A 106,960-nucleotide genomic window follows, 5' to 3' on the forward strand; every position below is an offset into this window, starting at 1 on the left:
GTGGCCGCCTCCTGGTGCCCTGTGTTGATCAGCTGCAGCACCTCGTCGACGGTGCTTGGCGGCGTGGGCATGCGCAGGGCCTGGGGGGATGGCCGGTAGCGGTCGTTCGGGTGGAAGTTGTCCTCTATCTCGCCGCTGGCGTCGACCGGGTATGCGCCGACCACGCCCCATGGCGGGACGTCGGCTTCGGATTCGAACAGCGGATCGATCACGTACAGCCATGTGTTCGGGTTACTCTTCGCGCTCGCCCGCATCTCAGGCGTGATGTCCGGCGGCATTCGGCGATCGTAGGTCCAGTTCCGGCCACGGAGCGGAGTGGGGTTCGGTACGGTGCTCGTGGCGTCACGGAGTGCCTCGCTGTGCGTCACGAACCCGTTGCGCAAAAAGTTGTGAGGTTGGGGGAACCACTCCCAGACCGCATACATCAGAGCTACAGTCGTCGCAAACACACAGGCAGATCAGGGAGACGCGCCGTGTTGATAGCTGATGGTGGGGGGTCGTCGGCACCGAACCCCATGGGATCGGGATCGTCGCACACAGTGAAGATCAACCCGCCCGCGATTCCGGGTGCCCGTGACGCGTTCCACGAGGCCGCGCAGAAGATCGACGAGCTGGTCAGCGTGCTCAAGGGCATGAAGACACCCGCATGGGCGCAGGACCCGGTCAGCAAGACGACCGCGGTCCGGTTCGACGCGGGCACCGGCGACACCGGCCGGATCGCCGCCATCCAGGCGCTGACCAAGTACGGCCAGGAGCTGCGCAACTCCGGTGACGCGTTGAACGAGGCCTACGAGCGCTATGTGCGTGTCGAGGGCACCAACACCGACCGGTGGCGTGGCAAGGGCCCGCAGGACGACTGAGGGGGTTGGGCAAACGATGAACAGCGACATCAGGTGGATGGGCCTCGACCACAAGGCCATCTTCGAGATGATCAACGCGGGGCCTGGCCCGAACGCGTCCGACGCACCTGCCGACTTCTGGGGAACCCTGTCGGCCGGTCTGAACGACATCAGCTCCACCCTGCACAAGAAGCTCGGCGACCTGAACGTCCACTGGGAGGGTGTGTCCGCCGAGCAGGCGCTCGCGGGCATGAACCCGCTCAAGGACTGGGCGGCGAAGGCCGAGAACGGCTCGACCGTGATGAAGACGTCCTTCGAGATGCAGGGCAACTACGTCGGTGACGCCCGCAACGAGGTGCCGCCGCCCAAGAAGGTGACCACGCCCGAGCCGTCCGGCTGGCAGATGGTGGGCGCGGGAGCGGCCGCGTTGCTCGGCAACGGTGGCCCGGCCGCCGCTGTCGCGGCGCAGGCGGCCGACCACGAGGCGCAGGAGCGCGCGTCGGACGAGGCCGCCCGCAAGGCCGTCCAGGCGATGCAGAAGTACGAGAAGAGCAGCGACTGGAACGCCGACACGCTCGGCCGCTTCGAGGACCCGCCGAAGCTCGTCGTCGACACCCCGCCGCCCGCCCCCGGTCTGCACGGCGGTTCGGTCGAGAGCAGCGGCATGCACGGCAGCACCGGTGTGCACCACAACCAGCAGACGCAGACCAGTTCCGTGCACCACTCGCCGATCGGCGGGCAGCACGCGCAGCAGCCGAACGTCACGCCGGGCCAGCAGGTGCCGCACCACAACAGCAACTTCGCGCCGAACCAGTTCACCTCGCAGCAGGGCTACACGTCGCCGCAGAACCACCCGGGCCTGCAGCCGACGCCGCCCAAGCCGCCGATCCAGCCGCCGAACAACGCCCAGCAGTGGGGCGGCGGCCAGTTCGTGCCCGGCACCGGCCCGTTCGGTGGCGGCCATGGCCCGAACTCGGGTGGCCGTCCCGGCATCCCCGGCGGTGGCTCCGGCGGCCGCGGTGGTCTCGGGCCGAACGCCGGTTTCGGGCAGAACTCGTCGATGATGGACGAGGCGCGGCAGGGTCGTCCCGGCGCGGGCACCAACCCGATGGCGCAGGAAGGCGCGCCCCGCACCGGTCCTCCCGGCAGCAACACGGGCGCGGGTGGCCGTGGTGGCCAGAGCGGGATGGCGCCCGGCGGCCGTCGGGCGGAGGACGAAGAGGAAAACGAGCACGAGGCGCCGGACTACCTGTTGGAGACCGATGACATCTGGGGCGACGAACGCACTGTCGCACCCTCGGTGATCGGCGAGAAGCCCGAGCAGCAGTGATCGATCTGGGCGCACCCGTGCAACCAAGGCCGATCACGATCTCGGCTCTCGAATTCGACGTCCTGTGGGAGCACTTCGGCTACGAGGACATGCCCCTCGTGGTCAAAGTGCCCTCGCCGGGCGCGACGTGGACCGAACGCAAGCAGTTGGTCGACCAGGCGTGGAACGGGCTGGAGCAGCGCGGTCTCGGCCGCGCGGTCGACCTGAACCCGGGCCTTGAGCGTGCTCTCGGCATCCTGTCCCGGCCCGACCGCGAGGTCGACGGCCGGACGTGGCTGGGCCGCAGTGTCCGTTTCCTCGCCGCGGCGCGTGAGGAGGAAGCGGTCCTCACGATCCAGGCGGACGACTTCCTGACGTTCCACAGCGTGCCCGCGCAGTCGCTGGCCAGCGTGGCGACCGGCGTGCTGGCCCCCGTGCCCGCGGGGCCGGGCCAGTCGGTGAACATCAGGGCGGACGACTTCGAAACGGCGGCGAACGGCGCTGGCGGCACGCAGAAGGGCTTCGAACAGGCCCTGCGCAACCGCGGGATCCGTGAGGACGACGTCCAGACGCTGGTCACGATGATCAAGGACGTGGTGGCGACGGGGAACTTCGGTGCCGCGGCCCGCGACAAGTGGGGCAAGAGGCACCGCGCGGAGCGCGTGGTGGCCTTCTTCGACACCGAGGACGGCCGCTACCTCCAGGTCCGCAAGCCATCGGGCGACGGCAGCGCGTGGACGACGATCTCCCCGGCCGACACCCGCCGCCTGACCCACCAGGTCGAGCAGCTGCTCGGTGAGATCGTCCGCGAAGCTGAGAGCAGGTAGTGCCCCGCAAACCCGTCGACCCGCACGAGCTCCGCTCCGCTGTGGCTGCGGTGATGCCATGGCTCACCGACCAGACAGACGAGAAACCCGCACGGCCGATCCTCGCGTCGGCCGTGCGGGCCAGTCTGCGCACGCTCGAGCAGATCGCCCCGGGGCACACCGTGGAGGTCCGCGTCCCGCCCTTCGCGGCCGTCCAGTGCATCCCCGGCCCCCGGCACACCCGCGGCACCCCGCCGAACGTGATCGAAACCGACCCGCGCACCTGGCTGGAACTGGCGACCGGCCTGCTGACGTGGACCGACGGCGTCGAGTCGGCCAGGGTCTCCGCGTCCGGCACACGAGCGGATCTCAGCGGACTGCTGCCGATCGTGCGGAACGTGGGCCAGTAGGCCGGTAGGGCGGAAACGGGATCTCGAAAGTGGGGCGCACCACAGCCGGATGGTCCGAACGGGTGGTGGCGCCATCTACACTGGAGGTCAGCCTGCATTCGTCCCCAGGGAGCGCTTCGCGTGGTCACCGACCAGTCGGACCAGTCAGCCCCGCACGCCGGCACCGTCGACGAGGAACCTCGCGAGGAATGCGGCGTCTTCGGAGTCTGGGCCCCCGGTGAGGAAGTCGCCAAACTCACCTACTACGGGCTGTACGCGCTGCAGCACCGCGGTCAGGAAGCGGCCGGCATCTCCGTCGCCGACGGCCAGCAAGTCGTCGTGTTCAAGGATCTCGGCCTGGTCAGCCAGGTGTTCGACGAGCAGATCCTGCACTCGCTCAGGGGCCACGTGGCCGTCGGCCACTGCCGGTACTCCACGACCGGGTCGAGCACGTGGGAGAACGCCCAGCCGACGTTCCGCACCACGGCCAGCGGCAAGAGCCTCTCGCTCGGCCACAACGGCAACCTGGTGAACACCGCCGAGCTGCTGGAGCGCTCCGAGCGCGCGGGCATCACCACCAAGAACGGTGCCACCACCGACTCCGACCTGGTCTGTGGCCTGCTGGCCGCGTACGCCGCGGGCGACGTCAGCATCGAGCAGGCCGCGATGGAGCTGCTGCCCACGTTGCGGGGCGCGTTCTGCCTGGTCTTCTCCGACGAGTCCACGCTGTACGCGGCGCGCGACCCGCACGGCGTGCATCCGCTTGTCCTCGGCCGCCTCGAGCGTGGCTGGGTCGTCGCGAGCGAGACGGCTGCGTTGGACATCTGTGGCGCTTCGTTCGTGCGTGAGGTCGAGCCCGGTGAGCTCCTGGCGATCGACGAGAACGGCCTGAGGTCGTCCCGGTTCGCCGTGCCGGAGCCCAAGGGCTGCGTGTTCGAGTACGTCTACCTGGCCAGGCCGGACACCACCATCTCCGGTCGCAGCGTGCACGCCACCCGCGTGGAGATCGGCCGCAGGCTGGCCACCGAGCACCCGGCCGAAGCCGACCTGGTGATCCCCGTGCCGGAGTCGGGCACGCCCGCCGCGGTCGGGTACGCGCAGGCGTCCGGCATCCCGTACGGCATGGGCCTGGTCAAGAACGCCTACGTCGGCCGGACGTTCATCCAGCCGTCGCAGACCATCCGGCAGCTGGGCATCCGGCTCAAGCTCAACCCGTTGCGCGACGTCATCCGCGGCAAGCGGCTCGTCGTGGTGGACGACTCGATCGTGCGCGGCAACACGCAGCGCGCGCTGGTGCGGATGCTGCGTGAGGCCGGGGCGCTGGAGGTGCACGTCCGGATCGCGTCGCCGCCGGTGAAGTGGCCGTGCTTCTACGGCATCGACTTCGCCTCACGGGCCGAGCTGATCGCCAACGGCCTCGACTTCGACGGCGTCCGCCGCTCGATCGGCGCGGACTCGCTCGGCTACATCTCGCTGGAGAGCATGGTCGCCGCGACCGAGCAGCCGCGCAGCCGGCTGTGCGCGGCGTGCTTCGACGGCCACTACCCGATCGAACTGCCCGGGTCGGCGTTGATCGGCAAACACCTGCTGGAGAGCGTGGAGAAAGGTGTCGCCGGGGCGGCGACCCCTGTTCTGGTCAACGGGTACGGTGCCGAGGACGCCTTGCAGCGTCCCTGAGTTGCCGTGACCACATGACAAGAGGATGACCGCTCGGTGATGACACAGCATGACGCTGGCTCGACCAAGACCGCGGCGGAGCACATCCAGAAGCTCAAGCCGTGGGCGGAGAAGGCGTCCCGGTCGGAGGTGCTGTCCGTAGTCGGCGGGTTCGCCGGGCTGTTCAAGCTCAAGCTGGACCGCTGGCGTGAGCCGGTGCTGGCGTCGGCGACCGAGGGTGTCGGTACGAAGATCGCTGTGGCGCAGGCGATGGACCTGCACGACACGATCGGCATGGACCTCGTCGCGATGGTGGTCGACGACCTGGTGGTGTGCGGCGCGGAGCCGCTGTTCCTGGAGAACTACATCGCCACGGGCAAGATCAACCCGGACCGGATCGCGGCGCTGGTCAAGGGGATCTCGGACGGCTGCGTCAAGGCGGGCTGCGCGCTGCTCGGCGGGGAGACCGCGGAACGGCCGGGCCTGATGCCGGAGGAGGACTACGACATCTCCGCGACCGGCGTCGGCGTGGTCGAAGCGGACAACATCCTCGGCGCGGAACGGGTCCGGCCAGGAGACGTGGTGATCGGCCTCGCCTCGTCCGGCCTGCACTCCAACGGTTACTCGTTGGCCCGCAAGGTGTTGCTGGAGATAGCCAGGATGCCGCTGGAAGGCCACGTCGAGGAGTTCGGCCGCACCCTGGGCGAGGAACTGCTCGAGCCGACCAGGATCTACGCCAGGGACTGCCTCGCCCTCGCGGCGGAGACCGACGTCCGGACATTCGCGCACATCACGGGCGGCGGCCTGGTGGCCAACCTGGCCCGCGTGATCCCCCAGGGCCTGACCGCCGTGCTCGACCGAGGCGCGTGGACGCCCGCACCGGTGTTCGGCCTCATCGGCCGCCGAGGCCGGGTCGAACGCGACGAACTCGAGCGCACGTTCAACATGGGCATCGGCATGGTCGCGGTGCTCAGCCCGGACGACATCGACCGCGCACTGGCGATCCTGACCGCCCGGCACATGCCCGCGTGGGTGATCGGCGAGGTAGAAGTGGCCGACCCGGACAGCCCGCTGGCGATCCTGCGCGGCGACCACCCGAGGTTCTAAAGCATTCGCATCGAGGGCCCTGGCGCGTCACACTGGGGACATGGCTGAGAACTTGTTCGTGACGGGTGCGCTGGTGATTCCAGCGGCCGAGTTGCGGATGCGCTTCTCTCGGTCGTCCGGGCCAGGTGGGCAAGGGGTGAACACCACGGACAGCCGAGTGGAGCTGTCGTTCGACGTGGCGACCTCACCGTCCATTCCGGACACACTGCGACCCCGCATGCTCGAACGCCTCGACCGGCGGCTCGTGAACGGAGTGGTGACGGTCGCGGCGAGTGAGTTCCGTGCCCAACTGGCCAACCGCCAGGCAGCACGCGACCGCCTCGCAGCCCTGCTGCGCAGCGCGGCACAGGCACCGCCGCCCCAACGCCGCCCGGTCAAGCCGACTCGGGCGATGAAGGAGCGGCGGCTGGCCAGCAAGCGCCACCGCAGTGCGAAGAAGCAGTCGCGTCGCGCGACGTTCAGCGACTGACAGCGGCCTCGCCTGGCCGGATTCAGATCCAGCGGTAGCGGCGTTCGGGCCGTCCGGTTCCGCCGTAGCGCAACGTCACGTCGGCCTTGCCGGATTCGGTGAAGTGTTCGAGGTAGCGGCGCGCCGACACCCGGGACAACTCCGTCAGCTGGGCGCATTCCGACGCGGACAGGCCCTGCGGGTGTTGCCGCAGCACACGGGAGACCAGCTCGGCGGTCTGGTCGGTGAGGCCTTTCGGCAGGGTGGACGCGCCACGCGGCCGTGCGCCGAACACCTGGTCCACGTCGGCCTGACCGGCCACCGCGAGCCGGTCGAGCCGCTCGTGCAGGGTGGCGAAGTGCCGCAGTTGGTCGAACAGCGCCGAGTAGGAGAACGGTTTGATCAGGTAGTGCAGGACGCCGCCGCGCATCGCCCGCCGCACTGTGTCCACGTCGTTGGCCGCGCTGATCACGATGACGTCCGTGTCACCCTGGCTGGACCGGAGTTCCTGCAGCACCGTGAGTCCGTCCATGTCGGGCAGGTAGATGTCCAGCAGGACGAGGTCCGGGCGCAGGTCCCGGGCCGCGTGCAGCGCGTCCGCGCCGGTGTGCGCGACGCCGACCACTTCGAAGCCGGGCGTGCGCGTGACGTATCCACTGTGGACCTTGGCGACCATGAAGTCGTCGTCGACGACGAGGACTCTGATCATCGCGGCACCATCGCGGTGAACACGGCGCCCCCTTCGTTGTGCACGTCGATCCAGCCCTGCCTGCGGATGCACGTCTGACGCGCCAGCGCCAGCCCGAGACCGCGCTTGCCGCCTTCTTCCGCCGCTTTCGTGGTGAACCCGTTGCGGAACACCTCACGCGCGATCTCCGGCGCCACACCCGGCCCGGAATCCCGCACCACGACGCGGATCGCGTCGTCGAGTTCGTTGATGTCCACCTCGATCCACCCGTCCCGCGCGCCACCCGAAGCAGTCAAACCCAGCGCGTCGACCGCGTTGTCGACCAGGTTTCCCAGCACCGTGACCAGGTCCGCGGACAGTGCCGAATCTACTTCGGACAACCGGCTGCCCGCCGACAACCGCAGGCCGACGCCGTGCTCGGCGGCCACGCTCGCCTTGGCGATCAGCAGCGCGGCCACCGCCGAGTCCTCGATCCGGGCGCTCACCTCCGCGTGCCACTGCTGCTGGGTGTTGGACACCGTGGTGATGAACTGGCGGACCTCGTCGTACTCGCCGAGTTCGATCAGGCCGGAGATGGTGTGCAGGCGGTTGGAGAACTCGTGTGCCTGTGCGCGCAGCGTGTCCGTGGTGTTCTGGGTCGCGGCGAGTTCGTTCTGCAACGCGACCATCTCGGTGCGGTCGCGCATGGTCACGACCGAGCCGATCGTCTTGTCGTGCAGCGAGATCGGCATCCGGTTCATCGTCAGCACGCGGCCGCGGCGCAACACGATCTGGTCGGCGCCTTCCGCGCGGCCGGTCAGCACGTCCGTCATCCGTTCGTTGAAGTCCAAATCGGACACGGAGCTGCCGACGCTGTCCGCCGGGATCGACAGCAGGGTCTTCGCGTGGTCGTTGACCAGCACGATCCGGTTGGCGCCGTCGAGGCCGACCACACCTTCCCTGATCCCGTGCAGCATGGCCTCGCGCTGTTCGACGAGCGAGGTGATCTCGGCAGGCTCCAGCCCGAGCGTCTGCTTCTTCACGCGCTGGGCCAGCAGGAGCGAGCCGAACACACCGAGCACAGTGGCCAGTCCGAGCGCGACGAGCGCGTCGGTCGGCGACTCGATGATCCCGGCGAAGAACCCCGGTGTCTCCACGCTGACCGCGGCGATGCCGATCACGTGGCTCCCGTTGTCCATCACGGGCACGTGCGCGACGAGCGAGTCGCCGACGACACCGACCCACGAGCGCCCGGTGGCGATGGTGCTCGACCCGACGGCCAGCTCCGACCCGGTCAGCCCCGGAGTTGTCGCGCTCACCACGGTCAGGTCGGGACGGGCCAGCACGACCAGGTCAGCGCCGGAAAATCCGCGTGCGGTCTCCGTGAACGACGGCAGCTGCTGGTAACGCAGCGGGTCGGTCAAGGCACCGGGGATGTCGTCCTTGGTGCCGGGCCCGGTGTCCGAGCCGCGGATCGTGGGGATGGCGGCCAGGTTCTCGGCGGCCAGCAGCATCCGGCGGCCCTCGACGTCCATGAAGTTCTCGTTCGACTGGATCGCCGAGAACACCGCGACCGCGGTGAGCAGGGCGACCACGATCACGACCTGCCACGCCAGCAGCTGGCGGGCCAGCGAGCCCTTGACGCCCATGCACACCTCCTCGTGAACACAAGGACCGAAACCTTCGATACGCGCCTAAGCGCGACATCACGGTAAACCGCGTGCAACATAAGTCAACGCTGTCGTCCAGGTCACAGAGAGGTGATGATGAAGACGCTGCTGGCCGTGCTCGGTGCGCTCGCCGCCGTGCTGCTGATTCCGCCGCTGCTGAGCTCCGGCAGCGACGACGACGTGGGTGACCAGGTCCGCGGGCTGCGGGTGCTGGTCCCGAACGCGCCCGGCGGTGGTTACGACATCACGGCGCGCAACGCCGCCAAGGCGATCGAGGAAGCCGACCTGGCCAGCCGGATCGAGGTGTTCAACCTGCCCGGTGCGGGCGGCACGGTCGGCCTTGGCCGGATCGTGAACGAGCGAGGCAACGGCAAGCTCGTGATGTCCATGGGCCTCGGTGTGGTCGGCGCGGTGTACACGAACAAGTCGCCGTCGTCCCTTGCGGACACCACGCCGATCGCCAAGCTGATCGAGGAACCCGACATCGTCGTGGTCAGCAAGGATTCGCCCTACAAGGACATCGGCCAGCTGCTGGCGGCGTGGAAGGCCAACCCCGGCCAGATCCCGGTCGGCGGCGGGTCCCGCGCGGGCGGTCCCGACCACCTCGCGCCGATGCTGATGGCCAAGGCCGCGGGGATGGACCCGAGGCAGGTCAACTACGTGCCGTTCGACGGCGGCGGTGAGCTGCTGGCGTCGGTGCTCGGCGGCAAGATCGCCTTCGGCGTGTCCGGTATCGGCGAGTACCGCGACCAGATCCAGTCCGGCGACCTGCGGGTCCTCGCCGTGACGAGCAAGGACCGGCTGGCCGGGGTCACCGCGCCGACGCTGAAGGAGTCGGGTGTGGACGTCGAGTTCACCAACTGGCGCGGCATCGTCGCGCCGCCCGGGATCAGCACGAACGAGCGCGGCAGGCTGGTCAACCTGTTCACCAGGCTGGCCGGGTCCCCGCAGTGGCGGGAAGTGCTCAAGCGCAACGGCTGGACCTCGGCGTTCCAGCCCGGTGACGAGTTCGGCAAGTTCCTCGCGGCCGAGAACGACCGGGTCGCGACGACGCTGAAGGAGCTGGGGCTGGTATGAGCGGGCAAGGGTCCACAGTAGAAAGGCAGCCCTGGTACAAGGAGTACTCGGAGCTGGGGGTCAGCGTGGTGCTGGCCGCGCTGGGTGTGCTCGTGCTCGTCGACGCGATCAGCATGCCCGCGATCCCGGCGCAGCGCGGCATCGGACCGGACGTGGTGCCGATCGTGGTCGGCGGCGCGCTGATCCTGGTGGCCGCGTTGCTGGCCAGGGACGTGTTGAGGGGTGGCAAGGGGGAAGCCGAAGGCGGCGAGGACATCGATCTGAGCGCCCCCGGCGACTGGCGGACAGTGTTGTTGCTGGCCGCGGCTTTCCTGGCGAACGTGGTGCTGATCGGGCCGCTCGGGTTCCCGATCTCCGGCGCGGTGCTGTTCTGGGGGGCGGCGTACGCCTTGGGGAGCCGTGACTTCGTGCGTGACCCGCTCGTCGCGGCCGGGCTCTCGCTCGTCACCTACTTTGTGTTCAACGACCTGCTCGGGGTGTCGCTGCCGGGCGGGCCGCTGATGGGAGTGCTGTGATGGGTTCCTTCACCTCTCTGATCGACGGTTTCGGTACCGCGTTGACCCCGGTCAACCTGATGTACGCGGTGATCGGTGTGCTGCTCGGCACGACGATCGGTGTGCTGCCGGGTATCGGCGCGGCGATGGCCGTCGCGTTGTTGCTGCCGATCACGTACGGGCTCGACCCGACGGGCGCCTTCATCATGTTCGCCGGTATCTACTACGGCAGCATGTTCGGCGGCTCGACCACGTCGATCCTGTTGAACACGCCAGGTGAGACCTCGTCGGTGGTCACGGCCATGGAGGGCAATCCGATGGCCAAACGCGGCCGGGGCTCGCAGGCCCTCGCCGCGGCGGCGATCGGGCACTTCGTCGGCGGCATGATCGGCACACTGCTGCTGGTGCTGCTCGCACCCGTGGTCGCCAAGTTGGCGGTCGGCATCGGCGCGCCGGACTTCTTCGCGATCATGCTGCTGGCGTTCATCTCGGTGACGTCGGTGCTCGGCAAGTCCCGCGTCCGCGGGTTCGCCTCGCTGCTGATCGGCCTGGCGATCGGGCTGATCGGGCTGGACGAGATGACCGGTCAGCAGCGGCTGACGTTCGGTTCGCTGCACCTGTCCGACGGCATCGACGTCGTGGTCGTCGCGGTCGCGCTGTTCGCGGTCGGCGAGTCCCTGTGGGTGGCCGCGCACCTGCGGCGCATCCAGGCGGAGCCGATCCCGGTCGGCCGCCCGTGGCTGGGCCGGGGTGACGTCAGGCGTTCGTGGCGGCCGTGGCTGCGCGGGCCGTTCATCGGGTTCCCGTTCGGCGCGATCCCGGCCGGTGGCGCGGAGATCCCGACCTTCCTGTCCTATGTGACCGAACGCAGGCTGTCGAAGAACAAGGACGAGTGGGGCAAGGGCGCGATCGAGGGTGTGGCCGGACCCGAGGCGACGGCGTCCGCGTCGGCGTCGGGGACGCTGACCTCGATGCTGACGCTGGGCCTGCCGACCACGGCGACCGCCGCGGTGATGCTGGCGGCGTTCCAGCAGTACGGCATCCAGCCGGGCCCGTTGTTGTTCGAGCGTGAGTCCGGCCTGGTGTGGGCCCTGATCGCCAGCCTGTTCATCGCGTTGGTGTTGCTGCTGGTGCTGAACCTGCCGCTGGCGCCGGTGTGGGCGAAGCTGCTGCGCATCCCGAGGCCGTACCTGTACGCGGGCATCCTGTTCTTCGCCAGCGTGGGCGCCTATGCGGTCAGCGGTGACGTGGTGGATCTGGTGGTCCTGTTCGTCATCGGCCTGATCGGCCTGGCGATGCGCCGCTACGGTCTACCCGTGCTGCCCGCGGTGATCGGTGTGATCCTCGGTCCGGCGGCGGAACAGCAGTTGCGACGGGCGCTGCAGATCAGCGACGGCAGCGTCAGCGGTCTGGTGAACTCGCCGATGTCGGTGACCGTCTACGTGCTGATCCTGGCGATCCTCGCCTGGCCGCTGGTGCGCAGGCGTGCCCGCGACCAGGCAAGTATGGTCGGGCCATGATCGAGGAGTTCGACGTCACGGGGCCGGACTCGGGCCCGTACGGGATCACGGCAGGTCCTGACGGCGCGATGTGGTTCACCTGCGTGAAGGCGGCGAAGATCGCCCGTTTCCACGCGGGTGAGACCCGCGTGTTCGACGTCGCGGCCGGCAGCGGGCCGACCGTGATTGTGCAGGGCCCGGATGGCGCGCTGTGGTTCACCGAGTACCAGGGCCACAGGATCGGTCGGATCACGGTCGAAGGTGACCTGACCGAGTTCGAGTTGCCGACACCGGAAGCGGAGCCGTACGGGTTGACGGCGGGGCCCGACGGTGCGCTGTGGTTCACGGAGATCAACCTCGACCGGATCGGCCGGATAACCCCGGACGGCGCGATCACGGAGTACCCGCTGCCGGTGGCGGGCGCGTTCCCCGGCCACATCACGGCGGGCCCGGACAACGGCCTGTGGTTCTCGCTCAACCAGGCCAACGCGATCGGCCGGATCGACGTCGGCGGAGACGTGACGATCCACCCGCTGCCGACGGAGAACGCGGCCCCGGTCGGCATCACGGACGGCGGCGACGGCGGCCTCTGGTTCGTGGAGATAGGCGCGGGCCAGGTCGGCCGGATCGCGGTCGACGGCCACGTGGACGAATTCCCGTTGCCGAACCGGGAAAGCCGCCCGCACGCGATCGTGGCGGCGGATGACGGAACCCTGTGGTTCACCGAGTGGGGCGCCAACAAGATCGGCTGCATAACCCTGGCAGGCAAGATAGCCGAGTACGACCTGCCCACACCGAACTCGGAGCCCCACGGGATAGCGGTGGCCCAGGACGGTGCGGTGTGGGCGGCACTGGAGAACGGGAAGATAGCGAAGATCACCGCGAGGTAGTGCCAGCCCCACCAAAGATGCGGTCACAGGGGTGACTGCGTTCGAGGTAAGGAGTCGGCAGGGTTGGCGGTGTCGATCCTGCCGAGGAGGAAAAGATGAAGTACAGCCTGCTGACCGCCGTCGTAGCGGCGGCGCTGGCAGCCGGAGCGGTCACAGCGTCGGCACAACCAGAGGCCACAGGGACCCGCCCGGAACTCGACAACCTGGTGCAGCGAGAGGGATACCCGGCGGCGCTGCTCACCGTGGACAAGAGCGGAAGGCCCGTGACCTACACAGCGGGCGTGTCCCAGGTCGGCAGGCCGCTCCCGCCGCCGAGGAACGGTCGAGTGCGCGCGGGCAGCAACACCAAGGCGTTCGTGGCGGTAGTGGTGATGCAGCTGGTGGCGGAAGGAAAGGTGGAGCTGGACGCGCCGATCGAGCGCTACCTGCCGGGAATGGTGCGCGGCGAGGGCATAGACGGCAACGCGATCACGATCCGCCAACTGCTGCAACACACGTCAGGCGTGCCGAACTACACGAAGTACCTGGGCCTGGACGACATCGAGAAGGTCAGGGACACCTACTTCGACCCCCGGCGCCTGGTGGACGCGGCGCTGGCGAACCCGGCGAGCTTCAAACCGGGAACAGACTGGGAGTACAGCAACACCGGATACGCACTGCTGGGTCTGACGGTCGAACGCGTGACAGGACGTCCCATCGCCGAGCAGGTGGCCACCCGCGTGATCGACCGAATCGGCCTGCGTGACACCTACTGGCCGAACGTCGGGGAACGAACGATCCGCGGCTCGCACCCGCACGGCTACGCCCGAGCGAAAGACGGCCGGATCATCGACATCACGAACATGGACCCGTCATGGGGCTGGGCGGCAGGGCAACTGGTGACGACACCGGCGGACCTCAACAGCTTCTACGGAGCCCTGGTCGGCGGGAAACTGGTTCCGGCGAAGGAACTGGCCGAGATGAAGAAGACAGTCCCGGCGAAGCTCTGGCCAGGAGCCCAGTACGGCCTGGGCATCATGAGCACGCCGTTGACGTGCGGCGGTGTGTACTGGGGCCACGGCGGTGACATCCACGGTTACGAAACCCGAGGCGGCGCAACGGAAGACGGCCGCCAGGCATCGATCGGGGTGACGGCGATGTCAGGGCTGAAGAACCCCGCGGACAGCGAGCGCAATAACGCGGCAGTACTGTCCGTAGTGGACAAGGCGCTTTGTGAGCGCCGTTGATGCTGATGGTTGCGGCGGGGCGTACGCGCGGGATCGACATAGTCGGGCGGAGTGAACCACGCGACCCCGTCGTCGAGCCGCACCTCCCACTCACTCCGGTGCACCAACCGATGATGAGTTCCGCACAGTAGAACGAGATTCCCCAGAGCGGTCGGCCCGCCCTTGAGCCACGAGCGCACATGATGGCTGTGGCAAACACTCGCGGGCCGATCGCAGGCGGGGAAGGCACACCCGCGATCCCGCAACACCAGCCCTCGCCGAATGTGCGCGGGAACGACATAAGCGGGAACGGCGACATCCAAAGGCTTCGACTCCCCACCCATGACAGCGGGAAGGACATGCGCGTCACAGGCAATCCGCCGCGCCTCACCGGCAGTCAACCGAGTCCCGGGTAGAACCCGGCCATCGACTGACCGGGTCAATTCATCCATGGAGATGGTGAAGGCGACCTCGGTCTTGTACCCGTTGTGAGTCGACGAGTCAGGACAGTTGGCCGCCTGCTGGAGCACATCGGCGAAGGCATCCCCACCCCGCTCGGAGAACCCCCGAGCATCACCGGACTCCATCTTCTCGAACGGGGCCAGCAGAGCCTCGAAGAGAGCAGCGGTCTCGGCATCCAACCGACCCTTGAACTCCATCCGCCCATCACGGAAAACATGCCGCCGCAACTCACGCTCCGGCCGTTGAGGCTCTTCATCGCGGGGCGGAGTCCCATCAGGGTCGACAACATCCCGTACCCACCGCTCGCCGTACCGCGCCAACGCGTTTGGATCATCCTCAGCCGCGCGCTCGACCATGATGTCCTCAGCCAGCGCGACCTTTTCCGGCGCGAGGTGACTGAGGCTGCCGACAAACCTCCGAATGACCTCCACCTGCCCAACGCCGATCTCACCGGAGGCAAGCTTCGCAGCGGTCAACGGAAGCGAAGCGTCAACCACAGCGCCAGCCGGAGTCCTCGTCTCATGAAGGGCGACGGCATGAGCAAGGCGTTGGTTGGCCTCGCTACGAGTGATGTTCTGCGTGTGCACCAGAAGCGCGGCGCTGTTGCTGTACCCCAACTCGTAGGCGGCACCACGGGAATCCAGCTCCGCCAACAGCTCCAGGTGCTCGGCGTAGGCGCGACGCAACCGTTCCTCAGACGCGGTGAGGCGGGCGACCAGCTCTCGATTGCTGGCCTGCCAAAGGGAAGAACCCCCGATCTGCGTCATGCCTCCACCGTACCGACAGAAAACATGAAAATCCCTAAACAAAACCGCATTCACTCGATAGGGCGGCATGGTCATCAACGAAAACCTCTGGCGCCCAACAAAACCAGCAAGCCAACCCCACTGAAATTGGTTCCGCCCATCGAAGCAGTGGTGCCACCGGCAAATCCAGTAGTCCACAACTCGCCAGTAACCCTTTGACCGGCCCCAATTGCCGATAGACTGGAGCAGGGACGCCCCCCGGGTTGGGTGGGGGCTTGTCCATCTTCTTCTTGTGTCACCCGTGGGTGGGGAAGCCGAGGTCGATGCCTGACTGGCGCGGCCACCGCGACGTCACGGCCTTGGCGCGCGTGTAGAACTTCACGCCTTCCGCGCCGTGCACGTGGGTGTCGCCGAACAGCGAGTCCTTCCACCCGCCGAACGAGTAGTACGCCATCGGCACCGGAATCGGCACGTTGATCCCGATCATCCCCACATGCACGCGCCTTTGGTATTCACGCGCCGCCAGGCCGTCGCCCGTGTAGATCGCCGTCCCGTTGCCGTAGGGGTTGGCGTTGACCAACTCCACGGCGGCGTCGAACGTCGGCACGCGCACCACGCACAGCACCGGGCCGAAGATCTCGTCTCGGTAGATCGACATTTCCGGGGTCACGTCGTCGAACAGCGTCGGCGCCAGCCAGAAGCCGCCCTCATGCCCAGCCGGAACGAACCCGCGCCCGTCCACGACCAACGCAGCACCCGAAGCGATCCCGGCGTCCACGTATGAGGTCACGCGGTCGCGGTGCACACCCGTGACCAGCGGCCCCATTTGGGATGCCGGGTCTGTGCCGGGGCCTGTCACCAGGGAACCGGTTCGGGAAGCGATCGCGGCGACCAGCGGGTCCGCGACATCTCCAACCGCCACAACCACCGAGATCGCCATACAACGCTCACCCGCGCTGCCGTAGCCAGCGGACACGGCCGCGTCGGCCGCGACCTCGACATCGGCGTCCGGCAACACGACCATGTGGTTCTTCGCCCCGCCTAACGCCTGCACCCGCTTGCCGTTCGCCGTCCCGCGCGCGTACACGTGCTTGGCGATCGGCGTTGAGCCGACAAACGACACGCCTGCCACGTCTGGGTGGTCCAGGAGTGCGTTCACTGCGGTCGCGTCACCTTGCAGGACATTCAGTACACCTGCGGGCAGTCCGGCTTCGCTGAACAGCTCCGCCAGCCGGACCGCCGTCGACGGGTCGCGCTCGGAAGGCTTCAGCACGAAGGCGTTCCCGGCCGCGATGGCCAGCGGGAACATCCACATCGGGACCATCGCGGGGAAGTTGAACGGCGTGATCCCCCCGACCACACCCAGCGGCTCCCGTACCGAATACGCGTCCACACCACGAGACACCTGCTCGGAGTGCTCGCCCTTCAACAGGTGCGGGATGCCGCAGGCGAACTCCACGACTTCCAGCCCGCGCTGCACTTCACCCGCCGCGTCCGACAGCACCTTGCCGTGTTCCGCCGTGATCAGCGCCGCCAGTTCGTCCCTGTGCTGGTGCACGAGCTCGCGGAAGGCGAACATGATCCGGCTGCGCGTCGACAGCGACGACTCGGCCCACTCCCGCGCAGCCTTCACCGCCGACGCCACCGCGAGATCCACGTCGGACTGTGCGGCCAGCACGACCTTGCGGGCGACCGCTCCGGAGGACGGCTCGAACACGTCGCCGGTCTCCACCGAGGCTCCTGTTGCCCGTGCGCCGTCGATGTAGTGCGGGACAAGCTCTGACATTTCAGCTCCTGGCTTGGGTGGTCGAGCGGACTACGAGAGAGGGGTGCAGCAGCTTCTTCACCGGCTCGGTGCGTTCGCCGCGGACCCGTTGCACCAGCGCCTCGCCCGCGAGCCTGCCGATCTCGTGGCGCGGCTGGTCGATTGTCGTCAGTGAGACGTGCCTGAGGCCCGCCAGCGACGTGTTGTCGTACCCGACGACCGACATGTCCTGGGGGACGCGCAGTCCGGCCTCTTCCAGTGCGGAGATCGCGCCGACCGCGTTGAAGTCGTTGGCCGCCACCAACGCCGTCGGCAGTGCTCCTTGTTCGAGCAGTTGGCGTACGGCCTTCGCCCCGGCCAAGTCCGTGTACTCGCTGGGGATCACGCGCGGTGCCAGGCCATGGCGCTGCATCGCCGCGATGTAGCCGCGCCTGCGCTGCGGTGCCTGCGAGCCGACGCCGCCGTCCAGGTGGGCGATCTCGTCGTGGCCCAACGACACCAGGTGGTCGACGGCCAGGGCTGAGCCCGCTTCGCCGTCGTCGTTCACAGTGTCCAAAGTCGACAGACGGGACGACCTGGCCACCAGGACCGTCGGCGCCTGCTCGGCGGCCTCGGCCAGCGTGTTCGGTGGCACGACCGGGCCGAGCAGCGCCAACCCGGCCGGGCGGAAGGCCAGCAGGCCGTTGACCGCCCTGCGTTCGCGGGCGGGACTGCGGCCGCCGGTGTTGATGATGAGCTCGAAGCCCTCCGCCTGCGCCACTTCGTCGATCCCGTCGACGACCTCGGCGAAGAAGGCGTTGTGCAGGTCCGACACCATCACGCCGAGCACTGTCGACGTCCGGCTGGCCAACGACCGCGCCATCGCGTGCGGCGAGTAGCCGAGCTGTTCGGCGGCGTCGAGCACGGCCTTGCGGCGCTGCTCGCTCACCTTGGGCGAGTCGTTCATGACCAGGGAGACCAGCGCGCGTGACACACCGGCCAGCCGGGCCACGTCTTCCATGGTCGGGCGAGTCAAGAGGTCCTCCGGGTTGTAACAAGCGGGCGACGCGCCCTTGACACGACTTGGCACACGATACAGCATTGGAGCGCTCCAACAAGTAGAGCGCTCTAACAAAGACTGGCTTTGACCTGCGGATCCATTGGAGAAGAATGCGTATCGGAGTAGCCGGAGTCGGCCGGATCGGCACGATGCACGCGCGCAACCTCGCCTCACTCGACGCGGTGGACGAGGTCGTCCTGTTCGACCCGGTCCCCGGCCGCGCCGCCGAAGTGGCGGGGAGCATCGGCGCGCAGGCGGTCGACGACCTGGACGCGTTGCTCAGCGCCAGCGACGGCGTGCTGATCGCGACTCCGACCACGTCCCACCCCGAGACCATCCGCCGTGCCCTCGCCGCACGGACGCCCGCATTGTGCGAGAAGCCGATCGCGAGCGACTACGCCGAGATGAGCGCGCTGGTCGACGACATCGAGGCCGCCGGTGTCGATGTGCTCGTCGGGTTCCAGCGCCGGTTCGACCCGGCGGTCTCCGAGCTGCACCGGCGGATCCGCGCCGGTGAGGTGGGCAAGCTGTACCTGGTCCGGTCGACCGGCAACGACGCCGAACCGCCGGACTTCTCCTACCTGCCCGCGTCCGGCGGGATCTTCCGCGACCTGCTGATCCACGACCTCGACGCGGTCCCGTGGCTGGTCGGCGAACCGGTGGTGGAGGTGTACTCGTCCGGGTCCGTCCTGGTGGACCAGGCCTTCGCGGACGCCGACGACGTGGACAACGCCGTCGTCATGCTCAAGTTCGCCGGTGGTGCGCACGCCGTGCTCGTCGGCGGCCGGCACGACCCGCTCGGCTACGACCACCGCATCGAAGTACTGGGCAGCAAGGATTCCCTCGCTGTCGGCGTGGACTCGCGCACGCCGTTGACGTCGCTCGAACCGGACGGCCCGAAGGTCGCCGTGAACGCTTATCCCGGCTTCCCGGAACGGTTCCACCGCGCGTATCTCAACGAGATGGCCGTGTTCGTGGACGTTGTCGCTGGTCGCGTGCCGAACCCGTCTCCCGCGCGGGACAGCCTGACCAGCTTGCGCCTGGCGTTGGCGTGTGACGAGTCGCGCCGGACCGGCGTGCCCGTGAAGATCGAGCAGGAGGTGGTCGCGTGAAGCTCGCTGGAGCGCCGATCTCGTGGGGCGTCTGCGAAGTCCCTGGCTGGGGCGTGGTGCTCGACCGGGACACGGTGCTGAGCGAGATGGCCGAGCTCGGCCTGACCGCGACCGAACTCGGCCCGCCCGAGTACCTGCCGACCGACCCGGCCGAGCTGCGTGCCCTGCTGACCACGTACAACCTGACACTGGTCGGGGGATTTCTCGCGGTTCCGTTGCACGATTCGTCCAGCGTCACCGAAGCCGAACAGACGGCGAAACTTCTAGCCACATGCGGCGGCGAAGTGCTCGTGCTCGCGGCCGCTACCGGTCTCGCCGGATACGACGACCGTCCCGCGCTCACCGACACGGAATGGTCCACGCTGATCACCACAGCGGCGGACATCCGTGACATCGCCGAGTCGCATGGCCTGCGGACTGTGCTGCACCCGCACGTGGGCACGCACGTGGAGACCGAGGCCGAGGTGGAGCGGTTCGTGCGCGACTCGGACTTGCCGCTGTGCCTGGACACCGGGCACCTGATGATCGGCGGCACCGACCCGGTCGCGCTCGCCGAGCGGTACCCGGAGCGGATCGGGCACCTGCACCTGAAAGACGTCCGAGCCGACCTCGCGGACAAGGTCCGCGCGGGCGAACTCGGCTACACCGAAGCGGTCGGGCAAGGCATGTACGTGCCGCTCGGTCAGGGGGACGTGGACATCGAGGCGGTCGTCCGCTTCGTCCACCAAGCGGGCTACGACGGGTGGTACGTCCTCGAACAGGACACCGCACTGAGCGACCGGAGTCCGGTCGATACGCCGAAACAGGACACTGCGAGCAGCCTGCGCCACCTCAACCAGATAATCGGCGGTCTGTGAAAGCCGCTCAGCGAGGAGAGACGATGACGTCCGATCGCTTCGTGAAGTTCAAGTTCGCGGCAGCTGTGGCCGCCGGAGCGTTGGTACTGGCCGCGTGCAGCGGCCCGCAAGGTGACAAGCCCGCCGCAGGTGGTGGCGCCGCCCCAACCCCCAACAGCGGCGGAAGCCTGCGCGTCGCAGTCGTCACACACGGCACCTCGGGCGACGCCTTCTGGAACGTGGTGAAGAACGGCGCCGAAGCCGCGGGCAAGCAACTCGGCGCACAGGTCGACTACAAAGCCGACGGCGACCCGGGTGCCCAGGCCAAGCTGGTCGACAACGCCATCGCCCAGAAGGTCGACGGCCTCGTGGTGTCGATGGCGAACCCGGACGCGCTGAAGACCTCGATCCAGAACGCGGTCAAAGCGGGGATCCCGGTGATCACGATCAACTCGGGCGAGGCCAAGAGCGCGGAGTTCGGCGCGCTGACCCACGTCGGCCAGAGCGAGACCATCGCCGGTGAGGGCGCGGGCAAACGCCTCAAGGACGCGGGCAAGACCAAGCTGCTCTGCGTGATCCACGAAGCCGGGAACATCGGCCAGAACCAGCGCTGCGACGGCGCGAAGAGCGCCTTCGGCAACGTGACCACACTGCAGGTCGACATCAACAACCCGACCGACGCCCAGTCCCGCATCAAGGGCGCCGTCCAGGCCGACCCGTCCGTCGACGCGGTGCTGGCGCTGAACTCGCAGGTCGCGGCCGGTGCGGTGACGGCGATCAAGGGCGCGGGCGCCAAGGCGCAGGTGGCCACGTTCGACCTGAACACCGACGTCGTGACCGCGATCAAGGCCGGTGACGTCCTGTTCGCGGTGGACCAGCAGCAGTACGAGCAGGGCTACCTGCCGATCGTGTTCCTGAAGCTCTACAAGGAGAACGCCAACACAGTCGGCGGCGGCCGACCGGTGCTGACCGGCCCCGGTTTCGTCGACAAGTCCAACGTGGACACGGTCGCCCCCTTCGCCGAAAAGGGCACGCGGTGAGCGTCGCTGTGCGGAGCCAGTCCGACGAGCGGCTGGCCAAACCCGGTCTGTGGGATCGGCTCGTCGTCCGCCCCGAGATCGGCGCCTTACTCGGTGCCCTGGCCGTCTTCGTCTTCTTCTCGGTCGTCGCCGGGCAGTTCCTCAGCCCGCTCGGCGTCGCCAACTGGCTGGACGACGCCTCGACGCTGGGCATCATGGCGGTCGCCGTCGCCATGCTGATGATCGGCGGCGAGTTCGACCTGTCCGCCGGTGTGATGACCGCGTCGACCGCGCTGGTCACCGCGATCTTCGCGACGCAGGTCGGGCTCAACGTCTGGTTCTCGCTGCTGCTTTCGCTGGTCTTCGCCCTCGGGGTCGGAGCGATCAACGGCTGGCTCGTCATGCGAACCGGGTTGCCGAGCTTCATCGTCACCCTGGGCACGTTCCTGGCGTTGCAGGGGTTGAACCTCGGTGTCACGCGGCTGATCACCGGCACCGTCCAGGTTTCCGGGATGCGCTCGGCCGACGGCTACGAAAGCGCCGGGATGCTGTTCGCTTCCACCGTCGACATCGGTGGCACGGACTTCCAGGTTTCCATCGTGTGGTGGGTGCTGTTCGCCGCTGTCGCCGCGTGGGTCCTTGTTCGCACGAGGTTCGGCAACTGGACGTTCGCGGTCGGTGGCTCGGCGCTCAGTTCACGGGCCGTCGGTGTTCCCGTCGTGCGGACGAAGATCACGCTGTTCATGACGACCGCGTTCGCCGCGTGGATCGTCGGGTCGATCAACATCCTGCGCAACGCCAGCGTCCAGGCCAACCAGGGCATCGGCCTGGAGTTCCAGTACATCATCGCCGCCGTCATCGGTGGCTGCCTGCTCACGGGCGGGTTCGGGTCCGCGGTCGGCGCGGCGATCGGTGCGCTGATCTTCGGCATGGCACGGCAGGGAATCGTGTACGCCCAGTGGAACAGCGACTGGTTCATGCTGTTCCTCGGCGTCATGCTGCTGGCCGCCGTCCTGGTGAACAACACGTTCCGCCGCCGGGCAGAGAGGGTGCGTCGATGATCGAGGTCCGTGACATCGGCAAGACGTACGGCAGTGTCATCGCGTTGGCTGATGTGTCCACTGTGGTCAACCCCGGTGAGGTAACGTGCGTGCTCGGCGACAACGGCGCGGGGAAGTCCACGCTGATCAAGATCCTCGCCGGGGTGCACCAGCACGACAAGGGCCAGTTCCTGATCGACGGCGACGAAGTCCGGTTTGCCTCGCCGCGTGAGGCGCTGGACAGCGGGATCGCCACGGTCTACCAGGACCTGGCTGTGGTGCCGTTGATGAGCGTGTGGCGCAACTTCCACCTCGGCTCCGAGCCCACGGTCGGCTGGGGCCCGTTGCGGCGCCTCGACCGCAAGAAGGGCAGGGAGACCACCAGGACCGCCCTGGCCGAGATGGGCATCGACCTGCGTGACGTCGAACAGCCGGTGGGCACGCTGTCCGGCGGCGAACGACAGTGCGTGGCGATCGCCCGTGCCGTCCACTTCGGAGCGAAGGTGCTCATCCTCGACGAGCCGACCGCCGCACTCGGTGTGAAACAGGCCGGTGTCGTGCTGCGGTACGTCGCACAGGCGCGGGACCGTGGCCTCGGGGTCGTGCTGATCACGCACAACCCGCACCACGCCTACCCCGTCGGCGACCGGTTCCTGCTGCTCAAGCGCGGCCGGAGCCTCGGCTCGTACGAGAAGGGCGACATCACCATCGAAGAGCTCACCCGGCAGATGGCCGGTGGGGCCGAACTGGAGGCCCTCGAGCACGAACTCAGGGCGGTACAGAAGTGACGTTGCAGGCGCTGACGATCGGCCGCGTCGGGGTGGACCTCTACCCCGAGCAGAGCGGGGTTCCGCTGGCCGGGGTGCGGACCTTCGCCAAGTCGCTCGGCGGCACCGCGACCAACGTCGCGGTCGCCGCCGCGCGGCTCGGCCGTGAAACCGCTGTGCTGACGAAGGTCGGGCCGGACGGGTTCGGCGACTACGTCCGGGAAGCGTTGGCGGGGTTCGGGGTATCGCCGTCGTACGTGGGTACGTCGCCGGACCTGTTGACCCCGGTGGTGTTCTGCGCGCTGGATCCGCCGGAGGACCCGCCGCTGCTGTTCTACCGGCTGCCCACCGCGCCCGACCTCACTCTCACGCCCGAGGACGTGCCGTGGGACGTCGTGGCGGAAGTCCCCGTGTTGTGGGTGACCGGGACGGGCGTGAGCACCGAACCGGCTCGTGGCACGCAACGCGAGATCCTCCAGACGAGGGGCCGCCGGGATCACACCGTGCTGGACATGGACTACCGGCCGATGTTCTGGGCCGACGTCGACAAAGCCCGTGAGCAGATCTCGTGGATGCTCGACCACGTCACGGTCGCTGTGGGCAACCGGACCGAGGCCGAGGTGGCCGTCGGCACCGCGGACCCGGACGAGGCCGCGCGCCGGATCCTGGACCGCGGCGTCTCGCTCGTGATGATCAAGAAGGGCGCGGACGGCGTGCTGGTGGCGACCAGGGACGGGTCGTGGACCGTGCCGCCGCACCCGATCGACGTGGTCTGCGGGCTCGGCGCCGGTGACGCGTTCGGCGGCGCGCTGGTCCACGGCCTGCTGGCGGGCTGGGAGCCGGTCCGCATCGCCGAGTACGCCAACGTCGCCGGTGCCGTTGTCGCTGGTCGGCTGGCCTGCGCCGACGCCATGCCGGTCCCAGCCGAGATCGAGGAGCGTCTCCAAGGTGATCAGTGACGCCCAGTGGGCCGAGCTGTTGCACACCCGTGCGAACAATCCACAGGCTGTGCATAAGCTGTATACAACTCGCGCGCGTCGTGCGTCCTTGCTGACAGACGACGGCACGATGTTCCTCGTCGCGGCGGACCACACCGCCCGGGGCGCGATGGGTGTCCCCGGCGACCCGAACGCCATGGTCAACCGCCGTACGCTGCTGGAACGCCTGCTCATCGCGCTGGCGAACCCCGCTGTGGACGGCGTGCTCGGCACCCCGGACATCATCGAGGAGCTGCTGCTGCTCGGTGCTATCAAGAACAACGGGGCGCTCCAGGACAAGATCGTGATCGGGTCGATGAACCGGGGCGGCCTGGCCGGTGCCGAGTGGGAGATCGACGACCGGTTCACCGCGTACAGCGCCGCAGCCGTCGCCGACCTGGGCCTGGACGGCGGCAAGATGCTGTTGAGGCTCGTCGACAACGACGCGGGCACCGTCCCGACTCTCCAGGCCTGCGCCGACGCGGTCACCGAACTGGCCGCGCGGGGCGTGATGGCGATGGTCGAGCCGCTGCCGTACCGCCGGGTCGAGGGCGAACTCCAGTTGCTCAAGGACGGTCCGTCGCTGGCTCGTGCGGCGACCGTGGCGTCGTCGCTGGGTGAGACGTCCGCGTACACGTGGTTGAAACTGCCCGCGCCGGACGACCCTGACTTCGTGCTGGGCGCCACGACCTTGCCGACTGTCGTGTTGGGCGGGGTGCCCGGCCCCAAAGTGGAGGACGACATCGCGTCGTGGGGCCGTTCGCTCAGACACCCCGTCGTGCGCGGCCTGGTGGTGGGTCGCGCGTTGCTCTACCCGCCGGACGGCGATGTCGCCGCCGCCGTCGAAGCCGCCGCCAACGTCCTGCGTGAAGGAGTGAAGGCATGACCCTGCACCGTCCACATGGAACTCTGGCGGACGGGACGGACCCCATCCGGCTCGGCCCGGCGGACGCGGGCTGGACGTACACCGGCCTGCGGGTGCTCGCTCTTGCCCCCGGTGCGACCAGGGCCGTGTCGACCGGCGAGTTCGAGGCGTTCGTGCTGCCGCTGGCAGGCAGCCTGGCGGTTTCCGTCGACGGCGAGGTGTTCGAGCTGACCGGCCGTGACTCGGTCTTCACCAGGGTCACCGACTTCGCCTACGTGCCGCGCGACGCCGAAGTCACCTTGTCGACAAAGGACGGTGCCGAGGTCGCGCTGCCGATGGCGCGCTGCACTCGGCGACTGGCGCCGAAGTACGGTCCGGCGCCGGAGATCCCCGTCGAAGTGCGCGGCTCGGGCAACGCGACAAGGCAGGTCACGAACTTCGGCGTGCCGGGAGTCTGGGACCACGCCGACAAGCTCAGCGCGTGCGAGCTGATCACCCCGGACGGCAACTGGTCCTCCTATCCGCCGCACAAGCACGACGAGGCAAGCGACTGCGAGGTGGTCAACGAGGAGATCTACTACTTCCGGATCGCCGGGCAGGACGGGATCACACCGTCGCGGGACGGTTTCGGCTTCCACAAGACCTACACCGCCGACGGCACGATCGACGAGGACGTGACCGTCCGCGACGGCGACGTCTTCCTGATCCCACGCGGCTACCACGGTCCGTGCGTGGCCGCGCCGGGCTACCCGATGTACTACCTCAACGTCCTCGCCGGGCCCGCCGACGACCGGTCGATGGCCTTCTGCGACGACCCGGCCCACACGTGGGTGCGGCAGTCGTGGGAGAAGCAGACCGACGACCCGCGCTGCCCGGTGACCTCGGCCGAAGGGAGGGTCAACCCATGAAGCTGACCACCGCGCAGGCCCTGGTCCGTTGGCTTGTGGCACAACGGACCGAGTTGCTCGACGGCACCGAAGCCCCGCTGTTCCCCGCGGTCTACGCCATCTTCGGGCACGGCAACGTGCTGAGCCTCGGCGCCGCGCTCGAGGAGTACCGCGCACAGATCCCGGTGTGGCGCGGCCACACCGAGCAGGGCATGGCGCTCGCGGCCGTCGGCTACGCCAAAGCCACCCACCGCCGCCAGGTCGGCGTCGCCACCTCGTCGATCGGTCCCGGTGCGCTGAACATGATCACCGCGGCCGGAGTCGCCAACGCCAACCGCCTGCCGTTGCTCCTGCTGCCCGGGGACACGTTCGTCAACCGCGCGCCGGACCCCGTGCTGCAGCAGATCGAGCCGTTCGGCGACGCGACGGTCAGCGTGAACGACGCCTTCCGCCCGGTCAGCCGCTACTTCGACCGGATCACCCGGCCGGAACAGCTGATCGCCACGCTGCCGCAGGTCGCGCGCGTGCTGACCGACCCGGGTGACTGCGGGCCGGTGACGCTGGCGCTGCCGCAGGACGTCCAGGCCGAGGTGTTCGACTTCCCGGAGTCGCTGTTCGAACCGGTCGTGCACCACGTGCTGCGGCCACGGCCCGACCGGCGTTCGCTCGGTCGCGCCGCCGAGGTGATCCGTGCCTCACAGCGGCCGTTGCTCGTGCTGGGCGGTGGCGTGCGGTACTCCGGCGCGGCGCAGACCGCGATCGAATTCGCCGAACGCCACAACGTGCCCGTGGTGGAGACCACAGCCGGACGCACGCTCGTACCGCACAGCCACCCGCTGCACGCCGGTCCGCTGGGCATCACCGGCTCGGCGTCGGCCAACGCGCTGGCCGCCGAAGCCGATGTCGTGATCGCCGTGGGCACGCGTCTGCAGGACTTCACGACCGCGTCCTGGTCGGTGTTCTCGCCGGACGTCAAGCTGGTGACGGTCAACGCGGCCAGGTTCGACGCCGTGAAGCACGGCGCGGTCGCTGTCGTCGCGGACGCGCGTGAGGGCCTCGAAGAGTTGCCGCTCACCGACTGGAACGCGCCGGAGAACTGGTCGTCGCGGGCCCCCGCCGAACTGGCCGAGTGGGACGCGCACATCTCGGGACTGCGGTCGGCCGGTGGTTCGTTGCCGACCTACGCCGAGGTCGTCGGGGTGGTCAACGACGTCTCCGGGCCGGAGGACTACGTGATGACCGCGTCCGGCGGCCTGCCCGGTGAGCTGATCGGCGGCTGGCGGGCCCTCGGCGAGTCGACAATGGACGTTGAATACGGCTTCTCGTGCATGGGTTACGAGATCGCGGGCGCCTGGGGCGCGGCGATGGCCCGGCAGACGGGGATCGTGACCACCCTGCTCGGCGACGGCTCGTACCTGATGCTCAACTCGGAACTGTTCTCGGCCGCATTCGCCGGGCACGGTTTCGTCGCGGTCGTGTGCGACAACGACGGATATGCCGTCATTGACCGTCTACAACGCGGGCAGGGCGGCGCCGGATTCAACAACATGTATTCCGATGCCCGCAGTCTCCTGTCCGAACCGCCACGCGTGGATTTCGCGACACACGCGGCCGGACTCGGTTGTGCCGTGCTTGTCGCGAACACCGTCGAGGACCTGCGCGCCGCTTATTCGAAAGCGCGTGAACACGCCACGACAGGTGTTCCCGCTGTGGTCGTGATCAGGACCCATCCGAGTTCGTGGACCGAAGCCGGAGCGTGGTGGGAAGTGGGTGTGCCCCAGGTTTCACACCGCTCGGAAATCGCCACGGCACGCGAAGAACTCGATGCGGCCAAAGCGAACCAGGTGCGCTACCTGGCCCCTTGAACCGCCGGGTGCCGTGAGTGAGAGGACCGGCATACAGACACCAGGGCAGGCAACTACCAGCTTGCCCTGGTGTCTGTATGCCGAGATTCAGCGACGGTAGTCGTCGTAGCCGTCGTCGTAGTCGTCGCTACGGTCCTCTTCTTGGTGATCACTGGACTCGTTCGAGCCCGACAGCTCTCGCTGCAGAGCATCGAAGTCCGTGTTCCGAGTGCTGTACTTGAGCTCTCGGGCCACCTTCGTCTGCTTGGCCTTCGCCCGGCCGCGCCCCATGGCTCGACCCCCTCGCACAGGGATGGGGCGGCCGGGGGAAACGGCGGCCCCACTCGTCTCGACAACTGATTCCTGACAACTACCGTACCGTGCCGATGGGGTCCGACGCGACGCGGCACCATGTGCCGGTGATGACAGATCAGCCTCGATCGGCCGATCGACCCGTCCCGGGTCGGCCATGACAGCATGAAGTAGTGCCTCGTCCGTTCGTCGCCTACCTTCGGGTGTACGAACCGTTGTCGGCTTTTGACACTGAGTTGTCAAATCGGCTACGGAACGTAGTAGAGACCGGTCCCCTTGTGCGTTCGGCTGTGGGCGAACGTGAACGGGAAATGTGGTTCAGGTCACAACTTTCCGTGCCGCCCAGATTGCTCCCGGGCGAGTCGGCCGACGGCAGCGCCTCACCGCGCACCGTCAAGGACGTCCTCGTCCTGGACCCGCAGGAGGTGCCGGGCGCCGACGCCAAGATCGGTCCGCTCGTCTGCCCGCTCGACGTGATGCCCCGCTCGGCGGCGGCTCTCGTCGGGTTCCTGGCCACTGCCCACCCCGCCCTGCGGGACGCGGCGATAGCCGTCTCGGTGGACGCCGTACGGGCGCGGGCGGCCTCGGTGCTGTCCGAGCAGCCCTCCGGCGCCGTGCACGCCGTGTCGACGACGTGGACCGTCCCGCTGCCCTGGTTCGTGATGTTCGACTACACGCGCCGCAGGGTGAACCTCGCGCCGGTCGCGTCACCCGACCGGGAAAGCTCGTGGCGCGCGACGATGGCCGACGCCAAGGCCAGGGTCACCCGCGCCTTTGAGCTCGCGTCGAGCACCTTCGGTGAGCGCGGCCCGGCCAAGGTCCTTGAGGACACCGCGGGGTGGCTCGAGCATTTCGACGGTAATTCTGCCGTCGAGCTCGACTACGGCGGTCTCGTACAGTTGATGGGCGACGAGGAGCTGGCGGGCGACTCGACGTGCGAGGACGTCAACGCGATCGTGGACGCGCTCGAATCCGGCGACGCCGAAACCGTCGCCGAGCGGTTCGAACTGCTCCGCGAGTTCTGGGGCGAACTGGCCATCAGGGAGCGGTACAACTAGAGGTCTTCGTCGCGCTCCCGCTCGGCGGCGAGCAGCTCGTCGACCGACGCCTTGCCCTCCCGGTACCGCTTGGCGATCTCGGCGTTGAGCAGGTCCATCACCACCTGGACCTGGCGGCGCCGCTGGGAGACCGACGCCTCTTCCTGGGCGTACGTCTGCAGCGCCAGCTCCAGCCGCTCGTCGGGCAGCGAGGACACGTCCGTCAGGTCCGCGTCGGACACCAGCGCCTCGACGTGCCTGCGGTGCGCCTCGGCTCGTGAGGGCTCCAGGGTCTGGTAGCGGCCCATGCCCATCGCCGGGCCGACCGCGTTGTCCGCGAGGATCGTGGCCAGCTGTTCGACCACCGAGGCCGAACCGCCTTCGGTGCGCCGCTTCTGTTCGGCCCGCACGATGTCGATCCGCCCGTGCAACAGCCTGCGCAGGTAGGACAGGTCCGTCTCTTCCTGCGCGGCGTCGTCGCGCCGTGCCCGCACCTCGGCCAAGCCGAGCCGGTCAAGGCCCTCGATGTAGTCCGGGTCGAGCACGCGGTCGATACGTCGGCGCCCACCAGGTCGGACTTCGATCACGGGATCATCCTCCGGCAACAGCGCCTAGACCGCCACATCGGCCAGCCCCTTTTCACCCTTGACCCCCAGCAGTTCACGGACGTGAGCGACCGCCAGCGGCGGACGCTGCGCGATTCGGGCCAGCCCGGCCGCCCTCGCCACCAGTTGCGCGTTGTCCTTGACCCGCTCACCACGTGCGTACGAGATGGTGTCCTCCATCCCCACTCGCAAATGGCCACCCGCGGACAACGAGGCGAGCATCACCGGCAGGGTGCTCCGGCCGATGCCCGTTGCCGAAAACGTCGCGCCATCCGGAATGAGCCGCAACGCCGACACGAGGGTCTCCGCGTCACCCGGCATTCCGCCTGGCACTCCCATCACCAGATCCACGTGCACGTGGCCACCGGCCGGCGGCCCGTACTCGTCGAGCAATCTGTGCAATGAGGCGAGCTGACCGAGGTCGAAGATCTCGTACTCGGGGACGATCCCGCGTTCCTGCATTCCCTTGTGCAGTTCGACGACGAAATCCCACCGATTGAGGAATACGTCGTCGCCGAAGTTGACCGTGCCCATGGTGCACGACGCCGAATCGGGCATGGCGTCGAGAACCGCGAGCCGGTCGGCCTCGGGATCCGTCACCGCGCCGCCGGTGGACAACTGGACGATCAGGTTCGTCTGTTCCCGCAACGCGGCCACGGTGTCCTTGAGACGACCGAGGTCGAGCGTGGGTTTGGCGTCCGTGCCCCGGATGTGCACGTGGATCATGGCCGCGCCGACCCGTTCGCAGTCCTGCGCCGTGCTCACCAGTTCCGCCAGCGTCACCGGGAGGTTCGGCACGTCCGACTTGGCGTGCTCGGCCCCGGTCGGCGCCACCGTGATGATCGTGCCTGTCGACTGGGACATGGCGTGATAGTGACACAGCGCCGGGCCGTGTGTCGTCGCGGACCGGTCCCAGAACCCGATTGTTGCAATCGTTCGCCAGCCGCCGACCCACCCGGCTGTGGCCGAAAGCACACGCTGCTGCGGTTGCCGGAAATTCCCCGGACGAATGGCGGACCCGTCGGGTCCCATCGTCCTACCGAAGGGATGGGCTGTTCGCGCGCTAGCCGCGCAGGCGTTTCATGGCCTCACGGCCCAAGCCTGGCGTGTCCGGCGGGAGCGAGTCCGGATCGATCGACGCGGCCACCCCACCGGCCGTCAGCTCGGTCTCCGGGCCGATCGACCGCTTGATCAGGGCCAACGCGATCGGACCCAGCTCATGGTGCTGCGCCACCGTGCCAACCCGGCCAACGGCGCGCTCGCCCGCGTTCACCGGGTCACCCGTCGACGGCAGGGCATCCGCTGAGCCGTCCAGGTGCAGCAGCAGCATCTGCCTTGGGGGACGGCCGATGTTGTGCACCTTCGACACCGTTTCCTGGCCTCGGTAGCAGCCCTTCGCCACGTGTGCTGCCGACGGGACCCAGTTCACCTCGTGCGGGATCGTCTTCTCGTCGGTGTCCACGCCCACCCTCGGCCGCAGCGCCTCCACCCGGAGCGCCTCGTATCCCCAACTGCCCATCGGGCGGGCGCCCGCCTCCGTCAGTCTCGTCCACCAGGTTGTCAGGTCCGGGCGTGGGACGAGCAGGTCGAACGCGTTGCCTGGCATCCGGCGCACCGGGCCCTCGACACCGTACGTGTCCGTTGGCGCCTTCAAGCCGACCGCTTCGAGGGTCTGTGCCGCGTCCGGGCCGATCAGGGACACCAGCGCGATCTCCGCCGTCGCGTCCCTCGGCTCCACCTTCGACCAGAACTTCATCGACTCCAGGTAGTCCAGCAGCGTCTGCTGGTCGCCGCGAGCCCCCGTCGCGTGGGCGCCGGGCTCGGTGTCCATCCAGACCGTGCCGTCGCGGTGGGCCAGGACCATGTGGGCGTCCACGCGTCCCTGGCTGTCCAGCACCAGCGCCTCTGTCCCGGTGTTCTCCGGGAGGTCGCTCACGTGCTGCGAGATCATCAGGTGCAGCCAGCTCAGGCGATCTTCTCCCGGGACCGCGATGACCTCGCGGTTCGACCTGTCCACGACCGCCACCGTGCGTGCAGCCGCCCGTTGCTCACCGAACGGGTCGCCGTAGTGCCAGGCCACCGCCTGGTCCGGGTTGTCCTCCTGTGGTGGCACAGCTCCCGGCAGCGTCACTTGCTCTCCCCGTTTATGCAGTTCCGGCACGTTCCCGACAGCGCTACATGGCTTGCGTCAAGTTTGAACCCGTACCCGTCGCGCAGTGTTCCCGCGAGGCCGTCGAGCAGCTCGCACGGCACCTCCTGCACGTCGCTGCACTGGTGGCACACGAGGTGTACGTGCTCGTGGTCGTGCGCCGAGTACGTCGGCGCGCCGTGGCCGATGTGCGCGTGCCGCACCAAGCCGAGCTGCTCCAACAGGTCAAGGGTGCGGTAGATCGTCGTGATGTTCACCGTCGGTGTGGTCCGCTGGACGTGCTTGCACACCTGTTCCGGCGTGGAGTGTTCCAACGCCACCACCGCGTCCAGCACGAGTTGCCGCTGCGGCGTCATCCGCATGCCGCGTTCATGCAGCGTGGACTTGAGCGCCGCCCGTTCACTACGAGTCGTCTCCACAAGCCCAATATATGCGGGAGTAGGTTCACCCCCATGCCAGTACTCGCGCTCCTCGACGGAACCATCGCCGATCCGACCCACCCCCTCATCCGCGTAGACGACCTCGGCCTCATGCGCGGCGACGGGATCTTCGAGACAGTGCTGGTGGTGGACGGAAAACCCCGTGAGCTGGAGCCGCACTTCGACCGGCTGGTCCGGTCCGCGGCCATGCTCGACATGCCCGCGCCGTCCCGCGCCGACTTCGACCGGGCGACACGCGCTGTGCTCGACAACTGGTCCGGCGGATCCGAGATGGCACTCAAATGGGTGTACACGCGCGGTGTCGAAGGCGGCGACGGGACGCCGACCGGCTTCGCGCTCGGCCTCGAGATCGCCGAGAAGGTCAAGCGGCAGCGCGCCGACGGGATCGCCGCGGTGACCCTCGACCGCGGGTTCGACGCGGACGCCGCCGCCCGCGCGCCGTGGCTGCTGCTGGGTGCGAAGACCCTGTCCTACGCGGTGAACATGGCCGCGTTGCGGGAGGCCGACCGCCGTGGCGCCGAGGAGGTCATCTTCACGACGTCGGACGGCGCCGTGCTCGAAGGCCCGACGTCGACCCTGATCGCCGTGTCCGGCAGGACCCTGCGGACGCCACCGGCGACCATCGGCATCCTGCCGGGCACGACGCAGGCCGCCCTCTTCCGTGCCGCCGAACGGGAGGGGTGGTCGGTGAAGGTCGAGCCGATCCGGGTGCCGGAACTGACCGAGGCCGACGGTGTCTTCCTGGTCTCCAGCGTCCGCAAGGTCACCCGGGTGCACACGATCGACGGAACCGAGCTCACCGACAGCACAGCGCTGCACAGCGAGATGGTCCGCCTCTACGACTCCGAGTACTGAAAACCTGTCGTGAGTGTTTTGGCCGGGGTGCCAACCGGCCAAAACACTCACGAGCGGTGCTGGGCTACTTCAGGCCCGCGTCGACCGCGTTGGTCAACAGGCCAGGGTCACCGGACATCTCCCACGCCATGGCGCCGAGCAGTCCGCGTTGTTTGATCCACGCTGTCTTCTTCTGGATCGCCCAGACGTCGTCGAACGTCCACCACTGGTTGCCGGTGTAGCAGGACGTCGCCACCGCCGGTTCGTCGTGGTAGACCGTGCAGTTGGGCACGCTGGCCATCAGGTTGCCGTAGCCCCTTGTGCCCGCTTCCTCGGCGAACTGGCCTGGCGCGGCACCGTTGGCGGCCTGCCATTCGCCCTTCTTCCCGCCGTCGGTCACGCCTTGCCAGCCGCGGCCGTAGTACGCGAGGCCCAGTGTCAGCTTGCGTGGGTTCACGCCCTTGTCCGTGTAGGCGTTGATCGCGGCTTCGGCGCTGAACTTGAACGGGTACGGGTCGTCCGCGTCGGCGTACAGGTTGCCCTGGTGACCGGTGCGGTTGGGCTCCCACGAGTTGTCGCTGCCGGATCCGTGGAAGTCGTAACCCTGCACGTTGGCCACGTCCAGGTAGTTGAAGATCTTGCTGACGTCCCAGCCGTCGCTGACCTTCTTCGGGTCGGCCGGGGTGAAGGCCTGCAACTCGTAGCGCTTGCCGGTGGTGGCGCCGTACGCGTCCATCTGCGTGCGGAACTCGGCCAGCAGTGCCGTCAGGTTGTCCTTGTCGTTGGGGCTCCAGTGGTTGCCCGGGTGACCGTCGGGGTTGCCCGGCCATTCCCAGTCGATGTCGATGCCGTCGAAGACACCGGCTGCCGTGCCGGGACCGCCCGCGCCGCCGTAGGGCTTGATGTTGCCCTTCAGCCAAGTGTCCACACAGGACGACACGAACTTCTTGCGGGACGCGTCGGTGGCCGCCGCGTCCGAGAAGTACTTGGAATACGTCCAGCCGCCGAGCGAGACGAGGACCTTCAGGTTCGGGTACAGCTTCTTGAGCTTCTTGATCTGGTTGAAGTTGCCGCGCAATGTCTCCCAGCCGGTGTCACCGACGCCGTCGACCGACTGACCGGCCTGGAACGGCCGTGAGTAGTCCGCCTCGGCGTCACCCGCGCCGTCACCCTGGTTGGGGTCCTGCGGGTTGGACGACGTGCCCTTGGTGACACCGGACATGCACGTGTGGCTGACCGGGTCGATGTTCTGGAACGCGTACAGCAGGTGCGTCAGCTTGCCCGCCGCACCGGACGTGTGCAGGTTGCGGATGAAGTACTGCCTGCCGTAGATGCCCCACTGCACGAAGTACGCGACCTTGGCGTAACCCGAAACGATGTCCGAAGTGGTCACGGACACGGCAGCGCTCGCGGCTGAAGTGTTGTCGTATCCGTCGCGTGCCCGCACGCTGAACGAGTACTTCGTGGACGGTGCGAGCCCGATGACCTTGGCCGAGGTCGTGGTCACGGTCATCGCCAGGGTGGAGCCGTTGTACACGTCGTACGCCACGACGCCCGTGTTGTCGGTCGACGCGCTCCACGACAACGAGGCGCTGCCGGCGTCGGTCCCGGTCGCGCGCAGGTTGCCGGGCACGGTCGGCGCCTGCGTGTCGTCACTCGGGTTGTTGGTGCGCACGGCCAACGCCGTGCTGGCTGGCGACTTGGTTCCCTTGCGGTCCACCGCGACGACGGTGTACGAGTACTCGGTGTTCGGCGTGAGCCCGCTGATCGACGCGACGGTGGTTCCCGTCGTCGCGGCCAGTGTGGTCCCTTGGTAGACCTCGTAGCTGGTGACGGGGAGCGATCCGCCGGGGGAAGCGTTCCATTCCAGCGTGATCGTCTTCGTCGTCTTCACGGTCGCGCGCACGTTCGTCGGTGCGCCTGGTGGCGTGTCGGCCGAGCCGTCGCAGTTCCCGTCGTCGACTCGACACTTCGTCGGCGTTGTCGCCGTGCTGAACCGGACGCTCGGGTTGTACGGGTTGGTCGAGCGGCCCGCGCCGAGCGAATTGATGTAGTACGCCGGGGTGACGGTCACCGACGTGCCGCTTTGCGACACCGTCGCGTGCTCACCGGTGCTCACGGTGACACCGGAGGGCACTTCGAAACTGATCGCCCATCCGCTCACGGTCGCTGTGCCCGCGTTGGTCACGGTGTAGGTACCGACGTTGCCGGACAGGGCGAACGCCGCTCTCAGGCTGCCCGCCGCGTGCGCGGGCGCGCTCAGTGACACGGCGCCCGCGACGGCCAGGAGGGCCGCGGCCAGCGCCGTGATGAGGCGGGTTCTGGTGGAGCGAGGTTTGTGAGACATGGCAGGGTTCCTCACGCCGTAGTGGTCTAGACCAGGTTGCGGCGATGTGAACTCGCGCACAACGGACCGACTCAGTTGTTCTGCATGCTGAAACGGTCGCTAGCCCATTGGGCGGAAGCGGATGCGGACACCCGGCCGAGCCTGCGCCAGCCACGGCAAGCTGTCCGCGGCGACCACACCGATCACCGGGTAGCCGCCGGTGGTCGGGTGGTCGGCGAGGAACACGACGGGCAACCCGTTGGGCCGCACCTGGATCGCGCCCGTCACCAGGCCCTCGCTGGCCAGTTCGACGTCCTGGAACGCGGCCTGCCTGCGCAACGCCGTGCCGACCAGGCGCGACCCGACCCGGTTGCTCTCCGGCGAGACCTTCCACCGCCCCTCGGCGAGCTGACGCCCCGGCTCGGCGAACCAGTCGTCGCGCGGCCCGAGCACGACCGGGATCACCAGGTCGTTCCCGGCACGCACCGGAGTGACCTCGTCGGCGCCGACCGGCAGACCGGGCGTGCCCAGCAGCAGCACGTCCCACCGCTGCAGGGCGTCCGGGCCGAGCCCCGACAACACGTCGGTCGACCGCGAGCCGAGTTCGAGCGGTCCGTCGACACCGCCGGAAATGCCGATGTAGCACCGCAAACCCGTCTCCGGCGTGCCGACCGTGACCTCGTCGCCCGCCGCCAGGTGCACCGGCGCGTGCGATCCGACGACCCGCCCGCACACCGTGACGTCGACCTGCGGACCCGTCACCGCGACCGTGCAGGAGGTCTCGGCCCGCAGCGACACGCCACCCAGCAGCGCCTCGATGCCCGCCGCTGATTCCGGGTTGCCGACGAGCCGGTTGGCCAGCCGCAACGACGGCTGGTCCAACGCGCCGGACGGCGGCACTCCCAGATGCGCGTGGCCGGGCCTGCCCAAGTCCTGGATCAACGCCAGCGGGCCGGTACCCAGTACCGTGACGGCCCGCATCAGACGGCCTCGAACCGCACGGAATCACCTGGTGAGAGCAAAGCCGCGGGTTCACGATCCGGATCGAACAGCGTCGCGTCGGTACGGCCGAGCAGCCGCCAGCCACCCGGCGACGCCGTCGGATACGCGCCGGTGAACTCACCGGCGATTGCGACCGAACCGCGCGGCACGCGCTTGCGCGGGTTGTCCAGCCGAGGTTGGACAAGCGCTTCAGGCAGGCCCGTCAGGTACCCGAACCCGGGTGCGAACCCGCAGAACGCCACTCTGTACTCGGCGCTTGTGTGCGCCTCGATCACCCCGTCGACGTCCATACCCGCGGTCTGCGCGACCAGGTCCAGGTCAGGACCGTCGTAGTGCACGGGCAGCACGACCTCACGCGGCTGGGACACCGCACGCACAGCCAGGTCGACCGTGTCGAGCAGCGGCTGCAGGCGCGCCAAGCCGCCTGAACCCGGTTGGAAGGACGCCAGGACCGTCCGGGCCGCGGGGACCAGGTCGAGCAGGCCGGGCAGGTCCGCGTCGGCGAGCGCGGCCCGGACGGCGTCGACCTCGTCCAGCGAATCCACTTCGACGAGCACCGCATTCGCACCGCATCGCCGTAAGCGCATAGGAGTGGTCAGCCGACGACGCGTGTCAGGTAGGCCGAGGTGTGCGGCTGGAGTTCCTGACCGACCATCGCGCGCTCCTCGACGTACGCCAAGTCGCCGTTGTTGACCAGGCCGTACAACCGCTTGGCGCCGTTGACCTCCTTGGCCGAGGACGTCCGCACGACCGCGTCCGTGGTCAGCTCCCACGAGGTCTGGGTGCGCGGCGTGCCGTAGAAGATCTCCACGATCCCGGTCGCGTGCGCCAGCACCAGTTCGATCGTGTCGTCCGGCTGTGGCCGCCACCAGCCGACCTCACGGGCCGCCGGGCGGATCACGTTGCCGTCGTCGTCCAGCAGCCAGGCGCGGGACTCGTAGGACAGGAACGGCCTGCCGTCGTGCGCGAAGGTGATCTGCTGGCCGAACTTGTGAGTTTTGTCCAATGTGGGATAGACGACCTCACCCTCGCCACGCCACACCCCCACCAGCGGCAGCAACGCCAGCAGCGCGTCGTTGAGGTTGGGGCCCTCCCGCAGGTTCGCCGTGTCCGCCGGGATCGGCAGGTCGTCGAACTGGGGCAGGTTGCGGTGCCGGGTCAGCTTGGCCCGCTCGGCAGCCGCCTGTACGGCCGCGTCGCCACTGCCCGGCACGGCCTCGCTGTCCTCCGTGCTCATCAGCGCTGGTCGCTGTACAGCCGGTACACGACGTAGGCCGAGAACCAGAGAACCGCGATGGCCACGATGACCAGCAAGGAAGTGAAAATCAGGTGCACGCACTGAGGATAACCGGGCTGGGACACCGCCGGTGTCCCAGCCCGGTCAACAGGTCAGGCGACGGCTACGGCCACCTCGTGCACGCCGGGCCCGTCGGCCTGGATCGACGCCTCACCGTTGCCCGTGCGGTGCAGCGCGCGCACCGTCCACGAGCCGGGCGCGGCGTAGAACCGGAACTCGCCGTTCGGCGAGGACACGACCTCACCGGTGAAGTCCCCGTTGCCGTCGAGCAGGCGCACGAACGCGCCGCCGACCGGGGCCTCGCCGGACACGACCCGTCCGGACAGGACAGTCTGACCCTCCGCGCCCGTGATCGGCGCGGCCTGGTCGGGTGCTCCGCAGCTGCTGCTCACATTCACTCCTTGCCAGTGCCGGTCTCGACCGGGACGCCGACCAGCGACCCGTACTCGGTCCACGAACCGTCGTAGTTCTTGACGTCCTCGTAGCCCAGCAGCTCGTGCAGGGCGAACCAGGTGTGCGAGGAACGCTCACCGATGCGGCAGTACGCGATGGTCGCCTTGGACTCGTCGATCCCGGCTTCCTTGTAGATCTCGCGCAGCTCGTCGTCGGACTTGAAGGTGCCGTCCTCGTTCGCGGCCTTGGCCCACGGCACGTTGATCGCGCTCGGCACGTGGCCGGGGCGCTGCGCGGACTCCTGCGGCAGGTGTGCCGGGGCCAGCAGCTTGCCGCTGAACTCGTCCGGCGACCGCACGTCGACCAGGTTCTTGGTGTTGATCGCGTCGACGACCTCGTCGCGGAACGCCCGCAGCTTGAGGTTCTGCTCCTGCGCGGAGAAGTTCGTCTCGTCGCGCTTGACCACGTCCTGCGACAGCGGGCGGCCGTCGAGCTCCCACTTCTTGCGGCCACCGTCGAGCAGCTTCACCGAGTCGTGGCCGTACAGCTTGAAGTACCAGTACGCGTACGCGGCGAACCAGTTGTTGTTGCCGCCGTAGAGGATCACCAGGTCGTCGTTGGCGACACCCTTGGCGGACAACAGCTTCTCGAAGCCGGCGCGGTCGACGAAGTCGCGGCGGACCGGGTCCTGCAGCTCGTTCTTCCAGTCGATCTTGACAGCACCCGGGATGTGCCCGGTCTCGTATGCGCTGGTGTCCTCGTCGACCTCGACGAACACCACCCCCGGCGCGTCGAGGTTGTCCTCTGCCCACTGGGCCGACACCAGCACGTTTTCGCGGCTCATCGAGCGCCTCTCACTTTCTGTATCAGGGGGTTGGTGATCACTCAGGCCGGTTTCTGCCGGCCGCCGGACGGGGTGAGCCTGCGCAGCAGCAGGTAGGTCTCGCAGCCGAGGCAGAACGCGAAGGCCGCGTTGAGGAACGCGGCGGCCAGCGCGAACGCGGTGGCGATCAGACCGACCGTGCTGCCGCCGAGAGCGAACGCGATCGCACCGACAGCGGCGAACGCGAAACCGACACCCTGCGCGAACCGCAGCGGCGCGGCGTCTTCCCGCTCGTCGGTCGGCTGCAGGCGCGGCGCGACGAGGTACTTGTAGACAAGTGAATAAGGTGCGTACTTCAACCCGGCGAACGCGCCGACGGCGAAGACGACAGCCTGTGCGGCCAGCAGCGGCCACCACTGGGTGGCGAGCACGACGGCAAGGACGACGGTCGTGATCCAGGCGGAGAGCCTGGGACCGCGGGGATCGACGGGTGGGCCTGCGGACATGTGTCCTCCTGACCTGCGGGCAAGCGTGGGAGTGCGCCGCGTGCGATGGCGCGCGAAATCGCCTGGTCAGAGGGTCGCTTGACAGAGACTGGAGTCCACGCGGCAGTAGTCGACCGCGCGGCGCCTCGTCAGCAACGTATACACGGCGGCGAGAGTACCTCGATCTCACATTGCAGAGCACCACCGTCCATCCACTGGGACACACGATCGAGCGAGGGTCCCCGGACGCGGGTCAGAGCGTGATCACCCTCGCCCGCCGCGCAACGCTGATCGGGGTGCTACCTGTTCGAGGACGTGACGAGCGCGTCGAACTCGCGGTCCGGCAGTGACCTGTTGAGCTCCAGGAGCTTGTCGGCGAGCCAGCCGACCGCGTAGCGGGTCTCCGGGTGGTCGGACTCGGCGGCCTGCCGGATGACCTCAGCGACCACGCCGGGATCGGAGCCCTCGCTCAGGCCCGTCTCGCTGCGCTTGGCCATGGCCTCGGCCATGTCCCGGTACGGGCCGTTGCCGGACATCTCGCGCAGTTGCGCGGCCGTCTGGTCCTCGAACTCGGTCCTGATGATCCCCGGCTGGATGATCACGACGTCGATGCCGAACGGCCGGACCTCCATCCGGAGCGTGTCGGAGAAGGCCTCGAGCGCGTGCTTGGCGGCGTAGTACCAGGAACCGAGCGGCAACGCGATCTCGCCGCCGATCGACGAGACGTTGACGATCGTGCCGGAGCGCTGTGCGCGCATGGCGGGCAGGACGAGCTGGACCAGCCTGGCCGGTGCGATGAGGTTGACCTCGAGCTGGTCGCGCGCCAGGTCCAGCGGCACGTCCTCGACAGCGCCGTGCATGACGGTGCCTGCGTTGTTGACGAGGACGTCGATCCGTTGTTGTTCGTCGAGAACGATGGCGACTACCCGGTCGAGGTCCTCCGGGTTGCGTGCGTCCATCGCCAGCACGTGGCCACCCGCGGCGCGGATGTCGTCCATCTTGTGCACGCGCCGCGCGGCGCCGTACACCGTGTGGCCTGCGCGCAGGAGTTCCAACGCGGTGGCGCGGCCGATGCCCGACGACGCCCCAGTGACCAGGCACACCTTGGCTGCCATGGTGATCCCCTTTCGTTGCGGTACACCGAACGCTAGGACTGATTTTCGCGTTGCTGCAACTTGGCGATGCGGTTTCCGCAGGTGAAACGGATATCATCGATGCAATGACATTGCGGCTGAATGCACGGACGGTGACGGGAGAACGGGGATGCCAGGCGGTCGACTGACCATCGAGGAACGCCAACGCGTCGCGTCCGGGTTGGCGGCGGGGCACAGCTGCGCCGAGATCGCCCGTCGGCTGCGACGGCCGGGCTCGACCATCAGCCGTGAGGTCGCGCGCAACGGCGGGCCCCGCGGTTACCGGGCCAACCAGGCGCAGCAGGCCACCAAGTGGCGGGCACGCCGCCGAAAGCCCCATCCGGCCATGCCGCCTGCCGCGGGCACCGACCCGCTCGCGCAACGAGGCTTCGAGGACCGGTTCGCCGAGATGATGACCAGGACCGGGATGCCCGCGATGACGGCCAAGGTCCTGGTCTACCTGTTCACCACCGACACCGGCAGCGCCACCACCGCCGAACTCGTCGCCCGGCTGCGGGTCAGCCCGGCGTCCATCTCCAAGGCCATCGGCTGGCTGGAGCAGCGCGGCCTGGTCCGGCGGGAACGCGACGGCAGGCGCCAGCGCTACCTGATCAACGACGACGCCTGGTACCAGGCGTGGCAGGCCAGCGTCCAGTCGATGGCCATGTGGGCGGACCTGACGCGGCAGGGCGCCGACCTGTTCGGCCACACCAGCCCGGCCGGTGCCCGGCTGAGTGCCACCAGCCGGTTCTTCCGCCACCTGGGCCACGACATGACCCAGGCGGCCGAACACTGGCGGCAGACCCTGCCGTGATCACGCAGTCAGCCCAGGTGCGGTCGCAGTGCGTCGAGCAGCGCGTCCCGCTTGGGCACCCCGCCGACGCGCAACAGCTCCACCCCGTTCGAGTCCACCGCGAGCGTGGTCGGCGTGGACAGCACACCGAGCGACGAAGCCACCGCGGGGTGATCGGTCACGTCGAAGTCGACGTGCCGCAGGCCGTCCACCTTCTCGGCCAGGTCGGCCAGCAGGATCCGGGTGTGCCTGCACGGCGCGCAGAACGTCGTCGAGATCTGCAGCAGCGTCACCCGGCTACCCGGATCCACCAGTTCACGCAGCTCAGCGGGCAGTGCGGAGACCTTGGCGGCCCGTACGCGGCCCTGGGAACGGCGCCAGGCGAGACCGAACACGCTCACCACCGCGAGCGTGCCGATCAGCACCCAGACACCGGTCATCCAGCCAGGCCCCGCAGTTTCACGTTCTCCGCCTTGCCCTTCAGGGACAGCGAGCCGGGATCGACCTGCACGGCCGTCGGCGTGATCGCCACCGGCAGCGTGCCCGGGTCGAGGTCGACCGCGAAGCGGGGCAGCAGCTGCTGCTGGATGGCCTGGCCGAGCAGGTTGTTGCCGATCGAGTTGGCCAGCGAGATCCGCTTCGGGGCGACCTGGATCTTCTGGTTGACCAGGCTGACGATGGCGTACACCGCGATGTCGGTCGACTGGCCCGCGATGTCGAGCTTCGCGCCGATCCGCACACCGGCCGTGGTGTCCTCGGTCTCCTGCTTCAAGGCCTCCTGGTCGGCCTTCTCGTCGAGCTCGTCCTCGGCGTCGCCGGTCGCCAGCACCCGCTTCTCGCTGACCGGCGAGATCGTCACGTTGGTGATGTCGGTGGTCCGCACCGGCAGCTTCTTGGACTGCAGCGCCCGGTTGAAGTCGGCCTCCTTGACCCGCAGCTGGCCCTCGATCTCCTTGACCGAGATCGACTCGGTCCGGCCTGCCAGCAGGTCCGACAGCGGGGCCTGCACACCGCGCAGGTCCGCGTGCACCTCGACGTCCTTGAGGATGTCCTTGATCGGCACACCCTTGGCGTCGACCGTGATGTGGTCGTACTCACCACCGATGGCCTGCGTCAGGAACGGGAAGCCACGCACGGTCACGGCCGGGTCGTCGGCGAGGTTGAACGCCTCCTTCGCCCGCTTGGAGACCTGGTACTCGGCCACCGCCGCGGCGCCGAAATCCACGCCGACCAGCAGGGCGGCCAGAATCACGAGGGTGATGACCAGCGGCCGCGTCTTCGACCGCTTCGGCTTCCCCGGCCGCTGCCGGCTCGCCGAGGCGTTGTGCGCTGCGTTCGGCGCTGTCGTCATGCCACCACCTGTGTCGATGTCTCTTATGTTGGACGCGTCAGCACACGTCTGGTTGGAGCGAAGGTCGCGATCCGGTGTACCAGACGAGCGGCCCGCTCGTCCCCGGCATGCCCAGGATAGGCGCCCCTTCCGCGCGGCTGGTGCCGCCTCACACCGGCGCTGATCGGCACCTGGTCCAAGCGGTGACCTGCCCCACGTGTGTGAACCGCGTGTTACGAACAGGCGATTTCCCGGCCACGCTCGTTATTCTCCTGGATAACCGCGTGAACCTCCCGAGAGGCGGTAGGCCATGAGCCTCGACCTGCTCCTGCTGACCGCGGACCCGGAGCCGGGTTCGGTGCTCCCTTCCCTGATGCTGCTCCCGCATGCCGTGCGCACGCAGCAGCCGGAGGTGACCGCACTGCTCGAGGCGGGGTCCCGTGACGCGGTGCTCGTCGACGCCAGGACGGACCTCGCCGGTGCCAAGAGCCTGTGCCGCCTGCTGACCAGCGGCGGCGACGCGGGCCCGGTGATCGCGATCGTCGGTGAAGGCGGCCTGGTGGCCGTGACCTCGGACTGGCGGGTCGACGAGATCCTGCTGCCGACCGCGGGCCCGGCCGAGGTGGACGCCAGGCTGCGGCTGCTGACCTCCCGCGGCCCGGCGGGTCCCGGCAACGGCGACGGCGCGATCCGGCTCGGCGAGCTGGTGATCGACGAGGCCACGTACATGGCCAGGCTGCGCGGCCGTCCGCTCGACCTGACGTACAAGGAGTTCGAGCTGCTGAAGTACCTCGCCCAGCACGCTGGCCGGGTGTTCACCCGCGCCCAGCTGCTGCAGGAGGTGTGGGGCTACGATTTCTTCGGCGGCACCAGGACCGTGGACGTGCACGTCCGGCGGCTGCGCGCGAAGCTCGGCATCGAGCACGAGCAGATGATCGGCACCGTGCGCAACGTCGGCTACAAGTTCGTCCAGCCTCCGAAGAAGGCCGGCGCCGCGCCCGCGGCGGAATCAATCAGCTTCGACGTGGTTCAGTAAAGGTGTGACCGAACTCGTCTGGCGCCCGACCCTGTCCGAGCTGGAGACAGCGCAAGTCCGCGAGCTGCTGGCGTCCGACGAGGCCGGTGTCGACCTGCCGTCCGGCGGTGAGCACCTCCTGGCCGTCCGGGACGGCGTGGTGGGCTACGCGCACATCGACCCGACCGGTGACCAGCTGGGCAACCAGGTCGCCGAGCTGGTCGTGCACCCCGGTCACCGCAGGCAGGGCATCGGCGGGCAGATGCTGACCGCTGTCACTGAGCACGCGCGGCCGCTGCGGATCTGGTCGCACCGCGACCACCCCGGTGCCGCCCGGCTGGCCGAGAAGCTCGGTCTCCAGCGGGTCCGTGAGCTGTACCGGATGGGCATGGACTTCGGCGCCGAAGAGTTCGCCGAGCCCACGCTGCCCGACGGCGTCCGGTTGCGCGCGTTCGTTCCTGGGCAGGACGAGGAAGCTGTGGTCGCGGTGAACGCGCGGGCCTTCTCGTGGCATCCCGAGCAGGGCGGCCTGACCGTCGACGACGTGCGCGAGACCGAGCGTGAAGGCTGGTTCGACCCGGCCGGGTTCTTCCTCGCGGTGGACGCACAGGACAAGGTCGTCGGCTTCCACTGGACCAAGGTGCACCCCGACTCGACCGGTGAGGTCTACGTCGTCGGCGTGGATCCGGCCGCCCAGGGCGGCGGTCTCGGCAAGGCGCTGACCCTCGCCGGACTGCGTCACCTGCGCGGACTCGGGTTGCCCCGGGTGATCCTCTACGTCGAGGGCGACAACACCGTGGCGATCGCCGTTTACCGCAAGTTGGGTTTCGAGTTGCTTGACGCGGGCGTGCAGTACGCACGGTAGTCACACGTTCAATCACCGTGTGCGAACCCCCAGGTCGCGGCGAGATAACGGCGCCGTTCCAAAGGGGTCGCACTGCTCACAATGGGTGCCTTGTTCACCTGTCGTTCACCTCTACAGGGCCGTCCGTTCGGTCTGGCTCCTTAGCGTCCGGGATCGAGCGGCGGGCTCGTCGCCAAACGGCTCAAGCCAAACGGCTCAAGTGGAGGATTCAGGTGAAGATCAAGCGGCACGGTGCCGTGATCAGCCTCATCGCCGCCGGCGCGCTCGCGCTCACGGCGTGCGGATCGGACCAGAACACCCCGGCAGCGGGTGGTGGCTCCGGTGCCGCCGCGCCGACCGGCAGCGCTCAGGTGGACTGCGGTGGCAAGAAGAACCTTGTCGCTGAGGGTTCCAGCGCCCAGAAGGGCGCCATGGACGTGTTCGCCCAGCAGTACGGTCAGAAGTGCGCGGGCCAGCAGATCGCCTACACGCCGTCCGGCTCCGGCAACGGCATCAAGCAGTTCAACGGTGGCGTCGCCGACATCGGCGGCTCGGACTCGCCGCTGAAGGAAGGCGCCGAGACCGACGCGGCCAAGACCCGCTGCAAGGGCGACCCGGCGTGGAACCTGCCGCTGGTGTTCGGCCCTGTCGCCGTGCCGTTCAAGCTCGAGGGCACGACCGACCTCACGCTGACCCCGGACGTGATCGCCAAGATCTTCACCGGCACCGTCAAGACGTGGGACGACGCCGAGATCACCAAGGCCAACGGTGGCAAGGCGCTGCCCGCCAAGCCGATCAAGGTCATCTTCCGGGATGGTGACTCGGGCACCACCGACAACTTCCAGCAGTACCTCGCCGCCGCCGCGCCGTCGTCGTGGACCAAGGGCGCGGGCAAGAAGTTCGTCGGCGGGACCGGCCAGAGCGCGCAGGGCTCGGCGGGTGTGGCCGAGACCGTCGCCGCCGCCGACGGCACCATCGGCTTCGTCGAGTGGTCCTTCGCGCAGGACAAGAAGCTGAGCGTGGCCAAGATCGACAGCGGTGCGGGCGCCGTCACGCTGTCCGGTGAGACCGCGGGCAACGCGATCAAGGCCGCCAAGATCAAGGGCACCGGCAACGACCTCGTGCTCGACCTGAAGGCCCTCTACGCCAGCAAGGCCGCGAACTCGTACCCGCTCGTGCTCGCCACGTACGAGATCGTGTGCTCCAAGGGCTACGACGCCGACACCGCCAAGGCTGTGAAGGCGTTCCTGACCGTCGCCGCGACGACTGCCCAGTCCGGACTGGCCGACGCGGGCTACGTGCCGCTTCCCCAGGAGTTCCAGGACAAGCTGCTGACCGCGGTCAAGGCTATCGCCTGACGAGACCGAGGCTGGCACACTCGCCATGAGTGAGATCCGTAACAGGTCTCCGCGCCCCGTCGCCACCGGCACCGCCGGTGAGCGGCGGGGCGGTTCGGCGACCGAGACATCAGCGGAGGCACCGATTTCGGTGGAATCCCGACCCAGTGACCCTCGGCCGCCGTCGGCGGATCAGCCGGCCAAGGTCATCGTGCGCCCCGGCGACCGGATCTTCTCCGGCTTCGCCAAGGGATCCGGCATCCTGATCGTCGTCATCATCGCGGCGATCGGAGCCTTCCTGCTGGCACAGGCGATTCCGTCGCTTGTGGCCAACAAGGCGAACTTCCTGTTCAGTCGCCAGTTCACCGCGGGCGACCCGGACAACCTCTCGTTCGGTGTCCTCGACCTGCTGCTGGTCACCGTCTACAGCTCGATCGTCGCGCTGATCATCGCGATGCCGATCGCGTTGGGCATCGCGCTGTTCCTGACCCAGTACGCGCCGCGCAGGCTCGCCCGGCCGTTCGCGTACGTCATCGACCTGCTCGCGGCCGTGCCGTCGATCATCTACGGCCTGTGGGGCGCGGCCGTGCTCGCGCCCGCGCTCGATCCGATCACCGAGTGGCTCAACTCGGCACTCGGCTGGTTCTTCCCGTTCTCGACGGGCAACGTGGACCGCAGCATCGGTCAGACGATCTTCACCGCGAGCATCGTGCTCGCCGTGATGGTGCTGCCGATCATCACCGCGATCTCGCGCGAGGTGTTCGACCGGACGCCGCCCATGCAGATCGAGGGGGCGCTCGCTCTCGGCGCGACGCGCTGGGAAGTGGTCCGCACGACCGTGCTGCCGTTCGGCAAGGCCGGTTACATCAGCGCGTCGATGCTCGGCCTCGGCCGCGCGCTCGGGGAGACCATCGCCGTGATGATCATCCTGGCCCAGGCCGCGGGCAAGAACTTCGGCTGGAGCCTGTTCGACGGCGGCGACACGATCGCGTCGATGATCGCCCGTGCGGCGGCGGAGTTCAACGACCCGCGCAGCGCGGGCGCGTACATCGCGGCCGGCCTCGTGCTGTTCCTGTTGACGTTCATCGTCAACGCGATCGCGCGGTCGTTCATCGTCGGGAAGAAGGAGTACGAGTGACGACCACCGATCTCCAGCGCCCGGCGACAGCGCCCGCGTTCCAGCAGATCTCCTCGGCTCGCAAGGCGAAGAACACCACGGCGACCATCCTGGTCGGCGCCGCGTTCGTGATCGCCGTCGCGCCGCTGATCTGGCTGCTGTGGACAGTCATCGAAAAGGGCTTCAGCCACATCCTCAGCTCGGACTGGTGGCAGAAGTCGATGTCCGGCCTGACCGGGCGGCAGGCGGGTGGTGGTGCGTACCACGCCATCTACGGAACGCTGATCCAGGGCTTGGTCTGCGCGCTGATCGCCGTGCCGATCGCCATCATGGTGGCGATCTTCCTGGTCGAGTACGGGCGCAACTCGAAGCTCGCCAAGTGGATCACGTTCACGGTGGACATCCTGTCCGGTGTGCCGTCGATCGTGGCCGCGCTGTTCATCTACGCGATGTGGGTGACCACCTTCGGCCTGCCGCGCAGCGCGTTCGCGGTGTCGCTGGCGTTGGTGCTGCTGATGATCCCCGTCGTCGTGCGGACGACGGAGGAACTGCTCAAGATCGTCCCGGACGAACTGCGGGAAGCGTCCTACGCGCTGGGTATCCCGAAGTGGAAGACGATCGTGAAGATCGTCGTGCCGACGGCGCTGTCCGGCATCATCACCGGCATCATGCTCGCGGTCGCACGCGTGATGGGTGAGACCGCGCCGGTGCTGGTCCTGGTCGGCTACGCGCAGTTCATCAACTACGACCCGTTCAACGGGAACATGGCGTCGTTGCCGTTGTTCATGACCACGGAACGGTTGACCACCAACGAGATCGGCGAGGCCCGGGTGTGGGGCGCCGCGGTGACCCTGATCCTGATCATCACCCTGATCAACCTGCTCGCGACCTTGATCTCGCGGCTGACCGCAGTGAAGACGAAGTGAGGCGGCCATGGCCAAGCGCATAGACGTCAAAGACCTGAACCTGTTCTACGGCAAGTTCCACGCCGTGAACAGCGTGACCCTGTCGGTGCCGCCGCGTAACGTGACCGCCTTCATCGGACCGTCCGGTTGCGGCAAGTCGACGGTGCTGCGGTCCCTGAACCGGATGCACGAGGTGATCCCGGGAGCCCGCGCGGAAGGCGAGGTGCTCCTCGACGGCGAGGACATCTACGCCTCGGCGGTGGACCCGGTGTCGGTCCGCAGGACGATCGGAATGGTCTTCCAGCGCCCGAACCCCTTCCCCACGATGTCCATCAGGGACAACGTGGTGGCGGGTCTGAAACTGGCGGGCACGCGGGACAAGAAGAAGCTCGACGAGGTGGCCGAGCGCGCGCTGCGCGGAGCGAACCTCTGGGCGGAGGTGAAGGACCGCCTCGGCAAACCCGGTGGCGGCCTGTCCGGCGGCCAGCAGCAGCGTCTGTGCATCGCCCGCGCGATCGCGGTGCAGCCGGACGTGTTGCTGATGGACGAGCCCTGCTCGGCGCTGGACCCGATCTCGACCCTGGCGATCGAAGACCTGATCACGGAGTTGAAGAAGGACTACACGATCGTCATCGTCACCCACAACATGCAGCAGGCAGCGCGGGTGAGCGACCAGACGGCCTTCTTCAACCTCCTGGGAGTCGGCCAGCCAGGCCAACTGATCGAGATCGACGACACGGAGAAGATCTTCTCCAACCCCAGCCAGAAAGCGACGGAGGACTACATCTCCGGCCGCTTCGGCTGAGCACCAGCGAATCCCCGACGGGCCGTCAGCGCGATGCTGACGGCCCGTTCGCGTTGCCCGGCTGGTCAGCAACGCGGTTCGTGCACAGCTGTGCGCGCCGTTCGTCAGAGGGGGACGATGAGCCGGGGTTTTCCACGATCGGCCGCGTAGCCGATGGTGTGCCAGGTTCCGCTGGACAGTTGGTTCCCCTGAGGTACTGCTCGAACAGACCGGGCAGCCGGGCCGCTGACTCGCGTGAGATGGACCGGGTGCCGGTGATTGTCACGGTTCGTGCCATTCGGTGCCCTTCTTCGATGATGTCAACGGTTGTCATCTGCCTTTCCCGCACTGTCGTACACCCGGATGGCGGTACCGACTGAGGCGGTCGGTTGTACCCCACCGTCGTGGTGAACGGGCCGTCCTGAGCGGCGTTGCCGAGTCCCTGCGAGGTCGGACGCGTCGATGTGGTCGGTGCGCTCGATGTGACTGTCTCGTCCGTAGTGGTCGCTTGTTCGTCATTGGCGTTCCGGGTGGGACAGTCGGAAAGACTGTGTCGTAAGGGAACGGTCCTGCCGGGTCCGGCTTCGTCCTGTCCGGAATCCACACTCCGATGTGGAGTGCTCCGGACGACGCGGCTCCGGGCGGCCAATTGGCAGAGTGTCAACTAGGCCGAACGCCTTGTGTAGTTCTCACTCACTCATCCGGGGCATGTTGTGTTGTGGATCACTACCGCTGGGGTGATTGGCTGGTAATGCCGCATTCGAGGGTTACTGACCGCGTCCAGGTAAGGACCAAGTGGGTGGAACTGCTCGTTCGCTAGGGACACGCAGGGTGGTCGGTTGATACCGTGCCGTCAGGTCCGGCGCTACCCGAGGGGTTCTCATGTACGAGGATGAGAAGTCCACCGTTCCAGCGGCGTGGAACGATCCTGCGCGCAACGCCATGGATCAGATGCTCGAGAACATGCGGCACTTCAAGGAGAGTGCGGCCTCCGGCCAGTTCACCGTGAGCGCTTCCGCTGGCGAGGACCTGCTGCGCGTGATCCGGATGCTGCAGGACTGGCTCGGCGCCGACCAGTGCGGAACGCTCGACCAGCGCCCGCTGCTCGGCGGCAGCTACGGCGCCGTCGCGATGGCTCCCTTCGTCCAGCAGATCGCATCCGACCAGCAGGGTTTTCTCACCCAGATGACCCGGCTGCGTGACGTGCTCACCGACGCGGAGAGCGGCGTCAAGCAGGCCATGGCCAACTACCGCCACAACGAGCAGGCGGTCGCGGGGACTTTCAGCAAGTAGACGAGAAGAGGTGGCCATGCCGGACGTCTACATCGACGACCAGGGCAGCGTCGGCACCACCGGTCGGTCCGGCCTCCAGGTGTCGGACCTGCTCGCCAGGATCGCCGGACGCGCGCGGGTCGCGCCGCGGTCCGGTTCCGCCGACGAGGGCACGCGCGAGGCACCGCTCCCGGAAGGCGTGCTGTACGCCAACATCGACCACCCCACGCTCAAGGCGATGGTCACCGAGAACGTCGACCCCGACCAGGTCGGCATGCTCGCGACCGGCTGGCAGCAGGCCGGCGCCAAGCTGACCCAGTTCCAGGACGAGGTGGTCAGCGCGGTCAACAGCAGCCGCGAGGACTGGCACGGCACCGCGGGCGAGGCCGCCAGGCAGTTCATGATGGACGTCGGGCAGTGGATCGGCGGCGCGGGCCGCGGCGCCGAGCTGGCCGGTTCGCAGGCCGCCAAGCAGTCGGAGGCGTTGGCCGCGGCCAGGAACTCGATGCCCGAGCCGGTCGCGTTCGACGTGGACGCGGCCAACGCCGAGCTGCGCAGCATCACCGACCCCATCCAGTGGATCTCCCGGTACGCCGAGCACATGGCTGCCTACTCCGCCCAGCAGGCCGCGCAGCTGCGCGCCGCCGAGGTGGTCACCACGTACGACGCCGCGCTGGCCGACTCGGCCACGATGCCCGCGTTCGCACCACCGCCGGAGATGGCGGGATCAGCCGCACCGCAGCCCAGGTCCGCCCAGGACGGCACCTCGCCCATGTCGGCGTCGTCGGGCATCCCCACCCCGGTCGCGTCGCCGGAGAACGCGATCCGGGACGATTCCGCACCGCAGGCAGCGGCGGCCGTGCCGCTGGCCGGTGGGTTCGCCGCCGTCCCACTCGCCGCGGCCGCGTCGCGGCCCGTCGAGCAGGCCGTTCCCGGCGCACTGGCCGCTCAGCACCACATGGCGGAGAACTACATGCTCGACGGCGACCGCGCGTTCGGCACGAGGCCGACCATGCCGCCGGTGATCGGCGGATGACCGAGTCGTTCACGCTCTCGCTCGCGGCGGTCGACATCCTCGCCGAGGCGCTCGGTGTGGACTGCCGCCGCTACCCGTTCCAGCTGCCGGGGATCGGCGACTTCGTCGACGACCGGGTGCGCATCGCCAAAGCCGTGTTCGCGGACCTCGCCCGGCGCGGACTCGTGCGGGGCGAGCAGTTGAGCCCGTCGATCGCCGACGGCCTGCGGCTGATGTCGCGCTACCGGGTCGCGATCGCGGTGATGGGCACTCTGGACGACCAAAGCGATTTGTACGCGAGGGTTTCCGCTGACGGCGACCGCGGATTGCTCGTCATCCAGGAAGGCCAGATGTTCCGGTTCGAGTTCGTCCGGCCGGAATCGCTGGCGCGCACCGCCGTCAGCCTGCTGCCGAGGTTGCGGCCTGGGCACGGGCAATCGGTCACAGTGACGGCGCGACCCGTTGCCATCGAGGAGAAACGAGAAGGGTACGCGCGCGAGGTCCGTCCGGCGAGGACGATGTCACAGGCGCAGATGATCGCGGCGCAGGAGATGCTGCGCAAGGTCCGCACCGGCGCTGGCTACTTCGTCGTGTCCGCTGTGGACAGAGATGGCCGCGAGACGCGGGCGCCCGGCCTGAGCTGGCTGGACACCGAGGACGGCCGGTACATGGCGCAGGCGCACCCGGACGATGGCGGCGGCACGTTCGCGCCCGCCGACACCGTCCGCCTGGTGCAACAGCTGGAAGACCTGATGAGCTCGCTGGCCGGTTAGACGTCGTCCGAGCTGTACCCGGGCATCTTGCCGGTGACCACGAAGACGACGCGCTTGGCGACCGACACCGCGTGGTCGGCGAACCGCTCGTAGAACCGGCCGAGCAGCGTCACGTCGACCGCCGCGGCCACGCCGTGCGGCCATTCGCGGTCCATCAGCACGGTGAACAGGTGCTGGTGCAGGTCGTCCATCTCGTCGTCGGTGTCGTCGAGCTGGCGGGCCAACTGGACGTCCTGGGTCCGGATGACCTGCTCGGCCTGTGCGGCCATCTTGCACGCGATCTCGCCCATTTCGGCGAAGTACGGCCGAACCGCGTCCGGCAGCACCGGGTTCGGGTGGCGCCTGCGCGCGGCCTTGGCCACGTGCAACGCCAGGTCACCCATCCGCTCCAGGCTTTCCGCCGCGTGGATGACCGCGAGCACGGTCCGCAGGTCCGTCGCGACCGGAGCCTGCAGCGCGAGCAGCGCGTAGGCGTCCTCCTCGGCTTTCGCCCTGGCGTCATCGATCTTCGTGTCGTCGCCGATCACCTGCTCGGCGAGCGCCAGATCGGAATCCAGCAGCGCCTTGGTCGCATGCGACATGGCGTCGCCGACCATGGAACACATGTCGGCCAGCTGATCGGCGAGTTGACCGAGCTGGTCACGGTAGGCCTCACGCATGGGCGTCAGCCTACGTGCAGGTCCGTCTTCTTACCGAATCCCCAAGTGAACCGTAAGTGAACCGAGCTCTACATCTAGGCACACCGGATGTCGCCCGCGTTGACCGTCGACAGCCCCTTCGGCACCTCCGCCCCAGGTGGCGGCGTCGCGGTACCCGGTGTGCTGACACTGCCCTGCGAGGGTGCCTGGATCTTGCCGCCGAAGTCCTCGCCGAGCACCAACACCACCGCTCCGCCCAGCGAGTCGTCCTTCTCCAGCTTCGCACCGGGGACCGCGGCCGCGACCGTGGTGGCCGCGTTGAGGTCGGTACCGAACTTGACCACGGTGTCCGGGCGCTTGCTCGGGGCACCGGTCGCTTGCACCACGTCGAAGTTCTGGTTGCGCAGCTTGGTCTGGACGGTGCGGCCCTCGCCGTCCTTGCCGGTGGCGTTGAGGACCTGGACCTTGACCGACTTCGGATCGACGATCTGGCCGGGCTGCTGGGCCTGCACCGCCTGCGGCGTCGTTCCGGCCTGTGCCTGCGGCGAGCCGTCGGCCGCCTCGCCAGGCAGCGGTGCCTTGTTGATGATCGCGTTGAACAGGGCCTTGTTGTCCTTGTCCCGCAACACTTCGTTGCCGCGGTCGTTGGGCAGGCCGACCGTCGGGACGGTGATGAACGTGACCTTGCCCGCCTGGACGCTCTGCAGCGACCGGCCGAGCGTGATCAGCTGGTCGGTGTCGACGCCCTCACCGAACGTGGCCTGGGTGAACGCGCTCACGAAGTTCTTGAGCTTGCCGGGGTCGAGCAGCACCTGGCCGGACATCGACTTGCGCAGCAGGGACGACAGGAACCGCTGCTGCCGTTTGATCCGACCGTAGTCGGAGGTCGGGTCCTCCTTGCCGCCCTTCGTGGTGCTGACGTGCCGCGCCCGCACGAAGTTCAGCGCCGCGTCGCCCTGCAACATCACGTTCTCGCCGGGCTTCTCGACGATCCAGGTGTTCAACTTGTTGTCCCACATCGGTTTCTCAACGCACATCTCGACGCCGTGCACGGCGTCGACCATGCCCTTGAAGCCGTGGAAGTCGATCCCGACGAAGTGGTTGATCTTCAGGCCGGTCAGGTTCTGCACGACCTTGGTGACGCACTTGGGGCCACCCAGGAAGAACGCGACGTTGATCTTCTGGTTCTTGAGCGGTTTGCTCTTCTGGTCGGTGTACTTGGCCGCCTGGGCGTCGTACTTGTCGCACTCCGGAATCGCGACTTCCAGGTCACGCGGGAACGACACCATCACGACGCGCTTCCGATCCTTCGGCACGTGCGCGATCATGATCGTGTCGGATCGGGCGCCCTTGATGTTCTCGGCGCTGCCGACACCGTCCTCGGCCTCCGCGCCCGCCCGGGTGTCCGAGCCGACCATCAGGAAGTTCTCGTCACCGCGCTGTGCTTCGCTCTGCTGGATGTCGGACGAGTTCTCGTCCAGCGACTCGACCTCGTTGAACTGGCCGTCGATCCACTCCTTGCCGCCCCACACCACACCGGACCCGACGAGCAGGAGCGCCGCGACGGAAGCGGCGACGATCCGGCCCGTCTTGAGGAACTTGGTGGGCGGTGGCTTGCGGGTGCCCCCGCCGCCGGCGGTCTCGCGAACCGGCTCGGGGGGCTCAGGTGGAACGGACGACTCGGCGGCCTGCGCCGGTTCTATGTGAACCGTCGGCTCGACCGGCTCGTGGTGTTCGACAGTGGGTGCGTCGGCCACCACCCGATCCAAGCCGGGGTCGATGCCGGGGTCGATGCTGCCTGTGGCCGGGTGTTCCGCGAGGGCGTCAGGCTCTGCGCCGCCCTCGCTTTCCCCTTTTAGCCACGGCATCATGCGCTCGCGCTTTTCCTTCTTTTGTCGTTCCTCTTCGGCGAGCTCGTCGTGAACGGCGGAGAAGCGCGCGAGGGTGGCGTCCACCCTGCGGATTTCCTTGACCTCCTCGGAGATGGCTTCCATCTCGGTGGTCATGCTGACGGGGTCGAGATCGCGGCGCGGCGGGATCGCCTTGCGCTCGCTCGGCGGCGTCGGGCGCTTGAGTGCGGGCGGGATGCTCGCGTCGTGCTCGGTCTGGCCCGCGTTCGGGATCGGCAGCTGCTGTGACAGCTGCTGCACCTGTTGCACCTGCTGCGGCGTCGGCAGCTGCTGCGACGGCTGCGGTGGGCGCGGCGGCCGCTGGTGCTGGCCGGTGTTGTTGCCCGGTACCGGGAGCACCACCGAGTTCTGGCCGGGGTTCTGGCCGGGAAGCTGGGCAGCGGGCTGGGGCATCGGCCGTGGTCCGGAAGAGTGACCACGCGGTGCGGGCGGCACCTGATATGTACCGGACGCTTGCGCCGTCGGGCGTGGCGTCGGTTTTGGTGGGTTCTGTCCGTTCGGCGGCAGCGGGCGCTGTCCGGTCATGTCCCTCGGGGCGGGGCGCTGACCGGTCTGCTGCGTGTTCGCCGGGGCCGCGCGGCGCCGTGGCTCGGGGCGCAGATCGGGCCGCGGCAACTGCTGCGACATCTGCTCCGGCCGGGGTGCCTGTGCCTGCCTCCGGGGTGCCGCCGCGGCGCGGGACTGGGCCTGCGGCCGTTTGGCGGATGGCTGGGGTGGCTGTACCGGCGCGGTCTCGCGTGCGGCCCGCTGAGGGGCCCTCGTCTGCGTCTGCGCCGCTACCGGATTCGCCGCTGTGCCATTGACCTGCGGAATCGGCAGGTCTGTGCGCGAGTGGCGTTTGACCAGATCCGAGACGCTGACGCCGCCCGAATCCTCCATTGACCGTCTGCGACGGCGTGGCTGCTGATCGGGTGACGCTTCCTCGGTCGAGTGGCGACTGCGGCGAGCACCGGTGCCGTACGGGCGATCTTCGTCGGGCACCAGGTCTCCCTCCAATCTCAGTCACATCACGATATCAACACGGTACAGCTTGTCTGGAAGCGCCGGGAGTTTCAAGTGTTGCAGACCGACAGTGAACGTTGCCCAGCGATAGTACGGGCGGTGTCCACTGTTGACGACAGCCCGACGAAGTTTGTTTACGTTCAGTACGCGGAACCGCGCAGGCTACTAGGCCGAACGGGGGATGGTTTGGCTTAGTAAGCCAAGGCCCTTGACTCCGTCACCGCTCTGCGCCCTGCCGCCGGTCCTGCCAGGAACGTCCGCCCTCCCACGTGGTAAGCAACGGCGTTGCGCCCGGACTGCTTCGCCGTGTAAAGCAGCCCGTCGGCGTGCCGCAGTTGGCGCTCCGGGGTGGAGCCGAGGCTCAGCGGCGGTTCGTGCGCGATCCCGACGCTGACGGTCACCCGAAGTCCGAGCACGATCTTCGACCAGGGATAACTCTCGATCTTGATCCGCGCGGCCTCGGCCATCGCGACCGCCGTCGGGCCGTCGACACCGGGCAGCACCAGAGCGAACTCCTCACCGCCGTACCGCGCGCAGAACGCGTCGTCCGCCAGGCCGTCCTGGAGCAGGTCGACCACGCGCTGCAGGACCCGGTCCCCGATCAGATGACCGAAGGTGTCGTTCACCTGTTTGAACCAGTCGAGATCGACCAGCGCGACGGCCAGGCCGCCGGTCATGCTGTGCCTGTCGGCGAGCAGTGTGACCAACCTCTGGTCGAGGTAACGGCGGTTGTATCCGGCGGTGAGGCTGTCGCGGATGCTCTGCTCGCGGGCCTCGGCGTGCTCGCGGCGCAGCCGGTCGACCTCCCGGCGCAGCTGTTCGGGGATGTGCGGCGCCTCGGTCTTGTCCGCGTGGACGAGTTCGAGTGCGGAGCGGAGGTGCTGATAGGCCTGGCGCCACTGGCCACGGGACGCCAGCAGGGTGGCGATCGACTCGTGCAGCTGTACGAGAGAAGTCCCGTCGGGCGTGTTCGCGCCACCTGCGTCCTCGTGCGCGGCCCACTCGTCTGTCGGGTCTGACACGGGCTCAGGCTCGGCGATACCGCGTCCGAGTCCGGTCACCGCCTTCACCTCCCTCACGTACCTCTGTCGACCGGTTGGCGGTCCGGCTTAAGACACTGTGGGCAGGTGTATGCGGAAATCCCTCATCTGGTGGATGAATGGCTGCTCCAACTCAGTGAAGCGGTGTGACACGCCTCGCAGTCGGCTTGAGTTGCCGTCAGTTGCGCCGAAGGCACGGCATGAAGCCGTAAACGACCCCGTCGAGCACGACGATCCGTTCGGAACCGATCTGGTCGCCGACGAGCTGACCGTCCTTGGTGACTGTCAATGAGACGGCCACCACATACACCGCGCCCCGCGGGCGGTTCGCGCCCTCCGGGGCCCACTTGGCGTCCGGCCGCAACGTGGACATGGTCGGGTCGACCGAGATGGTCACACCGGGCAGCTCGCAGATCCGGTCGGTGAAGTCGGGGTGCTGGGTGCGGCGCAGGAAGTCCTGCTGGGCGGCGGATCCCTGCTGCGCGGCGGCGTCGAACTCGGAGAAGTACCTGGTGATCAGGTCCCGGTCGGCCAGCCCGGCGGCGACCGGGCTACCGGCGATCCCGGTCGTGCAGCCAGTCAGCAGCAGGAGAATCGCCGCCAACGCCACGCGCATGGTTATGAAGCTATCGCCTCGGCGAGTCGCACGGGTCCGTCCATGTGGGCGACGTGCCCAAGGTCCTCCAGCAACACGAGATCCGCGCCGAGTGCGTACGCCAGTGCCTCGGTCGGCCTGCCGAACGGCATCGTGCCGACGTTCTTGGCGCCGAGGACGACCTTCACCGGCGCGCTGAGCGGTGCGACCAGGTCGTAGTCGAGGTCGTGCGCGAGGGCAGCCAGGATCTCCGTCACGGCGGCGGGCACGAAGGACAACTGCGACTGCCACATCCGGCTGCTGCGGTACCGCGGCAGGATCTCCGGCGGTGTCGGGGAGATTTCCGTGACCAAGATCTCCATGGCGGCGTCGAGATCACCGGCGTCGACTGCCCGTTGTGCCCGTTCCGGGGCGTCGCCGACGAAAGCGCGCAACTGGTGCCCGGTGGCAATCGGTTCGTAGAGGACGACTCCGCGTAGATCGGTCCGCTGCTGCGCGGCGAGCAAGGCGACCACGGCGCCGTAACTGTGGCCGACGAGAACGGGATCCGGACCGGCTTCGTCGAGAATCCGGTGCAGGTCCTCGACCTCGGTCTTGAGGCTGTAGCCCGGGGTGAACGCGATGCCGTTGCGCCCCCTGCGATCCCGGGCGACGACAGCGTGTCCTTTGGTCGCGAGCTCGGACCGCACGTCACTCCACTGCGCGGCATCGGCAAGAGCCCCGTGCACCACAACCATGACCATGTAGGAGGGAACCCAACGCGACACGAAGTCATGCCGTGATGTGTGTCACTACCCGCCGGAGTGCATGACGTCCCCGCCGACCGGGACGGACCGGTCGTCCGGGTCGTCGAGCCAGCCCTCGGGCAGCGTGACCTTGCCCGGCGAGCCCTGGCGGCCGCGCGGGCCCTCGGCGTCGGACGGGAACGGCGCGTCGTGGTCGAGCTGGGTGATCAGGTCCTCGATCTGGGACACGGTGTCGACGAGCGCGAACTTCTGGCGGAGCTCCGAGCCGATCGGGAAACCCTTGAGGTACCAGGCCATGTGCTTGCGCAGATCCCGGATCCCCTTGTCCGGCCCGAGGTGGTCGGCCAGCAGCAGGGCGTGCCGGTGCAGGATCCGGGCGACGGCGCCGAGATTCGGGCCGTCCGGAATCGGCTCGCCGCGGAACGCGGCCTGGAGTTCGGCGAAAAGCCAAGGCCTGCCAAGACATCCGCGCCCGACGACGACACCGTCGCACCCGGTCTCGGTCATCATCCGGGTGGCGTCGTCGGCGGAGAAGATGTCCCCGTTGCCCAGCACGGGGATGGTGGTGACGGTTTCCTTGAGCCGGGCGATCTTCGACCAGTCGGCGGTGCCGGAGTAGCGCTGTGCGGCGGTCCTGGCGTGCAACGCCACCGCCCTGGCCCCCTCGGCCTCCGCGATCCGCCCGGCGTCGAGGTAGGTGAGGTGCTCGTCGTCGATGCCGACCCGGAACTTCACGGTGACAGGCACATCACCGGCGGCGTCGACAGCGGCTTTGACGATGTCCCCGAACAGCCGCCGCTTGTACGGAAGAGCGGCCCCGCCACCCTTCTTGGTCACCTTGGGCACGGGGCAGCCGAAGTTCATGTCGATGTGGTCGGCGCGGTCCTCGCCGACGACGATCTTGGTCGCCTCGGCGATGGTGGCCGGATCGACGCCGTAGAGCTGCAGTGACCTCGGGCTCTCCCCCTCGCCGAAGGTGATCATGTGCATGGTCTTCTCGTCGCGTTCGACGATGGCCCGCGCGGTGATCATCTCGCACACGTACAGGGAGGTGGGGCTGCCGAACTCGCGGCAGAGCTGCCGGAACGCCACGTTGGTGATGCCCGCCATCGGTGCGAGCACGACAGCGGGATCGACCAGGTAGGGGCCGATCTTCAACGACGGGGTTCCAGCTTTCACATCCTCAAGGCTAGCTGGGACGCCCGCGCACTCGTCACGATGAGTTCGCGAGCTGATTGACACGCTGGAAGGACATCCCGAGCAGTTCGCTGGCTTCGCGTTGCGATAGTCCTTTGGCGAGCAGTTCCCGAACGGCCGCCCGGGACTCCTGCGCGGCTTCGGAGGTTTTGCGCCTGGCCTCATCGCGCAGAACTTCGGCGCGGGCCAAGTGGTCCTGCACCTCAGTCGGCAGATGAACCTTGACGTGGAGGTCGTAGTCGTCGACGGTCAGTCCCGTCATGATCTCGACCAGGTCGTTCGCCATGGCCGGGACATCCTTGTACCGCAGAGCTTGCGTAGCGCGGTCGAGCTCTGGGATTCGGATGAGCCAGAACTTGCCGTCTCGGGTCACCTCGGCGTGGAAGGTCTTCAACTCCGCCACCATCCTTTCCCGAGTACGGTCTCGCACTCCTTGAAAATCTCCACCGCGAGATTCTCGCCGATTTCCCTGTGGCGTGGAACGGGAATGATTACCGTGTCGAGGACGTAGACGGAGTGATTCGCCCCTTCTCGTGACAGCTGCCAAGCGACCTCCTGGCGTTTGGCAGCCGCGGCGATCTTCTTGACGAGGCCCCGACGCTTCACATGGTATGTCTATTGCGGGCTAGACGCAAACGTCAAGCCTGGGGTAGACGGTTCACTTGATCGGGGTTGGCAGATGGGGTTGTCACTGTGTTGACTTCGGGCAGCCGAAGTTCATGTCGATGTGTTCGACCCGGTCGGGGGCTGGTCGCGACTCGCCCGAGGTGACACACTGGGGTGGTCCGAGATCGTCTGTTCCTGACTCGGTGGCCGTTGCCTGGGGGGACGGCTGGCCGTGGGGGTACAGGCGTTCCTTCTTCTGCACGGCGAAGGAGGGCGCATGTCGCATGCTGTGGGCGTTTCTCCTCGTCCTTCGAGGGAGAACGCGCCATGTCCACGCTTGTCCATGTGCTTCTTAGCGCACCATTGCCTCTCGCGACGATCGCGCTGCTGCTTCGATACGGGCCGTCAGCGCTGGTGTTCCTGGTCGCCGGGGTCATGGCGGTGATCGCGCGGGGACCTCAGGGAGAACGCGCCCTCGCGGTGCTCCGGCTGCTACGGACGTCGACGCCACAACGCGCGTCCAGGACTCGCCGGAGGGTCGGGCGCGGTTAGCGGTTGTCGCATTCGATTCGCCGGATCGGAATACCTCCCCGGGCCAACTGTCCTACCCTGCGGCATGACCTCGCCCGAAGTCGTGCACTCCTGGGGCCGCATCCGTGCCTGGCTCGAGCTCAACGCGCCCGGAGTTTTCGCCAAGATCCATCCTCCTGCCTCCGCAGGGGACATCGCCGTCGCCGAGGACGCGGTCGGTGTGCCGTTGCCCGCGGATCTGCGGGCCTGGTGGCAGTTGACCGACGGGATGTCCCCACGCCAATCGTCCGGTCCTGTCATACCGAGCTACTTCGACCCTTATCCCGTCGCGGATGCCTTGTCCAGGCGGCAGATCTGGATCGACGTGTGGCACAACAAGAACGACTACTTCACCGACAACCCGCACGGCCGGATGGTCCAGGCGTTGCAGGAGCATGCGGGCGCGTCGATGCCCACTGTCGACGAGGAGATCGCCGACCTCATGCGTCAGCCGGCCGGGACGCCGTGCGAAGGGATGTACCTGCCGGTCTGGCTGCCGATCGCGGGCAGCGGCATGGGTTTCGACCTCTTCGTCGACCTCAGGGACGGTCCGTTGCGCGGCTGCGTGATGGAGTTCGACCGGGTCGGGACAGCGCAATCAAAGCCGTACTGGCCGAGTGTGGCCGTCATGCTCGCGGAGATCGCGGACGCCTTCGAGCACGGGCGGCCCGTCGGTCGGGACGCGGTCCGCGTCACCGTCGACGGCGGTCACATCACCTGGGCCTAGTCGACCGCGTCGGCGATCGCGACGAGGACCCGCAGGTCATCAGGGTCGTTGTTGGTCCACTGGTGGCCGTTGGGGCACTCCCACTGCGGGTCCGAGCCGTCCCCGCGCAGCACGCAGCCCGCCAGCTTCAACCGCCCGGCCGCACCGGCGGCGACCGCGTCCGGAGTCGGCAACCCGAACAGGACGGGCACACCGGCCTCGCCGCAGGTCGCACATGGTTCGACAACCGGTGCCTCGATCGCGTCCACCATCAGCGCGTGCGTCTGCTCGTCGAACGCGACCAGCCGGATCAGATCGAGGTCCACGGCCGTCGACCTGACCGCCCACGCGGCGACGGACACGGCGTCCGCGACCGGGTAACCGAAGACACCGGTGGAGATCGCCGGGAACGCGATGCTGCGCACCCGCAACTCCTCCGCGACCAGCAACGACTGCCGGTAGCACGAGGCCAGCACCTTCGCCTCGTCGTGTCCGCCGCCCCGCCACCTCGGGCCGACCGTGTGGATCACGTGCTTGACCGGAGCCAGGTCGAAAGCCGGTGTCGCGACGGCGTTGCCCGGCAGGCACGGCGCCAGCGCCGCCCCCGCTTCGGCGAGGCGGGGACCGGCAGCGCGGTGGATGGCCCCGTCGACGCCGGAACCGCCTCGCAGCGACTCGTTCGCCGCGTTGACGATCGCGTCCACCCGCTGGTCGGTGATGTCGCCGAGCACTGCCTCGATCTGTGCCATGCAGTGAATGATGGCAGGCCGGGCCCGCGATCGCCCACGACGAGCACGGTCACTGCCGCACCCGGCAGAATCGACGTGTGCGAGCGAGCCGGTTGTTGTCGGTCCTCCTGCTGCTGCAGGCGAGGGGCCGGATGACCGCGCAGGAACTCGCCGACGAGCTGGAGGTCTCGGTCCGCACGATCTACCGGGACGTGGACTCGCTCAGCGCCGCGGGTGTGCCGGTGTACGCCGACCGCGGCCCGGCGGGCGGCTACCAGCTGCTGGCGGGCTACCGCACGCAGCTGACGGGCATGACCACGGCCGAGGCCGAGTCGCTGTTCCTGTCGGGCATGCCTGATCAGGCCAAACAGCTGGGTCTGGGTGAGGTGCTTGCCGCCGCGCAGCTCAAGCTGATGGCCGCGTTGCCGCCCGAGCTGCGGGCGCGGGCCGAGTCCATCAGGGAACGTTTCCTGCTCGACGCGCCCGGCTGGTTCCGTGAGGACGAGTCCGCGCCGCACCTGGCCGCCGTGGCCGGTGCGGTGTGGGAGCAGCGCCGGATCGCCGTGCGCTACCGCCGGTGGGGCAACTCCGAAGTGGAGCGTGTGCTCGAACCGCTCGGGCTCGTGCTGAAGAACGCCACCTGGTACCTCGTCGCGTCGGCGGATTCGGAGCCGCGCACGTACCGCGTGTCTCGGATCCTCGCGCTGGAGCCGACCGACGAGAAGTTCGAGCGGCCGGGGGACTTCGACCTGGCCAAGCACTGGGAGATGTCGGCCGAGCGGGTGCAGAGCACGTTGTGGAAGGGCCAAGCCACGGTCCGGTTGTCGCCGCAGGGCCGCAAGATGGCGTTCCTGCTCGGCCCGGTGGTCGGTCGCGCGTTGCGGGACCACACGCCGGAACCCGACGACGACGGCTGGGTCACCGTGACCATGCCGATCGAGACGAACCTGCACGCCCTGCACGCCATCCTCCAGCTCGGCCCGGACGCGGAAGTCCTGGAGCCGGAGGAACTGCGGGAGATGTTCGTCCAGGCCGCGGCCGACCTGGCCAGGCTGTACACCTAGCCGACGTCACGGGCCAGCAGGTCCTCCTCGGTTTCCCTGCGCACCAACGGCCGCGCCCAGCCGTCACGGACGCCGATGATCGGCGGACGGCAGATCTGGTTGTAGTTCGACGCGAGCGAGTGGTGGTACGCCCCGGTCACCGGCACAGCGAGCACGTCACCCGCGTGCACGTCCGAGGGGAGGTCGATGTCGGCGGCGATGACGTCGCCCGCCTCGCAGTGCCTGCCGACCACCGAGACCGTCCGAAGTGGAGCCGAGGACGACCGCCCGGCGAGCCGGACGAGGTACTTGGCGTCGTAGAGGCACGCACGCATGTTGTCGCTCATGCCACCGTCCACGGCGACGTAGCGACTTTTCACCGTGACCACGCGGTACAGCGTGACGCCCGCGTTGGCCACGAGCGCCCGGCCCGGCTCGATGGTCAGCCGCGGCGCGGGGAGCCCGAGTTGCGACGCGGTGTAGTTGACCGCGACCTGCACCCGCTGGGCGTACCCGGCCAGGTCGAACTCCTGCTGGCCAGGCAGGTACGGCACGGCGTGGCCACCGCCGAGGTCCAGCGACCGCACCACGACGCCGTGCCGGTCGCGGATCGCGCCGACGAACTCGACCATCCGCCGCGCGGCCAGCTCGAAACTGGCCACTGAGGACACCTGCGAGCCGATGTGGCAGTGCAGGCCGTCCAGCCGCAGACCGGGCTGCGCCAGCACGGCGTCGACCGCGGTCATGGCGTCGCGCAACGGGAAACCGAACTTCTGGTCCTCCACCCCGGTCGCGATCGCCTTGTGCGTGTGCCCGTCCACGCCCGGCGTGACACGGACGAGCACACGCTGCGGATGTCGTGCCAACGAGCCGAGCTGCTCGATCTCGTCGAGCGAGTCGACGACCACGCGGCCGATCTCGTACCCCAGCGCGGCCTTCCAGTCCTCGGCGGTCTTCACGTTGCCGTGCAGGATGATCCGCTCGGCCGGGAAGCCGACGGCACGGGCGACGGCCAGCTCACCGCCCGAGCAGACGTCGAGCAAGAAACCCTCTTCGGCCATCCACCGCAGCACGGCTCGGCAGGTCAGGGACTTGCCCGCGTACGCGATCTCGAAGCCGGGCAGCGCGGCCCGGTACGCCCGGCAGCGCCGCCGGACCTCGTCCTCGTCGAGGATGTAGGCGGGGGTGCCGAACCGCGCGGCGAGTTCGTTGACCGGGATGCCCGCGATCCGCAGGCCGTCGGGGTGCGCGCTCGTGCTGCGCGGCCAGACGTCCGGTTCCAGTTTGGTGTGCAGCGACCGGCCAAGACTGGGCAACACATCGGTGAGAGTCACGCCTCCAGAACAGCGCCGATTCCGGGCGGCGGAACAAGACGCGACGCCGTCATGACGACCGGGCCCGAGTTGTTAGCGCGTTGTTGACGCCCGGGTGACGTCAGCCACTCAGAAGTTCTTCGCGACGTCCCGTGCCTGGTCATGGGCGGTGGCACGGTCCTCCGCGCCGGTCGCGGTGACCAGGTTCGGCCGGAACTGGATGCCGGTGACGTCCTTGATGCCCGCCCAGCGCAGCCAGTTGTCCAGGTAGGGCCGTTGGAAGTCGGCGCCGAACGACGGCGGCAGCCCGCACAAGGGGACTGTAGTCCGAATCACTGCTTCGCGGCGTACGCGGCGAGCCCGGTGGCGATGTCGTTGGTGAGTTTGTGCAACGCGCGCCGGTAGATCCAGCCCATGCCGGGCACTTTCGGCCGGAACGACGTGTGCCAGCGGATGTCGGTGCCGTCGCCGGACGGCGTCAGGTCGATGTCCGCGCGGTAGTCCCGCAACGCGAGGCCGGACAGCAGTGTGTAGCTGAACCGCTTGTCGGGCACCAGTTCCGCGACCTGCTCGCGCATCTTGTACCGGCCCGTGAAGAAGTTTCGGATCGCGCCGACGCTTTCCGGTTCCGGTGAGCCCGCCTTCTCCAGGGCGAATCTTTCCAGTGACGACCAGGTCGGCCACGTCGACCCGTCGCGTAAGAGCCTGTAGACCGCGTTGGGCGGGGCGGCCGAGTGGACGTTGACCTCGAACTCCTGCTTGGGCATGCGCCTGCCTCCTTCGTGTACCAGATGGTACATGTACCATGTGGTACACATGATAGGCGCGAAACGACGGCTGCTCACCGACGCGGTGGCATACATGGCCGAACACGGGGTCGCCGACCGGAGTCTGCGGCAGATCGCGGCAGGCCTCGGCACCAGCCACCGGATGTTGATCTACCACTTCGGCTCGAAGGAAGGCCTGTTCGTCGCGATCATCAAGGAGGTCGAGGCGCAGCAGCGCGCGGTCCTCGCCGACCTGGCGCACGAGCCGGGCGAGTCACCCGGCGACATGGCCCGCCGGTTCTGGCGGCGCGTGTCCGACCCGTCGCTGTGGCCGAACGCCAGGCTGTTCTTCGAGATCTACGGCCAGGCGCTGCAAGGCAGACCGGGCACGGCGCACCTGCTCGACGACGTGGTGCACGCGTGGCTCGACCCGGTCATCGCGCTCGGCCTGGCCAACGGACTGTCCGAAGAGGACGCGGCGGTGATCGCGCGGCTCGGCCTGGCCGTCACCCGCGGCCTGCTGCTCGACCTGCTCGCCACGGGCGACCGCGCGGCCGTCGACGCCGCGATGGAACACTTCGTCGTCGCCTACGAGGCGCGGCTGCCGCGTCACAGTTGACAGCCGTCCGCCACGGACCCGGGATAGAGTCACAGGTCCAGGTCAGCGGACGGATGAGGAGCATGACGGAGACCGAGCGGCCGCTACGGGCCGACGCGCGGCGCAACCGCGCCCGGGTGCTCGAAGTCGCCAAGCAGGTCTTCGAGACCGAAGGACTCGCCGTGCCCGTCGACGAGGTCGCCAAGCGCGCCGGGGTCGGCATCATCGCGGCCGAACGGCACGTCGGCGGCGAACCGGGCCGCCTCGGCGCGATCATGTTCCAGGCACTGCGCCCCTAGGGCTTGGCCATGTCAGCGATCGTGTTCCAGAACATCAGCTCGTAGGCCAGCAGCAGACGCCCGTGCCGCCTGGCCTCGTCCGGCCGCCAGCCCTTGTCCAGCGCGGTCTGGATCGCGGCCAACGCGTGCTGTTCCAGTTCCGGGGCCGGTTTGGCGAAGAAGTCGAAGAATCCGCACGTGCGGTCGTCGAATCCGTAGTTCACACGCAACGACTGGGAGATTTCCGCGCAGTACTCGCCCCACGCCGCGAAGTTCGCGAACAACGCCAGCAGGGCGTCCACTGGCGAGGCGTTCAGCGCCAACGACGCGACATACGCCGGATAGGCCTGGCATCCCGCCTGCGGCGTGTAGGTGGTCATATCCGCACCTGTCGCCTCGGCGAGCGGGGTGAGCAAATCGAGCGCAAGGCTCTCACCATCGGCGAGGAAACCGAAGAACTGCCTGGTGGCGGGGTCCTCGGCGCGGTCGGCGAGCGCCAGGAACGCACGCCGGTCGCTGGCGATGATGTGCCGTTCTTCCGCGGCGAGCGCCGCGATGGCCGATACTGGCGCCCGCCAGTCGGCCACGAGTGGCAACAAGCGATTGGCGCCGGGCGGCGGAGTCAGTTCCTGCTGTGTCTGGCTCAGCACCTGCCGGACGGAGTTCGTCATTCTGTGAACGTTACGCGAACGACGCATGGTGCTGGTCACCCTCACACTGGCATAACCAATATGGTCTGCGCGCGTCTCACCCTCATGCGAGCAGGAGGAGTACAAAGGGGCATGGACTACCTACCAGACTTGGTCGCGGCGCAATGCCAGCACGCGTGGGAGTCCGAAACGGCGTACGAGCGCCTCGCCGTCCAGGCAGGCGTCGGTGCCGAGCACGCGAGTCACCTGCTGAGGTTCGCCGTGCAGCGCATCGCCGAGGGCACGACCTCGGTCATGGACCCGTACGCGCTGGCGTCCGAGTGGATCTCGGCAGGGCAAAACCGCGCCCAGCACTGAGCCGGAACTGGGCGCGTTCCCGGTCGAGCCTCTGCGTGACGTGCCCACCTGACACCAGCAAGACCCCTAGACATGCTGCTGTTCAAGCGCGGACACGCCCGTCACTTTCCGCTTACGGTCAACGATTGACTGCGAGGGCAGCCATGTGCAGGGGTGACTTGTCGACTCTTTTGGGAGACACCTCCGCGTCACCCCAAAAGAGCAGGGCGTGATCGGGGCACTCTGGTTGAGTCGACAACTGTGCGCATCATCCTCGACACGGATCCGGGCATAGACGACGCGTTGGCGATCCTGTTCATCGCGGCACAGGAGGACATGGAGATCGTCGCGGTGGGGAGCGTGCACGGCAACGTGCCCGCCCCGACAGCGGCGGACAACGCGCTGAGAGTCCTCGACCTGGCGGGCCTGACGGAGGTCCCGGTGGCGGTCGGAGCCGCCCGCCCCCTCGCCCAGGACCTGGGAACGTCGGAGATCGTGCACGGCGACGACGGCCTGGGCGGCCAGGCAGGCCCGCCGTCGGCGAGGAAACCGGTGACCATCTCGGCCGCGGAGCAGATCGTCCGGCTGGCCAGGGAGAACCCGGGAGAACTGACCCTGCTGGCCCTGGGCCCGTTGACGAACGTGGCGCTGGCACTGCTGCTGGAACCCCGCCTGCCCCACCTGCTGAAAGCGGTGATGGTGCTCGGCGGAGCACTGGCCGTCCCGGGAAACGTGACCCCGAACGCGGAAGCGAACATCTGGCACGACCCGGAAGCAGCGGACCTCGTCCTCGGAGCAGGCTTCGAAAACCTGACCCTGACAAGCCTGGACGTGACGGAGACAGCCCGCGCGGACGACGCGTGGCTGTCAGCACTGGCAGAGGTCCCCACCCACCGAGCCCAGTTCGCCACCGGCCTGTTGAAGCACTACACAGCCTTCTACACAAGGATGTGCGGCTACCGCACCTGCACGATCCACGACCCGCTGGCTGCCGTGCTGCTCCAGGACCCGAGCCTGGCCGAGTACAGGGAAGCAGTGGTGTCGGTCGAATTGCGCGGCACCCACACCCGAGGCCAACTGATCTCGGACTGCCGAGCGATAGCCGACGACACCGGAATCAAAAGCCAAGCGGCACAAGGCCGAAAGCCCGTTCGCGCCGTGGTGTCCGTGGACACGAAGGCGTTCCTCAGCCGCCTGTTCGAAGCCCTGAAGTAGCAACGATCACAGCAAGGGATCACGGGTTCGACGCTGACCGGCTCAGCCGACGATGCGCGGAGTGGAAGCGAGCAGAGCCCGGACATCCTCAGCCCGAGGATCATCCAGATCAGTGAAAATGGCCAAAGCGTCATGCCAGGACTCCCTGGCAGCCTCAGCCTCGCCGGTGTCCAGCAACACGCGACCCCTGCTGTGCAAAGTCTCGGCCTCGCCCCAGCGGTCACCGATCTCCCGCCTGGTGGCGAGGGCCTCCTCGAAGTTCGCCAGTGCCTCGTCCGGCCGTCGCAGCCGCGCGTACAGGTCGCCCAGTTTCACCAGCGTGTAGCCCTCACCGTGCCGGTCGGCGATGTCCCGGAATATCCCCAGCGCCTGATTGAGCTCGTTGAGCGCCTCGTCGAGACGCCCGAGTTCCCGCAACGCGTTGCCCAACGAAGCCCGAGCGATTCCCTGCCCCTGCTTGTTCGCCATCATCAGCTGGGCGTTGTCCGCGTGGTCGCGTTCGACGTCCGCTCGGATCCGCAGGGCCTCCGACAGGGCGGAAGCCGCTGCGGTGAACTGGCTCAGGTCGCCGTCGACGAACCCCATCGCCGTCAGTGTCCACGCCAGGCCGACCTGGTCGTCGATCTGCTTGCGGATCTCCATCGCCTCCGCGAGGGATTCCTTGGCGTCCTTGAACCTCCGCAGCTCACGGAAGCCGTGCGCGATGTTGTTCAACGCCCACGCCACGCCGAACTGGTCGCCGAGTCTGCGGGCACCCGTTATGCCGAGTTCGTGCGCGCTGATCCACGGGCTCCAGCGCTTGCGCAGGAACACGAAGTTGAAGTTGCACACCGGGATCTTCCAGGCGATCGCGTCTTGCCCGTACTCGAGCGCGAGGCGGGGCGCGGCGATCAGGTTCGGCATTTCCGCCTCGCACCAGGCCAGAGCCTCGTCGTACGACGCGAATTCGAGCTCCGGCAGCGAGAACGGACAGTCCTCCAGCGGCGGCTCGAACCGTTGCGGGGACAGCACGTGGTTGGCCGTGTAGGACGTTTGCAGGTACCAGTGCAGAACCCGTTTCACCGCAAGGTTCCTGGCCTCCTGCGGTTCCTCTTCCAGCGCTCGCTCGGCGGCGTAGACGCGCAGCAGGTCGTGGCACCGGTAGCGCCCGCCGCCCAAGCCCTGGACCAGATGCACCCCGACCAGGCGGTCCAGCAGGCGCCGGGCGTGTGCCACGGTGACGTCGGCCATCGCGGCCGCGGCGTGCACGCTCAGGTGCGGGCCGCGGTGCAGGCCGATCAGCCGGAACATCCGCGCGGACTCCCCGGACAGGTCGCGGTAGGACCACGAGAACACAGTCCGGACCGCGACCGAGTCGTCGTCCGTGGACAGGACGTCCAGGCGTTCCTCTTCCGCGCCGAGCTCGTCGGCCAGTTCGTCCACCGAGTGGTGCGGGTGCGTGGCGACTCGTTCGGCCGCGATACGCAACGCCAACGGCAGGTGCCCGCACCGGCGGGCCAGTCCGGCCGTCGCTTCGGGTTCGTCGTCGGCGCGGTCGTTGCCGATCACCGTCCGCAGCAGCAGGATCGACTCGTCCTCGGTCAACGGGCCGAGTGTGATCCGCTGGTCCTGCCTGATCGGCAGGCCGGACAGGCGCATCCGGCTGGTCACGATCACGCCGCAGCCCGCCGATCCGGGCAGCAGGTGTTCCACCTGGCGGGAGTCGCGGGCGTTGTCGAGCACGAGCAGGATCCGGCCCCCGTCGAGCAACGACCGGTACAGCGCCGCGCGTTGACTGGTCGACGCCGGGATCGCCGCCGCGTTCGTGCCCAGTGCGACCAGGAACTCCTCGAGGACGACCTCCGGCAGCGACGGCTGGCCGTCCGGGGAGTAGCCGTGCAGGTCCACGTACAGCTGCCCGTCCGGGAACCGGTCCTTCACCTGGTGCGCCAGCCGCAGGGCCAACGCCGTCTTGCCGACGCCGGGCGGCCCGTCGACGGCGACGGTCCACGGCGCGCCGGGCATGTCACCCGACAGCGCCAGGTCCAGCTGGGTGAGGTGGTGGTCGCGGCCGACGAACGTGGCCGCGGCGGCGGGCAGTTGCGCCAGCCTGGGCAGGCCTTCCGACGTCGCCAGCGCGACGAGTTGCCCACCCGCTTCGAGCACTTGGTCGCAGCGCCTGGCCAGCTCGCTGGTCGGCGGCTTGTCGCCGGTCTCGACCTTGCCGATGTACCCGCGCGTGTAGTTGACCAACTCGGCGAGTTTCTGCAGGGAGAGCCCGCGTCGCGTGCGTAGTCTGCGCAGCTCACGTCCGAACGGTGAGCTGTCGTCCCCCAGCTTCACCTGCGGCATGTGTCCGAACCCAATCGCGTCGACGACCGACCACGAGGATTTCAGGGTTGCGGCTACCAGAACAAACCCGGGTGATCAGCGTCGCTCGATCGGAGTAGTGCTAACCGCGGGCCGTCGCGGTGGTGACCAGCTCTCCCCATCCTGGTCCCGCGTCCGACCACGGCGAATCGCTGCGCAGCACGGCGAGCGTCGACGTCTTGAACGTCACCGCCGTCCCGGACAGGTGCTCGGCCAGGTCCTCCATGTCCGGGTTGTGCCCGACCAGCAGGGCCGAGGTCACCTGGGCCGGCAGGTCGCGGACCACTTCGACGAGCGGGCCGTAGTAGATCTTCGCGTGGTGCCTGACCTCGGGCCGCGTGGCCAGTTCGGCCGACACCAGCTCCCACGTCTGCCTCGCCCGCACCGCGGTCGAGCACGCCACGAACCGCAGGTCGGGGAGGTTCTCGGCCAACCACCGGCCCGCTGCGGGGGCGTCCCGGCGACCGCGCTCGCCCAGCGGCCGCTCGAGGTCCGGTACCCCTTCCGGCCACGCCGACTTGGCGTGCCGCAGCAGTGTCAGTGTCCTCGTCACCAGCCCCAAGCTAGCAGGGGCAGTCCGACCAAGTGGTGATCCGACGTGTCGTGCGCCCTACGCCGTATGGGCGATAAAAACACCGTTTGACGGTAGTCATGTCGACCGATTGTTTGTAGGTTGGGCGGCCGATGAACCCATTCGGGTTAACTCGAAGGAGTGTTTCGGTTGTCGATCCCTGCAAGGGCAACCGGGGTGACTGCTGCAGTCGCAGCCGCCGCGCTGGTCATGCTCATCCCCGCCCAGGCGCAGTCCGCGCCGGAAGCGCAGTCAGACGGGCCTCGCTCGCTCGACGCCGTCTCACCCGTGGTGCTCTCCGCGCTCAACGGCCTCACGCCCGCGAAGGTGCTCCAGATGGCCAAGGGTGGCCACTTCCAGATCGACAGGGACGGCCGGATCAGATCCGTCGAGAAGAAGCAGGCGCCTGCCGCGCCGCCGACACGCTCGGCCGCGTTGGCCGTGCCACCCGGCGTCGACGTCTTCAAGCTGCACAGCCGCACGGGCTCCAAGCGCACGATCTACCTCGACTTCACCGGGCACAGCGTCGAAGGCACGGCCTGGAACGGCGGCGCCAGGATCGACGCGCCCGCGTTCGACGCCGACGGCAACCCGTCGTCGTTCAACGACGCCGAGCGCACCAAGATCTACGAGGCCTTCCTGTCGGTCTCCGAGGACTACCGGTCCTTCGACGTCGACATCACCACCGAGGAGCCGTCGGACGACAAGCTCACCCGCTCCGGCGACGCCGACGAGGTCTACGGCACCCGCGCGGTGATCACGCCGAAGGACGTCACCAACTGCGGGTGCGGTGGCCAGGCGTACATCGGAACGTTCGACGAGGCCAGCAGGCACGCGCGCTACCAACCGGCGTGGGCGTACGCGGACGGCGGCTACGACGGCAAGTCGATCGGCGAGATCGTCTCCCACGAAACCGGCCACAACCTCGGCCTCGGCCACGACGGCCAGTCGACGGGCGTGGAGTACTACGCGGGCCACACCAACTGGGCGCCGATCATGGGCGTCGGCTACAGCCAGCCGGTCACCCAGTGGAGCCGAGGCGAGTACACCAACGCCAACAACACCGAGGACGACCTGGCGGTCATCCCGGCCAACGGTGCCCGCACCCTGGCCGACGACTTCCCGAACGACCCGGCCGCAGCCGCGGCGCTCACCGGCGGCCAGCCAACCACCGGCATCATCACCACTGACGCCGACGTGGACGTCTTCGCCATCCAGCACGGTGGAGGAACGCTGACCGCGAAAGCAGTCCCCGCGATCTTCGCACCCAACCTCGACATCAAACTCACTGTGCGTGACGCGAACGGCAACGTGGTCGCGACCGTCGACCCCCCGGTGCGGCGCGTGTCGTCCACTGTGGCGAACGGCCTCGACGCGGCTTTCTCCCAGGAACTCGCGGCGGGTCGGTACACGTTCCAGGTCGAGGGAACGGGTGCTGGCAATCCGGCTTCGAACGGGTACTCGGGGTACGCGACTCTGGGTCAGTACACGTTGACCGTCGACGCTGGCTAGCGCAACACGAAGACCTTCGTCAGGCCGAACGGCGATCCGGCCGTTCGGCGTCTGGCGTGGACGAGCTCCCGTGCCAGGGTCGCCCGGCCTGTCCCGAGGATGACGCGTTCCTCCACCGGGTTGTAGTAGATGATCTTGAGCTGCCTGGGGTTGCGGTCGAGCGTGGCCACCAGGCGCTCGATCACCTCGGCGAAGACCTTTCCCTGGAACGGGTTGTTGAAGAACACGACGCTCACGTCGTCGGGGATCTCGTAGTCGAGCACGTCCGTCCGCACCAGCTGGATGTCGCGGCACTGCAGTCGCTGCCGGGTTCGTCGGACGTTGTCCTGGGCTATCTCGTGCAGTTCGGTGGACAGTTCCACGCCGATCACCCGGCCGAAGGGCAGCCTGGCCGCCTCGAGCACCATGCGGCCCATGCCCGAGCCGAAGTCGATGAACACGTCGCGCTCGGTGATCTGCTTGCGTGACAGTGTCCTGCGCAGTGTTCGCCAGCTCGCGGCCACGTAGTAGCCGCGTCCCTCCCCGGCTATGCCGAGTTTGTCCAGCTCGATCAGCTCCGCTGTGCGGACGCCGTATCTCTTCTCGTAGGCCAGCTGTCCGAGGGTTTTGCGGAGCCGTGCGTAGGTGGTCTTCATGGCTCGCTTCCGGTCGGGGTCGTACCCGATTAGTCCGTTTTCACCCAGGTGGGGGTTACCGGTCGCGTGAATCCGGTACCCCGCAAGGACTGTCCGAGGGAACAATTGGCAGAATCATGACGTTCTCGCGCGAGAAGGCTATATGATGAAAGGTACTTTCCGATGTCTGACTTCAACACGCAGGTGATCGAGGAGTTCCGGGCCAACGGTGGCAAGGTCGGCGGCATGTTCGAAGGCGCGCCGATGGTCATCCTGACCACGACCGGTGCCAAGAGCGGCAACTCCGTCACCAACCCGCTGATGTACCTGCCGGACGGCGACCGGATCGTGATCATCGCGTCCAACGCAGGTGCGGACAAGCACCCGGCCTGGTACTACAACATCAAGGCCAACCCGGAGATCACCATCGAGATCGGCACCGAGAAGTACCAGGCCACGGCCGAGGAGGTGACCGACCGCGCCGAGCGCGACGCCCTCTACGCCCGGATGGTCGAGATCGCCGAGGGCTTCGCCGAGTACGAGCGCAAGACCGACCGCCTGATCCCCGTCTTCGCCGTCACCCGCAAGCAATCCTGACGCCTCCTCACCCCAGGGTGCTGAGGTACGCGAGCCCGGCAACGCCCAGCGCGGCCGGGATCGCGACCAGCACCGTCTTCCGGCTCAGGCGCGGAGCTTCCCGCAACCACTTGACCCCAAGCGGCACGAACGCGACACACAGCCCGACGGTCCCCACGATCGAGACCACCTCCGTGCCCTTGAGCACACCCAGCGGCAGCAAACCCATGGTGGCCAAAGCGATCGCGCGGATCACCCCCAGCGTCCGGTAGGCGCCGAAGGCCAGCACGTACCAGCCGAACATGATCGTGAACGACAGGAACGTGAACAGGTGCGTGTCGTGGTAGAAGTTCGCGACGAACGCCTTGGCCGGCTCCAGCCCGGAATGGCGCAGCACGCTGAACGCCGCGTGGTCCACCCCGGAGTGGAACGTCCGCTCGACCAGCCCGACGGTCACCAGGATGCCACCCCACGCGCCCCACACCCCGCCGATCGTCCTGGCCAGCCCGGCCACGGCAGCCACCATCAGCACGTTCCCGGCGAGGAACGTCGTGTACGCGGCCGTCATCAGCACCGGGTGATCGGCTGCGGCGGCCAGCTGGTCCGGGAAGAAGAAGTTGTACGGCGACCGCAGCAGCGTGCCGGTGAGCAGCAGCAGCGGGCCCAGGACCATCGCGACACCGCACACCCGGCGGCTGGGGAACTCTTGTGTCATGGCGAAGACTCTGCCGATCGGCGGCCCGTCGGGAATCGGACCGCTGTGGACAGTTGCGGCTCCGCCTACGGGCCGGTGCCGTGATGGCCCGTCATACCTGGGGATGACCCGCTAACGTGCAGCCGTGGTCTGGGTCCGTGAAGTGCTGGTCGCCGCGTTGCTGCTCGCCGTGGACATCGGCGTCGCCGGGAACGTCCTCAAGGACGAGCCGGGTGATCGCCTGCTCGTGGCGGCGATCGTCGTCGCGTCGCTGCTCGCGGTCGCCGTTGTCGTACGGCGCCTGTGGCCGGTGGGTGCGCTCGTGGCTGTCGTCGTGATCTCCGTTGTGGCGGCTTTCCTTGGCCTGCTTTGGGATCCGTTCGTCGCGGTGGCACTGGTCAGCTATCCCGTGGTGCTCCGGCGCGATGAACGGTTCGTCGTTCCATGCCTGGTGGCGGTGGTGCTCGCCGCTGTTTTCGGTCAATGGTGGTACGCCGTCGGCGTCCCGCTGATCCTCGCCGCGTGGGCACTGGGTTACAACGTCCGCGAGCGGCGCGCCCAGGCCGAGGAGCTGGAACGCCAACGCCACCACCAGATCGCGGTCGACGAACGCTTGCGGATCGCTCGAGAACTGCACGACGTGGTCAGCCACGGGATGGGCCTGATCGCGGTGAAGGCGGGCATCGCCAACCACATCGCCGACGCCCAGCCCGCCGCTGCGCGGGAGGCGTTGCAGGTCATCGAGACCACCAGCAAGGAAGCGCTCGTCGAGATCCGCAAGCTGCTCGGCCTGCTCCGGCAGGACACCGCGCCGTCCCTGCGTGACCTGGCCGACGTCGTCGACCGGGCGTCCTCAGCGGGCGTCGAGGTCGACCTGGCGATCGGCGACTGCGATCACCTGCCTGAGCCCGTCGCGCTGACGGCGTACCGGATCGTGCAGGAAGCCGTCACCAACGTGGTCAAACACGCCGCGCCGACGCGGTGCGCGGTGACCGTTCAGGCGGATGCCCATCAGGTGGTCATTTCAGTGGTCAACGACGGCGCCGTGACCACCGTGGCGCCCGGCGGTCACGGGCTGGTCGGGATGCGGGAGCGCGTCGAAACGCACGAAGGCGAGTTCACCGCCGGGCCACGGCCGGAGGGCGGATTCGCCGTGCGCGCGACCCTGCGGTTGGGTGACCGGCGGTGATCCGGGTCCTCATCGTCGACGACCAGGCGCTGCTGCGCGGCAGCTTCCGTGCGTTGGTCGACAACGAACCGGGCATGACCGTCGTCGGCGAGGCCGCGACGGGCACGGAGGCGGTCGAGCGAGCCGCGGCCGACCAGCCGGACGTCGTGCTGATGGACGTCCAGATGCCCGATATGGACGGAATCGAAGCGACACAACGGATCTGCGCGGCCCAACCGGCTGTCCGCGTGCTGATCCTGACGATGTTCGACCTCGACGCCCACGTTTACGGCGCGCTACGGGCGGGCGCGGCCGGGTTCCTGCTCAAGGACACCCAGCCCGCCGAACTGTGCAACGCGATCCGTGTCGTCGCGGCGGGCGAAGGACTGCTCGGGCCCACCATCACGCGCAAGCTGATCACCGAGTTCGCCCGCACACCGCACCGGCAGCCGCTGTCGCGTCAGCTGGAAGTGCTGACCGAGCGGGAACGCGAGGTGCTGACGCTGATCGCGCGGGGCCTGTCCAACGATGATCTGGCGTGTGACCTGCACCTGTCCAAGGGGACGGTGAAGACCTACGTCGGCCGCCTGCTCACCAAGCTGGACGCCCGTGACCGCGCCCAGCTGGTGATCATCGCGTACGAGTCGGGCCTCATTCCCCGGTAGGCCTGTGCACGCCGACCAGTCCGCCGTCGATGATCAGGTCCTGGCCGTTGACGTAGGACGCCTCGTCGGAAGCCAGGTACGCCACGGCGTCGGCCACCTCGGCGGCCGTGCCGAACCGGCCGGAGGGCACCGCCGCGATCACGCCCGCGTGCTCGTCGGCCGAGACGTTCTCGTGGAACATCGGGGTCTCGATGTAACCGGGGCTGACGGAGTTGACCCGGATCCCCTTCGGCCCGAGCTCCGCGGCGAACGTACGCGTCAGGTTGTGGACGGCTGCTTTCGTTGCGGCGTAGAGCGACGCGCCCGAAAGTCCACGGTGGAGCGTCCATGACGCGTTGATCACGATCGACGCACCGGGCGCCAGCAACGGCAGAACCTTCTGCACGGTGAAGAAAACGCCCTTGAAGTTGATCCCGATCATGCGGTCGAACTTGTCCTCCGTGACCTCGCTCGCCGGTTGGAACGACGCGACACCCGCGTTGGCGAACACCACGTCGAGCCGCCCGTACCGCGCCTTGATCAGAGCGGCCAGGTCGTCGAGCTCGGACAGGTCCGCGGCGTCGTTGCGTACCGCGTGGACTCCGGGCAAGTCCTCCACCGCGTCGTCAAGGCGTGTCTTGTCACGGCCAGTGACGATCACCCGTGCGCCGTCGGCGAGCAGCTTCCTGGCCGTGGCAAGGCCGATACCGCTGGTACCACCGGTGACCAGGGCGACCTTGCCGTCGAATCGTGAAGTCATGGCACAAGCCTGCCGACGGGGGACCGGTGACTACCAGTGCTCGGTCAACCTGGGACTGGCAGCACCAGGCTGAGCAGTCGCTCGACGCGCTGCGCCGTGCCGGGCCGGGGGTCGTACAGCTCGAGTGACCAGTCCGGGTGGTCGACGGGGACAAGCGTGGTCTTGTCGAAGTACAGCTCGCCGACGACCGGGTGCCGCACGGCTTTCACCGTCTGGACCGGAACATCGACGTCGTGGCGGGACCACAGGTCGGCGAACTCGCTGCTGGCGGCGCTGACCTCACCGACGAGCCGATCGAACTCCGGGTCGCCGGGGTAGCGCGCCGCGTCGGCACGGAACGCGGCGACGACGGAAGGCGCGACCGCCGCCCACTCGACCTGCATGCTGCGGTACCTGGTGTGGGTGAAGAACGAGATCAAGCAGTTGTGGTCGGTGTCGTCGTAACCGAACACCTGCCTCGTCGCGTCGTTGACCGCGATCAGGTTCCAGTGCTGGTCGTGCACGATGGCCGGCCTCGGGTGCCAAGCGTCGACGATCCGCCGCAACTGCGGGGTCGCGGTGCTGTCGCTGATCACCCTGACCGGCGGCGGGTTCAGCCCGGCCAGCAGGTACAGGTGGGACAGCTCGGGCACGGTCAGCCGCAGCGCACGGCCGATGGCATCGAGCACCTCAGGCGAGACGTTGATGGACCGGCCCTGCTCCAGCCACGTGTACCAGGAGACGCCAACCCCGGCGAGCATGGCGACCTCCTCACGCCGAAGCCCCGGCGTCCGCCGCTGCCCGACGGCGACGATCCCCACATCAGCGGGAGAAAGGCGCGCCCGCCGACTGCGCAGGAAATCACTCAGCTCCGCCCGTTTACCCACCTCAGCGGCCATGCAGCCAACCTAACAGGGCCCCGTGGATGCCCCCTCGGAGCACTTAGCCAACGCCCCGACACCCAACAACGTGTTGAGCCTCACACCCCCACCCCACTCACCCCCACCCCCACCCCCACCTTCACCCCACCCGCGCCCAGCCCCGGCGCCCGCGCGTCCTGTGCCCAGGGCAAGAAAGGAGGCGAAGCCGACCGTGGGGGGTTTGGGGGGCTCGGCCCCCCAAAATTATGACGCCTGACCAGGCGAAAGTCGCGAAGCGACTGAGCATGGTCAGGCTGAAGGCGTGGGCCCCCGGGGGATCGAACCCCGAACCCGCGGATTTCCGGGCAGGTTGTAGGTCCATGTTGGACTACGTTGCTACGCAGGATTTATGCACAGCAAGGCATGCAATCCCGTTGGTCGACGTTGGCCGGTGTTGGCCCGTATTCCGTCCGTTAACCGTCCCTCACGAAGATCAAGGCCCCCGGTTGCCGCAGTGGCGCCGGGGGCCGCTATGCACCGGTTCAAGTGGGTAGCGCCTCCAGCACGCGGAGAAACTGCGCCCGCGCCTCATCGCCTTCGGCCGCCGCCGTCCACAACGCGTCGGTGAGCTTCCGGTACAGCGCTACTTCGTCGGGGTCGGTGATCCGGTGCTCGCCCGAGACGCTCTCGAACCGCACCTCGGCGTCGAGCATGGTGAAGCCGTGCGGCAGCAGATGCGGGATTGGCCGGTACGCGGGAAGGACACCGACCCGCACATGCCGAAGCCCGAGCACCGAAACGAGTCGGTCTATCTGACCGGCCAGCACGTCGACCGGGCACACCGGGTGGAGCAGGGCCGCCTCGGCCAGCAGGATCTCGATGTGCTTGGACCGGTCGTACAGCACCTGTTGCCGAGCCGTGCGCGCGGCCACCGCGTCCTCGATGTCGTTGTTCGGCACGCCGAGAAGATCCGCCTGCGTCTCGAAGATCGCCCGCGCGTAGTCCGGCGTCTGTAGCAAGCCGGGGACCGCCATGATGTCGACCGCCCGGATGGTGCCCGCTGACTGCGCATCGCGGACGCCCTGCTCCTGGCGCTCGCGGTGACCATCGCGAACCTGTCGGCGCCACGTCAGCTGAGCCACCTGAAGGTCCCGCAACGCTGCCCGCATGTGTTCGGCCAGCGGCTCCGGCGCGTCGACCGCGCCGAGCCACGCCACGACGTCGGAGTCGCTGGCCGTCTGCTTGCCGCGTTCGATCTTGCTCACCTTCGACTGCTGCCAGCCGAGCACGGTCGCCAGCTCGGTGCCGCTCAGGCCCGCGGCTTCACGGATCTCGCGCAGCTTGTTGCCGAACGCGGTCCGGCGTTCCTCGAAGGTGGTCACGAGCTCCTCGTTGTCAGGTCAGCGAGCCGAACGGGACGGCCTCGCGCATCGCGAGATCCCGCCAGTTGACGTACTTGCGCACGATAGTGGGGTCGGTGATCAGCTCGGCGCCGTGCACGCCCTGGTCGCCGAACTCGAGTAACGCCACCTCGGCATCGTCGAACATCCAGTAGTCCTGTGTCGGCGCCTGCAGTTCGGCCGCGCGAGCCGCGGGCATGAACCGGATGTCCTCGCCCGCGTCGAGCGCAGGCGGCGTGATCGACAGCTCGAACCGCAGGTAGTCCGTGAGCGGGTCGGTCAGCATCCGCACCCGGCCGAGCTGGCGCCCTTGCGTCACCCACTCGCGGACTCGGCCCGGCCATCGGAACCACGACTGGTCGGTATCGCCCGCAAGGAATCGCTGCAGCGGCTCCTGCTCTTGCGGTTCGCGGTAGGTGCCTTGGCACTCCCAGCGCCACGCTGTTGTCCATTCGCGGCTGAACAGCTGCTGGAACTCTTCTCGCGACAGCATCACGCCACCGGCGGGAAGTGCTTGGCCAGCGCGGCCGGAATCTCGACGACGGTTTCATGGGCGGGCAAGCCACGCTTTCGGAGTTCGGACAGAGCCGCCTCGTCGGTGACCACCCACCCCTGCACGAGGAAAGTCCCCTTGTCTGTTGCGAAAACGCTCGGGCACCCAGTGTCGCCGGATTCGGTGCCGAGATGCGTGATCTTCATGCTGCTCTCCTTGGAAGATGTGCGCTCGCGCGCCAGATAGTGCCAACAACACCCAACCTCAGTCCAGCATGGCATCGGCTTACATCGTCCATAAGAGTGAATTCCGCGCAATATGCTCAACTTATGCTTGTATCTTGCTTGCGTTAGGCGCAGCATCTAGTCGCACCCACCACCGTGACCTACAGGGGCGATATGCGATGGCCGACTGGATCAGCGTCGACACCCTTTTTCTCGCCGACGCCTTCGGCAACCCGCGACCCACCCGAGTGGGAGTCGTGCGGGTCAACACTCGAATCGTGCTCGGATTCCAGTCCGGCCCAAAGGTCCTGCACACCGCCGACCTGCCGGATTACACTGTCGACCTCTCGGGCCTGAGTGATGTGATCACCACGCTCAACGAGCAGCGCCAGGTCCTCATAGACGCCAGCGGCGGTCTGTCATGATCGCCAGTCTGATCGCTCTGGGCGTGCTGATCGGTTGGATCCCGGCCGTCTGGATCGCCCAGGCCGTCTACGACTGGTGGACCAAGCCGGAGCGGGTGTTCCTTCGGAAGATCTGGCGCGCCGATCGCGCCGAGCAGCTACGCCACCTGTTCTGGGGCTCCGCCGACGTTGCAGCGTCGTGCGTCGAGCCCCCGCCCGCACCCGGTGCAGCACCACCGGGTGCGGGCCCCACACCCCGATCCACCGCCGTGCGCCCTCGTTGCGCGCCTTCCCCCAGCGGCGGCGGATCGGGCCACAACCCGGTCGGCGTCGGCGACCCCGATAACCCGGCGCCGACCGGTGACGCTGTGGCGGTCGCAAGCCCCCCGGTGGCCGCCACAGCCAAAGGAGCGGCGGCATGATGGCCAACAGCGACGTACTCCCCATCCCCGAGCCCGACTGGGACAACCCCGAACCCAGCGACGCGCCCGAGCAAGAAGAGACCGCCGCGTACGCGGGCTTGGTCAAGCTGCGCGACGGCCTCACCGAGTGGCTCGCGGCAACAGGTGGACAGTCGCTCAGGCCCGTGGAATGGCGGCAGATGGTCGCCATCCTCAACGCGGCTGCAGGGCGATGCGTCCTCGCCGACACCGACCACATCGCACACCACATCCGCGGCCAGATCGTCGTCCAGCCACACACTGCGGTCCCGCAAGACGGTGTGTGCGTCCGCTGTGACCTCCCGGTCGGGCACACCGTCCACGTCATCGAACACGACACTCCCCAGGAGATCACTCAGTGACCGCCAACATCCCCGAAGACGACCCCGATACCCCCGCGGGCCGCGCCGCGATGCTCCAACGCGCCGAGACCGGCATCGCCGACTCCAAGATGGCCCTCGGCGCCTGGGAGCAAACCGCCGCCAACATCCGGCAGATGCAGCAGGAAGCAGGCGACAACGAATGATCATCGGATTGCCAGGAAACCCGCACCTCCGGATCATGTCGTTCGGGTACGACTCCGATCGAGTGCCTGATGTCGACGTACTCGTCGACGCCCGGGACTGGTTCCCTGAAATCTCGCCAGAGCTGCGCGACCTGACCGGCCTCGACCAAGCGGTCGTCGACGCCGTCCGTGCTACGCCCGGCGTACCAGGCGTCACCAGGGCTCTCTACCTCGCCGTCAACACGCTCATCCGCTTGCAAGTCCGCGCCGTCGAGGTTGCGATCGGATGCGCCGACGGTCAACAACGCAGTGTCGTCATCGCCAACGAGGTCGCCAAGCTCGCCTGCGACGGTGACGGCTACGACGTCGAGGTCACCCACCGCGACGTCAAGAAGCCGCCGCCGGACTCTCGCCCGAGTACCGAACCGGCTGCCACGCCCGACGAGGGCAATCACGACGGCGATGTAACGGGACGATGATCAGTGTGGACATGCCGGGCATGACTCGGACACTGTCCTCGAATCGGCTGCTGCTCGTCGCACTCGGCGCGGTTGTCGTCATCACCTTGGTCGTGTTCGGCATTGTCCGGCTCGCCGCGCAGCCGACACCGGAGCCCGCGCCGGTCGCGCAGTCGACATCGACGTCCACCTCGGCCGCGCCAGCGTCACCGATGTCCGCCCCAGCCACACCGCCGCCACCGGCGACCACGCAGCCAGTCAGCCTGGCCGCGCCCACAACGGCCAGCGCGGCGGCCGAGCAGGCGTTCATCAACGCCTTGTCGGCGATCGACCGGGACATCGTGCACGGTAAGCCCGCGAAGGCGCTCGACCGCGGCCGGAACCAGTGCCAAAGCGTGGCCCAGACACCAGGTGACGAGGCGCGCCTTCTCCGGCTCGCCGAGCAGCGGTTCACGTCCCCGGACCACCCGCAGGGGTTCGGGCCGGACACCGCCAAGCGGATCCTCACGGCCGTGCGTACGCACCTCTGCCCGGCCGCCTGAGCACGACAAGAACGACATCTCCCGCGCAGAACGCCTCCTCCAGACCGGAGGGGGCGTTCTGCGTTCTGGTCGGGTATCAGTCGACCCGTTGGGTTGCAGGCCTGTACGCCTGGCTGGTCGAGTACACCGGTCTGGTCGCCGAGCCGACGAGCAGCCGAGCCAGCCATTGCGGCACGCGAGTCTCAAGCCAGCGCAGCACCGGGTACACCGCGGCGAGTACCGCCGGGTACGCCACTGCCTCCCAGAAGGTGTTGAGCACGAGCCCCACACCGTCGGGAAGAGCGAAGTGCACCACGAGGTAGGTCACCAGCGCGGACCACAGGCCCGGCAGGACGGTGCGCAGCCAAGCAATCACCTTGTCTGACATACGTTTGTCGCCTTTCTGTCATGCGACCCGCTATAGCCGAGTGGCCAGAGCGGTCACGATGGCGCCGGGCCGGTCACCCGAACGTCGACGGTGACGACCTCGGCCATGGCCTCCCGGATGATCACCTTCATCTCATCCGCGGTGACGTCGTCGGCCGCGACCAGGTCCACCAGCTTATTGATCACGGCGTCCTGTGCCTGTGCCATCTTGATCAGCACGCTGGTGTCGTTTTTGATCTCGCCGATGAAGTCGCCAACCGCCATCTTCAGGCCGGTGCGACCGTGAGTCTCGACGTCGTTCCACTCCATGTCAGCCTCCGCTTCCAATCGCAAGTCCATATAGGACTCGTTGATGTCGGTGTTCTCGATGATGCCGGGCACGCGCCCGACGCTGGTGAACTGCCATGCGCACCGATACTTGTTCCATGCGTTGCTGGGCAACGTGTTCATGCGTCCGTTGTTCGGGCCGTAGTTGGCTTCCCACACGAACGTGCCGGGCACTTTGGCGCAGATTTCCGCCGCGCGCATGGCCCTCAGCTCGCTGGTGTTGGCATACAGCGCCACGCGTGGCACGAACCGGCGCAGCTCGGTCAGGAACCCGACCGAGAAGTCGTGCGCCTGCTGGCCGGTCCAGAGAACACCACTGTTCTCGATATCTAGCGCCGGGATGATTCCCCAGGCACCCAAGCGGTTCAGCTCGCCGAGGAACACGCGTGCTTGCTGTACTGGATCACCGTGTTGGGCGAAGTGGTAACCACCGATCGGGATGCCAACAGATTTCGCGCCGCGAACTTGGTTGTCGCCCTTGACGATGGCCGGGCCCTTGCCGTCAGTGAGCTTGACCCAGATGAACTGCACACCGGCGTTCCGGACGGCGTTCCAGTCGTTGACCGTCTGGTAGCGGTAGATGTCGATCCCTCGTGCCACTGCTTGCCTCCTGTCAGGGTGCGATTACGAGTAGGGACTTCTTGACGAAGTTGCCGGTGCTGCTGCCGACGCGGAACTGCGCGGTAAAGGTGTTGACGCCGGGCGTGATGGTGAACAGGTGGAACGACGTCGTCCGGAACGCGTCGCCGGTCGCGCCGCACGTGGTGATCGCCGCGTAGTCGTCAGACGCAGCGATTGTGGTCACACCGGACACCGCGACACTCATCCACGAGCCGACGGTGGCGGTGTTGTTGAACATCTGGGCCGACCAGATCGCAAGGGCCTTGGTACCCACACTGGTGAGCTGCACGGAAGGGCCACCCGCGCCGGTCAACGTCGGCGTGTACGTGGCGCTGGTGGTGGTGCCGTTGGCCACCACGTTCGCGAACTTCGCTTTGGCGCCCAACAGGTCCACGAGAGGCAGCAGGTCGGCGATGTCGTCTTCCAGCGCGTCCAGTGCGGACGCTCGCAGTTTCTGGCCGGACAAGAACATGGGTCTGCCTCCTTCACAGTCGCAGTACCGGGGGTTGCCAGACCTCCACCTGGGAGTGGATCGGCACGGCGATGGGCATCGGGTCGGTGGTGAATGTCTGCGGGCTGGCCGCGCCGGTGATGCCGGTGACGCGCACTTTCACCCCGCCGACGAGGATGTGGAATGGAAAGTCGTCGGCCGCGGTGGTCCACACCGGCCCAGCAGTGGTTTCCACCGCGAAACTGGTGGCGTTCACCGCGACCGTGGTGGTGGTGCGGGCGCCGTCGGTTTGCAGGTGGCACAGGTTCGGGTCGGTGTCGCCCGTCGTGGCGGCCAGCACGATGACGCGCCACGGGTCGAACGGCGAGCACTGGAACGTCACGAGCCACTGGTGGGGGTTCAGACTCATCTGCACCCCTTCGACGAACAGGCTGATCGTCGACGTGCCGAGCGTGGTGAAAACCTGGTCCACGTTGATCAGGTCGATGCGGCTACCCGGACGCAGGGCCAGCACCTGAGCGGCCAGGTGCGGCGTGGCGCTGAGGTTCACCGTCACCGTGGGGAAGCGGTAGCCCTCGACGGTGCCCAGGTTGACCAGCCACCCGGCATAGTCCTCGATCCGGCCCAGTTCGGTGCCGTGCACCGTGATCGACGTGTCGTACGTACCGATCACCGCGGTACCCTGCGGCCCCGTGACGTCCTCGTGGGTGTATTCGCCGCCGTACGCCCGGCTGGCGGTGGCCTTGTTGACCACCCTGGCGTCGTCGTGGGTGGGCCCGAACGGCGGGAACAGCTCCTTACCGCCGACGTCGATCGTCAGCGACGCTACGGCGTTCTCACGGGTCGCGCGGCACACGTAGGTCAGGCCGTTGGTGAGGCCGTCGAACAACACGCCTTGCTCCACCGTCTCACACTGCCGCAACAACGGAACGAGACCGTCTTTGGACTGTGGCCCCATCAGGCTCGTGTCGTCCGTGTTGCCGGTGTCGCCGATCACGGTGAGCGGGATGGCGTTCTCCAGACAGAGCCGCTCGATCCGGTCGATGGCGGTCTCGCCGACCGCGCCGAGTGTGTAGTAGGCGGGGTCACCCCCGAACGGCGCCCACGAGATGTTGTTCCAGAACCCGAGGTGCCCGAAATAGCGTGCGGCGTTCTCGGTGGCAAACAGGATGATGCCGTCTGGGTGCCGGATGGTCTGGCTGGCGATGTAGCCGCCGGTGACGAACGTGTCGTCGACCCACATGTCGATGTTCACGGTCGGTGTGCCGCCGGGGGCGGTCTGGTGGACCCAGAACCGCACGTGGTGCACGTCGCCGTCGAACAGCACGGACGTGGACGCGGTGGCCAAGTCGACCGGTCCGGCGCCGGGCACGTACCCGATCACGGTGACCTCTTTGTGGAAGGCGTCCATCCGGGCGCCCCACCCGGACTCGCCGCCTTCCAAGGACGACACCGAGGAGAACAGCCCGTCGACCGGGTCACCCTCGGCGAAGGACACCAGCAGGTCCAGAAACCACCACTCGGTGGTTTTCGGCGTGGCCGGAACGGGCGCTTTGAGGATGGCGAACTTGTTCAGTGACAAGCCTTCTGGCAGCCACGGCGCGAGCTTGCCTTGCCCGAAGTATTTCAGCGTCGCGTCGCCGGAGGTGCTGAGAAACACCGGGTCGATGAACGCTTCCCCGGTGCCGACTGTGGCTTTCGCCGACGATGCCAAGGGTCCCTCGTCGAGTGCGTAGTAGACGATCGGCGGGATGTTCACCCGTTGCGTGTAGAACCGGCGCGGCGCGGACCGCTCCACCTCGAACCCCTGCAGCAGCCGCCGAAGCGACCCGTTGGCCAGCACGTCCACGACAGGGATACGGCCGGTGATCGAGTCCCACGCCGGAGTGAACCCGGTGACGTTGCCCTGGAACACGGTCTGAAACCCGACGCCGTTGGGGTCAATGCGCACGCGCAACGGGACGTTCTTCTTCACGTTGGGCCAGTTCGGGCTCGCCCCGCCGAGAGAATAATTCGCGGCGCGGTTGTCCAAGGTCATCGTGCAGGAGGCTGGTTGTGTGGTGCTGGCCTCATCAGCACGCCCGTACTCGATGCTCATGGCGGGTTCGTCGCGCAGATCGCCGGTGACGTCGGTCCAGGTCCACAGTGCATCGTCGCCATGGATGTCGGCGCCCCAAGCGATTTCCACCACGACACGACCGCTTGCCCCCAGTGCGTGGGTGAGAAAGGCCTTACCTGCCATGGTTCACGCTGCCTTGATCTGGATCTGCCCGCCGCGGATGAGTTTCTGGATCACCGTGGCAAGTGCTGAGTCCGTCCCACCGGCGAAGCTGACCGCCACCTGCACAGCTGTCGGCCCGGTGCTCGAAGGCATGTAGCCCGACGCGCGGTAGCCGACCGCCGCCCGCCAGTCCTTACCGGCATTGATGGCGTCCAGGATGCGTGCGTTCTCGGGCTTGCTGGCGTGCTTCTCGGCGGTGATGTGCTCGCCCTTGCTGGCCCAGATGGGGTTGCTGTCACTGGTCCCCGAGCCGACGCCACCCACCCAGCCACCCGTGGCGAACGAGACCATGCCGCCGTTCTTGGACTTGAGCGGCAGGTTCTGCGGCGTGCCCACCACGCCGACCCGAATCGTGGCGTACAAGCTGTTGAGCCACGCCACAGTTCGGTTCGCCTGGTCGATCGCGTACTGCGTGTTCGCCTGCACCGACACCCAGCCGCCGGGGAGATGGGTCACTTGGTAGCCAAGGCGGTTGAGGTTGTCCTCGGCCTCTTGCGTCAGCCCCTGCACTTTCACGGGGGTGTTCGGTGGGAGGGTCCGCAGTCGTTCATGGATGTCGTGGACCTTCTCCCACTCGGCTTGCACCTTGATGTCGATCTCTACTTGCCGCTGCAGCTGCCCCACGGCGTCGGCGACCTTGTCGAACACGTCGATGGCGCCTTGTGCCTTCGGCGCGATACCGGCGAACGGGTCCCAGTTGTCCAGGAAGCTGCCCAACTCGTTGAGCCGCGCGGCCATCCACCCACCCAGCTTGCTCGCGCCCTCCTCCATGCGCCGAGACAGCTTGTCCATCTCGGTGTCGGTCGACACCGCCATCTTGTTCACGGCACCCGTGTACTGAGTCTGCGCGCGAGCCATGTTGACGTCGATGGCAGACACGACCTGTTTCATCGTGTCTTCCCACTGGGTGCCGAACAGCGCCACGCCAATGCGGTTCTGCTCGACCGGGTCCTTGATCTCCTTGATGCGGGTGATGATCGAGTCGACGGCGACCAGCGCGCCCGGCCCGCCGCGGGCGATGGCCTGCGGGATGGCCTGCGCGTCGAGCCCCAGGTTCTGTAGGGCCTGGCCGACTTCCTTCGATCCGTCGATCACGCGGATGTTCAGTTCCTTGAACGCGTCGGCGATGTAGTCCGTGTCACGGGCACCTGCCTGCAGCCCCTGCTGAATGACACCCAGCGCGGTTGCCCCGTCGAACCCCAGGTTGTGGAAGTAGCCCGAGTACTCCTGCAGCGTGTCGGCCCAGTCCTCGCCGCGGGAGCCGAGCGTCTGGTAACCCGCCACGAGAAGGTCCTGAGCCGCGGTCCAGTCCGGCACCAATCGGTTGGTGACCGCCGAACTGGCCGCACGGATGGCCTCGGGGACGTCGACACCGAAGCCCTGCACCACTTTGACCATCCGGGCGGCCACGTCGTCCTGGGCTGCTTTGGTCATCTGCGCCCAGCCCTTGACGTCCGAACTCAGCGTCGCGTAGACGGACGCGATTTGGTCCTTGGAGTCGCCGAGCCCGGAGGCGTACGCCTTCCCCACGCTCGCGCCGTACTTCTGCGCGTCGGCCGGGCTGAGACCCATCTGGTTCTGCAGCTTGGTGGTGAGCTTGGCCTCGCTCGCGCCAGCCTCCAGCGCGTTGCTGAGAATGCCCGCGATGGGGATCGCCGCGAGGGCCCCGGCGAACTTGCCGCCGAAGGACTTCCCTGCGGCGCTGCCCGCCTGAGCGGACGCGTCCTTGCCCACGTCCTTGATGGCGGCCTCGGCCTTGCCGGTATCCGCCTCCACAGCGATCCTGATCTTGTCTTTCTTGTCGATCCCCTTGATGGCGGCCTCGGCCTTGCTCACGTCGGCGTCGGCCGTGACATTGATCTTCTCGCCCTTGACCTGGTTGACCGCCTGGCTGAGCTTGTCCGCTCCGGCCGCCGCACCGGCGAACGCCTTCTCCGCCTTGGCCGCGTCACCGCTCAGCGCGGACGCCATCGCGCCACTGGACGACTTCACGTCGTTGCTCATGTCGTCGACGGCCCGTGCTGCTCTCTGGGCGGCTGCGGTGAGCTTCTTCTCGTCGCCCGCGAACGTGAGCTTGACCGAGGGATCGGCCATCAGTCGCTCCTGCGCAGCGCGAGGTGGTCAGCCAGCCGGGCCTCCAGCGAGGCGAGGCGTTCGCCGTGGTGCCCCTGCGTCTTGGCCACGTCGCGGGTGTCGCGCTCGATCCGGTCGATAGCGTCCCGTAGCGACGAACCGCCGTTTGGCACGACCTCCTTCACGACCTTGTCCTGTCGCTTGCGGCTCTTGACCAGCTCCACGAGGACCCCGACAAGTGCGACGAGAACGGCGCCGGTGGTGCTGATCAACGTGACGGCTACCCCGTTCATCAGCGCACGTCCAATCCGGACCGCTCGCACAGGTCGACGAGCTGTTTCGCCAGTTCTTCGAGGACTTTCTGGCGGCGAGCCGCGAACGCTGGCCACAGGTACCGGCCGCCCTTGATCTGTTCACGCCGGGTGGCCTTGCGCCGCCCTACGCGGCCGCCGAACTCCAGCCAGCCGTAGTACGGCACCCTGCCGCTACCGCCCTGGGCCCGCGCCGCGGTGCGGGTACTGCGCGCCTTCAGGCTCGCTCGCGCCTTCCCTCGCAGCACCGGAACGGTCGTCCGGGCTTGCGCCACCACGATCTCGGCCGCATGGTTGTTGGCCACCCGCAGCGCCTTTGGCGCCTCGGTGCTGATGCGCTTGAGCGACTTGGCAAGCGCGGTCAAGCCTTCGACGTTGATCGGCTCGGTGATCACGCGCGCTCACCCTCTCGCTAGTTCGTTGCGCTGGGCCTGGATTCCGTAGTAGACGCGCCACTTCATGAACTCCTCGGAGCTCATCTCCTGACGCATCCGGGCTACCGACCGCCAGCCCAGTTCCTTGGTCAAGAAGAACTCGAACTCTTCTTCGGGGTCGTCAAGAAACCCTTTTGTAGGCGCTCTTTTCAGCCTCCCGGCCGAAGCCGCTGAGGTCGTAGATGGCCTCGACGACCGCCTGGAACTCCTCCCCGGTGGCGATCGCCTGCCACTGGCCCACCTCGTCCTCGGTCAGCGCGGGGTCGACCATCGCAGCGGCCACGTAACGGCGCTCGGCGTCCTTGTCGCCGGGGTCCTGCCGCAGGGCCAGCACCTCAGCGCGGCTCAAGCCGCGCACCCGCACGTCGCCAACTTTAGGCAGGGTCACGACCGCCTCGGGCAGCCTGCTGCCGGTCAGCAGTGTCTGCTTGTCCATCTCCTACTTCCCCCGTTCGACCTTCAGGACGGCCACGGTCACACCCGTTGTGGCGGAGTAGTTCCACCACACCCGGCCGTCAGACGGTTGCGTGTACTCGCTGGGGAACGGGCCGATCGTCACGTCGCCGGTGTTCGCCGGGACGGTGTGCTGACGGCCGCCGTTCGTCGCCGCGACCCCGGCGAGGGTCTTGGCGATGAGCACGGTCACGGTCTTGGCTGACGCGTCCGTGTTCTTCACCCGCAGGTAGGTCAACCCGTCGTTCGCGGCCATGTGACCGTCCGCCGTCGCCGCGGTGAACGTCGGCGTACGGGTGGTCTCGGAGTTCTGCGTCTCCGCGTTCAGTGCCGTGCGAGCCATGAGCGTTCTCCCTTACGCCTGGTCGGCCGTGACGACCGCGCCGGACATGGTCAGATCCGCAGACCACTGCCGCATGTCCGCGACCGGAGCGGTCTCCTTGTAGGACTTGACCAAGACCTCGACGGTGGACTCGGGCTTACCCGGCCCGGTTCCCTCCGGTCGCGTGATCAGCTCGGCCTTCGTGCCCACCAGCGGCTCGATGACCGCCTTCGGACCGGTCGCCGTGTCGTCGTAGACACCGCCGATCGGGAACGAGCCACGCCGAAGACCACCTTCGTACGTTGCGTCGTCCATGCCGTAGCAGGTGGTGTCGTGCTCGTCGGCGTTCCGGTCCCAGTCGGACGAGTTGGTGAACGTTGAGATGTCGTTGCCATCAAGCAGAATGACGGTCTTCTTGCTGTGAACCGTGCCCATGTCAGGCTCCACTTCCTGTTGCCACGATGGTGAACCGGCAACCCAGGTATTCGGTTGCCGCCACCGAGATTCTTTGGAACTCCGCCACCGTCACGCTCACGTCGTCGCACGCCTCGTACTCAACCGCTTCGACAGCCTGCTTCACCGAAGCCGCACCGGCGCTGGACATGTACGCGGCGAGCTTGGCGGACTGCACCCGGTCCAGGTTCTGCCCGACCACCAGATAGCCGTACAGCTCGATCTGATCCACACCCCGGTCGTAGGTCAGGTCGAACGAAATCCGCTCGGGGAGATCCACCCAGAACGTCGGTGGGCTCGCTTCGCTGATGGGGTAGGCGAAGCAGCGGAGGCCTTCCATCTCGTCGGCCGCCGCTGCGATCTCCGCCATGACCTCGCCGACGTTCACGCCACCCACCATCCCCGGCGCACGTAGGACTGCAGGGACACGGCCACGTCGGGATCGACCCGACTCAGCAGCCGCATCTCGCCACCCGCATCGGGGCTGCCAGCGACCCCGAACGGACTGTCCCCCCGCGCCAGCAGGCGATTGGTCTGCAATGCCGTGGCCTGCTTGACGGGCACTGGCACGGCAGGCCACCCCCACCGGGTGGTTGCGATGACTTCGCCTTCTTCTCCGGTAAGGTCCGTTCCCCGCGGGAGGACGAGCTTTTCCCACGGCCGTCCCTTCTTCGCGGCGTTCAGCGGCAGGGCCAGCGACCCTGTGATCGTGGCGCCGCCAGCTACAACCGTGACGTCGGCGTAGAAGTCGTCGACCTCGACCACCCACCGGCACCGCTCGGACGACCACGTGGCGGTATATAGCCGGTCCTGGGGACCGTCGAGCGTGCCGAACTGCCGGTCGACTCCTTGGGAGCAGTGGTCATCCACGGACCGGCTGGCCGTCGTGATGGCCCACGCGATCCGGGCATCATCCGCGTCGTCCGGGATGTCCTTGTAGTCGCTCTTGTACTCGTCGACAGTGAGGTAGTCCGGCGCCCACGCCATCACGGCCGTCCCCTCACACCGAACGCGGCAACGCGAGGACCAGCACCTGCGCCACGAACGTGTCGGTGGCGCCCGTGCTGGTGACCCTGCACCGCAGCCACGGCCGGCCAGGCTGCACCCGCACGGACGCGACCGCGTACTGGTCGCTCGTGCCACCCGACAGCGTCCCCTGCGTCACCGCAGCGGCCGGGGCGCCGATCGCACCGGCGTTGTCCGGCGCGTCCTGCACGCTGAACGACACCGTGTCCGTCGTGCCCGCAGTGGACGCGTCGAAGATGACCAGCACCCGGTCACCGGCGCGGTACGGCTCGCCCGGCTCGCCCGCGGTGATGGAGGCCAGGTTGATGTCGTTCGGCGTGCCGAAGTCGAAGTTCGTCGTCGTCGCCGAGTTGATGGTGACCTTGGCCTTGCCGATCACCTTCAGTTCGTTCGCGATCAGTTCGCGCACCGTCATGGCTTCTTCCCTTCCCACGTGGCCGCGATGACGGCCTGGGCCGATGCGCACCACGCGGCGGCCACGCTCGTGTTGTCCTTGGCCAGCTGGTCCCAGGCGGGCAGCTGGTCGCCGTTCACCGCCGTGCCGTCGACGGCGGTGGCGTAGGCGTCGTAGGCGATGCGGCCGAGCCCCTCGCCCGGAATCGGCTCGCGTTCCTCGACCTCGGCGAGTGGCTCCGTGAGGGCCTGGCCCTCGTCGAGCTTCGGAGTCGTGGCCGTCTTCCTGTTGGCAGGCATGGCTTACGTCTCCTCCCCAGTCAGCGCGACATACGCGCCGGTGTTCTGCTGCGTGGCGTCCATCCGAGCCCACGCGGTGATCTCGATCTGGCGGTTGTTGGCCCGCGTCCACGGGTTGACCACGACCTCGATGTCGCGCACGCGCCGGACCACGTAGCCCTCGCGGAAGTCTCCGAACGCACCCCAGTTGACCTGGTTGTCGTTGGCGACGATGTCGGGGAACGCCTGGTCGATCACGACCGGGTAGCCCATCAGGGTGCCGCCGCCGGTGCCGGTGGCCAGGTCCGCATTGGCCGGTCGGAAGATCGGGTCTCCATGTGAGTCCGCGATTTTCTTGATTTCCCGCAACGACTTGTCGTTCATGCCCCACTTGCAGTTGCCGAGCTCGCGATAGGCCGGGTCCACCGCGTGCTCGAAGTTGACGAGGTCGTTGTAGGTGACACCGGCGGTGTCCGCGCCGATCTCGATACCGGTCAAGCCGAAGACCAAGCCGAGCGGCTGCTTTACGCCGTTGCCGCGCACGAGGTGCCGCGCCTGCAGGCGACGCAGACGCACCGCGAGCAGCCGGGAAACCAGTCCCTCGACGTCGAACGCGGCGTCCTGCATCAGTTCGCGGGGGATACGCAGCGCGTTTCCGCCGGAACCACCCACCTGGTACGTGTAGGCGCCGAGTCCGTTCGTTCCGAACTCGACGTCCGCGCCGGACACGAAGGTGCCGCCCTCGTCGACGACCTCGCCCTCGTTGCCGGTGTCGTCGACTGTCGGCCACGGCAGGGTCGCGCCGGTCTCGGTTTCCAGCGGCTCGGCTGCGGCCTCGATGCCGCCGAACTTCTTGAGCTTCTCGATGATCTTCATGCGGAAGCCCTCGGGGACGAGGTAACCGCCCTCGCTGCCGATGCCTTCCGACTGCGCGGCCACCAGGTCACCGTTGGCCTTGCCCGTGCGCATGTACCCGCGGAACGCGGCCTCCGGCGAGTCGTCCGTCCTGGCCGGAGCAACGTGGACGGCTGGCGCCACCGCGTTGTAGGCGGCCTGCCGGGCCCGAACCTGCGCCGACCGCTGAGCGGCCTGCAGCTGAGCCTCCAGCTGCTCGTAGTCGGCGACCTCCTTGTCGGTGAGGTCTCGCCCTTCGGCGCCGTCGATGATCGCCGTCATAGCGGCGGTGATCCCCTCAACGGTCATTTGCTCACACCTCCACGGCGTGCTCGGTCGCGAGCTCGGATGAGCTGCGAACGTTGGGTGTTTGTGGACGGTGCCGGGGCGTTGGCGTTCCCGACGGCCACACCGGCGCGGTTCTCAGCGCCGGAGTCTGATGTGTACGAATCGGCCAGCCCGGCCTCGACGGCCTGCTCGGCCGAGTACCAGGTTTCGGCGTCCATCAGGGCCCGCCAGTCGGCCCGGTCGCCCCCGGCCCGCTCGGCGTAGAACCCGCTGATGTCGTCGGCGGCCGCGTCGAGCAGGTCGGCGTACTCGCGCATGTCCCGGGCGTCGCCGATGGCCAGCCCGTGCGGGTTGTGGATCATCATGCGGGTACCGCGGCCCATGGTGACCGTGTCACCGGCCATCGCGATCACGGACGCGATCGACGCGGCCAGGCCGTCGACGGACACGTTCACGGTCGCCTTGTGGTTGCGCAGAGAGTTGTGGATCGCGATCCCGTCCCACACGAGCCCACCGGGTGAGTTCAGGTGCAGGTGGATGGTGTCGACGTCCAGCCCGGCGACCTCGCGCACGAAGTCGTCTGCGGTGATGCCCCACAACGAAATCTCGTCGTACAGGTAGATGGTCGCTGCGGCGCCGTCTGCCGCTTCCATGCGGTACCACGGGCGTTGCTCGTCAGCGGCCGACGCGGCGTACAGCGACCGCAGCGCGGTCATGTACCGGCCGAGCGCCGGATGGGTCAACACGGACGGTGTCATGCTGCTGCGGCCCCCTCCTTGGGACTGGCTGTGATCGGAACGCCACGAACGCGAACCACGTCGCCACCGTCGACGGGCGGCATGTTGCGGATGCGGCGAGCGTCGTTGATGGACAGAAGACCGGCGTCGACCTGCTTGATCAGCAGCTCGATCTCCTGCTCGGGCGACGGGCGCAGGAACGCGGTGTAATCAAACTCGGCTATCTGTGGCTTCGGGAGTAGACGCGTCAGTCGCTGCTCGATCCGGCCCGTGTACGCGGTGAGCGTGTATCGGTGGAGCCCGCGGTTCTGGATCTCGACGCCAGTGCCCCACGTGCTGACGGCGCCCGGGTCCATGAGCAGATTGGACGGAACGCCGGTCCAACGCGCGATCTCCTGGACCTGAAACTGCCTACTCTGTAGGAACTGGGCGTCCTCAGCGGACAGCGACAGCTGCTGAAACTTGAGCTTGCGGTTGATCACTGCGATCTCGCCCGCGTTCTCCGGCCCCGTCAGCTTCGCGTTCAGATCGTCCTTGATCGTCTTGGCCTCATCCGGTGTGACGTCCTCCTCCGGAGTGACCATCCCGGACACGCTAAGACCGTTGCCGAACATCTTCGCCGCAGCGTTGTCGCTCGCGATCGACGTCCCTAACCCGTTGCGCGCCAACCCAAGGACCGACAGACCGCGCAAGCCGTCGAGCGTCGGCCCCATGATCTGCGTCATGCGCGTCTCGTCGTAGGTCACCGATTGGGCTTTGCCGAACGGCGACTTTCCAAGGGAGACGAGGAATTCCTTCTGGCTGGTGTCGGTTCCGTTCTTGTCCTTGATCCACTGCGGCGTGACGGCCAGGGGGTGCACCGGGTACAGGCCGACGAGCGAGCCAGCACCGTTGTACCGGTGGAGCAGGTACGCGTTGCCGTGCAGGAACAGGTGCCAGCTGACGACCTCGGTCCACTCGAACTGGGTGTACGAGCCAGGCCCGGCGGGCTCCTCCAGCCACGAGGTGGCGCGCTGCCGGGTGTCGTCGGCCTTGTTGATGCGCAGCGCGCGGATCGGTAGCCCGGCGAGCGTGCCGCAGATCAGGGAACCGGCCCGGAAGAACGCCGAGATGCCGAGCGCGGTGTTCTCGGTGACCGTGACACCGGCCAGTGAGTGGCGGCCGCCGAACAGCTTCTCGATCAGCAGGGGATCGCTGATGGAGATCGTCGATGCGGTCGGCTTCCGGCGCCGAAACGGCCACATGTACCGGATGGTACATGCTTGCGCAAGCAATTACATGCAAGACTGTATGTATGTTGCGCGAGGCGCTCGACACCGCGCTCACCGCGGTCAAGCACGACCCACGGGACGCCGCCGTGGTCGCCCTCGCACGCGCCTACGCCGACGCCATCGACCGCGGAGACGTCCTCAAAGCCGGTCCGCCCCTGCTGTCCGCCCTGCGCGAGCTGCAGATGACCCCAGCGTCCCGGTCCGCACCGGTGGAAGGGGGTGCACCGTCCGATGGAGACACCGACGAGCTCGACGAGCTCGACGCCCGACGAGCCGAACGAGCCGAACGAGCCGAACGGCGACGGGCCGCTGCTGGGCAGCACGACACCCCGCCAGTGGACTAAGCCCCTCGTCACCGGCCCACTTGGGCCGTGCGGATGCGGCTGCGCCCTCACCGAAGACACCAGCTACGGGTTTGACGTCGCCTGGGTCGCCGAACGCGTCCTGAAGACACCGCTCGACCCATGGGAGCGGTGGCTGGTCATCCACGCCGGGGAACTCCTGCCGGACGGCACCCCGCGGTTCCGGCACGTGCTGGTCATCGTCGCCCGCCAAAACGGAAAGACCTACCTGCTCACGGTCCTCGCGTTGTTCTGGTTATTCACCGAGAAGGTACGGCTCGTCGTCTCGATGTCCACCAACCTGGACTACGCCAAGGAGGCCTGGGAAGCGGGCTGCGAATACGCCGTTGACCGGCCCCAGCTGAAGAAGCGACTACCGGCCCGGTCGCCGTACGGGATCCGCCGCACCAACGGCCAGCAGCAGCTCACCACGAAGACCTGGCCCAAGCTCGGCTACAAGGGCCGATGGAAGATCGCCGCCAGCAACCGGCGCGGCGGCCGGTCACTCTCCATCGCCAGGCTCATCCTCGACGAGCTGCGCGAGCACGACTCCTGGGAAGCATGGTCCGCCGCCGTCCCCGCCACCAACGCCGTCCCGGGCAGCCAAGTGTTCGCCTTCACGAACATGGGAGACGACAGCAGCGTCGTGCTGGACTCGCGCCGGGCGTCATCACTGTCCGGAGAAGACCCCGCGTCCGCGATCTTCGAGTGGAGCGCGCCGGAAGGCAGCCGAGCGGACGACCTGCGCGCGCTGGCCATGTCCAACCCGAACCTGGGCCGCCGGATCCACCCCGACGTGCTGCTCGGCGACGCGCGCGCCGCCCTGGCCGAAGGCGGCGAGCAGCTCGCCAAGTTCCTCACCGAGATTCTGTGCATCCGCATCCGGTCCCGCAAACCCGGGATCGACGCGGCGAAGTGGGCCGACCAGGCCGCCACCGACCCGAAGATCGACCTCGCGCCGTACCGCAACCGGACCGCGCTTTGCCTCGACGTCAGCCTGGACGGCCAGCACGTCACGCTGTGCGCCGCCGCGGTCCTGCCCGACGAGAAGTGCGCCGAGTTCGAGCTTCCGGCCGGCACTGTTGCGCTCGAAGCGGTCGCAGCATGGGACGGCCCGGACGCGACCTTGCGCCTGCGCCGCGAACTCCCCGGCATCGTGGCCAAGGTCAAGCCCCGTGCGCTCGGCTGGCTACCTGGCGGCCCGGCCGCAGCCATCACGCCGGACATCCGGGCACCGAAGGACAAGAGGCGCGGCACCTGGCCGCCGCGCGGCGTGGTCGTCGAGGAGATCAAGGCCGACACGCCCGCGGCTTGCATGGGCCTTGCCGAGCAGGTCCGCACCGGCATGGTCGTGCACCCAAACGACGACCTGATCAACGCCCACGTGCTGGGCGCCCAGAAGCTCGCTCGCGGCAACGTCTGGGTGTTCTCGGCCGAGTCCGGCCAGCACGTCGACGGCGCCTACGCGGCTGCTGGGGCCGTGCATCTGGCCCGGACACTGCCGCCTTCGCCGCCACCGCTTGCCGTTCTCTAGCTTGGAATAACTGATAGATCGCGTCGTGCGACTTCTAGGTAGTCCGCCTCTGCAGACGGGTTAGGCCATGTTTTTATCACCGAAGTAGCCGCTTGAATGGCCTCGTCGCTGCCGACAACAGATATTTTGTCCAGCGATTCGGTTAAAGCAAATGCCGCTTTCACCGATTCGGCTACGAGCAGAGCACATGCTCTAAGTGCAGCGTTCGGCTTCTGGGCGCCTGGTTTGGGTGCATCAGCCTCGCATTTTTGCTGCACCGCCCGCACCTCCTTCGCCTTGCCCAAGGCTGCCTTAAACTCCATGTACGGGCCTGTTCGCCGGTTGCGAATTTCTCTTGCTTGATCCTCTGAAGTCTGTTTCGCCAGCACATCATAGTTGTTCTTTGTCTGTTGAAGAATTGCGACAATGCCGACGATAACTGTCAACGCAATGCCAACAATGGTAACTTTCAGGGTGAGCAAGCTTAGGGATAGTGCCCTATTCGAAGATTGTTCCGGCGCGGCGGGCGTGTTGCTATTTGCGAGTGGCTTTCCGAGATTCATGTTCTCCAGTACCCGGGCTGTGGCTATGAGTGGTGCGGCCTGCACGCACACAGTATCGAAGGGTGGAGACGTGCCCAGCCGCTGGGCGGTAACCTCTCGGCCAGCACGTCGACGGCGCCTTCGGTCCGCTGGAGCGGTGCACCTGGCCCGCACATTGCCGCCAGCGCCGCCACCGCTCGCTGTCCTTTAAATTGAGCCACCGCAGCACCACATGCTGTGGGGCTGTCAGTCGTCCGAAGTTGATGCCAAACGATCGGCTTCTCTAAATCGTGGAGGTGTGGATTTGAGTAGCGCCCGAGGTAGTCCGTTCGCTGCTGTTGCTGATTCAAACGTCGTTACCTCTGACAAAAATGTTGCGCCTCCGAATTCGCACTTGTCTGCAAATGAAGCTGCGCTGAAGTTGGCGACATGCGCGAACCTGGCACCCAAAAAGAGGGCCTCTGCTGCAAAGCGAGCGTCGTAAAAATTGGCGGTACCAGATTTGGGAGTTGAAAATTTGGCGAACGAAAAATCCGCTGGACCACTGAATGCGGCGTGTGAAAAGTTGGCATGATGGAAGATTGATGTGTCGTTAAAATTGGCGGTGCCGTGAAATTTCGCTTTCGCAAATGATGCGTTGTCGATTCGGCATCGCTGTAGCGAAAAGTCGATAAGAACGGCGCCCGTCAGGTCGATATTGCGATAGCCCCAAAATGTCGGCGGATCAACTTGGGGCAGTAGGCGACGCTCGTAACGCTCCGGCCAGCTCAGATGCTCTTCTAATATCCGCTGTGCTGCGAGTCTTACCTCAAGCTCTTGTGTCCGGTTTCGGTGGTCGTCGATAGTTGAAGGGGAGGCGTCATCGTCAGGTGGAAATGTGGGTGGATCAAATGGCATACGCAAATATGCACAAAGCAGGTTCGTAATGGTCTGCCGTTGATTAGAGTCGTTGTTGGCGACTCGTTCGAGCGCGTACAGTCCTGCCAATCGAACAGGGGCTTTGTCGGATCCAAGCTGATCAGCCGCTTTAGTGTAGAGTTCCGTGACGCGTTTTTCGGCAGCATCCAACTCGTTCGCAGTACCGGCCACTTCTTGATGCCACTGTCGACGAACAGCGAGCAGAAGAGCAAAAGCGCCTCCAGAACCTGCGCCAATGCTCAATCCAGTCTTAATCGCCTCTACTCGCGCCGCAGGCGGGTCTTTTGACTGAGATGCTTCACGCAACAACCAGGAAGTAGCTCCCCAAGTCACCATAGCGACGAATATGAATGCCAATGGTGCGAGCCACCATGTCAAGATCGGCGGTGACGGCCGTCTCCTGAATGCATACTTTGCAATCCCGGTCACCGTAATTCCGGCACCTAAAATGAGAACTGTCAACCACGCGACCCGGGGTTGCGCCCAAGACCACACGGTGTCCCAGTCCAGGTGTCCGCGAGACCATGCCTCTGCCAGAATCATTAGTAAGGCGCCGGTACACACGGACACGATTGCTCGAACTTTCACGTATCAAATGTCGTGCTAGAGGCTTCATACGTCACGCTGCGTGTCGGGATCGTAATGATCAACTGTAGACGCCGAGAGGCCGGGGAGAGAGAAAGAGGGAGCGGCGGGTGTCCCGGCGGGCAGGCCCTGCAACTTTCATCCAGAAGGCGGATGAGATGTCAAGACCTACCCGGAAATTCTCTGAACTCTATTTGGTGATCCTTCGGCACGTGGACTGGCTCATGCGTGCCCGCGGGCCTTCCTGTAGTCGGCGCTCACTACCCATGAGATCACCACGCCGTTGACCTCTCGGGCCTTGGCGGTTGCAGCGGCCGCATCGGTCGTGCCCGCGATCCAGCCGTTGTCACCGATGACGATGTGCGCGGACACAGGCGGCGGTAGTGGTGGCCTGGGCTCGGCTGGCTCGCGGTCGCGTTCGGGTAGCAGTTCGCAGAGCACGCACGCCTCGATCCCCGGGTTGTGTTGGTTGCCGGGGTGGACGAGTCCTGTGTGGCCACACACTTCGCAGGGTTGGGTCTGCTGGTTGCGCGGTGGCTTGTACGTGCAGGGCAGGGCCATGTCGCCATCACATCATGGTTTGGTTCTTGGCAGGGATGTACGTGACCAGCTCTGGCGTTTCCGTGTTCCCGCAATCGGTGCACACGAAGATCACCCCGGAGCCAGATTCCCAGGCAGCGCGGTCATCGATTCGCCGCAACCCGTCATTCCCGCATGGGCACCTGCTCCAAGGCTTGTCGGGCAGGACGACCTCGCCGTCTATGTCGATCCAGTAGTCGCCTGCGAGGAGGCGTGTCTTGTACTGGGCCTTCTCATCCTCCTGCTGCTGGAGCCAGGCCTTGTGCCCGGCGGCGCTCTGCTCGCTCCCTTTGGCTATGCAGTCTGGGCAGCGCTTGTACGGATCTGACGAGTTCCGCGTTGTGCGGCTCGTGCGTCCCTCCTCCGTGAAAGTCGCGCCGCAAGCTCTGCAGGTATACGTCGGCGTGCTTCCTACCAGCTTGTGGACTTGGTTGCCTCGGACACCCAATGCAAGGCCTATGGATTCGACCTTGATGTCCTTGAAGTCCCAGTACAAGCGGCGAGCTGTGTCGAGGGATAGCTGCTGTTCACCTGTTGCTGCAAGTTGGCGGCCGAGCTGGCTCATGTAGTCGTGGAAGGCCGATCGCGCCACGTCGAGATCCGCTTTTCCGTGTTCGATGATGTCGCGAGCGCGCTGGATAGCCGCAACCAGGTTCTGCAGGGTGGGGTCGTCTACGGGATGCGTACCTTCGGTCATGGACTACTCCGCAAGGTTGACGTACGAATCAGCACCTATTTTCCCTAGCGTGTGCGCGGGGCTGGGCCGGGCTTGCGTCGGCGGGTGGTGGCGTAGCGCTCGGCTGCGGACTTGAGCCACCAGCCGGGAACTACCGGTGTGGGGAACCCGGTGGGTGGCTGGCCGTCGGCCGCGGCCGCGCGCCGGATGGTTTCGAGCTCGGAGATCCGTTGCCGGGAAACGCCGCACAGTTCGGCGAACTGCTCGGTGTTGACCATGGGCGGGATGCTGGCGGAGGCGAGGCGCCGGTCGGTCTCGTCTGGGGATAGCACCTCGAAGGATGCTAGCCCGTTGATGGAGTATCCGAGTGTTGCGAGGGAGTTGGCGAGGCGGTCGCGGAGCTCGCCTAGCAGTTGGACCGGTTTGTCCGTGGCCAGGGTGGCACTCATGCCAAGTGCGGGGTTGCTGTCGCGTGTGGACACCACTGCGGGTTCCTGCAGGTGTTCCTTGATCGCTTGGCCGAGCTGTCGGGCGTGATCTTCGCTTACTGGTCGGTCGACGAGCAGGCGGACGGACAGGTTCCACGTGTTCATGTCGACATCTTCCCGTATTCGTTGCTGAATGGCAAGGAACAGGCGTGCTCGATACGCTGGGGGCGGGCCCCGGGGGTGTCATCACCATCCCCGGGGCCCGCCTTGTTGCTACCCGCTGAAGGGCTGTTCGCCGTGAACGCCCTCGATGCGGTTCGGTGGCCATGGCCACGCGAGCATCCCCTCGATCACCAGGTCGAGTAGGACGTGCCGCAGCGCCACCTTGTACGGCGCCGTGAGGAACACCGCCGGGATGACGAACGTCTCGCCGTTGACCGGCGAGATCACCACGACATCCTCGTCAGTGGCCGCGATCAACCACTGCTGGTCACGCATGGCCACCAGGATCTTGGTGGCCTCTTCCGTGATCTCCATTTGTTTCACCTCCCCTCGTTGCTGACATGATCAGTATAGGGCAGTTAGCCAAGTGATCGCAAGGATCTCTTTAGAGCTTGTGGCACTCTGCGAGCGTGACCGGTCGGTCGGCCCTCGTTCGGCAGGAGCGAGAATCCAGTCAGGAGGAGGTGCTTCGAGGTGACCGAGACTCAGATGTACGCCGTTGTTCGCGGCGCGCTGGACGAAAGCGGGCCGTTCGAGGTTGTAGTGGTGATGGCAGGGCGGTCTGAAGCGGCACGGGTGGCCGCAGAGCTTGGCCCTGGTCATCACGTCCAGCCCGCACGCGTCGCGCACTTTGGGGCCACATGGCGAGTTGTGCACACCTACGAGTGCGCGGCTGTTGTTGTCGGTGGCCGCATTGACCGTGTGGACGCGCCGAGTCGGCTACCCGGGGCCTCTCGGCTGCTGCTCGGAGGCGAGAAGCCGCCGGGGGATCGCGTGCAGGTGGACGAGCAGGCGGCTGCGCTGGAGGCTGCCGTGCACGGTCGGGACGTGCACTATGTCCGCGCCTACTCGGAGGATGCGACGCGGGCGCGGGCCCTGGCTGAACGTGCGGCCGCTGACCTGGCGGGTGCGCCGTAGCCAAACTGTGACCCACACATCTCAATATCCACTTGCGATAGTGTGCTGTCGCATCACATAATATAAGAGTCCCGCACGGGACAGCCCCGGAGAATCGGGCGCTTGCACCGCCCCTTCGGGGTTCAACTCCATAGAGGAAGGAATCCGGAGTGGACGATCAGTTCGCCCCTGAGGATCGGTACTACGGGGTCCGCTATCACGAAAGTGCTGGCCAGGACCTCTACCGAGTGGCCGGAATGATCTTGGGTGACCTCAAGATCGACCAGGTCGAGGAGCACATGCCAGCCGACGCGGTCCTTGTGGTCGCGGTGGCAGCCAACACCAACACCATCACGGTGCAGGTTCACCTGCAGTCGGATGAGGTGCGTGCACAGTGGGGATCGGAGACGATCCGCTCACGCGTCAACGTGGTGATGGCTCGCTACAACTGGGTGGGCAGGCGCAACGGGGCAGACGTGCGATACCGCACCGCCTGCAAGGTCGCCGTGGTCCGAGGGCGACTCGACGCCCAGATGCTCGGTTCGATCATCGGGTGAACCACCGGTGCGGCACCTACCAGGTGCCGCACCGGCACGCCGTCCGCACCGGCTCCTCCTCATGGAGAAGCCCCGACGCGCTTGCACCGCGTCGGGGCCGAGGAAGCTACTCCGGACACTCAGAATACCCAGGAGGTCACCGTGCCACGCAAGCCCACGCCACCGCCGAAAGCGGCATTGGAAAACGTGCGCGCGAAAGCGGCGCGGCTGGCCGAGCTCGAGCAGTTGGTCGAGAAGGCACGCGCCGAGCGCAACACCGCGCTGGCCGATGCCAAGCGCGCCGGTGCGACCGGTGACCAGATGGCCGAGGCCGCAGGAATCGACCGCCGCAACGTGTACCCCGCGATGCGGGATGGTGGCTACGACCCGAACGAACTCCGCGATCCGCAGGACTGACATTTGTTCGCATGTAGCGGTCCGTGGTTACCAGCTGGAATGAGGCGTGGGGCTCGGGTCCCGTTTGGATGGATCGCCGATCTTCAGGTTGCAGGGTTTGCACGACGCCACCAGGTAGCGCTCGTCGTCGCCGGTGATGGCACGGCCGCGCGTGTGGTGGACCTCTGTGGCGGTGAGGGTGCAGCCGTCGAGCTGCACCTGGCAGCGGTGGCCGTCACGTGCGAGTACCCGGGCGCGGATGCGTCTCCACGCCCGGGTGCTGCCACCAGACCACGACCGGCTCATACGCCCACGTCAGTCGCCATCGGACATCTCACGTTGCATGGCATAGACCCGCTGCTGGGCAAGGTCGGTGACGACGAATCGTTCTTGCTGAAACTTGCCGGCCGCGATGGTGATGGCCGGTAGGAGTTCGCTGCTGCCGCGAAGGACGGCGCAGAGCTCTTGGCGTCGGCGTGTGCCGCGGGCGCTGATGAGCCAGGCCTGTCGGCATGACGTGAGCTCGGCGGCAGGCAGGACATTCAAGAGCTCGCCGATGTCGTGCAGGGGTGCATCGGGCTCGTAGCCCTCGCGTAGCTCAAACCCCACGAGGATGCCTCTCGCAGGTGCCTGGTTGGTGGCGAGTGTCCACCCGGAGGCGGCGGCCAGCGTGTGCGCGGCGCCTTCGGATTCGATGACGCTGGGGATGCCGTGCCGCTGGGACGGGTCGCGGTAGATCAGTAGTTCGTCGACGGTGTCGGCGGTGCCGTAGGCGAACGCGTTGACCGGCCAACCGGTCGCGTCTGCAAGGTCGTCGAGGGCCTGGCGGACGGCGGCGAGCGGCGCGGCCGTAGGGATGTGCATAGAGCAGGTCCAGGCACCGGGCCACGTGGTGAGCGTCTTGTAGGCCATGTCGTGGCTCCTCAGAACGGCGGGTTGCCCCATGGGTCGTCGACGGGCTGCTGGTGCTTGGTCCGGCGAATTTCCCACCATGCGCGGATGGGGCCGACGAGTCGCCACCAGCAGGCCTGGACGAGGTTGGACCCACATGCATTGCAGCGGCGGAGTTTGCCGGTCTCGTAGTCGACGATGTTGCCGGTGTCGTAGCAGGCCCAGCAGTCCGGCGGGTCGAGATCCGGTTCGCGGTGTGTGCCGTCTACGTCGATGCGGCCGAGGGCGAGGTCGTCTTTGTATTCCTGCCAGTAGTCCCGCTCGTCTTCGTCTTCGTCTTCGTCGTCGAAGTCGACCGCGTCGTGCTGGGTCATCAGGTTTCCTCCGGCGTGGTGTTGCTGCCGATCTGACGGCGGTCGGTGCGGACAGCGGTGGCGTGCACCGGTGGTGGCGTGTCCAGGTTGACGTCGATGTAGACGTAGCCGAGCTTCGAGCCGGGCGTGCGGCGGTTGCGGTCGCGGGGCTGGAAGTCGCTGACTTCGAGGACGTTGAAGGCGGCGCGGATCCGCTCTGTGGTGACCTGGCATTCGTCGGCGGTTCCCATGGTGCGGATCTTCACGTTGAGCGCTCCTGGTGGCTGCTGGGTGGTGTTTCGGCGGGTTCTTGATCAGTTGGTGCGGGCGGGTCGCCGCAGAGGGGGTGACGGTCTTGGCCGGAGTAGAGGATCACCATCCGGGAGCCGCACACGGAGCACGTGCCGTGGGGTCCGTCTTTGGGCGGGGGCGACGCCCGTTCCCCAACGTTCCCCAGCCTCTTATAGGGCTGGGGGAACGTTGGGAAATCATCGGGTTTTTCGGATGTTCCCCCAACGTTCCCGGGGAACGTCTGATCTGCGGAAACGTCAAAATTTGTTGATCTTGGGGGAACGTTCCCCGGGAACGTTCCCCCGGCCTCGTTTGAAAACACTGTTTGGGGAACGTCTGCGGGGAACGTTACTGACCGGTAGGTCGTGTCCGTTTTGCGGCGTCTCACGGCCTCCTCGACGACCTCACTCCGCGCCCGGATTCCGAGCCGCGCGCACTCCGGCTTGACCTTCCGGTTGCCCCAGTCGCGCGGCACCCCGGCCGCGTCGAGTTGCTGCATGAGCCACTCAACAGTGCCCTCCAGCGCGGGCTCGTCCGGCGCCCCGGCAGTCCACGCGGTGAGCTCGTGGCGAGTGCCCCCAGGCAGCCACACACCGCCGCGCTTGCGGATACCGCGCCGGGTGATGGTGAACGTGTCGTCGCCGACGCCGGTGCGCGTGTGGGTGCGCTTGAGCTTGAGGTGGGTGGTAATGGTCTCGGTGTCGTTCGCCTTGTCGACCCAGGCGACGCCTTCACCGGCGGTCAGCTCCCACACGTGATCCACGTCCTGCGACTTGGCGGACGAGCCCCGGCTGCCCCGGCCGTCGTCCTTGCCGGTGTGGTCGAGCCGGACGCACGCCACCCCGCGTGCTTTGAGGGGAGCGTGAACCAACCGGTAGAACTCCAGCCACGTCTGACTGTCGTTCTCGTTGCCGGAGATGAACCGCGACACGGTGTCGAGCACGACGACGTCAGGCTGCAGCTCGTCGACGAGCGCGAGCAACTCGGCCGCGGCGATGGTGGACGCGTCGAGCGCGCCGGAGAACCGCGGGAACATCCGGTAGTCGAACCGCTGGCTGAACAGGTCGAGTTCCTGTTCGGTGACACCGAACGACCGCAGGCGGGTGATGATGTCCCGGAGTCCGTTCTCGCGGTCGAAGTACAGGACTCGAATGGGTGGTCTCGCGCGGTCGCCGAGGAAGGGCCGTTCGGTGATGGCGCGGTAGATCCAGTCGAGCACGAAGATGGACTTCCCGCTCTTGCCGGAGCCTACGAGCGCGGTTTGCTGGCCACGTTCCATGAGCTGGCCGGGTAGCCAGTCGATGTCGTCGAGGTCGAGGGCGAACGCCGCGTGCCAGTCGACGCGCGGGAACCGGTCCTCTGTGGGCTCGGGCGCTGCCGGTTCGCTGTCGGCCGGGTGCGGCACGTCGACGTAGGGGTCGGTGGGGTCGGCGGCCACCATCGTCTCTTGCGGCCGCAGCAGACGCAGTGCTTCGTCGCGGGTGGTCATGCTGCTGTTTCCTTGCCTGGCTCGCCGGTGGTCCAGTCGACGGGCCCGCCGGTGTAGTCCTGGCCGTGCCGTTCGACGAACGTGTAGTGCGCGCGGCCTGCTGGTTCGGCTCGGCGTTGCTCGAGCAGGCGGTAGCTCGGGCCGGGCGGGTCGCCGCGGTACTGCTCGGCGACGTTGCCAGACCACTCGCTGTAGATGCGTCGCTGGTCCCACTCGAAGTAGGCGGCGAGGATCTCAGTGGCGTAGGGGGATTGCAGGATGGCGTGCCAGGACTCGGCCGCGTCGACGATGGCGTCGAGCTTGCGCGGGTCGGTGTCGGGCAGGGCGCGCCAGGCCGGGCTGCCGTACGCGACGGGCAGCGGTGGCGGTGGCGGTTCGGTTTGGTGGTGGGTGATCTGGGCGAGCAGCGCGCGCAGCTCGGCGTCGACGCCGGGGTCGGTGCGTCCGGAGTCGAGGATGGTGCGCATCTGCTTGTACAGGCCAGCGTTCATGTGCGTTCTCCCTTGCTGGCCCGCCAGTCCGCGAGGGTGTCGCGGACTCGTTGGATCAGGTTGTCGTAGAACATTCCGCCGAGTTCGCGGGCTTGGTCGGCCTCGCGCACGCCGACGAGGAGACGCGCGAGGTAGTGGAGCGTCTCGGGGTGGTGGCTGTGCCGACGTTTCGCCGGTTCAGGCGCCAAGTACCACCTCCTGGGCGTGGTGGTGATCCACCACGGCCTCGATTCGTCCGGATAGAGCCGCACCATTGGTTCAGAGTCCTCGCGTCACGTCGACAGAGCGATTTGCACGTCTAGCTCAGCATTCGCAACTGTGGCACATCGGCAGGCGGGAGACTCACTGCAAAATTGGTCTATTTTCGACCTATCCTATTGCTGTGCTTGACCAGCGGAAACACTGATTGGTGTTTTCTCCGGCGTTTGGCTTGACAGATGAGGCTTCGAGCCTCAGGCGATTCCATCGCTCGGTGCGCGAGGCGGGGTGTCGTGCGCTTCGCCAACTGGTGATCGTCCACCAGCCACAGCGGGCGCGCTTGCGGATCATGAGGTCACCGCTGGGAATTCGTTCCACTCGCGTCCGTCGAGTTCGCGCCCGGCGGCTGCCTTGCCCCATCGGCGCATGGGCGCCTGGCGGTCGTCGAGCGGCTCGACGCGCTCGATGCTCCATGGCTTGTGTGGCGGCTCGTAGAGGTCGTGGTCGTACTCGTGAGCCCACTCGGCGTAGGCGTGCGTCGCGCCGCGCGCTTCGGCGTCGGCCTGGGCTGCCGCGAGTTCGTCGGCGGTGCCCTGCCAGCCAACGGCCGGATCGCAGACGCGCACGACCCACGGTGCGGGCCCCCACTCGCCCCACTGCTTGAAGAGGAACGGGATTCCGGCGCGCACGGCCTGGTCGCGGAGTTCGCGCGCCCAGGCCGGGTGCATGGGGCGGGCACGGTGGCCGGATTCGCCGCCGACGATCACCCAGTCGAGACTCTCGATTTCTCGATAGGCACTGCATGGGCCATGGTGGCGATGGAGCGGGTCACCGCAACCGATCCACTTCGCCAGGTCGACGGGGCCGAGCAGCGGTTCGCATGACAGGAACCGCACGGCGGCCGGTGTGTCGAGCAATGCCGGAATCCGGATGTTTGCCCATTGCTGGTTCTCGACGGACGTGCCGAGCCACACGTTGTCGAGGTGTCTGCGCTGCTTCCACTCGTTGGTGTCGTAGATGTTCTGGCCACCGCGGAGGTAGTTGGCGGCGTTCTCGTAGTGGTAGCC

125 protein-coding genes and 1 pseudogene (2 of these 126 running past the window's edge) are annotated in these 106,960 nt (G+C 67.5%); 54 read left to right on the top strand and 72 right to left on the bottom strand.

What is annotated here, in order from left to right:
* A protein-coding gene (locus tag ALI144C_RS44340; RefSeq protein ID WP_143231225.1) for a type VII secretion system-associated protein crosses the window boundary here: on the bottom strand, positions 1–278 show its 5' portion. It extends 274 nt beyond the left edge of the window; the window shows 278 of its 552 coding nt (coding positions 1–278); it begins with the start codon at positions 276–278; its stop codon lies beyond the left edge, outside the window.
* Between the two features lie 261 nt (positions 279–539).
* Between ALI144C_RS44340 and ALI144C_RS44345 the strand changes: the two genes are divergently transcribed.
* The 7 genes from ALI144C_RS44345 to arfB all read left to right on the top strand — a co-directional run bounded on the left by ALI144C_RS44345 (position 540) and on the right by arfB (position 6,575).
* Positions 540–860, top strand: a complete 321-nt coding sequence (locus ALI144C_RS44345; protein WP_143231226.1) for a hypothetical protein — start codon at positions 540–542, stop codon at positions 858–860.
* Positions 861–876: 16 nt separating this feature from the next.
* Complete coding sequence (locus ALI144C_RS44350) at positions 877–2,169, top strand: PPE domain-containing protein (RefSeq protein ID WP_076993254.1); 1,293 nt, start codon at positions 877–879, stop codon at positions 2,167–2,169.
* Positions 2,166–2,975, top strand: coding sequence for an ESX secretion-associated protein EspG (locus ALI144C_RS44355; protein WP_083753932.1), 810 nt, complete (start codon positions 2,166–2,168; stop codon positions 2,973–2,975). The genes ALI144C_RS44350 and ALI144C_RS44355 overlap by 4 nt, the downstream gene beginning before the upstream one ends.
* 53 nt (positions 2,976–3,028) lie before the next feature.
* Positions 3,029–3,364, top strand: a complete 336-nt coding sequence (locus ALI144C_RS44360; RefSeq protein WP_076993743.1) for a sterol carrier family protein — start codon at positions 3,029–3,031, stop codon at positions 3,362–3,364.
* A gap of 120 nt (positions 3,365–3,484) precedes the next feature.
* The gene (purF, locus tag ALI144C_RS44365) at positions 3,485–5,020 is read left to right on the top strand and encodes an amidophosphoribosyltransferase (RefSeq protein ID WP_076993255.1); all 1,536 of its coding nucleotides are present in this window, start codon (positions 3,485–3,487) and stop codon (positions 5,018–5,020) included.
* Positions 5,021–5,059: 39 nt separating this feature from the next.
* Positions 5,060–6,106, top strand: a complete 1,047-nt coding sequence (gene purM / locus ALI144C_RS44370; protein WP_076993256.1) for a phosphoribosylformylglycinamidine cyclo-ligase — start codon at positions 5,060–5,062, stop codon at positions 6,104–6,106.
* A 40-nt stretch (positions 6,107–6,146) separates the two neighbouring features.
* Positions 6,147–6,575, top strand: coding sequence for an alternative ribosome rescue aminoacyl-tRNA hydrolase ArfB (gene arfB, locus ALI144C_RS44375; RefSeq protein ID WP_076993257.1), 429 nt, complete (start codon positions 6,147–6,149; stop codon positions 6,573–6,575).
* Between the two features lie 22 nt (positions 6,576–6,597).
* On the opposite strand, the gene ALI144C_RS44380 is transcribed toward arfB, so the two are convergent.
* Together ALI144C_RS44380 and ALI144C_RS44385 are read right to left on the bottom strand one after the other, a co-directional pair.
* Complete coding sequence (locus ALI144C_RS44380; RefSeq protein ID WP_076993258.1) at positions 6,598–7,263, bottom strand: response regulator; 666 nt, start codon at positions 7,261–7,263, stop codon at positions 6,598–6,600.
* Positions 7,260–8,870, bottom strand: a complete 1,611-nt coding sequence (locus ALI144C_RS44385) for a sensor histidine kinase (RefSeq protein ID WP_076993259.1) — start codon at positions 8,868–8,870, stop codon at positions 7,260–7,262. Before ALI144C_RS44385 ends, ALI144C_RS44380 begins: the two co-directional genes overlap by 4 nt.
* A 114-nt stretch (positions 8,871–8,984) precedes the next feature.
* Between ALI144C_RS44385 and ALI144C_RS44390 the strand changes: the two genes are divergently transcribed.
* The 5 genes from ALI144C_RS44390 to ALI144C_RS58125 all read left to right on the top strand — a co-directional run bounded on the left by ALI144C_RS44390 (position 8,985) and on the right by ALI144C_RS58125 (position 14,077).
* On the top strand, positions 8,985–9,968 hold the full coding sequence (locus ALI144C_RS44390; RefSeq protein ID WP_076993260.1) for a Bug family tripartite tricarboxylate transporter substrate binding protein: 984 nt from the start codon (positions 8,985–8,987) through the stop codon (positions 9,966–9,968).
* Positions 9,965–10,483 carry a tripartite tricarboxylate transporter TctB family protein gene (locus ALI144C_RS44395; protein ID WP_076993261.1) on the top strand — a complete coding sequence of 173 codons (519 nt, stop codon included), beginning with the start codon at positions 9,965–9,967 and terminating at the stop codon, positions 10,481–10,483. The genes ALI144C_RS44390 and ALI144C_RS44395 overlap by 4 nt, the downstream gene beginning before the upstream one ends.
* The gene (locus tag ALI144C_RS44400; protein ID WP_076993262.1) at positions 10,483–11,982 is read left to right on the top strand and encodes a tripartite tricarboxylate transporter permease; all 1,500 of its coding nucleotides are present in this window, start codon (positions 10,483–10,485) and stop codon (positions 11,980–11,982) included. Before ALI144C_RS44395 ends, ALI144C_RS44400 begins: the two co-directional genes overlap by 1 nt.
* Positions 11,979–12,851, top strand: coding sequence for a Vgb family protein (locus tag ALI144C_RS44405; RefSeq protein ID WP_076993263.1), 873 nt, complete (start codon positions 11,979–11,981; stop codon positions 12,849–12,851). The genes ALI144C_RS44400 and ALI144C_RS44405 overlap by 4 nt, the downstream gene beginning before the upstream one ends.
* Positions 12,852–12,946: 95 nt before the next feature.
* Positions 12,947–14,077 (top strand): serine hydrolase domain-containing protein, encoded by a 1,131-nt coding sequence (locus ALI144C_RS58125; protein ID WP_076993264.1) that lies wholly within the window; start codon positions 12,947–12,949, stop codon positions 14,075–14,077.
* 110 nt (positions 14,078–14,187) lie between these two features.
* On the opposite strand, the pseudogene ALI144C_RS44415 reads toward ALI144C_RS58125, so the two are convergent.
* From ALI144C_RS44415 to ALI144C_RS44425, 3 genes and pseudogenes are all read right to left on the bottom strand, one after another.
* Positions 14,188–15,360: pseudogene (locus tag ALI144C_RS44415) on the bottom strand (DUF222 domain-containing protein); the annotation flags it as partial.
* Positions 15,361–15,559: 199 nt separating this feature from the next.
* Complete coding sequence (locus ALI144C_RS44420) at positions 15,560–17,050, bottom strand: CoA-acylating methylmalonate-semialdehyde dehydrogenase (RefSeq protein ID WP_076993266.1); 1,491 nt, start codon at positions 17,048–17,050, stop codon at positions 15,560–15,562.
* A 1-nt stretch (position 17,051) separates the two neighbouring features.
* Positions 17,052–18,044 (bottom strand): LacI family DNA-binding transcriptional regulator, encoded by a 993-nt coding sequence (locus ALI144C_RS44425; RefSeq protein ID WP_076993267.1) that lies wholly within the window; start codon positions 18,042–18,044, stop codon positions 17,052–17,054.
* A gap of 134 nt (positions 18,045–18,178) precedes the next feature.
* On the opposite strand from ALI144C_RS44425, the gene ALI144C_RS44430 reads away from it, so the two are divergent.
* The 9 genes from ALI144C_RS44430 to iolD are packed head-to-tail and all read left to right on the top strand — an operon-like array spanning position 18,179 to position 27,436.
* Positions 18,179–19,180: a Gfo/Idh/MocA family protein gene (locus ALI144C_RS44430; protein ID WP_076993268.1), complete on the top strand. Its 1,002-nt coding sequence runs from the start codon at positions 18,179–18,181 to the stop codon at positions 19,178–19,180.
* On the top strand, positions 19,177–20,037 hold the full coding sequence (locus ALI144C_RS44435) for a sugar phosphate isomerase/epimerase family protein (protein ID WP_076993269.1): 861 nt from the start codon (positions 19,177–19,179) through the stop codon (positions 20,035–20,037). The genes ALI144C_RS44430 and ALI144C_RS44435 overlap by 4 nt, the downstream gene beginning before the upstream one ends.
* 23 nt (positions 20,038–20,060) lie before the next feature.
* The gene (locus ALI144C_RS44440) at positions 20,061–21,056 is read left to right on the top strand and encodes a sugar ABC transporter substrate-binding protein (RefSeq protein WP_076993270.1); all 996 of its coding nucleotides are present in this window, start codon (positions 20,061–20,063) and stop codon (positions 21,054–21,056) included.
* Positions 21,053–22,096 (top strand): ABC transporter permease, encoded by a 1,044-nt coding sequence (locus ALI144C_RS44445; protein WP_076993271.1) that lies wholly within the window; start codon positions 21,053–21,055, stop codon positions 22,094–22,096. Before ALI144C_RS44440 ends, ALI144C_RS44445 begins: the two co-directional genes overlap by 4 nt.
* Positions 22,093–22,863 carry an ATP-binding cassette domain-containing protein gene (locus ALI144C_RS44450; protein ID WP_076993272.1) on the top strand — a complete coding sequence of 257 codons (771 nt, stop codon included), beginning with the start codon at positions 22,093–22,095 and terminating at the stop codon, positions 22,861–22,863. Before ALI144C_RS44445 ends, ALI144C_RS44450 begins: the two co-directional genes overlap by 4 nt.
* Complete coding sequence (gene iolC / locus ALI144C_RS44455; RefSeq protein ID WP_076993273.1) at positions 22,860–23,801, top strand: 5-dehydro-2-deoxygluconokinase; 942 nt, start codon at positions 22,860–22,862, stop codon at positions 23,799–23,801. The genes ALI144C_RS44450 and iolC overlap by 4 nt, the downstream gene beginning before the upstream one ends.
* Positions 23,791–24,705 (top strand): Cgl0159 family (beta/alpha)8-fold protein, encoded by a 915-nt coding sequence (locus ALI144C_RS44460; RefSeq protein ID WP_076993274.1) that lies wholly within the window; start codon positions 23,791–23,793, stop codon positions 24,703–24,705. Before iolC ends, ALI144C_RS44460 begins: the two co-directional genes overlap by 11 nt.
* Complete coding sequence (iolB, locus tag ALI144C_RS44465; protein WP_076993275.1) at positions 24,702–25,592, top strand: 5-deoxy-glucuronate isomerase; 891 nt, start codon at positions 24,702–24,704, stop codon at positions 25,590–25,592. Before ALI144C_RS44460 ends, iolB begins: the two co-directional genes overlap by 4 nt.
* The gene (gene iolD / locus ALI144C_RS44470; RefSeq protein ID WP_143231227.1) at positions 25,589–27,436 is read left to right on the top strand and encodes a 3D-(3,5/4)-trihydroxycyclohexane-1,2-dione acylhydrolase (decyclizing); all 1,848 of its coding nucleotides are present in this window, start codon (positions 25,589–25,591) and stop codon (positions 27,434–27,436) included. Before iolB ends, iolD begins: the two co-directional genes overlap by 4 nt.
* Before the next feature lie 87 nt (positions 27,437–27,523).
* Here iolD and ALI144C_RS44475 read toward each other — a convergent pair whose 3' ends face one another.
* Complete coding sequence (locus ALI144C_RS44475) at positions 27,524–27,706, bottom strand: DUF3073 domain-containing protein (protein ID WP_076993276.1); 183 nt, start codon at positions 27,704–27,706, stop codon at positions 27,524–27,526.
* Positions 27,707–27,900: 194 nt separating this feature from the next.
* Here ALI144C_RS44475 and ALI144C_RS44480 point away from each other — a divergent pair, with 194 nt between their 5' ends.
* Positions 27,901–28,785 carry a hypothetical protein gene (locus ALI144C_RS44480; protein WP_076993277.1) on the top strand — a complete coding sequence of 295 codons (885 nt, stop codon included), beginning with the start codon at positions 27,901–27,903 and terminating at the stop codon, positions 28,783–28,785.
* Here ALI144C_RS44480 and ALI144C_RS44485 read toward each other — a convergent pair.
* From ALI144C_RS44485 to ALI144C_RS44500, 4 genes are all read right to left on the bottom strand, one after another.
* Positions 28,782–29,351: an RsiG family protein gene (locus ALI144C_RS44485; protein ID WP_076993278.1), complete on the bottom strand. Its 570-nt coding sequence runs from the start codon at positions 29,349–29,351 to the stop codon at positions 28,782–28,784. The genes ALI144C_RS44480 and ALI144C_RS44485 overlap by 4 nt on opposite strands.
* Positions 29,352–29,375: 24 nt before the next feature.
* The gene (locus tag ALI144C_RS44490) at positions 29,376–30,233 is read right to left on the bottom strand and encodes a 3-keto-5-aminohexanoate cleavage protein (protein WP_076993279.1); all 858 of its coding nucleotides are present in this window, start codon (positions 30,231–30,233) and stop codon (positions 29,376–29,378) included.
* A 199-nt stretch (positions 30,234–30,432) separates the two neighbouring features.
* Positions 30,433–31,521, bottom strand: coding sequence for a CAF17-like 4Fe-4S cluster assembly/insertion protein YgfZ (ygfZ, locus tag ALI144C_RS44495; protein WP_076993745.1), 1,089 nt, complete (start codon positions 31,519–31,521; stop codon positions 30,433–30,435).
* Positions 31,497–31,880, bottom strand: a complete 384-nt coding sequence (locus tag ALI144C_RS44500) for a Fur family transcriptional regulator (RefSeq protein WP_076993746.1) — start codon at positions 31,878–31,880, stop codon at positions 31,497–31,499. Before ALI144C_RS44500 ends, ygfZ begins: the two co-directional genes overlap by 25 nt.
* A gap of 90 nt (positions 31,881–31,970) precedes the next feature.
* Here ALI144C_RS44500 and ALI144C_RS44505 point away from each other — a divergent pair, with 90 nt between their 5' ends.
* Positions 31,971–32,813 carry an aminodeoxychorismate lyase gene (locus ALI144C_RS44505; RefSeq protein WP_076993280.1) on the top strand — a complete coding sequence of 281 codons (843 nt, stop codon included), beginning with the start codon at positions 31,971–31,973 and terminating at the stop codon, positions 32,811–32,813.
* 64 nt (positions 32,814–32,877) lie between these two features.
* Here the strand turns inward: ALI144C_RS44505 and ALI144C_RS44510 are convergent, their stop codons facing one another.
* The 8 genes from ALI144C_RS44510 to ALI144C_RS44545 all read right to left on the bottom strand — a co-directional run bounded on the left by ALI144C_RS44510 (position 32,878) and on the right by ALI144C_RS44545 (position 40,233).
* Positions 32,878–35,139: a glycosyl hydrolase family 18 protein gene (locus ALI144C_RS44510; protein WP_076993281.1), complete on the bottom strand. Its 2,262-nt coding sequence runs from the start codon at positions 35,137–35,139 to the stop codon at positions 32,878–32,880.
* A 99-nt stretch (positions 35,140–35,238) separates the two neighbouring features.
* Positions 35,239–36,099 (bottom strand): biotin-dependent carboxyltransferase family protein, encoded by an 861-nt coding sequence (locus tag ALI144C_RS44515; protein ID WP_076993282.1) that lies wholly within the window; start codon positions 36,097–36,099, stop codon positions 35,239–35,241.
* Entirely contained in the window at positions 36,099–36,707 is a 609-nt protein-coding gene (locus ALI144C_RS44520) for a 5-oxoprolinase subunit B family protein (RefSeq protein ID WP_076993283.1), read from the bottom strand. The genes ALI144C_RS44515 and ALI144C_RS44520 overlap by 1 nt, the downstream gene beginning before the upstream one ends.
* 8 nt (positions 36,708–36,715) lie before the next feature.
* A complete protein-coding gene (locus tag ALI144C_RS44525; protein ID WP_076993284.1) occupies positions 36,716–37,357 on the bottom strand; it encodes an FABP family protein in 642 nt (213 codons plus the stop codon).
* A 152-nt stretch (positions 37,358–37,509) separates the two neighbouring features.
* Positions 37,510–37,815: a DUF1416 domain-containing protein gene (locus tag ALI144C_RS44530; RefSeq protein WP_076993285.1), complete on the bottom strand. Its 306-nt coding sequence runs from the start codon at positions 37,813–37,815 to the stop codon at positions 37,510–37,512.
* Positions 37,812–38,654: a sulfurtransferase gene (locus ALI144C_RS44535; RefSeq protein ID WP_076993286.1), complete on the bottom strand. Its 843-nt coding sequence runs from the start codon at positions 38,652–38,654 to the stop codon at positions 37,812–37,814. Before ALI144C_RS44535 ends, ALI144C_RS44530 begins: the two co-directional genes overlap by 4 nt.
* 41 nt (positions 38,655–38,695) lie before the next feature.
* On the bottom strand, positions 38,696–39,139 hold the full coding sequence (locus tag ALI144C_RS44540) for a DUF4395 domain-containing protein (RefSeq protein ID WP_076993287.1): 444 nt from the start codon (positions 39,137–39,139) through the stop codon (positions 38,696–38,698).
* A 278-nt stretch (positions 39,140–39,417) separates the two neighbouring features.
* Positions 39,418–40,233, bottom strand: a complete 816-nt coding sequence (locus ALI144C_RS44545; protein ID WP_076993288.1) for an oxidoreductase — start codon at positions 40,231–40,233, stop codon at positions 39,418–39,420.
* A gap of 148 nt (positions 40,234–40,381) precedes the next feature.
* Here ALI144C_RS44545 and ALI144C_RS44550 point away from each other — a divergent pair, with 148 nt between their 5' ends.
* Positions 40,382–41,065 carry a GbsR/MarR family transcriptional regulator gene (locus ALI144C_RS44550; protein WP_076993289.1) on the top strand — a complete coding sequence of 228 codons (684 nt, stop codon included), beginning with the start codon at positions 40,382–40,384 and terminating at the stop codon, positions 41,063–41,065.
* A gap of 8 nt (positions 41,066–41,073) precedes the next feature.
* Here the strand turns inward: ALI144C_RS44550 and ALI144C_RS44555 are convergent, their stop codons facing one another.
* A complete protein-coding gene (locus tag ALI144C_RS44555; protein WP_076993290.1) occupies positions 41,074–41,484 on the bottom strand; it encodes a TlpA family protein disulfide reductase in 411 nt (136 codons plus the stop codon).
* A complete protein-coding gene (locus tag ALI144C_RS44560; protein WP_083753934.1) occupies positions 41,481–42,395 on the bottom strand; it encodes an LmeA family phospholipid-binding protein in 915 nt (304 codons plus the stop codon). The genes ALI144C_RS44555 and ALI144C_RS44560 overlap by 4 nt, the downstream gene beginning before the upstream one ends.
* Positions 42,396–42,684: 289 nt before the next feature.
* Between ALI144C_RS44560 and ALI144C_RS44565 the strand changes: the two genes are divergently transcribed.
* From ALI144C_RS44565 to ALI144C_RS44605, 9 genes are all read left to right on the top strand, one after another.
* Positions 42,685–43,410, top strand: coding sequence for a winged helix-turn-helix transcriptional regulator (locus tag ALI144C_RS44565; protein ID WP_076993291.1), 726 nt, complete (start codon positions 42,685–42,687; stop codon positions 43,408–43,410).
* A gap of 4 nt (positions 43,411–43,414) precedes the next feature.
* Positions 43,415–44,254, top strand: a complete 840-nt coding sequence (gene mshD / locus ALI144C_RS44570; protein ID WP_076993292.1) for a mycothiol synthase — start codon at positions 43,415–43,417, stop codon at positions 44,252–44,254.
* Positions 44,255–44,466: 212 nt separating this feature from the next.
* The gene (pstS, locus tag ALI144C_RS44575; protein ID WP_076993293.1) at positions 44,467–45,591 is read left to right on the top strand and encodes a phosphate ABC transporter substrate-binding protein PstS; all 1,125 of its coding nucleotides are present in this window, start codon (positions 44,467–44,469) and stop codon (positions 45,589–45,591) included.
* Between the two features lie 190 nt (positions 45,592–45,781).
* A complete protein-coding gene (gene pstC, locus ALI144C_RS44580) occupies positions 45,782–46,708 on the top strand; it encodes a phosphate ABC transporter permease subunit PstC (RefSeq protein ID WP_076993748.1) in 927 nt (308 codons plus the stop codon).
* On the top strand, positions 46,705–47,613 hold the full coding sequence (gene pstA, locus ALI144C_RS44585) for a phosphate ABC transporter permease PstA (RefSeq protein WP_076993294.1): 909 nt from the start codon (positions 46,705–46,707) through the stop codon (positions 47,611–47,613). Before pstC ends, pstA begins: the two co-directional genes overlap by 4 nt.
* A 7-nt stretch (positions 47,614–47,620) precedes the next feature.
* Positions 47,621–48,397, top strand: a complete 777-nt coding sequence (gene pstB, locus ALI144C_RS44590; RefSeq protein ID WP_054296036.1) for a phosphate ABC transporter ATP-binding protein PstB — start codon at positions 47,621–47,623, stop codon at positions 48,395–48,397.
* A gap of 861 nt (positions 48,398–49,258) precedes the next feature.
* Positions 49,259–49,669 (top strand): hypothetical protein, encoded by a 411-nt coding sequence (locus ALI144C_RS44595; RefSeq protein WP_083753935.1) that lies wholly within the window; start codon positions 49,259–49,261, stop codon positions 49,667–49,669.
* A gap of 16 nt (positions 49,670–49,685) precedes the next feature.
* Complete coding sequence (locus ALI144C_RS44600) at positions 49,686–50,684, top strand: hypothetical protein (RefSeq protein WP_143231230.1); 999 nt, start codon at positions 49,686–49,688, stop codon at positions 50,682–50,684.
* On the top strand, positions 50,681–51,436 hold the full coding sequence (locus ALI144C_RS44605) for an ESX secretion-associated protein EspG (protein WP_076993296.1): 756 nt from the start codon (positions 50,681–50,683) through the stop codon (positions 51,434–51,436). Before ALI144C_RS44600 ends, ALI144C_RS44605 begins: the two co-directional genes overlap by 4 nt.
* Here ALI144C_RS44605 and phoU read toward each other — a convergent pair.
* From phoU to ALI144C_RS58130, 7 genes are all read right to left on the bottom strand, one after another.
* Positions 51,433–52,095, bottom strand: coding sequence for a phosphate signaling complex protein PhoU (phoU, locus tag ALI144C_RS44610; RefSeq protein ID WP_076993297.1), 663 nt, complete (start codon positions 52,093–52,095; stop codon positions 51,433–51,435). The genes ALI144C_RS44605 and phoU overlap by 4 nt on opposite strands.
* Positions 52,096–52,169: 74 nt before the next feature.
* Entirely contained in the window at positions 52,170–54,965 is a 2,796-nt protein-coding gene (locus tag ALI144C_RS44615; protein ID WP_143231231.1) for an LCP family glycopolymer transferase, read from the bottom strand.
* Positions 54,966–55,177: 212 nt separating this feature from the next.
* Positions 55,178–56,008, bottom strand: coding sequence for a GGDEF domain-containing protein (locus tag ALI144C_RS44620; protein WP_237774611.1), 831 nt, complete (start codon positions 56,006–56,008; stop codon positions 55,178–55,180).
* Positions 56,009–56,204: 196 nt separating this feature from the next.
* Positions 56,205–56,642 (bottom strand): hypothetical protein, encoded by a 438-nt coding sequence (locus tag ALI144C_RS44625; protein WP_076993299.1) that lies wholly within the window; start codon positions 56,640–56,642, stop codon positions 56,205–56,207.
* A gap of 2 nt (positions 56,643–56,644) precedes the next feature.
* Positions 56,645–57,364, bottom strand: coding sequence for an alpha/beta fold hydrolase (locus ALI144C_RS44630; RefSeq protein ID WP_076993300.1), 720 nt, complete (start codon positions 57,362–57,364; stop codon positions 56,645–56,647).
* A gap of 48 nt (positions 57,365–57,412) precedes the next feature.
* Positions 57,413–58,546: a tRNA dihydrouridine synthase DusB gene (gene dusB / locus ALI144C_RS44635; RefSeq protein ID WP_076993301.1), complete on the bottom strand. Its 1,134-nt coding sequence runs from the start codon at positions 58,544–58,546 to the stop codon at positions 57,413–57,415.
* Positions 58,547–58,580: 34 nt separating this feature from the next.
* The gene (locus ALI144C_RS58130) at positions 58,581–58,850 is read right to left on the bottom strand and encodes a hypothetical protein (RefSeq protein ID WP_237774612.1); all 270 of its coding nucleotides are present in this window, start codon (positions 58,848–58,850) and stop codon (positions 58,581–58,583) included.
* 936 nt (positions 58,851–59,786) lie between these two features.
* Between ALI144C_RS58130 and ALI144C_RS44655 the strand changes: the two genes are divergently transcribed.
* Positions 59,787–60,467, top strand: a complete 681-nt coding sequence (locus ALI144C_RS44655; protein WP_076993305.1) for an SMI1/KNR4 family protein — start codon at positions 59,787–59,789, stop codon at positions 60,465–60,467.
* Here the strand turns inward: ALI144C_RS44655 and ALI144C_RS44660 are convergent.
* Entirely contained in the window at positions 60,464–61,195 is a 732-nt protein-coding gene (locus tag ALI144C_RS44660) for a macro domain-containing protein (RefSeq protein ID WP_076993306.1), read from the bottom strand. The genes ALI144C_RS44655 and ALI144C_RS44660 overlap by 4 nt on opposite strands.
* Before the next feature lie 77 nt (positions 61,196–61,272).
* Here ALI144C_RS44660 and ALI144C_RS44665 point away from each other — a divergent pair, with 77 nt between their 5' ends.
* Entirely contained in the window at positions 61,273–62,238 is a 966-nt protein-coding gene (locus ALI144C_RS44665; protein WP_076993307.1) for a helix-turn-helix transcriptional regulator, read from the top strand.
* On the opposite strand, the gene lysA is transcribed toward ALI144C_RS44665, so the two are convergent.
* From lysA to ALI144C_RS44680, 3 genes are all read right to left on the bottom strand, one after another.
* Entirely contained in the window at positions 62,235–63,551 is a 1,317-nt protein-coding gene (lysA, locus tag ALI144C_RS44670; protein ID WP_076993308.1) for a diaminopimelate decarboxylase, read from the bottom strand. The genes ALI144C_RS44665 and lysA overlap by 4 nt on opposite strands.
* A 108-nt stretch (positions 63,552–63,659) precedes the next feature.
* Positions 63,660–63,866 carry a hypothetical protein gene (locus ALI144C_RS44675; protein WP_143231232.1) on the bottom strand — a complete coding sequence of 69 codons (207 nt, stop codon included), beginning with the start codon at positions 63,864–63,866 and terminating at the stop codon, positions 63,660–63,662.
* Positions 63,863–64,297 carry an SRPBCC family protein gene (locus ALI144C_RS44680; protein WP_076993310.1) on the bottom strand — a complete coding sequence of 145 codons (435 nt, stop codon included), beginning with the start codon at positions 64,295–64,297 and terminating at the stop codon, positions 63,863–63,865. Before ALI144C_RS44680 ends, ALI144C_RS44675 begins: the two co-directional genes overlap by 4 nt.
* 49 nt (positions 64,298–64,346) lie before the next feature.
* Here ALI144C_RS44680 and ALI144C_RS44685 point away from each other — a divergent pair, with 49 nt between their 5' ends.
* Positions 64,347–64,916, top strand: coding sequence for a TetR/AcrR family transcriptional regulator (locus ALI144C_RS44685; protein ID WP_076993311.1), 570 nt, complete (start codon positions 64,347–64,349; stop codon positions 64,914–64,916).
* Between the two features lie 62 nt (positions 64,917–64,978).
* Positions 64,979–65,194 carry a hypothetical protein gene (locus ALI144C_RS56970; RefSeq protein WP_202819205.1) on the top strand — a complete coding sequence of 72 codons (216 nt, stop codon included), beginning with the start codon at positions 64,979–64,981 and terminating at the stop codon, positions 65,192–65,194.
* Here the strand turns inward: ALI144C_RS56970 and ALI144C_RS44695 are convergent.
* Positions 65,191–65,844 carry a transcriptional regulator gene (locus tag ALI144C_RS44695; RefSeq protein WP_076993312.1) on the bottom strand — a complete coding sequence of 218 codons (654 nt, stop codon included), beginning with the start codon at positions 65,842–65,844 and terminating at the stop codon, positions 65,191–65,193. The two genes, ALI144C_RS56970 and ALI144C_RS44695, sit on opposite strands and share 4 nt — an antisense overlap.
* 111 nt (positions 65,845–65,955) lie before the next feature.
* On the opposite strand from ALI144C_RS44695, the gene ALI144C_RS44700 reads away from it, so the two are divergent.
* Together ALI144C_RS44700 and ALI144C_RS44705 are read left to right on the top strand one after the other, a co-directional pair.
* The gene (locus tag ALI144C_RS44700; RefSeq protein ID WP_076993313.1) at positions 65,956–66,180 is read left to right on the top strand and encodes a hypothetical protein; all 225 of its coding nucleotides are present in this window, start codon (positions 65,956–65,958) and stop codon (positions 66,178–66,180) included.
* 240 nt (positions 66,181–66,420) lie between these two features.
* Positions 66,421–67,374 (top strand): nucleoside hydrolase, encoded by a 954-nt coding sequence (locus ALI144C_RS44705; RefSeq protein WP_076993314.1) that lies wholly within the window; start codon positions 66,421–66,423, stop codon positions 67,372–67,374.
* Positions 67,375–67,416: 42 nt separating this feature from the next.
* On the opposite strand, the gene ALI144C_RS44710 is transcribed toward ALI144C_RS44705, so the two are convergent.
* Together ALI144C_RS44710 and ALI144C_RS44715 are read right to left on the bottom strand one after the other, a co-directional pair.
* Entirely contained in the window at positions 67,417–69,705 is a 2,289-nt protein-coding gene (locus ALI144C_RS44710; protein WP_076993315.1) for an ATP-binding protein, read from the bottom strand.
* 100 nt (positions 69,706–69,805) lie between these two features.
* Positions 69,806–70,276, bottom strand: coding sequence for a SixA phosphatase family protein (locus ALI144C_RS44715; protein ID WP_076993751.1), 471 nt, complete (start codon positions 70,274–70,276; stop codon positions 69,806–69,808).
* A gap of 195 nt (positions 70,277–70,471) precedes the next feature.
* Here ALI144C_RS44715 and ALI144C_RS44720 point away from each other — a divergent pair, with 195 nt between their 5' ends.
* The gene (locus tag ALI144C_RS44720) at positions 70,472–71,806 is read left to right on the top strand and encodes a zinc-dependent metalloprotease family protein (protein ID WP_076993316.1); all 1,335 of its coding nucleotides are present in this window, start codon (positions 70,472–70,474) and stop codon (positions 71,804–71,806) included.
* Here ALI144C_RS44720 and ALI144C_RS44725 read toward each other — a convergent pair.
* Positions 71,803–72,441, bottom strand: coding sequence for a class I SAM-dependent methyltransferase (locus ALI144C_RS44725; RefSeq protein ID WP_076993317.1), 639 nt, complete (start codon positions 72,439–72,441; stop codon positions 71,803–71,805). The two genes, ALI144C_RS44720 and ALI144C_RS44725, sit on opposite strands and share 4 nt — an antisense overlap.
* Positions 72,442–72,603: 162 nt before the next feature.
* On the opposite strand from ALI144C_RS44725, the gene ALI144C_RS44730 reads away from it, so the two are divergent.
* On the top strand, positions 72,604–73,017 hold the full coding sequence (locus tag ALI144C_RS44730; RefSeq protein WP_076993318.1) for a nitroreductase family deazaflavin-dependent oxidoreductase: 414 nt from the start codon (positions 72,604–72,606) through the stop codon (positions 73,015–73,017).
* A 7-nt stretch (positions 73,018–73,024) separates the two neighbouring features.
* Here the strand turns inward: ALI144C_RS44730 and ALI144C_RS44735 are convergent, their stop codons facing one another.
* On the bottom strand, positions 73,025–73,711 hold the full coding sequence (locus tag ALI144C_RS44735) for a hypothetical protein (protein WP_076993319.1): 687 nt from the start codon (positions 73,709–73,711) through the stop codon (positions 73,025–73,027).
* A 124-nt stretch (positions 73,712–73,835) separates the two neighbouring features.
* On the opposite strand from ALI144C_RS44735, the gene ALI144C_RS44740 reads away from it, so the two are divergent.
* Both ALI144C_RS44740 and ALI144C_RS44745 read left to right on the top strand, forming a co-directional pair.
* Positions 73,836–74,879 carry a sensor histidine kinase gene (locus ALI144C_RS44740; protein ID WP_076993320.1) on the top strand — a complete coding sequence of 348 codons (1,044 nt, stop codon included), beginning with the start codon at positions 73,836–73,838 and terminating at the stop codon, positions 74,877–74,879.
* The gene (locus tag ALI144C_RS44745) at positions 74,876–75,523 is read left to right on the top strand and encodes a response regulator (RefSeq protein WP_076993321.1); all 648 of its coding nucleotides are present in this window, start codon (positions 74,876–74,878) and stop codon (positions 75,521–75,523) included. The genes ALI144C_RS44740 and ALI144C_RS44745 overlap by 4 nt, the downstream gene beginning before the upstream one ends.
* On the opposite strand, the gene ALI144C_RS44750 is transcribed toward ALI144C_RS44745, so the two are convergent.
* The 5 genes from ALI144C_RS44750 to ALI144C_RS44770 form a co-directional block, all read right to left on the bottom strand.
* A complete protein-coding gene (locus ALI144C_RS44750; RefSeq protein WP_076993322.1) occupies positions 75,510–76,262 on the bottom strand; it encodes a glucose 1-dehydrogenase in 753 nt (250 codons plus the stop codon). The two genes, ALI144C_RS44745 and ALI144C_RS44750, sit on opposite strands and share 14 nt — an antisense overlap.
* 44 nt (positions 76,263–76,306) lie before the next feature.
* Positions 76,307–77,140, bottom strand: a complete 834-nt coding sequence (locus tag ALI144C_RS44755; protein WP_076993323.1) for a helix-turn-helix transcriptional regulator — start codon at positions 77,138–77,140, stop codon at positions 76,307–76,309.
* Between the two features lie 503 nt (positions 77,141–77,643).
* On the bottom strand, positions 77,644–78,483 hold the full coding sequence (locus tag ALI144C_RS44760; RefSeq protein ID WP_076993324.1) for a helix-turn-helix domain-containing protein: 840 nt from the start codon (positions 78,481–78,483) through the stop codon (positions 77,644–77,646).
* Positions 78,484–78,496: 13 nt separating this feature from the next.
* A complete protein-coding gene (locus ALI144C_RS44765; protein WP_076993325.1) occupies positions 78,497–78,994 on the bottom strand; it encodes a DUF6879 family protein in 498 nt (165 codons plus the stop codon).
* Positions 78,994–79,200, bottom strand: a complete 207-nt coding sequence (locus ALI144C_RS44770) for a hypothetical protein (protein ID WP_076993326.1) — start codon at positions 79,198–79,200, stop codon at positions 78,994–78,996. The genes ALI144C_RS44765 and ALI144C_RS44770 overlap by 1 nt, the downstream gene beginning before the upstream one ends.
* 197 nt (positions 79,201–79,397) lie before the next feature.
* On the opposite strand from ALI144C_RS44770, the gene ALI144C_RS44775 reads away from it, so the two are divergent.
* Genes ALI144C_RS44775 through ALI144C_RS44795 form a run of 6 tightly spaced genes read left to right on the top strand, consistent with a single transcriptional unit; the run spans position 79,398 to position 81,567 of the window.
* On the top strand, positions 79,398–79,643 hold the full coding sequence (locus ALI144C_RS44775) for a hypothetical protein (RefSeq protein WP_076993327.1): 246 nt from the start codon (positions 79,398–79,400) through the stop codon (positions 79,641–79,643).
* Positions 79,640–80,044 (top strand): hypothetical protein, encoded by a 405-nt coding sequence (locus ALI144C_RS44780; protein ID WP_076993328.1) that lies wholly within the window; start codon positions 79,640–79,642, stop codon positions 80,042–80,044. Before ALI144C_RS44775 ends, ALI144C_RS44780 begins: the two co-directional genes overlap by 4 nt.
* Positions 80,041–80,424, top strand: a complete 384-nt coding sequence (locus ALI144C_RS44785) for a hypothetical protein (protein WP_076993329.1) — start codon at positions 80,041–80,043, stop codon at positions 80,422–80,424. The genes ALI144C_RS44780 and ALI144C_RS44785 overlap by 4 nt, the downstream gene beginning before the upstream one ends.
* On the top strand, positions 80,421–80,588 hold the full coding sequence (locus ALI144C_RS56070) for a hypothetical protein (protein ID WP_168211507.1): 168 nt from the start codon (positions 80,421–80,423) through the stop codon (positions 80,586–80,588). The genes ALI144C_RS44785 and ALI144C_RS56070 overlap by 4 nt, the downstream gene beginning before the upstream one ends.
* Positions 80,585–81,046, top strand: coding sequence for a RapZ C-terminal domain-containing protein (locus tag ALI144C_RS44790; RefSeq protein WP_076993330.1), 462 nt, complete (start codon positions 80,585–80,587; stop codon positions 81,044–81,046). Before ALI144C_RS56070 ends, ALI144C_RS44790 begins: the two co-directional genes overlap by 4 nt.
* Before the next feature lie 20 nt (positions 81,047–81,066).
* Positions 81,067–81,567, top strand: coding sequence for a hypothetical protein (locus ALI144C_RS44795; RefSeq protein WP_143231233.1), 501 nt, complete (start codon positions 81,067–81,069; stop codon positions 81,565–81,567).
* A 76-nt stretch (positions 81,568–81,643) separates the two neighbouring features.
* Here ALI144C_RS44795 and ALI144C_RS44800 read toward each other — a convergent pair whose 3' ends face one another.
* The 17 genes from ALI144C_RS44800 to ALI144C_RS44880 all read right to left on the bottom strand — a co-directional run bounded on the left by ALI144C_RS44800 (position 81,644) and on the right by ALI144C_RS44880 (position 94,520).
* Positions 81,644–81,934 (bottom strand): hypothetical protein, encoded by a 291-nt coding sequence (locus ALI144C_RS44800; RefSeq protein ID WP_076993332.1) that lies wholly within the window; start codon positions 81,932–81,934, stop codon positions 81,644–81,646.
* 53 nt (positions 81,935–81,987) lie between these two features.
* A complete protein-coding gene (locus tag ALI144C_RS44805; RefSeq protein ID WP_076993333.1) occupies positions 81,988–82,860 on the bottom strand; it encodes a glycoside hydrolase family 25 protein in 873 nt (290 codons plus the stop codon).
* Between the two features lie 13 nt (positions 82,861–82,873).
* Positions 82,874–83,353, bottom strand: coding sequence for a hypothetical protein (locus ALI144C_RS44810; RefSeq protein WP_076993334.1), 480 nt, complete (start codon positions 83,351–83,353; stop codon positions 82,874–82,876).
* Positions 83,354–83,366: 13 nt separating this feature from the next.
* A complete protein-coding gene (locus tag ALI144C_RS44815) occupies positions 83,367–85,574 on the bottom strand; it encodes a hypothetical protein (RefSeq protein ID WP_143231234.1) in 2,208 nt (735 codons plus the stop codon).
* 3 nt (positions 85,575–85,577) lie between these two features.
* Positions 85,578–87,707 (bottom strand): phage tail tape measure protein, encoded by a 2,130-nt coding sequence (locus ALI144C_RS44820; protein ID WP_076993336.1) that lies wholly within the window; start codon positions 87,705–87,707, stop codon positions 85,578–85,580.
* Entirely contained in the window at positions 87,707–87,979 is a 273-nt protein-coding gene (locus tag ALI144C_RS44825; RefSeq protein ID WP_076993337.1) for a hypothetical protein, read from the bottom strand. The genes ALI144C_RS44820 and ALI144C_RS44825 overlap by 1 nt, the downstream gene beginning before the upstream one ends.
* On the bottom strand, positions 87,979–88,392 hold the full coding sequence (locus ALI144C_RS44830) for a hypothetical protein (RefSeq protein ID WP_083753938.1): 414 nt from the start codon (positions 88,390–88,392) through the stop codon (positions 87,979–87,981). The genes ALI144C_RS44825 and ALI144C_RS44830 overlap by 1 nt, the downstream gene beginning before the upstream one ends.
* A gap of 160 nt (positions 88,393–88,552) precedes the next feature.
* The gene (locus tag ALI144C_RS44835) at positions 88,553–88,867 is read right to left on the bottom strand and encodes a hypothetical protein (protein WP_076993338.1); all 315 of its coding nucleotides are present in this window, start codon (positions 88,865–88,867) and stop codon (positions 88,553–88,555) included.
* A gap of 3 nt (positions 88,868–88,870) precedes the next feature.
* A complete protein-coding gene (locus tag ALI144C_RS44840; RefSeq protein WP_076993339.1) occupies positions 88,871–89,227 on the bottom strand; it encodes a hypothetical protein in 357 nt (118 codons plus the stop codon).
* Positions 89,228–89,239: 12 nt separating this feature from the next.
* Positions 89,240–89,641 carry a hypothetical protein gene (locus ALI144C_RS44845; protein ID WP_076993340.1) on the bottom strand — a complete coding sequence of 134 codons (402 nt, stop codon included), beginning with the start codon at positions 89,639–89,641 and terminating at the stop codon, positions 89,240–89,242.
* 1 nt (position 89,642) lies between these two features.
* Positions 89,643–90,047 carry a hypothetical protein gene (locus ALI144C_RS44850; RefSeq protein ID WP_143231235.1) on the bottom strand — a complete coding sequence of 135 codons (405 nt, stop codon included), beginning with the start codon at positions 90,045–90,047 and terminating at the stop codon, positions 89,643–89,645.
* Entirely contained in the window at positions 90,044–90,646 is a 603-nt protein-coding gene (locus ALI144C_RS44855) for a hypothetical protein (protein ID WP_076993342.1), read from the bottom strand. Before ALI144C_RS44855 ends, ALI144C_RS44850 begins: the two co-directional genes overlap by 4 nt.
* Before the next feature lie 13 nt (positions 90,647–90,659).
* Positions 90,660–91,100: a hypothetical protein gene (locus ALI144C_RS44860; RefSeq protein ID WP_076993343.1), complete on the bottom strand. Its 441-nt coding sequence runs from the start codon at positions 91,098–91,100 to the stop codon at positions 90,660–90,662.
* Positions 91,097–91,378 (bottom strand): hypothetical protein, encoded by a 282-nt coding sequence (locus ALI144C_RS44865; protein ID WP_076993344.1) that lies wholly within the window; start codon positions 91,376–91,378, stop codon positions 91,097–91,099. The genes ALI144C_RS44860 and ALI144C_RS44865 overlap by 4 nt, the downstream gene beginning before the upstream one ends.
* Before the next feature lie 3 nt (positions 91,379–91,381).
* The gene (locus tag ALI144C_RS44870; protein WP_076993345.1) at positions 91,382–92,560 is read right to left on the bottom strand and encodes a phage major capsid protein; all 1,179 of its coding nucleotides are present in this window, start codon (positions 92,558–92,560) and stop codon (positions 91,382–91,384) included.
* Positions 92,557–93,297 carry a head maturation protease, ClpP-related gene (locus ALI144C_RS44875; protein ID WP_076993346.1) on the bottom strand — a complete coding sequence of 247 codons (741 nt, stop codon included), beginning with the start codon at positions 93,295–93,297 and terminating at the stop codon, positions 92,557–92,559. The genes ALI144C_RS44870 and ALI144C_RS44875 overlap by 4 nt, the downstream gene beginning before the upstream one ends.
* On the bottom strand, positions 93,294–94,520 hold the full coding sequence (locus tag ALI144C_RS44880; protein ID WP_076993347.1) for a phage portal protein: 1,227 nt from the start codon (positions 94,518–94,520) through the stop codon (positions 93,294–93,296). Before ALI144C_RS44880 ends, ALI144C_RS44875 begins: the two co-directional genes overlap by 4 nt.
* A gap of 50 nt (positions 94,521–94,570) precedes the next feature.
* Here ALI144C_RS44880 and ALI144C_RS55015 point away from each other — a divergent pair, with 50 nt between their 5' ends.
* Both ALI144C_RS55015 and ALI144C_RS44885 read left to right on the top strand, forming a co-directional pair.
* Positions 94,571–94,891 carry a terminase small subunit gene (locus ALI144C_RS55015; protein ID WP_143231236.1) on the top strand — a complete coding sequence of 107 codons (321 nt, stop codon included), beginning with the start codon at positions 94,571–94,573 and terminating at the stop codon, positions 94,889–94,891.
* Positions 94,779–96,422 (top strand): terminase, encoded by a 1,644-nt coding sequence (locus ALI144C_RS44885; protein WP_237774614.1) that lies wholly within the window; start codon positions 94,779–94,781, stop codon positions 96,420–96,422. The genes ALI144C_RS55015 and ALI144C_RS44885 overlap by 113 nt, the downstream gene beginning before the upstream one ends.
* Here the strand turns inward: ALI144C_RS44885 and ALI144C_RS55020 are convergent.
* From ALI144C_RS55020 to ALI144C_RS44905, 6 genes are all read right to left on the bottom strand, one after another.
* Positions 96,419–96,883, bottom strand: a complete 465-nt coding sequence (locus tag ALI144C_RS55020; protein ID WP_143231237.1) for a hypothetical protein — start codon at positions 96,881–96,883, stop codon at positions 96,419–96,421. The genes ALI144C_RS44885 and ALI144C_RS55020 overlap by 4 nt on opposite strands.
* A gap of 306 nt (positions 96,884–97,189) precedes the next feature.
* Positions 97,190–98,197, bottom strand: a complete 1,008-nt coding sequence (locus ALI144C_RS55025; protein WP_143231238.1) for a pentapeptide repeat-containing protein — start codon at positions 98,195–98,197, stop codon at positions 97,190–97,192.
* A gap of 471 nt (positions 98,198–98,668) precedes the next feature.
* Positions 98,669–99,007, bottom strand: a complete 339-nt coding sequence (locus tag ALI144C_RS44890) for a hypothetical protein (protein WP_076993348.1) — start codon at positions 99,005–99,007, stop codon at positions 98,669–98,671.
* 7 nt (positions 99,008–99,014) lie between these two features.
* A complete protein-coding gene (locus ALI144C_RS44895) occupies positions 99,015–99,722 on the bottom strand; it encodes a hypothetical protein (protein WP_076993349.1) in 708 nt (235 codons plus the stop codon).
* Positions 99,723–99,766: 44 nt separating this feature from the next.
* Positions 99,767–100,294 (bottom strand): hypothetical protein, encoded by a 528-nt coding sequence (locus ALI144C_RS44900; RefSeq protein ID WP_076993350.1) that lies wholly within the window; start codon positions 100,292–100,294, stop codon positions 99,767–99,769.
* A gap of 108 nt (positions 100,295–100,402) precedes the next feature.
* Positions 100,403–100,666: a hypothetical protein gene (locus ALI144C_RS44905; protein ID WP_076993351.1), complete on the bottom strand. Its 264-nt coding sequence runs from the start codon at positions 100,664–100,666 to the stop codon at positions 100,403–100,405.
* A 159-nt stretch (positions 100,667–100,825) separates the two neighbouring features.
* On the opposite strand from ALI144C_RS44905, the gene ALI144C_RS44910 reads away from it, so the two are divergent.
* The 3 genes from ALI144C_RS44910 (at position 100,826) to ALI144C_RS44920 (ending at position 102,201) form a co-directional block, all read left to right on the top strand.
* Positions 100,826–101,269: a hypothetical protein gene (locus tag ALI144C_RS44910; RefSeq protein ID WP_076993352.1), complete on the top strand. Its 444-nt coding sequence runs from the start codon at positions 100,826–100,828 to the stop codon at positions 101,267–101,269.
* 149 nt (positions 101,270–101,418) lie between these two features.
* Complete coding sequence (locus ALI144C_RS44915; RefSeq protein ID WP_076993353.1) at positions 101,419–101,805, top strand: hypothetical protein; 387 nt, start codon at positions 101,419–101,421, stop codon at positions 101,803–101,805.
* A 141-nt stretch (positions 101,806–101,946) separates the two neighbouring features.
* Positions 101,947–102,201 (top strand): hypothetical protein, encoded by a 255-nt coding sequence (locus ALI144C_RS44920; protein WP_143231239.1) that lies wholly within the window; start codon positions 101,947–101,949, stop codon positions 102,199–102,201.
* A gap of 294 nt (positions 102,202–102,495) precedes the next feature.
* Here the strand turns inward: ALI144C_RS44920 and ALI144C_RS44930 are convergent, their stop codons facing one another.
* The 7 genes from ALI144C_RS44930 to ALI144C_RS44960 all read right to left on the bottom strand — a co-directional run.
* Complete coding sequence (locus ALI144C_RS44930) at positions 102,496–103,092, bottom strand: hypothetical protein (RefSeq protein WP_143231240.1); 597 nt, start codon at positions 103,090–103,092, stop codon at positions 102,496–102,498.
* An 11-nt stretch (positions 103,093–103,103) separates the two neighbouring features.
* Positions 103,104–103,445 carry a hypothetical protein gene (locus ALI144C_RS44935; protein ID WP_076993357.1) on the bottom strand — a complete coding sequence of 114 codons (342 nt, stop codon included), beginning with the start codon at positions 103,443–103,445 and terminating at the stop codon, positions 103,104–103,106.
* Complete coding sequence (locus ALI144C_RS44940) at positions 103,445–103,690, bottom strand: hypothetical protein (RefSeq protein WP_076993358.1); 246 nt, start codon at positions 103,688–103,690, stop codon at positions 103,445–103,447. The genes ALI144C_RS44935 and ALI144C_RS44940 overlap by 1 nt, the downstream gene beginning before the upstream one ends.
* On the bottom strand, positions 103,687–105,204 hold the full coding sequence (locus ALI144C_RS44945; protein ID WP_076993359.1) for an AAA family ATPase: 1,518 nt from the start codon (positions 105,202–105,204) through the stop codon (positions 103,687–103,689). The genes ALI144C_RS44940 and ALI144C_RS44945 overlap by 4 nt, the downstream gene beginning before the upstream one ends.
* Positions 105,201–105,695, bottom strand: a complete 495-nt coding sequence (locus tag ALI144C_RS44950) for a DUF2742 domain-containing protein (protein WP_076993360.1) — start codon at positions 105,693–105,695, stop codon at positions 105,201–105,203. The genes ALI144C_RS44945 and ALI144C_RS44950 overlap by 4 nt, the downstream gene beginning before the upstream one ends.
* A complete protein-coding gene (locus tag ALI144C_RS44955) occupies positions 105,692–105,949 on the bottom strand; it encodes a hypothetical protein (RefSeq protein WP_076993361.1) in 258 nt (85 codons plus the stop codon). The genes ALI144C_RS44950 and ALI144C_RS44955 overlap by 4 nt, the downstream gene beginning before the upstream one ends.
* A gap of 291 nt (positions 105,950–106,240) precedes the next feature.
* Positions 106,241–106,960: the 3' portion of a phage Gp37/Gp68 family protein gene (locus ALI144C_RS44960; RefSeq protein ID WP_076993362.1), read on the bottom strand. It continues 429 nt past the right edge of the window; only the last 720 of its 1,149 coding nucleotides appear in the window; the start codon falls outside the window, past its right edge; its stop codon occupies positions 106,241–106,243.

The organism is Actinosynnema sp. ALI-1.44, assembly GCF_001984155.1.
Classification (GTDB): Bacteria; Actinomycetota; Actinomycetes; order Mycobacteriales; family Pseudonocardiaceae; genus Kibdelosporangium.

What these genes read in the sequence shown, in the direction of transcription:
- ALI144C_RS44350 (WP_076993254.1), top strand. Translation starts at nt 877, where the DNA reads ATGAACAGCGACATCAGGTGGATGGGCCTCGACCACAAGGCCATCTTC.
- ALI144C_RS44360 (WP_076993743.1), top strand. Translation starts at nt 3,029, where the DNA reads ATGCCATGGCTCACCGACCAGACAGACGAGAAACCCGCACGGCCGATC.
- purM (WP_076993256.1), top strand. Translation starts at nt 5,060, where the DNA reads ATGACACAGCATGACGCTGGCTCGACCAAGACCGCGGCGGAGCACATC.
- arfB (WP_076993257.1), top strand. Translation starts at nt 6,147, where the DNA reads ATGGCTGAGAACTTGTTCGTGACGGGTGCGCTGGTGATTCCAGCGGCC.
- ALI144C_RS44380 (WP_076993258.1), bottom strand. Translation starts at nt 7,263, where the DNA reads ATGATCAGAGTCCTCGTCGTCGACGACGACTTCATGGTCGCCAAGGTC.
- ALI144C_RS44385 (WP_076993259.1), bottom strand. Translation starts at nt 8,870, where the DNA reads ATGGGCGTCAAGGGCTCGCTGGCCCGCCAGCTGCTGGCGTGGCAGGTC.
- ALI144C_RS44390 (WP_076993260.1), top strand. Translation starts at nt 8,985, where the DNA reads ATGATGAAGACGCTGCTGGCCGTGCTCGGTGCGCTCGCCGCCGTGCTG.
- ALI144C_RS44395 (WP_076993261.1), top strand. Translation starts at nt 9,965, where the DNA reads ATGAGCGGGCAAGGGTCCACAGTAGAAAGGCAGCCCTGGTACAAGGAG.
- ALI144C_RS44400 (WP_076993262.1), top strand. Translation starts at nt 10,483, where the DNA reads ATGGGTTCCTTCACCTCTCTGATCGACGGTTTCGGTACCGCGTTGACC.
- ALI144C_RS44405 (WP_076993263.1), top strand. Translation starts at nt 11,979, where the DNA reads ATGATCGAGGAGTTCGACGTCACGGGGCCGGACTCGGGCCCGTACGGG.
- ALI144C_RS58125 (WP_076993264.1), top strand. Translation starts at nt 12,947, where the DNA reads ATGAAGTACAGCCTGCTGACCGCCGTCGTAGCGGCGGCGCTGGCAGCC.
- ALI144C_RS44420 (WP_076993266.1), bottom strand. Translation starts at nt 17,050, where the DNA reads ATGTCAGAGCTTGTCCCGCACTACATCGACGGCGCACGGGCAACAGGA.
- ALI144C_RS44430 (WP_076993268.1), top strand. Translation starts at nt 18,179, where the DNA reads ATGCGTATCGGAGTAGCCGGAGTCGGCCGGATCGGCACGATGCACGCG.
- ALI144C_RS44440 (WP_076993270.1), top strand. Translation starts at nt 20,061, where the DNA reads ATGACGTCCGATCGCTTCGTGAAGTTCAAGTTCGCGGCAGCTGTGGCC.
- ALI144C_RS44450 (WP_076993272.1), top strand. Translation starts at nt 22,093, where the DNA reads ATGATCGAGGTCCGTGACATCGGCAAGACGTACGGCAGTGTCATCGCG.
- iolB (WP_076993275.1), top strand. Translation starts at nt 24,702, where the DNA reads ATGACCCTGCACCGTCCACATGGAACTCTGGCGGACGGGACGGACCCC.
- iolD (WP_143231227.1), top strand. Translation starts at nt 25,589, where the DNA reads ATGAAGCTGACCACCGCGCAGGCCCTGGTCCGTTGGCTTGTGGCACAA.
- ALI144C_RS44475 (WP_076993276.1), bottom strand. Translation starts at nt 27,706, where the DNA reads ATGGGGCGCGGCCGGGCGAAGGCCAAGCAGACGAAGGTGGCCCGAGAG.
- ALI144C_RS44490 (WP_076993279.1), bottom strand. Translation starts at nt 30,233, where the DNA reads ATGTCCCAGTCGACAGGCACGATCATCACGGTGGCGCCGACCGGGGCC.
- ALI144C_RS44500 (WP_076993746.1), bottom strand. Translation starts at nt 31,880, where the DNA reads ATGCGGATGACGCCGCAGCGGCAACTCGTGCTGGACGCGGTGGTGGCG.
- ALI144C_RS44505 (WP_076993280.1), top strand. Translation starts at nt 31,971, where the DNA reads ATGCCAGTACTCGCGCTCCTCGACGGAACCATCGCCGATCCGACCCAC.
- ALI144C_RS44510 (WP_076993281.1), bottom strand. Translation starts at nt 35,139, where the DNA reads ATGTCTCACAAACCTCGCTCCACCAGAACCCGCCTCATCACGGCGCTG.
- ALI144C_RS44515 (WP_076993282.1), bottom strand. Translation starts at nt 36,099, where the DNA reads ATGCGGGCCGTCACGGTACTGGGTACCGGCCCGCTGGCGTTGATCCAG.
- ALI144C_RS44520 (WP_076993283.1), bottom strand. Translation starts at nt 36,707, where the DNA reads ATGCGCTTACGGCGATGCGGTGCGAATGCGGTGCTCGTCGAAGTGGAT.
- ALI144C_RS44525 (WP_076993284.1), bottom strand. Translation starts at nt 37,357, where the DNA reads ATGAGCACGGAGGACAGCGAGGCCGTGCCGGGCAGTGGCGACGCGGCC.
- ALI144C_RS44535 (WP_076993286.1), bottom strand. Translation starts at nt 38,654, where the DNA reads ATGAGCCGCGAAAACGTGCTGGTGTCGGCCCAGTGGGCAGAGGACAAC.
- ALI144C_RS44540 (WP_076993287.1), bottom strand. Translation starts at nt 39,139, where the DNA reads ATGTCCGCAGGCCCACCCGTCGATCCCCGCGGTCCCAGGCTCTCCGCC.
- ALI144C_RS44545 (WP_076993288.1), bottom strand. Translation starts at nt 40,233, where the DNA reads ATGGCAGCCAAGGTGTGCCTGGTCACTGGGGCGTCGTCGGGCATCGGC.
- ALI144C_RS44550 (WP_076993289.1), top strand. Translation starts at nt 40,382, where the DNA reads ATGCCAGGCGGTCGACTGACCATCGAGGAACGCCAACGCGTCGCGTCC.
- ALI144C_RS44555 (WP_076993290.1), bottom strand. Translation starts at nt 41,484, where the DNA reads ATGACCGGTGTCTGGGTGCTGATCGGCACGCTCGCGGTGGTGAGCGTG.
- ALI144C_RS44560 (WP_083753934.1), bottom strand. Translation starts at nt 42,395, where the DNA reads ATGACGACAGCGCCGAACGCAGCGCACAACGCCTCGGCGAGCCGGCAG.
- ALI144C_RS44565 (WP_076993291.1), top strand. Translation starts at nt 42,685, where the DNA reads ATGAGCCTCGACCTGCTCCTGCTGACCGCGGACCCGGAGCCGGGTTCG.
- pstB (WP_054296036.1), top strand. Translation starts at nt 47,621, where the DNA reads ATGGCCAAGCGCATAGACGTCAAAGACCTGAACCTGTTCTACGGCAAG.
- ALI144C_RS44595 (WP_083753935.1), top strand. Translation starts at nt 49,259, where the DNA reads ATGTACGAGGATGAGAAGTCCACCGTTCCAGCGGCGTGGAACGATCCT.
- ALI144C_RS44600 (WP_143231230.1), top strand. Translation starts at nt 49,686, where the DNA reads ATGCCGGACGTCTACATCGACGACCAGGGCAGCGTCGGCACCACCGGT.
- ALI144C_RS44605 (WP_076993296.1), top strand. Translation starts at nt 50,681, where the DNA reads ATGACCGAGTCGTTCACGCTCTCGCTCGCGGCGGTCGACATCCTCGCC.
- phoU (WP_076993297.1), bottom strand. Translation starts at nt 52,095, where the DNA reads ATGCGTGAGGCCTACCGTGACCAGCTCGGTCAACTCGCCGATCAGCTG.
- ALI144C_RS44625 (WP_076993299.1), bottom strand. Translation starts at nt 56,642, where the DNA reads ATGCGCGTGGCGTTGGCGGCGATTCTCCTGCTGCTGACTGGCTGCACG.
- ALI144C_RS44630 (WP_076993300.1), bottom strand. Translation starts at nt 57,364, where the DNA reads ATGGTCATGGTTGTGGTGCACGGGGCTCTTGCCGATGCCGCGCAGTGG.
- ALI144C_RS58130 (WP_237774612.1), bottom strand. Translation starts at nt 58,850, where the DNA reads ATGGCGAACGACCTGGTCGAGATCATGACGGGACTGACCGTCGACGAC.
- ALI144C_RS44655 (WP_076993305.1), top strand. Translation starts at nt 59,787, where the DNA reads ATGACCTCGCCCGAAGTCGTGCACTCCTGGGGCCGCATCCGTGCCTGG.
- ALI144C_RS44660 (WP_076993306.1), bottom strand. Translation starts at nt 61,195, where the DNA reads ATGGCACAGATCGAGGCAGTGCTCGGCGACATCACCGACCAGCGGGTG.
- ALI144C_RS44680 (WP_076993310.1), bottom strand. Translation starts at nt 64,297, where the DNA reads ATGCCCAAGCAGGAGTTCGAGGTCAACGTCCACTCGGCCGCCCCGCCC.
- ALI144C_RS44685 (WP_076993311.1), top strand. Translation starts at nt 64,347, where the DNA reads ATGATAGGCGCGAAACGACGGCTGCTCACCGACGCGGTGGCATACATG.
- ALI144C_RS56970 (WP_202819205.1), top strand. Translation starts at nt 64,979, where the DNA reads ATGACGGAGACCGAGCGGCCGCTACGGGCCGACGCGCGGCGCAACCGC.
- ALI144C_RS44695 (WP_076993312.1), bottom strand. Translation starts at nt 65,844, where the DNA reads ATGACGAACTCCGTCCGGCAGGTGCTGAGCCAGACACAGCAGGAACTG.
- ALI144C_RS44700 (WP_076993313.1), top strand. Translation starts at nt 65,956, where the DNA reads ATGGACTACCTACCAGACTTGGTCGCGGCGCAATGCCAGCACGCGTGG.
- ALI144C_RS44710 (WP_076993315.1), bottom strand. Translation starts at nt 69,705, where the DNA reads ATGCCGCAGGTGAAGCTGGGGGACGACAGCTCACCGTTCGGACGTGAG.
- ALI144C_RS44725 (WP_076993317.1), bottom strand. Translation starts at nt 72,441, where the DNA reads ATGAAGACCACCTACGCACGGCTCCGCAAAACCCTCGGACAGCTGGCC.
- ALI144C_RS44730 (WP_076993318.1), top strand. Translation starts at nt 72,604, where the DNA reads ATGTCTGACTTCAACACGCAGGTGATCGAGGAGTTCCGGGCCAACGGT.
- ALI144C_RS44735 (WP_076993319.1), bottom strand. Translation starts at nt 73,711, where the DNA reads ATGACACAAGAGTTCCCCAGCCGCCGGGTGTGCGGTGTCGCGATGGTC.
- ALI144C_RS44750 (WP_076993322.1), bottom strand. Translation starts at nt 76,262, where the DNA reads ATGACTTCACGATTCGACGGCAAGGTCGCCCTGGTCACCGGTGGTACC.
- ALI144C_RS44755 (WP_076993323.1), bottom strand. Translation starts at nt 77,140, where the DNA reads ATGGCCGCTGAGGTGGGTAAACGGGCGGAGCTGAGTGATTTCCTGCGC.
- ALI144C_RS44765 (WP_076993325.1), bottom strand. Translation starts at nt 78,994, where the DNA reads ATGCTGTCGCGAGAAGAGTTCCAGCAGCTGTTCAGCCGCGAATGGACA.
- ALI144C_RS44770 (WP_076993326.1), bottom strand. Translation starts at nt 79,200, where the DNA reads ATGAAGATCACGCATCTCGGCACCGAATCCGGCGACACTGGGTGCCCG.
- ALI144C_RS44775 (WP_076993327.1), top strand. Translation starts at nt 79,398, where the DNA reads ATGGCCGACTGGATCAGCGTCGACACCCTTTTTCTCGCCGACGCCTTC.
- ALI144C_RS44780 (WP_076993328.1), top strand. Translation starts at nt 79,640, where the DNA reads ATGATCGCCAGTCTGATCGCTCTGGGCGTGCTGATCGGTTGGATCCCG.
- ALI144C_RS44785 (WP_076993329.1), top strand. Translation starts at nt 80,041, where the DNA reads ATGATGGCCAACAGCGACGTACTCCCCATCCCCGAGCCCGACTGGGAC.
- ALI144C_RS44790 (WP_076993330.1), top strand. Translation starts at nt 80,585, where the DNA reads ATGATCATCGGATTGCCAGGAAACCCGCACCTCCGGATCATGTCGTTC.
- ALI144C_RS44795 (WP_143231233.1), top strand. Translation starts at nt 81,067, where the DNA reads ATGACTCGGACACTGTCCTCGAATCGGCTGCTGCTCGTCGCACTCGGC.
- ALI144C_RS44800 (WP_076993332.1), bottom strand. Translation starts at nt 81,934, where the DNA reads ATGTCAGACAAGGTGATTGCTTGGCTGCGCACCGTCCTGCCGGGCCTG.
- ALI144C_RS44810 (WP_076993334.1), bottom strand. Translation starts at nt 83,353, where the DNA reads ATGTTCTTGTCCGGCCAGAAACTGCGAGCGTCCGCACTGGACGCGCTG.
- ALI144C_RS44815 (WP_143231234.1), bottom strand. Translation starts at nt 85,574, where the DNA reads ATGGCAGGTAAGGCCTTTCTCACCCACGCACTGGGGGCAAGCGGTCGT.
- ALI144C_RS44820 (WP_076993336.1), bottom strand. Translation starts at nt 87,707, where the DNA reads ATGGCCGATCCCTCGGTCAAGCTCACGTTCGCGGGCGACGAGAAGAAG.
- ALI144C_RS44825 (WP_076993337.1), bottom strand. Translation starts at nt 87,979, where the DNA reads ATGAACGGGGTAGCCGTCACGTTGATCAGCACCACCGGCGCCGTTCTC.
- ALI144C_RS44835 (WP_076993338.1), bottom strand. Translation starts at nt 88,867, where the DNA reads ATGGACAAGCAGACACTGCTGACCGGCAGCAGGCTGCCCGAGGCGGTC.
- ALI144C_RS44840 (WP_076993339.1), bottom strand. Translation starts at nt 89,227, where the DNA reads ATGGCTCGCACGGCACTGAACGCGGAGACGCAGAACTCCGAGACCACC.
- ALI144C_RS44845 (WP_076993340.1), bottom strand. Translation starts at nt 89,641, where the DNA reads ATGGGCACGGTTCACAGCAAGAAGACCGTCATTCTGCTTGATGGCAAC.
- ALI144C_RS44855 (WP_076993342.1), bottom strand. Translation starts at nt 90,646, where the DNA reads ATGGCGTGGGCGCCGGACTACCTCACTGTCGACGAGTACAAGAGCGAC.
- ALI144C_RS44860 (WP_076993343.1), bottom strand. Translation starts at nt 91,100, where the DNA reads ATGACGGTGCGCGAACTGATCGCGAACGAACTGAAGGTGATCGGCAAG.
- ALI144C_RS44865 (WP_076993344.1), bottom strand. Translation starts at nt 91,378, where the DNA reads ATGCCTGCCAACAGGAAGACGGCCACGACTCCGAAGCTCGACGAGGGC.
- ALI144C_RS44870 (WP_076993345.1), bottom strand. Translation starts at nt 92,560, where the DNA reads ATGACCGTTGAGGGGATCACCGCCGCTATGACGGCGATCATCGACGGC.
- ALI144C_RS44875 (WP_076993346.1), bottom strand. Translation starts at nt 93,297, where the DNA reads ATGACACCGTCCGTGTTGACCCATCCGGCGCTCGGCCGGTACATGACC.
- ALI144C_RS44880 (WP_076993347.1), bottom strand. Translation starts at nt 94,520, where the DNA reads ATGTGGCCGTTTCGGCGCCGGAAGCCGACCGCATCGACGATCTCCATC.
- ALI144C_RS55015 (WP_143231236.1), top strand. Translation starts at nt 94,571, where the DNA reads ATGTTGCGCGAGGCGCTCGACACCGCGCTCACCGCGGTCAAGCACGAC.
- ALI144C_RS44885 (WP_237774614.1), top strand. Translation starts at nt 94,779, where the DNA reads ATGGAGACACCGACGAGCTCGACGAGCTCGACGCCCGACGAGCCGAAC.
- ALI144C_RS55025 (WP_143231238.1), bottom strand. Translation starts at nt 98,197, where the DNA reads ATGGTGACTTGGGGAGCTACTTCCTGGTTGTTGCGTGAAGCATCTCAG.
- ALI144C_RS44890 (WP_076993348.1), bottom strand. Translation starts at nt 99,007, where the DNA reads ATGGCCCTGCCCTGCACGTACAAGCCACCGCGCAACCAGCAGACCCAA.
- ALI144C_RS44895 (WP_076993349.1), bottom strand. Translation starts at nt 99,722, where the DNA reads ATGACCGAAGGTACGCATCCCGTAGACGACCCCACCCTGCAGAACCTG.
- ALI144C_RS44900 (WP_076993350.1), bottom strand. Translation starts at nt 100,294, where the DNA reads ATGAACACGTGGAACCTGTCCGTCCGCCTGCTCGTCGACCGACCAGTA.
- ALI144C_RS44905 (WP_076993351.1), bottom strand. Translation starts at nt 100,666, where the DNA reads ATGGAGATCACGGAAGAGGCCACCAAGATCCTGGTGGCCATGCGTGAC.
- ALI144C_RS44930 (WP_143231240.1), bottom strand. Translation starts at nt 103,092, where the DNA reads ATGGCCTACAAGACGCTCACCACGTGGCCCGGTGCCTGGACCTGCTCT.
- ALI144C_RS44935 (WP_076993357.1), bottom strand. Translation starts at nt 103,445, where the DNA reads ATGACCCAGCACGACGCGGTCGACTTCGACGACGAAGACGAAGACGAA.
- ALI144C_RS44945 (WP_076993359.1), bottom strand. Translation starts at nt 105,204, where the DNA reads ATGACCACCCGCGACGAAGCACTGCGTCTGCTGCGGCCGCAAGAGACG.
- ALI144C_RS44950 (WP_076993360.1), bottom strand. Translation starts at nt 105,695, where the DNA reads ATGAACGCTGGCCTGTACAAGCAGATGCGCACCATCCTCGACTCCGGA.
- ALI144C_RS44955 (WP_076993361.1), bottom strand. Translation starts at nt 105,949, where the DNA reads ATGGTGCGGCTCTATCCGGACGAATCGAGGCCGTGGTGGATCACCACC.